The organism is Paenarthrobacter sp. PAE-2 (genome assembly GCF_026013155.1).
GTDB lineage: Bacteria > Actinomycetota > Actinomycetes > Actinomycetales > Micrococcaceae > Arthrobacter > Arthrobacter ureafaciens.
This window is the reverse complement of the sequence record NZ_JAPDNV010000015.1, coordinates 1-100,226: the sequence shown is the minus strand read 5'-3', so window position 1 is coordinate 100,226 and position 100,226 is coordinate 1. Positions and strand designations below refer to the sequence as shown.

The following is a 100,226-nucleotide window of genomic DNA, read 5'->3' as shown; positions in this document are numbered from 1 at the left end:
GGAGGCAAAACCCCCATCAGCCGCGTTCACAACCTCCGTGGGAATTACACCTAGGTCAACGGCGGTTCCCCGAACGTGGGATCCGGATGGGGCGGGGGAGCAGCCGGCCCGGGATCCGGAATGGGCAGGGGGCCCGGCTCCGGACCCGGGTCCGGCATGGGTGGAGGGAACGGCTGCGTCGGGTCCGGCGGCGGCTGTCCCGGGCCGGGCTCCGACGGCGGCTGGGTGGGCCCGGGCTCGGGCGGGAACGGATCGGGTTCATGCTGTGGAGGAAGGGTCATCATCTCTCCTGGAACTCGTTGTTTTCGGTCCTCTTGCTGGAGGGGCCAGCCTACGCCTCTATAAAGCGAGAGGCCATGGCCGCAGTGTGGAAAACCCCTTGACCAGTCCCTGAGAACCGGCAGATGCTGGTGTTACCGCGCGTTTTCAGTGAGGGGACACGCATGCATCGGGGCGGGAGAGAATGACGGATCACGAGCACACACCGGCCGGTGACGTCGCCGACCACGAGGCAGCAGCGCCCGGAGACATTGATCTGACACTCCGCACGCCGGCGGAGCGCTCCAGGACCTTCATGGGAATCCTGGTCAACACTGCTGCGGCCAACATCACCACAAGCTACCTGTGGTTTGCGCTGACGTTCTGGGTCTACCTGGAAACCCGCAATGTCATTGCCACGGGTGTAGTGGGCGGTGCCTACATGCTGCTCATTGCCCTTTCCAGCATCAGCTTCGGCACCTTTGTAGACCGCTACCGCAAGCTGACCGTCATGCGTTTCGCCGCCGCCTTTACGCTGATCATGTTCACCATCTCCGGCGTCGTGTACCTCTTGGTGCCCACTGCGTCGTTGCTGGACCTCGGACAACCTTGGTTCTGGGCGTTCACGCTGATCATCCTCATCGGCGCGGTGGTGGAGAACATGCGCAACATCGCCCTGTCCACCACGGTCACCATCCTCATCGAACCCGACCGCCGGGCCAACGCCAACGGTTTGGTGGGCATGGTGCAGGGGCTGATGTTCATCGTCACCTCGGTGCTTTCCGGACTGTCAGTCGGGCTGCTGGGAATGGGATGGACGATCGTGGTGGCCCTGGGGTTCACGGCGCTCGCCTACGTGCACCTGCTGACCCTGCGCATGCCGGAAGAACGGCGACCGGCCGCGACCGATGCCAAGGGCAGTTTCGACCTGCGGGGCTCCTATGCCGCCGTGCTTGCCATTGCGGGTCTCTTCGCCTTGATCATCTTCTCCACCTTCAACAACTTCGTTGGTGGCGTATACATGGCGCTGATGGATCCTTATGGCCTTGAGATGTTCCCGGTGGAGCTCTGGGGCACCTTCTTTGCCGTCGGTGCTACCGGCTTCATTGTGGGCGGTGCGTTGGTGGGCAAGTTCGGCCTTGGCGCCAACCCGCTCAAGACCATGCTGATTGCCGTTGCCGTCATGGGACTCCTGGGGGCACTCTTCACCATTCGCGAGTGGCCGTGGCTGTACGTCCTGGGCATCTGGTTGTACCTGGCCTTGGTACCCATTGTGGAAGCTGCTGAGCAGACCGTCATCCAGCAAGTGGTCCCCTTGCCGCGGCAGGGAAGGGTGTTCGGGTTTGCCATGGCCTTCGAGTCGGCTGCCGCACCCATTACGGCCTTCATCATTGCCCCAATCGCCCAGTTCTGGATCATCCCATACGCCCGTTCACAGGAAGGCTCTGCACAGTTGGCACCGCTTCTGGGCGAAGGAACGTCACGTGGCATCGCGTTGGTCTTCCTGGTGGCCGGCGTCGTCATGATTGTCGCCTCACTCCTGGCCTTCCTCACCCCTGTGTACGGGCGCGTCACGGAGTCCTACCGGGAGAAAGCAGTTCAGGAGAGGGCAGCAAAGGAGGGCTAGCTACTCCTTTGCTGCAGCCTTTCGCGCCCGGCGCACCCCCTGGGCACTCACGTCGCTACCGTTCGCGCGGAGCGCACCCGGTGCTACAGGCGCGCCGGGCGGGTACGGGTGCGGCGCGGGTTGAAGCGCACGCGAACAACGCGCAGAAAAACTTTTCCAAAAAAATGTGAACCCTGCGTAACCCTTTGGCGCGCCCCGACGATTACGTCATTGAAAGGGCCGAGCTGGAATTTGTCCCCCATCATGTTCCAGCCCGGTCCTTCCTTTTGTCCAAGGGCCCTTCCGACCACGCAGATCCGGATGTCGGCAGGTTCCTGACGACATGCCGGTCCTGCCCTGCAGGGGACCCGGACGAGCAGATACCCTAGGTGAGGATCGTTCGCTGAGCAGTGTGCGGATGATCCGGCTTCCAGCCGAGGACCTGCCGCCGATCGAAAGTCTCTTCCGTGACCGACGCATTGACCGATGACGCGCTCCATGCGCTCAGGGGCAATAGCTCGGCACTGTTCGGCGCCGTGTACCAGGCCTATGCCGGCCCGGTCCTTGGGTACCTGACGGCCAAGGGTATATCCGACCCGGAAGCTGTCACCCAGGACGTGTTCCTGGCTGTGCTGCCCCGGCTTGATGACCTCAGCGGGGGAGCCGAAGGGCTACGGACTTTCGTGTTCTCGGTGGCTCACGCCCGCATGGTTGACGAGCATCGAAGGCAGAGCCGGACTCCGGAACAGCACGAGTTCGAACCGGAACGGGACACCAGGGAATCAGTCTCGGCCGAGTCCGAGGCAATGGACCGGTTGGCTCCGCAGGAACTCCTCCGGTTGCTTGACCACCTTGGAGGAGATCAAAGGGAGGTCCTGGCACTTCGGATCGTGGCTGGACTGACGGTTGAGCAGGTGGCCGACATCATGGGGAAGTCCGCCGGAGCAGTCAAACAACTGCAGCGGCGGGCGCTGATTACACTCCGTGAGCACTCGGTAGTAAAGGAATATGTGTCGCCATGACATACAGGGACAGGCCATCCAGGGAATCGGAGAGCACAGCTGCCGTTGACGAGCTCTTGCTCGAGGCGGATCTCTCCGATGACGCTGACATGCGGACGGTACTTCTTTCCCTGCGGACGCTCGGGAACCTTCCCGCTCCCGCCCCGGGTCCGGAGCTGGCAGCGATGCTGGCCGGGCCGCATGACCAGCTTGCCAAGCGACGCTGGCAGCGTAAGCATCGCGCCGCCCTCGCCGGCGTTGCGGTTGTTGCCGCCATGGGACTGGGCGTGAGCGGTGTGGCTGCAGCCAGTTCCGGTTTCACGAAGACTCCCACCATTATCAGTGGGCTCTTCGGAAACCCGTCCCGGCAGGGGGACGCAGCACCTCAGGAATTGCCCCGCCCTGACGCCCCGAGGGTCATCACGGAGCCTGCACCCACAGAAGAAAACGTACCGGGCGGAAGCCTTGCCGGGAGCGGCGGGACGAGTAGCCCATCCGCCCTGCCCGAAGCCCCCCGAACAACAGCACCCCAGCAATCCACCGCGTCGGCGCAGTCCGCGCCGGAACAGGCCGCGCCGGAACAGGCCGCGCCGGAACAGGCTTGGGCCGACCGGGCGCCGGATGACCAGGCGCCGGATGACCAAGCTCAAGGAACGACTCCTGGTTCAAAGGGCCTTCCTGCTGTGGCGAACCAGGCAGCCAAGGACGCACATAACAGCAAGGCCGACCAGGGCGCCGGCACCAGCCCGAAGGGCAAGCCAGGGGACGCACGCTGGACGGCACCCGGCATTATCGGCAAGCCCGGCAAGACCCCGGGAATCGACATTGCCAACCCCTGGGGCACGGCAGAAAAGCTCCTGAGGCAAGCACCTCCCGTTTCGAGGAAATAACCCCCGCATGAACAAAATTCGGCCGAATGTGCTCCTGAAGGTGGGGGGTAGGCTTGGTGAATGATGCATGTGAACGATCCGGCCGTGGTGGAGCGGTTGATGCGAACAAAAGGCACTTGGGCGATCGTGGGGCTCAGTACCAACGAATGGCGCTCCGCTTACGATGTCTCCCTTTACGTGCGGGACAAGATGGGCATGGAAATCATTCCGGTCAATCTCAAGGGCGAGGACGTCCACGGCGAAAAGGGCTATAAATCCCTCGCGGATATTCCCGCCGATAAGCACCCCATAGATGTCGTTGACTGTTTCGTGAACTCCGGGCGCGTGGGCGCCGTCATCGACGAAGCCATCGCGGTGGGCGCCAAGGCGGTCTGGCTCCAGTTGGGAGTCTTTGACGACGAAGCCTGCCAGCGCGCCCGGGATGCAGGGCTCGACGTCGTGGTCAACTCCTGCCCGGCACGTGAAGGCTGGCATTACGGCCTGTAAGGCGCGCGCCGGTTCTGCTGCTACCCTGCAGCTGGACCATTCACTAATCCATGGGGGATAACGTGCCGAAGCAGCCTTCCGCTGTGCCATTTTTCTCGCCCGGCAGAAGGGCCGTCCTCGGGGCCTTCGGGGCGTCGGTAGTCGCTGGACTATCGGCGTGCAGCGCAGGGGAAAGTACGACGCCGGAGCTGCCGCCCGGTAGTGCGTCCGCCTCGCCGCCGGGGCCGGCCGGCAACGGAGCGATGGCGGCGGCCGGTGAGGTGCCGCCGTCGGGCACCCCCGCTCCAACCGCGACGCCGAAGCCCTCCAAGCGCATTCGCCGCAGCTTCATCCCCGACTACCAGCTGCCGCCCGTGGTGGGTGGCCTGGCTCCCGTGATCACCAAGATTCCAACGCAGCATCCCGTGGTCTTCCTGACGATTGACGACGGCAACATCAAGAGCCCTGAATCCGTGAAGCTCATGGCCGAGTACGACTACCCGGCCTCGCTGTTCCTTACCAAGGACACCATCGCTGAAAACCCCGCCTTCTTTGACGCCTTCAAGGCCCAGGGCAGCCTGGTGGAAAACCACACGGTCACGCACAACATCAACATGGTCCGGCAGTGGGGCTATCAGCAGCAGCTCGCCGACATGGTGGGCATGCAGGAGTACGCGCTGAAGCAGTACGGCCGACGCCCGACGCTTTTCCGTCCCCCGGGCGGCGCCTATTCAGACGTGATGCGCCAGGCTGTGGCGGATGCCGGCATGAAGGCGATCGTCACGTGGGAAGCGAAAGCCAACGCCGGAAAGATGGACTACCAGGTAGGAAATTCCCTACGCCCGGGGGATATTGTGCTGATGCATTTCCGGGCGGAGTTCGCCGCTGACCTGGCCGCTTTCCGTGCTGCCCAGCTCGCGGCGGGGTTGGAAGTGGTGTTGCTGGAGGACTTCCTGGGCGTCGCGTAGCTGATGGTCCGGGACGCCGGCAGCGGTACCCTCGAATCATGGACGTGCCACGCCTCCGTGAGATCTGCCTCGGCTTTCCGGGTGCTTTTGAAGACTTCCCGTTCGGCCCGGAGTTGTCCGTTTTCAAGGTGAGGGCTGCGGTGTCCGGCGGCGCACGCCACGAGGCCAAGATGTTTGCCCTGTCGGCCATGGATCCCGGCAACTGGTCCGTCAGCCTCAAGTGCGAGCCTGCGCTTGCCGAGCAGTTGCGCGCTGCCCATCCTGAAATCACCGGTGCCTGGCATCTGAACAAGAGGCACTGGAACGGCGTGCGGTTGGACGGCGGGCTCCCGGACGACATGATCCGGGACATGGTGGAGGATTCCTACGACCTGGTGGTGGCGAGCCTGAGCCGGCGGCAACGGGAGCAACTTGGATGGGCGGGACTGCTCTAAAAAGATCACACTTTGACAAAAGTTGATCGAAACTGCCGGGAAATATTGATTTCCAATCACTCTTAGTGAAGTATGTCACACGAAGGTTGGTGCTGTAGGGCGTCAACCCAGACTGTCGGCTCAATGGTGCCCCAGACGCCTGAGTCGGCCTATACGAGTCACTTAAGGGGTATGAAAATGACCATTCAGCACCAGTCCCTTGGCCGCCGCGGATTCCTGCGCGGAGCACTTGCTGCAGCTGTGCTCGTCCCGATGGGCGGCACCATCGCGTCCTGTGCAGCGGGCGGAGGGGGAACCACGGCTGGTCCTTCCGGCACAGTCTCGGACACCAACCCGTTCGGGATGGCGGACAAATCCACCGTTGATGCAGTCATTTTCAAGGGTGGCTACGGCATCGACTACGTTGAATTTGCCGGTAAGGCGTTTGAATCTGCACACGCCGGTTCCACGGCGAAGATCGCCCCGTCAACGGATATTGCGCAGGAACTGCAGCCACGCTTCGTTGGCGGCAACCCTCCGGACCTGATCGACAACTCCGGTGCCAAGGCAATCGGCTTCAGTACCATCCTTGCCCAGCTCGAAGACCTCACCAGCGTTGTGGAGGCCAAGAACCTGGAGGGCAAGGTCATCAAGGACACCCTCTACACCGGTGTGCTCGCACCGGGCACTTTCGACGGCAAACTGGCCGCCCTGAACTACGTCCTGACGGTCTACGCCATGTGGTACTCCGATTCGCTCCTGAAGGAGAACGGTTGGACCGTGCCCAAGACCTGGGATGAGATGTATGCCTTGGGCGAACAGGCCAAGGCCAAGGGCAAGTACCTGTTTGTGTGGGGCAAGGAAGCCGCCACGTACTACCAGGAGATGGCGATCGCCTCGGCCATCAAGGAAGGCGGCGACGAGGTCCGTCTCGCCTTGGAAAACCTTAAGGCCGACTGCTGGTCCCATCCGGCCGTCCAGTCCGTTTTCACGGCCATGGACAAGATCGTGAAGGCAGGCTTCTTCAAGCCCGGCGGGTCCGGCACCCAGTTCACGGCAGCGCAGGCGCAGTGGAGCAACGCACAGGAGGCAGTGTTCTACCCGTCCGGTTCCTGGATTGAGAACGAGATGAAGGACCAGACCAAGGCTGACTTCAAGATGACGGGTGCGCCCGTTCCCGCAGTGAGCTCCAGCCCCAAAATGCCCTACGAGTCCTTGCACAGCGCGGCCGGTGAGCCGTACATCGTCCCGTCGCAGGGCAAGAACGTGGCCGGCGGCAAGGAACTGCTCCGCGTCATGCTCTCCAAGGAAGCCGCCACCAACTTCGCAAAGACCAAGCTCGCCCCCACGATCGTCAAGGACACTGTCCCCGAGGACGGCTTTGGTTCAACGGCCCTGGTGTCCCAAACCAAACTCCTGAGCGATGCCGGCGAGAACATCTACACCTGGAACTTCATCGACCTCTACGGCACCAACAAGGACCAGCTGGTTGTGTGGAACACCTTCCTCGACGGCAAGTCGGATGTTGCCACGCTGACGTCGTCCCTGCAGAGCATCACGGACAAGGTCCGCAACGACAGCTCGGTCAAGAAGATTGAAGTGAAGTGACCGTAGTGGAACCACAGCAGAGCCGGAACGGCGACGGTTTGGCCGCCGTCGTTCCGGCCATGGCTCCTCCGCCGCCGGCTTCCACCAAGCGGCGGCGCAAGCCCCTGACGTGGGACAAGGCCAGCTTCTTCCTCGTTTTCCTGGGCCTGCCGCTCGCTATCTATATCCTGTTCGTGATCTGGCCGTTCATCCAGGCCTTTGGCTACTCCCTGACGGACTGGTCCGGCTTCTCGCCGAACCAGAACTTCATCGGGCTGGACAATTACGCCAAAATTTTCACGGACGATATCTTCATGAAGGCCATGGGGAACAACATCCTCCTGGTCATCTTCCTGCCCATCATCACCATTGTCCTGAGCCTCGTCCTGGCTACGATGGTCACGGTGGGCGGCAGCAGCAAGGGCCAGATCAAGGGCCTGCGGAACTCCAGTTTCTACCGCGTGGTTTCTTTCTTCCCTTACACGATTCCCGCCATCGCCATCGGCATCATGTGGGGACAGATCTATGATCCTTCCGGCGGCTTGCTGAACGGGATCCTCACCGGGCTGGGCATGGAGCAGTTCAAGGACTTCGCCTGGCTGGGGAACAAGGACACAGCCATGATCGCCACCATGTTCGTGATCGTGTGGGGCTTCGTGGGGTTCTACATGGTGCTGTTCGTGGCCGGCATCAAGGGCATTCCCGCCGAACTGTTCGAAGCTGCCCGCATCGACGGCGCCGGGAGGTTCCGGACGGCGGTGTCCGTGACCATCCCGCTGATCCGCGACAACATCCAGACCGCCTACATCTACATGGGCATCCTGGCGCTGGACGCTTTCGTGTATATGGCGGCCCTGAACTCGGGCGGCGGGCCGGACAACTCGACGCTTGTCATGTCCCAACAGCTGTTCTTCACGGCGTTCAGCAAGGGCCAGTTCGGGCTCGCCAGCGCCATGGGCGTGGTCCTGGCAATCACCACCCTGATCTTCTCCGGGCTGGTGTTCGCTGTTAACAAGCTGACCGGCGGCGACAAGGATGTGAGCAACTGATGTCCACCAAGACAGTTATGCCGGAAAGGAAGTCCCTGCACTTCCAGCCGCGGACACCCGCAACTACTCCCGGCGACAAAGTGGTGGGGGCCATTTCCCACACCGCCCTGACCATATGGTCGCTCATCGTCATCCTGCCGCTCCTGTGGACGGTGATGTCATCGTTCAAGACATCCAGCGAGATCTTCGCTTCTCCGTTCGCCCTGCCGTCCGAGTGGCGTTTCGACAACTACGTCAAAGCCTGGAGCGATGCCGGGATTGGAAGCTACTTCCTGAACTCGGTGATCGTGGTGGGCGGCGCGTTGGTGATCGTCATGGTGCTTGGAGCCATGTGTGCCTACGTGCTGGCCAGGTATGTCTTCTTCGGCAGCAGGGCCATCTACTACCTGATGCTCGCCGGGTTGACCTTCCCGATCTTCCTGGCCATGGTCCCGTTGTTCTTCGTCATGCGGAACATCGGACTCCTCAACACACTGCCCGGGCTGATCCTCGTCTACGTTGGGTTTGCCCTGCCGTTCACGGTGTTCTTCCTGTTTTCCTTCTTCAAGTCGCTTCCCCACGAGATCACGGAGGCAGCCGCCTTGGACGGGGCAGGCGAATGGCGGACGTTCTTCCAGGTCATGCTTCCCATGGCCAAGCCGGGCCTTGCTTCCGTTGCGATCTTCAACTTCCTTGGCCTGTGGAACCAGTTCCTCATCCCGGTCTCCATCAATGCGGCCGGGCCGCGCGTGCTGTCCCAAGGCCTCGCGGCTTTCGCCGGGCAGATGGGGTATGCAGTGGACTTCGGCGCCTTGTTCGCGGCGGTCACTGTCACCGTGGTGCCGGTGCTGATCGTGTACATCATCTTCCAACGCCAGCTCCAGGGTTCGGTTTCGCAGGGAACCATGAAATAGCCCCGGCCAGGCAGGACGTACGACGGCGGTGCGCGCCTTGTGGTGCGGGCCGCCGTCGAGCTTTAACTCTGAAAGGATGGAACGGCAACCGGCGCCGGGGCAGTACAGTCCCGGCAACTGATCGAAAGGCCGAATTACATGATTTTCATTGTGGTCAAATTCAAGGTGAAGCCCGACTGGTCGGAGCGTTGGCTGGATCTGGTGGCCGACTTTACCCAGGCCACGCGCGAAGAACCGGGCAATCTGTGGTTCGACTGGTCCCGCAGCGTGGAAGACCCGAACGAGTTCGTCCTGGTGGAAGCGTTCCAGGACGATGCCGCGGAGGCCCACGTGAACAGCATGCACTTCAAGAAAGCGATGGCCGACATGCCCCAGGCCCTCGCCGAAACCCCGCACATCATCAGCCGCCAGCTCGAAGGCAGCGGCTGGGACCGCATGGGCGAGCTGACCATCGACTAGCTAGTCCTCGCTGGCCGGCTGTGTACCGCCACGACCCACTTTGAGGCCGAAACGCCCCCGACACGCCGATGTTTGCGGTGGATCGGGGGACGTTTTCATTCAAAGTCGGTCGTGAGGGCACGGCGTCAGAATCAGACCTAGAACATCCAAGGAATCTCGGCGTGACCAAAGTCGTTGAACGAGCCAAAACGACCAGCCTTGAACGCAAGCACCTCCCCGTCCCTGTCCCGACACGTGGTCACCTGTCCGAAGAAGACTTGGTGATCACCGACGTCGTACGTTTGCACCACGGTGCAGTCCGCTTGGGCAAGGGCGCCCTTGATCACCGGCAAACCGCTGGCGGTAATGTCGAAGTCCCCCTCGCCGAACCGGTCGCCGCCGCGCACTGCGAACCGTCGCGCGATCGATTCCTGTTTGGCCCCGAGGATGCTAACCGCGAACTTGCCGCTGTCCAGCAATGCGTCGCCTGTGCGGGTGCCGAAGTTCAGAGAAATCATCAGGATGGGTGGTTCAAGGCTGATAGAGGTCAGCGAACTGATGGTCATACCGAAGAGTTCGTCCTCACGTTTCGTGGTCACTACGGCGACGCCGGTAAGGAAGCGGCCCATAGCGCGGCGCATGCCCATGGCGTCAGGCTTGGTGAAGAGCGGTGCAAGGCTCATGTCAGTTTCTCCCGTTCTGGTAGTAGCGGACTTCGAACATCTTGGCTCCGTTCTCGGAAACCCACGGGCCGTGTTCCATGCCGGGCGGTCGGGTAGCCCAATCACCAGCCTTGAAGGTTTTGCCGAGGCGCTGGTCCACAAATGAGCCTTCGAAGATGAATACCTCCTCCCAGAAATCATGAGTCAGGACGCCGTTGGGGGAGGTGTCTGTGCCGGGCTCGAACTTGAGGATGCGGGTAACGCTGTCACTGTCGGAATCCCGGGCCAGAATGGCCTCGGACAGGCCCTCGATGTGGGGATTGCAGGGTGTGAAGTCCACTGAGTCAGTCGGCGTGAACTCGAATTCGGGCTTGGCCATGGCTTAGATTCCTTCCGACTCGGAGTTGATGCCGTACGAGCCCAGGAACGCATCCAGTTCCGCCACCAGGGCGTCGTAGCCGTAGTTCCGGTACGTGTAAGCGCCACGGACCACAAACGGGGCACCGGCGTAGAACATCTCATACTGCTGGTGCCTGCCCGCGAATTCGGACCCGATGATGTCCCAAGCCAGTTTGAAAAGCTTGACCCGCTCCTCGCTGGCAACACCGGGGGACTGGACATAGCGTTCCATGTCCGACCGCGTGACGCTGCTGGTCATGTCCGCGATGCTCGACGGCAACTGCAGTACTCCGCCACCAACGAGGTCCCTCAGGATGGAAATCACGCGCGGGTACGTCTCCGACTGCAGGCCCATGGCCCCGTAAAGGGCTGCCTTCCCCGGAACCCGCATGCCGGCGTCGTCTGTTGTGGCGGTGTATTCGGCGGCGAGGACGGCCGACTCAACCGACTGCACAATCGCGGCCAGTTCGCCGAGCTTCTCCTGGACACCGGGGATCTTGTCTGTGCCGTTTACTTGGGTGACCTTGCGCGCCACGGATGCGATGAACTTCAGCTTGGTGGAGAACCGGATCTGGGCCTGCCAGTTACCCAGGGCGTGCGCGCCGGTGTCGAAGAACTGCCGGCGGAGCGTCTCGATGTTCCGGTTGATGAACACGCGGTCCCAAGGGATGAGGACGTCGTCGAACACCACAAGGGCGTCGGGCTCGTCGTAGTGGCTCGTGAGGGGGTAGTCGAAGTCGCTGGTGGCGGCGGGCGCGAACGGCCGGCGGCAGTAGAGCTTCAGCCCGTCGGTGGCCACCGGGATGGCGAAGCTGACAGCGAAGTCCACATCATCGGGACCCAGCGGCTTGATGCAGGTGACAAATACTTCGTCGGCGATTGCAGCACCGGTTGCCAGCATCTGCGAACCGCGGACAATGATGCCCTCATCGGTTTCGCGCAGGACGCCGACCTGCAGGTATTCGCCTTCCCACCCTGAGGCTGTGGTGGCGCGGGAGACCTGCGGCGGAATGATTGCGTATGAGAGGTACAGGTTCTCTGCCAGGACCTTCTTGTAGTACCGCTCCACGTTGCCGGCGAAGTCGCGCTGGTCATTGGCGAACACCTCCGGGTGGGAGCCGAATGCTGCGAAGAAAGTGCCAACGTGGTCGGGGCTGCGGCCCACCCAGCCGTGCGTATGCTTGGCCCACTTTTCGATGGCATGGCGACGAAGGACCAGTTCCTCCTGCGTGCGGGGAGCTGCAAAGGTCCGGTTGGCCGGTCCGTCGATCTCCTCTGAGTGGAACTGCATGCCGTTGAGGGGATCCGCTGCGATATCGAACAGCTCAGACATGGTGTGGGCCACCTTCGCGAAGGCGGGGTGTTCCAGGACGTTCGGGACAACCTCGCCGTCGAGGATCACCGTGCGGCCGTCATTCAGGGACTTCAGGTACTCTTTTCCGGTCCTCATCAGAGTGAGCCTTTCTTGATTTTGTAGTTATGTTCAATGGTGGTCCCATTCGGGAACGAGAGCTCCAACTTCCAGGAAGTTCCATCAATGAACTTTCCGTAGAGGAGCGGGAGGGTGCCCCCGAGGCACATGAAGTCAGCGTCACCAATGTCAGCGCGGGCCAAGAGGCGTTCGACGACGTCGGCGGGCTTGCGTAGGCCGCTCAGCGAACCTTCCTGGTACAGCTCGCCGTCCACCCAGGAACGGGCGGTGCACTGGTCCAGGTCGAGTTCTCCGAGATCCCCGACGGCGATCACCTCACCGGCAACTGGCTTGGGGCAGGCCCGCTTGGAATCGCCGATGTCCTTGGCCTCGATGTCCCGATCCGTGTGGTCCGAGCCGATGCCGAGGTAGAACTTGCCCTCATGGCGGATGTACAGCGGTTCGATCTCGCCGGATGTCAGGTTCTCGCTGGTCTCGTGCTCACCGGAGGTCTCGAACAGGTCCGCGTTCATGCGGTAGAACATGGGAACCTCAGGTGGGGGTGCCACGCCGATCGCCTCCAGCTCGTCAATGTGATGCTGCACGGCCTCCGGATCGCGGCCCGTGTACCCGGCAACCACGCCGTGGAATTCCGTGAGCGTAATTGTCCTGTCTGTTCCCACCACCCTGAAGGCGAGTGGGACGGATCGTTGTGTTTCCATGGTGCTCCTCTAGGCAGTGAGATTTTGGTAGTTGGCCAGGCGGTCGCCGATGACGGGGAATTCTTCGCGTACTTGCTTGGTGAGGGCGGGGTCGATGTCCAACAGGAGTACTGTTTCGCCTGCATCAGCCTCAGCGAGGACGTTGCCGGATGGGTCTACTACCCGGCTGTGGCCACCAAGTTCCACGTCGTCCTGGATGCCGGCGGCATTGCAGGCGATGACGAAGATTTGGTGCTCAACCGCCCTGGCGCTGGTCAGCAGCCGCCAGTGTTCCCTGCGGGCGGCTGGCCACGCGGCCGGAACAATGATGATTTCGGCGCCGCGTTTGCCCAGCTCCAGCCATAAGCCGGGGAAGCGCAGGTCGTAGCAGGTGATTCCGGCGGTTGCCCCGAAGGGGAGGTCCGCCACGGGCAGCGATGTCCCGGCCGTGAGCAGCTCTGCTTCCTTGGATTTGTAGCCGAAGACGTGGATCTTGCGGTAGGTGTGGACCACGCTGCCGTCCGGCCCGAGCAGGATGGACGTATTGCTGAGCCGTCCGTCCTCACCGGATTCCACGATGCTGCCGATGTGGAGGTACACGCCGAGGTCTTTGGCTACCCGGGAACACATGGACGCTGTTGGCCCGGCGACTGTTTCGGAGAGTTCGTGGTATTGGTCGAAGTGGAAATATCCGGCACTCCAGAGCTCGGGGAGCACGATCAGGTCCGCGCCATCGATGCTCCGCAGCAGGGCTTCCACTCGGTCGATGCGGTCCTGCTGGCTCTCGTTGTCCGGGCTTGCCACTTGCACGAGGGCGATTTTCATTCGACGTTCCTTACTTTGCGTTGCTGGGCGGATCGCTGACGGGCTGTTCATCCAGGTCGCTCAGCCGGAGATCCTTGGTTTCCTTGGCGAACATCACGGAGACCATGGAGATCACGCCCATTGCCGCAAGATAGATACCAATCGCGTAGCCGGTGCCGAAAGCCGTGTAGAGCGCCAAGGCGATGATCGGGGAGAGCGAGCCGGCAATCAGCGAGGCCAGGTTGTAGGCAACAGAGGTGCCGCTGTACCGGACATCCGTGGGGAAGAGCTCGGAGAAGAAGGCGCCTATCACTGAGCTGTATGCAGCGAAGATCAACAGGCCACCGACAGCGGCAGCGATGATGCCCCATGTCTGGCCGGTGTTGAGCAGGGCAAAGAAGGCGAAGGCCCAAATGATTGTGGCAATCGATGCGCCAATCATGATCGGCTTTCGGCCGACCTTGTCGGCGTACAGAGCCAGAACAGGAATGGCGACGACAGCCACGGCTTGGCCAATCATGACGGCGGTCAGACCGGACTGCCGCGGCTGGCCCATGATCTGGGTTACGTAAGTGATGATGAACAGCGAATAGATGTAAAAGCCGGCGTTCTCGCCCATGCGGCTACCTGTGGCAATGAGGATTTCGCGCCAGTTGCGACGGAACAGGATGGCAAGGGGCATTTTGCGTTCTGTAGCTGTCTCAGCTTCGCGTTTGCGCTGTGCTTCCTTGAACAGCGGGGTTTCCTGGACGTAGAGCCGCAGGACAAGTCCGATGATCACCAGTAGCGCGGACAGTCCGAAAGCGATGCGCCACCCCCAGGCCAGGAATTCGCTTTCAGGCATGGTGGCTGCCAGGACGGCCAGGACTCCCGCTGCCATAAGGTTGCCCAGCGGCGGGCCCATGTTTGGCCAGGAGGACCAGAAGGCTCTGCGTGCGCTGTCATTGCTGTGTTCCGAGACCAGGAGAACGGCGCCGCCCCATTCGCCCCCGAGGGCGAATCCCTGGATCAGACGCAAGAGCAGAAGCAGCAACGGTGCCGCGATGCCGATGGCGGCGTAGGCAGGGATGAAGGCAATGAGGGCGGTAGCGATTCCCATGAGCATGAGGCTTGCCACGAGTGTTGCGCGGCGGCCATGTTTGTCGCCCAGATGGCCCAGTACGATCGCACCGAGCGGACGAGCCAGAAAGCCTGCAGCGAACGTACCCAGAGCGAGCATAGTGCCCACCAGCGGATCGTCCGTTGGGAAGTAGAGCTTGTTGAAAACCAGGGCGGCTGCGGTGCCATAGAGGAAGAAGTCGTACCATTCGACGGCCGTTCCGGCCAAGCTCGAAGCAGCCACTACGGGCAGGCTTGAGTGCTTCTGCTGCCTAAGCTCTGCCTTTTTCAAATCGGTCATGATGGGATCCTTTTGCGGGTGGGGACGCAGGCCTTCCGGGAAGGGGGATGGCTCGTCTCCACGGAGATGGGGGTTCCATATCAGTGATTGGGATCACTACGGATTGACTGTAGACTAGTTGTATACAGCCTGTCTATAGCAAGCTGATTATTTGCAGCTCGTATACTGGGCTTCGCGAGAAAGGCTTTCCATGATCCAAGCAAGTCCCACTGCGCCTTCGCAGCCCGAGGTGGCGTACCAGTGGATGAAAAGCTACATCGCGGCGATACCGCGGGATGAGGAAACGTTCCTCAACGAGGCGGTCCTCGCCAAATCCACGGGAACGTCTCGAACTCCTGTTCGCGAAGCGCTCTTGCGGCTCGAGGCCGAGGGATTCGTTAAGCGCATCCCCCATAAGGGCGCCTACGTGCCTCCTATTTCCGACCCCGACGTGCGGGCCATCCTGCAGGCACGGTCAGTGGTGGAGAAATGGGCAGTCCTGATGCTCGATTCCATGCAGGACCATCAGATCGAAGCTTTTCAACGGATCATTGACCAACAGAGGGAGGCTCGGGATGACCCCGCCCGCTTTATTGAACTCGACACCGAGTTCCACACCCTCATGGTCCGTGCCGGAGCTAACCCGATCCTGGCAGACTTCTACGCTTCCCTCCGGCAGCGGCAGCTCAGGATTGGTGTTCGCGCAGTGACGCAGGGGACCGACCGTGCGGGGGACGTCCTCCGCGAACACCAATTGATCGTGGACGCTCTCCGAAGCAGAAGCATCGAGGCTGCCCACGCGGCCATCGATGCCCACCTCGACTCCACCCGGCAGGCTGTGATCGGGTACTAGTCCTCGCTGTGGATTTCCCGCTGCCTGGCGCTGAGCAGCTCAAGCTCGGGCCGGGCAGCGACGAACCGTTCCACGGCGTCGAGTACTTCCCTGAGGTGCCCGTGGTCCGGCGCCACTAGCGCCGCGCCAATCAATGCCCGGCGGTGCTGGTCCTGAAGCCCGGTCTCCGAGGCCGATACGTCAAAGCGCCGCTTCAGCTCCGCCACCACCGGGCGCACAAGCGAGCGCTTCTCCTTGAGGCTGTGAACATCGCCCAGCAGCACGTCGAATTCGACCCACCCAATCCACATACGCCCATTAAACAGGCGCAGGCGGCGATCTTGATCGAATCTTGAGGGAATGCCGCGAGGAGGTTGAGCGAGCCGGATCACACTGGAAGCACGATCATCCACGGGGGGAGACGAGCAGCATGGGCACACTGCGCGGCAGCACGGAAGAAACCTGCTTTGACAAGCATCCAGCCATGGTGGAGATTTGCGGGGGACCCAATGGCAGGAGCGAACCGTGATACTCGATGCGTTTTCCGCCAGGATGTCCCTCGGAGTCGTTACCCTCACGCTTTTCCTGCTGTTCTCGGCCTCCTACGGCAAGACCAGATCCCCTTACACGGGGTGGTGGGCACTGGCCCTCTTCGAATTCATGCTCGGCAATGCCGGCTTCCTGCTGAACGGAACTCCGCACCAGGTGTGGGCCAACCCCCTCGGCAACGTGCTGGTGGTAGCCGGTGCGTTCAGCATCTGGGCAGGCGCCAGGACCTTGCGTGACCTCAGGGCAGCCCCTTGGCTGCTCGCTTTGGGGCCCCTGGTTACGGGGGTCGCTTCCGCCCTGGAGGACCCGGCAAACAACATCTGGTCGGGTGGTGCAGTGTATCTGGCCATGATCACGGTTGGTGTTGGTTTGGCAGCCAGGGATCTCTGGCACTTCAAGCCCACCCATTCGGAAATCTCCAAGGCGATGTCAATGGTCGCCTGGTTCGCCACGTTGTACTTCTTCGCACGCTTCATCGTCTTTGTGACATTTGGTCCAGACAGTTCCTCGTTCCAAGGCTATTTCGGTGCAGGCCCCCTTGGCCTGGTGACCACTGTCCTGCTGGTCGCCGCCTCGTTCACCATGACGACGCTCAGCAACGATCAACTGATCAGGGGGCTCCGCGAACGTGCGAGCCGGGACCACCTCACCGGGCTCCTCAACCGCGGAACGTTCATGGACCTGGCCGCGGCGGAGCTCAAGCGCCTGCGCGGCGATGGTTCGAGTGTCGCCGTCGTCCTTGCCGACCTGGACCACTTCAAAGCCGTCAATGACGAACACGGCCACCGCGCGGGGGATGCAGCACTCAAGGCCTTCGCGGAGGCCTGCCGGGAAAGTGTCAGGTCGACGGACCTGGTGGGGCGCTACGGCGGGGAAGAGTTTGTTCTCTTCCTCCCCGGTGCCACGCAGAAAAGGGCAGAAGACATTGCCCTTGAAATAAGCAAACGGATGGCCACCATGGAAGTGCCCGGAGGCGGCGCTTTCCCCACGGTCAGCTACGGAGTCACATCCAGCACTCCAGCTACCGCAGACCTCACCTTCATGATCGAAGTTGCGGACGCAGCCCTTTACAGCGCCAAAGCGCAGGGCAGGAACCGGATTGTCGGAGCTAACCGCCTTGAGGCGGCAACTATCGCGGATGAGGCACGATCATGACCATCAACCAGCTGACCACCAAGATCCAGATCCAGCACAACCAGGAACTGGCCGCATTCCGGCAGGACATCACCAGCCCGCCCTATCAGGCCGGCACGTCCACCACCCTCAACACGGCCAGGCGCTCGGTGCGGATGAATCCCGTCCACTCCGTAGAGGATGCCAGCGCCAACCTGACCATCGTCGCAGATGTTCAGGGACTCGCCTGGCTCACGGCGGACAAGGGGCTGCAAGGAAGCTGCATCACTCTCTCGATCGCAGGCCACCGGCGCACCACGGGAACCCGGGTCCCGCTGCCCCTGGGGGAATGCGATGCATGGGTCGAAGCCATCCTCGGACGCTCCTGGCTGCACCAGGTCTACCGCGCCGGGACACCCGCGCAGCCTGACGGGAAGCTGGATATCGCTTCCTACCGTTTGTTCCTTGACGAACGGAACAACCCGGTCGCCAAGCCGAAGTCCGTGGTTGACGACACTTTGCGGTACCTGGACCTCTCTTGAAACAACCCCGCACGGCCGCGAGCGACCACCCGGAAACCGACCCTTTAACGGGCCTCGGCAATCGGCTGGTGCTCGAGGACGCCTTGCGGGATGCCCAGGCGGCCGCGTCAAACGGAACATCGCCGGCTGCCCTGCTGCTGCTGAACCTGGACGGGTTCAAAGCCGTCAAAAGCTCGGTTGGCCATGCCGCCGCGGACCTTATCCTGCAGACCGTCGCCTCGCGTATCAGGGCGGCAGTGCAGGAGAACGACGTCGTCACGCGCCTGGGCGGCGACGAGTTCGGGATTCTTCTGCCGGCAACACCGCTGGCCCGGGCCGTGGCCGCGGGGAACCGCATCCTGGCTGCGGTCGAACCCGAGATCGATCTCGGCAGTGCGAACGTGCGCTGCACAGCGAGCATGGGGTTGAGGACTGCCGATCCCAGCCGCACCCCTGCCGAGTTGCTGATGGAAGCAGACCTTGCCCTGGGGGAGTCCAAAGCCGAGGGCCGGAACAAGGTCAGGACATTCGATCCTGCCACCCTCCTGGCCCGCCAACTTGAACGCCAGATCGTCAGCGAACTGGGTCATGCCATCGAGTCGGACCAGCTTGTGCTCTTCTACCAGCCGATTGTGGAGCTGGCTACCGGCCGGCTCCAAGGCAGCGAGGCCTTGGTGCGGTGGAACCACCCCGAACGTGGACTCATCATGCCGGACAAATTCATTCCCGTTGCCGAGGCCACGGGTTTGATTGCGGAACTGGGCCGTTGGGTGCTGCGCAATTCCGTGGCCCAGCTTGCCGCGTGGCGGCGCGACCCGGCCACCGCACATCACGATTTCTCCATGCGGATCAACGTTTCGGCACCGGACCTGCAGAGCCTGGAGTTCGTCGATGATGTTCGGGAAGCCCTGTCCACGGCAGGCCTTCCGCCGGAGTCGCTGGTGCTGGAGCTGACAGAAAGCGCCATCATCCAGAACAACGAACTGGACCGCTACACGCTGATGAGCCTCCATAGGCTGGGTGTCGGCCTTGAAATAGATGACTTCGGCACCGGATACTCATCCATCGGCTACCTCCGCAAGCTCCCGGTGGACCACGTCAAAGTGGACCGGGAGTTTGTCCGCGACCTGGGCAAGGACGACACCCAGTTGCAGTTTCTCGCCGCCATCCAGAACGTGATCCGCTCCTGCGGACTGGACGGCATCTGGGAGGGAATAGAGACCGCCGAACAGGCCGAAGCGCTGCGGAGTATCGGTTGCACCAGCGGGCAGGGCTATTACTTTGGCCGCCCGGTTTCCGGGACCGAGTTCACGGCACAGCTGAAGCGGCAGGAAACCTGGCCCGCTTAAACACAAAACGCGGGACCACATGAGTGGTCCCGCGTTTTTAGGGTGCTAGCCGAAGTACTTCGGCAGAGTGCCTTCGTGGGCTTCGCGGAGTGCCTCCAAGGAGAGCTCGTCCACGCCGTTGATCTCCAGCTTTCCGCCGGCTGCGTCCACGACGCCGATCCGGAGGTGCGCGAAACCGCGGGCCGTGCACATGTCCTTGAAACGGACTTCCTCGGAGCGCGGAACGGATACGATCGCACGTGCCTGGGACTCGGAGAACAGCGCGGTGAAGAGGTCCACACCGTCGCGTTCCATGAGTTCTTCCAGCGCGATGCGGGCACCGACGCCGTAACGCAGCGAGGACTCCACGAGTGCGGCTGCGAGGCCACCTTCGGAGAGGTCGTGTGCGGCATCAACCATGCCGTCGCGGGACGCGTTGATGAGGATCTCACCAAGCTGGCGCTCAGCTGCAAGATCAACCTTCGGAGGCTGGCCACCGAGGTGTCCGCGCAGGTTGGACCATTCCGAACCATCCAGCTCGGCCGCGGTGGTGCCCAGCAGGTAGATGGCCTGCCCGTCCTCACGCCAGCCCGACGGCGTACGGCGGGCGACGTCGTCGAGCTTGCCCAGGACTGCCACCACGGGGGAGGGGTGGATGGGCGTTGTGCCGGTCTGGTTGTACAGGGAGACGTTGCCGCCGGTCACCGGGACGCCCAACTCCATGCAGGCATCGGAGAGGCCGCGAATGGCTTCGGCGAGCTGCCACATGACGTCCGGGTCCTCCGGGGAGCCGAAGTTCAGGCAGTCGCTCACAGCCATCGGAACGGCACCGGAAGTGGCGACGTTGCGGTAGGCCTCGGCCAGTGCCAACTGTGCGCCCTTGTAGGGGTCCAGGTAGGTGTAGCGGCCGTTGGCGTCGGTGGCCAGGGCCACGCCCAGGCCGGTTTCCTCGTCAACGCGGACCACGCCGGCGTCGTCCGGGAACGCCATGGCAGTGTTGCCGCCAACATAGCGGTCGTACTGCTTGGTGATCCAGGACTTGCTGCACATGTTCGGGGAGGAAACCAGCTCGGTGACCGCCGCTGCCAGCTCCGAGGGAGCGGACGGACGGTTGGCGTCTTCAACGGAACCCGTGAAGGCGTTGGCCTGGACCGAGTCCTGCCACTCCGGGCGGGCGAACGGACGGTCGTAGACCGGGCCGTCGTGCGCAACGGTACGGGGATCGACGTCGACGATTACTTCGCCTTCCCAGGTGATGATGAGGCGGCCTGTATCGGTCACTTCACCCAACCAGGAGTACTCCACGGCCCACTTGTCCATCACGGCCTCGAACGCTTCCACGTTCTCCGGCGTGACGATCGCCATCATGCGTTCCTGGGACTCGGACATGAGGATTTCGCCCGGGGTCAGCGTGGGGTCGCGCAGCAGGACGGACGTCAGCTCAACCTGCATGCCGCCGTCGCCGTTGGAAGCGAGCTCGGACGTCGCACAGGAGATGCCCGCGGCGCCGAGGTCCTGGATGCCCTCCACCAGGGAACCCTTGAAGAGTTCGAGGCAGCACTCGATGAGCACCTTCTCCGCGAAGGGGTCGCCAACCTGGACTGCGGGGCGCTTGGACGGCTTGGAGTCGTCGAAGGACTCGGAGGCAAGCACCGAGGCACCACCGATTCCGTCGCCACCGGTGCGGGCGCCGAAGAGGACAACCTTGTTGCCCTTGCCGGAGGCGTTGGCCAGGCGGATGTCCTCGTGGCGCATGACGCCCACAGCCAGCGCGTTCACCAACGGGTTGCCCTGGTAGACGGAGTCGAAGACCATTTCGCCGCCGATGTTCGGCAGGCCGAGGCAGTTGCCGTAGCCACCGATACCGGCAACGGCGCCGTGCATGACGCGCGCGGTGTCCGGGTGGTCGATTGCGCCGAAGCGGAGCGGATCCATGACGGCAACGGGGCGGGCACCCATGGAGATGATGTCGCGGACAATGCCGCCGATGCCGGTAGCAGCGCCCTGGTAGGGCTCAACGAACGACGGCGAGTTGTGGGACTCGATCTTGAACGTCACGGCCCAGCCGTCGCCGAGGTTGGTCACACCGGCGTTCTCGCCGATGCCCACCAGCATGTCCTTCTTCATTTCTTCCGTGACCTTCTCGCCGAACTGGCGGAGGTGGTTCTTGGAAGACTTGTAGGAGCAGTGCTCGCTCCACATGACCGAGTACATGGCCAGTTCGGCACCGGTGGGACGGCGGCCAAGGACCTTGACGATCTCGTCGAATTCGTTCTGCTTCAGGCCCAGTTCGGCCCACGGGAGTTCCGTGTCCGGGGTCTTGGCGGCGTTCTCAACGGTATCGATGTTGAACTTCTTGGTGGTTTCCGTGGTCACTTGTCGCCTCCCACAATCTTGGTCAGTACGGAGGTGAAGAAACCGAGTCCGTCGGTGTCGGACGCTGCTCCATCGAGTGCTTCCGGACCAAAGCCGGCCTCAACGGCGTGCTCGGGGTGCGGCATGAGGCCCACCACGTTGCCGGCGGCGTTGGAGATCCCGGCGATGTCACGGCGGGAGCCGTTCGGGTTGAAGCCCACGTAGCGGAACACGACGCGGCCCTCGGCTTCAAGGGCGTCGAGGGTCTTCTCGTCGGCGATGTACTGGCCGTCCTGGTTCTTCAGCGGCACAGTGATTTCCTGGCCCTGCCGGTAGTCCAGGGTCCAGGCGGTGTTGGCGTTTTCGACGCGCAGCACCTGGTCGCGGCAGATGAACTTCAGGTGGTCGTTCTTGATCATGGAGCCGGGCAGCAGGTGCGATTCGGTCAGGATCTGGAAACCATTGCAAATACCGAGGACCGGCAGCTTTGCGTCGGAGTTTGCTGCATCGATGATCTTGGACATCAGCGGCGCGAAACGCGAAATGGCGCCGGCGCGCAGGTAGTCGCCGTAGGAGAAACCGCCGGGAATGATGACGGCGTCAACGTCACCGAGGCTTTCGTCTGCGTGCCAAAGCGACACCGCCGTGCCGCCTGCAAGCCGGACTGCACGGGCGGCGTCGCGGTCGTCCAAGGTACCGGGGAAGGTGACGACGCCGATCTTGGCGCCTGCCAAGCGGGGTTCCGCGGCGACAGCCACGGCCTCGCCGATCAGGGGGATTGAAGTCATGTCAGGCCTCTACGACCTCTACGTTGACTACGTCTTCGATGACAGGGTTGGAGAGCAGAGTCTCGGCAGCTTCACGGGCCTGGGCCAGGATAGCGTCGGTCACCTCGCCGTCAACCGTCAGTTCGAAGCGCTTGCCCTGGCGGACTGCGCTGAAGCTGTTGAAGCCAAGGCGGGGCAGTGCACCCACAATGGCTTTCCCCTGGGGGTCCAGAATCTCGGGCTTGGGCATGACGTCAACGACGATCCGGGGCATCCGGTAACTCCTGTGCGTGAGTTGGGTGAACCTTTAAATAAGGCTGCCGCGGAGGGTGCCGTCTCACGCCGGTCAGCCGCGTTCGAACTGTGTCCTGAAAACGGTGTCCTGAAACGGTGTGGGGGCGCTCCGCGAGCTTGCACGTCTATCCTACCGGGAGTCGCGCGCATACCCTATTCAGCGCAATTGCGCGAGGAGCCCGGGCCGTTTCGGTGGAAATTCCCTGCGTTGGAGGGCCCGACGGCGGTATGGCAGCAGGTGCCGGGCGTCACTAAGATGGCGGCATGGCTGAGAAACCGAAGTCGATGGTGTTGGGCATTGTGGGTGCCGCGGTCTTTGCCGGGCTGGGGCGCATGGTCCTCCAAAAAATCAAGGCGGGCAAAGCTGCACGAAGCCAGCGGGTCACCACTGCCCTGGACAAGGAGACGCGGGAACGGATCAGCCGGGCGATCAGGACGCCAGGCAAATAATGTCCGTCCGCAGCACCGACGGCTTACGGGTGGCGCAGCGCGGTAATAGCGAACGTACAAATGCGCTAATGCAACGGGTTAAACCCCTGAATTCCGGAGTAGTTTAGGTCCTACACGCCGGTCCCTTGCCGGGGCCACCAAGACCCGACCAGGAGGAACAATGACGGACCACATTGCAGAAGTATCCGCCTGTAGCGTTGGCAGTTGCGGATTCAATCATGACGGATGCACGGCATTCGGCATCACCATCGGTGGCACTCAAGACCACGCTTCCTGCGCCACGTTCATTGACACGAACGCCATGGGCGGACTTCCGAAGGTCCTAGCCCACGTCGGGGCCTGCCAACGTTCCGAATGCGTGCATAACAACAACCTCATGTGCGAAGCACACGACGTGAAGGTGGGACCCGGCGCAGATTCCGCGGACTGCCTGACGTACGAGCACACGTGATCCTTCGACAAAAGAGCGGGTGCGCCCTTGCCGGACGCGCCCGCTCTTTTTTGCGTCAACGCAGGTTTGAATCAGCGAACCAGGTTCTTCAGCTCACGGCCCTCGCGGAGCGCTGCGATGTTCGACAATACAAGGGCTGACCCGCCCTTGGGCCGGTTCCCGGCGACATGCGGAGTGATGATCAAGTTGGGTGCGGACCATAGTTTCGAGCCCGCCGGCAGCGGCTCTGTCTTGGTGACGTCCACTGCCGCTGCGCGGAGGCGGCCATCACGAAGGGCGGTGAGCAGGGCGTCTTCGTCCACGGTGGCGCCGCGCCCTACATTCACGAACACAGCCGTATCCGGCAGGGCATTCAGAATCTCTTCGTTCAGCGAATTTTCCGTCTCGGGGGTGGCCGGGAGGATGGAAATCAGCACGTCCGTTGTGGCCAGGACCCTGGGGAGATCCCCGGTGGCGACCACGGGAAAGCCGTAGCGCTCGCCCGCAGAGTTTGCGACGCCGGTGACCTCCGCGCCCAGCGCGGCCAGCAGGGGAGCGAGGCGTCCTGCGATCGAGCCGAACCCCCAGATGGTGACCTTGGCGCCGTCGAGCGTGTAGAGCTGTTCTGTGGTCGGGGCGGACTGGGCCGCGTTGTACTCACGGTCCCAGTGTGCCGACTTCTGCCCTTCGAACAGCACGTCCAGTCGGCGTACCGCTGCCAGCACCAAAGCCAGCGCGTGTTCCGCCACCGGACCGTCGTGGAGCGAGCGGCCGGAGGTGACCTTCACGTTGTCCGGGAACCCGGCCGCGAGCACCGAATCGGGGCCGGCTGCCAAAGTCTGGACGAGCCGCAGGTTGGTGAGCCGCCGGGCAGCATCCTCAAGGTTGCCGCTGGTGTTTTGCCACGTCACCAGGACCTCGGCGTCAACGTGTTCGTCCGGGATGGGTTGATCCACCTGGTAGGAGGCGACTTCTTCGCCGGACGTTCCGAGGTCCAGCTCGATGGTATTTGGGACGAGGATCTTCAAGGCGGAACTCCGTTACTGCTCGTGGGTGATGGTCTTTGCTCTGGTGGAGGGCTTGTGCTCGACGTTAGCTGCTTGGCGGACAAAAAACCCGATTCATTGTCATCGCTAGCAATGTGACGACCAGCACTTTATGGTGGTAGGACGTTCGACGTGGCACGTAATACGAGGTATCTAGTCTGCGCGAATGATCCACCAGCACCTCCGCACTGAGCGGAAAGAGGAAGGAACAAGGATTTGAGATCCAACAGCACCGCCGCACCATCGCTAGTCCGAAGAGCCGCAACCGGCGCATTGACCTGCGCGGTCAGCATCGGCTTGCTGGCCGGTTTAGGCCTGCCCGCCCAGGCGGCCCCCGTCCCGCCCAGTTCGCCAACGCTCCCACCGGGCAGCTTCTCTGAAGTGAATCTCGCGGCCGACCGCACGGCGGCGAATTTCTTCTACCGGATTCCGGCCCTTACCTACCTGGGCAACAATGTGGTCCTTGCAGCGTGGGATGGCCGTCCGGGTTCGGCGGCAGACGCCCCGAATCCGAACTCGATCGTCCAGCGTCGAAGCACTGACGGAGGGAAGACCTGGGGGCCGGTCCAAGTGATCGCCGCAGGCCACGTCGCCGATGCCAGCGGCCCGAGATACGGCTACAGCGATCCCTCGTACATTTACGACGCCGAAGCCAACAAGGTCTTCGCCTTCTTTGTGTACTCGAAGGATCAGGGCTTCGGTGGCAGCCAGTTCGGCAACGACGACGCGGACCGGAACGTCATTTCCTCCGCCGTCATCGAGTCCTCCGATGCCGGCGTGACGTGGAGCCAGCCCCGCCTCATTACCAACGTCACCAAGCCGGGGACCAGCAAGACCAACCCGGTGGCCGGCGACGTCCGCTCCAACTTTGCCTCCTCCGGTGAAGGCATTCAGCTCAAATACGGCCCGCACAAGGGCCGCCTCATCCAGCAGTACGCCGGTGATGTCCGGCAAGCCGACGGAAGCAACAAGATCCAGGCCTACAGCGTCTATTCAGACGATCACGGCGCCACGTGGCACAAGGGTGCCAACGTAGGGGACCGGATGGACGAAAACAAGACTGTGGAACTCTCCGACGGTCGGGTCCTGCTCAACTCCCGGGACAACGCCAACCAGGGCTACCGAAAGGTGGCCGTCTCCACGGACGGCGGAGCCACGTACGGCCCTGTTAGCCAGGACACGGAATTGCCGGACCCTGCCAACAACGGTGCAATCGCCCGCATGTTCCCCAACGCGGCACAGGGCTCCGCAGACGCGAAGAAACTGATCTTCACCAACGCAAACTCCAAGACCGGCCGCGAAAACGTCTCAGCACGCGTCTCCTGCGACGACGGCGCAACCTGGCCGGGCGTCCGCACCATCCGTTCCGGCTTCTCGGCCTACTCAACAGTGACCCGGCTGGCGGACGGAAAATTCGGTGTCCTCTACGAGGGCAACTACACGGACAACATGCCCTTCGCCACCTTCGACGATGCTTGGTTGAACTACGTCTGCGCTCCCTTGTCAGTGCCGGCAGTCAACATCGCCCCGAGTGCAACGCAGCAGGTTCCGGTGACCGTCACCAACCAGGAAGCAACCACGCTTTCCGGTGCGACCGCAACTGTTTACACGCCGTCGGGGTGGTCTGCCACCACGGTGCCCGTGCCCGACGTCGCCCCCGGCGCGTCCGTCACCGTGACCGTTGCGCTGACCGCGCCGGCGGACGCCAGCGGCCCGCGGAGCCTCAACGCGGCATTCACGACGGCGGATGGCAGGGTCTCGCAGTCCACTTTCACCGCCACCACTCCCGTGGCTCCGCAAGTGGGCCTCATCATCACGGGCTCGGCACCTGCACGTGACGTAGCGGCCAACCCGTACCAGGCCGGTGACGTGCTGGGGTACACGCTCAACGTCAAGAGCACCGCGAATGTGGCGGCCAACTCCGTGCCGTTGACCGGAACGTTCGACTCCGGTTTCCTGCCTCCCGCGGCCCCCAACTGCCGCTATAACAACCTTGCGGCCGGAGCCAGCTACAACTGCACCACGGCCAAGCACACCATCACGGCCGCCGATATTGAGCGGGGCTACTTTGTTCCGGAGGCCACCTTCAGCATCACTTCAACCACGACGCCGTCAATCACCAAGACGGTGCAGTTCACCGGCGCTGCGGTCGCCCTGCGGGATGGTCTGCTTTCGGCAGACATCAGCGGTGCGCGCACCGACGTCGGACGCGACCTCGCAACCCGGCCGTACGCGGCAGGCGAGCTGGTTCCGTACGCCTTCACGGTCAAGAACACCAGCCCGTTCGTGGAACAGGTGGTTCCAACGGCCGGCAACTTCAGTCCGTTCCTTCCTGCCGGAGCCGGAAACTGCCGCTACCTGTCGCTCCCGGCGGGCCAGAGCTATGAGTGCGCAACGCCCCGTCACACGGTGACGGCTGAAGAAGTGGAACAGGGCTTCTTTGTTCCCGACACCACTTGGGAGGTCAGCGCAGCGGGCCAGAGCACCAAGGCGTATCGGATCAATGGGGGAGAAGTGGACCTGCTGGTCCGCGATGCCTCTATGTCCGCCACTGTGGTGGCGGAATGGAAGGACGCAGACGGAGACCGGTTCGCCAGTGCCGGAGACCCTGTAACGTTCACCTACACCGTGGGCAACGCTGGCAATGTAGCGTTGACGGGCCTTGAAGCGCCCGACGCCGGGATCTCGCTTCCCTTCCTTGCCGCCGGAGACACCGCCACGGCAACACGCGAGCACGTTCTGACCGCTGCTGATGTTGCTGCCGGATCGCTGGCTGCCTCGGCTTTTGAAGCCACGGCCCGCAACGGATCCAAGGAAGTGACCGCAGCTGCAGAAGGTCAGCCCCTGGAGCTGAAGCTGCAGCCGGTGCAGCCAAGCAACGAACCCGAACTGACCGTTCAGGACCTTGAGGACCAGACGCCGCCGTTCGATCTCGGCACGGCCTTCAAATACCGGACCGGACAGAAAGTGACCCTCGCCGGGCTTGAGTACGGTCAGTGGTACTACGTGTACCTCAACAAGACCGGCTACCGCCTTGGCTGGATCTTCCCCACTACCGGGGACACCGTGGAATTCATCCTGCCTCCCGACGTCAAGAACGGCCGGGATGACGTGGTGGTGCTGGACAAGGACGGCCGCCAGGTTTCCTTCGACCGGCTCCAAGTAACGCCGAAGGGGGAGAAGATCTAGCGTCCTGATGCTGGGGAGGATGGGCCCGATTGTGACAAGACAAAAACACAAAAATGTGCCTTATGTCATATGTCGCTCTCACTCTGTACTCTGTGACTCGGTTGGTAGTGCGCTTTTGACAGGAACTGTCAATGCCGCAACCGGCCCCCGTTTGAAAGGTCCAGGCGATGGCGCCCGGTCCTCCCCAGTGAAAGGTGCACTCACTCGTGAAATCCCAAGGAAAGAGCTTCGTCAGAAGCGAGGGCCTTCGGAGGGCGGCGGCCTTGGCTGTCGGTCTGCCGTTGCTGCTCTCTTCCATGGCGTTGCCGGCCCAGGCGGCTCCATCGGCGGAAAACGTTCCGGCTGTGGCCAAGAAGAACCTTGACCCTGCTGCCTATAAGGACGGCCGTTACATGGTGGTCCTCGCGGAGAAGCCTGCTGCGACCTACGACGGCGGCACGCCCGGCTTGGCGCCTACCAAACCGGAAGAGGGCAAGAAGTTAAAGACCGATAGCGCCGAAGTCAAGCAGTACCAGTCGCACCTGCAGCGCAAGCAACAGGAAATCGCGAAGCAGGAAAACATCAAGATCCAGCGCGACTTCACCACCGCTGTCAATGGCTTCAGCGCCAACCTCACGGCAGACCAGGCCATCAACCTGGCCAAGGACCCCGACGTCCTGCTGGTGGCGCCGGACACGCAACAGGCCCCTGACTACTCCACCACCGATTTCCTGAAGCTCAGCGGGCCCAATGGCACTTGGGCAACCCAATATGGCGGGGTGGACAACGCAGGAAAGGGCACCGTGGTTGGCGTCATCGACACCGGCTACACCCCCTCCAACCCGTTCTTCGCCGGCGAACCCGTAGGACCCCTCGTTGGCAACCCCCAAGTGGGCGTTCCCTACCGCACCGACGACGGCAAGATTGCGATGCTCAAGGCCGACGGAGACACCTTTGTAGGTGAGTGCCAGCCCGGTACCGGCACAGGCGCCGACTACGACGGCAGCGCCTGCAATTCCAAGGTCCTCAGCACCCACTACTTCGCGGACGCTTTCCTGGACACCGTTCCTCCGGAGAACCGCGCCCCCGAGGAACTTATTTCCCCCGTGGACGTGGACAGCCACGGCACCCACACCGCAAGCACGGCAGCCGGCAACGCCAACGTGGAGGCAACGGTTGACGGGCGCAGCTTCGGGGTCACCAGCGGCATAGCACCGGCCGCGAAACTCTCCATCTACAAGGTTTGCTGGGAAGACACCGACCCCTCCACGGGCGGCTGCTACGGATCGGCTTCCGTTGACGCGATCGAGCAGGCAATCCTGGACGGCGTGGACGTACTGAACTACTCCATTTCCGGCTCTGCCACGTCCACCACGGATCCTGTTTCCCTGGCGTTCCTTTCCGCCGCTTCGGCCGGCATCTATGTGGCCACGTCCGCCGGCAACTCCGGCCCGACGCCCAGCACCGTCAACCACGGAGCACCCTGGCTGACCACGGTAGCCGCGACGTCGTTCTCGCAGGAACTGCAGGGAACCGTGGAATTCTCCGATGGCAGTAAGTTCCGCGGAGCGAGCATCATGAACAAGGAGGTGACCGGTGCCGGCGTCGTGCTTTCCACCGATGCCGCCAGCGGCAACGGCGACGCTGCCCTCTGCGCTCCGAATTCGCTGGACCCGGCCAAGGTGGCGGAGAAGGTAGTTGTCTGCGACCGCGGCGTAGTTGACCGTACCGCCAAGAGCGCCGAAGTACTGCGTGCCGGCGGCGTGGGCATGATCCTTGTGAACCTGACTGCCTCCTCGCTGGACACCGACAAGCACGCGGTCCCCACCGTGCACGTCAACCCGCCGGCTACCGCCACCATCAAGGAGAAGGTCGCAGCCAACCCGGCCATCACCGTCTCCCTGCTGAACCGCGACACCACGGGCCTGCCGGCTGAAGCCCAGCCGCAAATTGCAGGGTTCTCCTCGCGCGGCCCGCTGCTGGCTACTGACTCCGACCTTTTGAAGCCGGATGTTTCCGCTCCGGGTGTCGCCATCCTGGCAGGCGTTTCCCCGATCGGAACCGGAGGGGACAACTTCGGCTTCCTGTCCGGTACGTCCATGGCCTCCCCGCACGTGGCAGGCTTCGGAGCCCTGATCCTGTCCAAGAACCCCACATGGTCCCCGGCAGCGGTCAAGTCCGCCATGATGACCACCGCAGGCCAAGTGAAGCTGGCCAACGGCGCTCCGAACACGGACGTCTTCGCAACCGGAGCCGGACAGGTGGACCCTGCCAAGGTCCTTTCGCCGGGCCTGGTCTACGACAACACCACGGAGGACTACCTCAAGTTCGTCCAGGGAACCGGGATGGACTTGGGCATCCCGGGCCTGGGCACCACGCAAGCCCGTGACATGAACGTGCCGTCCTTCGCGCTGGGCAACCTCGCCGGCAAGATCGAGGTCACCCGTACCGTCACGGCCCTGACGCCGGGACTGTACCGGGCAACGGTCAACGTTCCCGGAGTCGACGTCAAGGTCACCCCGTCCGTCCTCAACTTCAGCCGCGCCGGTGAGAAGCGGACGTTCAAGGTGAAGTTCGAGAACAAGAACGCAGAACCGGGCAAGTTCGCCATGGGTTCGCTTTCCTGGCAGGGCGCCAACAACACGGTGACCTCACCGATCGCAGTCCGCCCGCAGTCGGTGATCGTGGATAAGGCGCTGGCCTTCACCGGAACGGGCCCCAACGGCTCGGGAACCATCAACATCACTTCCGGTACCGACCTTCCGGTGGGCGTCACGGTTGATGGTCTGTCCAAGGCTGACTCCTCTGCCGTGGAACTGGTCCCTGGCCCCTTTGCAGGCGAGAGCAACGAGTCCAACTTCGTCAAGAAGGTGACCGTGGGTGAAGGACGTGCCCTGGCCAAGTTCTCGGTGATCTCCTCCGACGAGGCCGCAGACTTCGACATGCTGGTCCTGACACCCTCCGGGCAGCAGCTCCCGTCCGCCACGGCTTCGGCGAGCGAATCGGTCACCGTGCCCAACCCCGCACCCGGCGACTACTTCATCTTCGCCAACCTGTATGCGAGCCCCAACAACCAGCCCACCAAGGCAACCGTTGATGCGGCCGTCCTCGGTGCAAACGAAGGCAACGCATCGGTGACCCCCAACCCGATCAAGCTGGCCAACGGCAAGAAGGGCACCATTGCGCTCAACTGGGAGAAGCTGCAGCCCGGCTCCTACATCGGCCGACTGACCTTCGCTGGTACCAGCGAGCCCAGCTTCGTCACGGTAGTGGTGAACCCGGGTGGGGCAGTAGTTGTTCCTGACAACGAGAATCCCGGGAAGGACAAGAAGCACCGCGGCAAGATCCGCGGCGATGAGCCGACGCAGGAGAACAACGCCGGCTAGTCCGTGTTCCTTTCTGTAACAACAGTGGCCGGTGGGTTTTCCCACCGGCCACTGTTGCTTCGGGGACCACCGATTGGTGGTTGGGCAGCGTTTTTTCGTTGCCGGTCTATTGGCCCGCCGCCATCACTGGGCCGTGACGCGCTTGTGCTGCTCAGCGCCGGTGGCGTGCTCGCAGGACATCAGCAATTGCAGCGCTTCTGCCGCGGGCGTACCCGGGTCTGCGGCGTACATGAGGACGCGGTGGCCGGATTGATCGGGCGGAGACAGGACTTCGAAGTTGAGTTCAATATTGCCAACCTCGGGATGGTGCATGTACTTCACACCGGACATGCAGTTCTCCACGGGATGGCGGGCCCACAGGCTGGCAAACTCCTGGCTGTTCATGACCAACTCCCCAACCAGCGAGGCAAGTTCCGGATCATCGGTGGCGCGGCCGGCTACCAGCCGCAGCGAAGAAACAGCACGTGTGGCCTCCTCCTGCCAGCGTGTATAGAGCTCACGGGTGTGACGGTCCAGGAACAGCAGCCGCGTCATGTTGGGGCGCGTGGATGGAGTGTCAGGCGAGGCGAAATCCAGGTGGCCGGCCACCAGCCTGTGGCCGATGCGGTTCCACGCCAGGACCTCGCTGCGGCGTCCAAGGACGACGGCGGGAGTGGCGGCCATCGACTGGATGAGCCGGAGTGTGCCTGGCCGGACCTTGTCCGGCTTGGTCAGGGCCCGCCGCTTGGTTGTTCCGGGCCGGGCGAGGTTGAAAAGATGTGCGCGCTCGTCGGTGTTTAGGTTCAAAGCCCGGGCGATGGCGTCGATCACAGCCTCTGACGCATTATTGCTGAGTCCCTGCTCCAGGCGGGTGTAGTAGGTGCTGCTGACACCGGCCAACATCGCCAGCTCTTCCCTGCGCAGGCCCGGTACGCGACGGATGCCGTAGTTCAGCAGGCCGACGTCCTCCGGCTGTAAGGCAGCTCTTCGGACGCGAAGGAACTCCCCAAGTTCACTTGGATTACTCATGCGCCCATTCTGCCGGTGTCGTGGAACGTTGTCCTGTCACTGCCAGTGGTAGGCAGAAGGGGGTGTGGTTGATGCCGCGGGATTGGATGAACGTGGAGTTGTGAAGATGCCGTCCACGGGCGGCTGAACCTCCAAAAGAAGGACCTTTCCCATGACAACGCAACCCGATGTCAGCACGGAACCCGGTGTTCCACCCTTGACTCAAGAAGTCCGGACGCCCGTCCAGGCAGTAACCCAGGCTCCGGCGCGTATGAACGGCCGTCAAAGGCTGGCACTCATTGTCCTGCTGGCGGCGAGTTTTACCTTGGCCGTCGACTTTTCCATCCTCAACGTTGCCCTCCCGGCCATCGGCGCCGACGTTGGATTCAGCCTGGAGAACCTGCAGTGGATAGCTACGGCGTTCGCGCTGTGCGCTGCCGGGTTGACGCTCCTGTTTGGCCGCGTGGCAGACATTGCGGGGCGTCGCAGGATGTTCATCATCGGCATGGCTTTGCTGGGAGCTGCGTCGCTGGCCGGTGGCCTGGCTGCCGATCCCGCACTGCTGTTGATAGCCCGCGTGGGTCAAGGCATTGCGACGGCGATAGTCGTCCCTGCTGCGCTGTCGTTGCTCCTGGCCTCGTTCCCCGAAGGTCCGCTGCGGGACAAGGCCTTGGGGCTCAACGGTTCCCTGATGGCCGCGGGCTTTACAACCGGCGCCATCCTTGGCGGGCTCCTGACCGATCTGCTCAGCTGGCGCTGGGCCTTCTTCATCAACGTCCCGGTCGCCGTCGCGGTTCTCATCATCGCCCCGATCGTGCTCAGTGAGAGCAAGCCCGCTACCAAACTGAAGCTCGACGTCCCCGGGGCCATCACGGTGACCCTGGGCCTTTTGGCGCTCGTCTTCGGCTCGACCAACGCCGCCGAACATTCCTGGACCGATCCGTTGACTTTGGGGTCGCTCGCCGCAGCCGTGGTGCTGTTCGTGGCTTTCGTGGCGGTGGAACGCAAGGCGCCGTCCCCGTTGGTTCCCCTGGAGATCTTGAAGCGCTCCACAGTCGCCTGGGGAAACATCGCCGGCATTCTTGCCTTCGTCACCGAGACGTCCCTGGTATTCCTGCTGACCCTGTACTTGCAGCAAGTGCTCGGGTACACCCCGCTTGGCCCCGGTCTTGCCTTCGCAGTCCTCGGCCTCGGCACAGTGCTCGGTGGAGTTCTTGGCCCCAAGGTCATCGGAAAGATCGGCAACAAGAAGGCCATTGTTTACGGATTCATTGTCCAAGCCATCGCCACCGGCGCGCTTGTGCTGCTCAGCGAACACCCGGCTTCGATTGCTCTGCTTCTGATTGCCACGTTCATCGGTGGTGTGGCAAACCTCGTCGTTATTGTTGGTTTCATGGTCACCGCCACATCTGGCTTGCCTGATGGAGAGCAAGGCCTGGCTACGGGGTTGGCAACAATGAGCCAGCAAATCGGCATCACCATGGGTATTCCGATCATGAGCGCGATCTTCACCGCACAGATCCTAGCCATCGGAAACAACGCCGCTCCGGCCGTCCTCAGCGGTGTCACAACGGCAATCTGGGTGAACGCAGGCCTGTGCCTGGCCACGGCTCTGGCAGTGGGCTTGTTCCTCCGCCGGCCGGTCGCCCTACGCGGCGCCCGTTGAGCCCCCGAGGCCGCCGAACAAGGGAGCCAGGCTGCGCCACCGGGCGATTTCGCAGCCGTCGGTCCGGCTGAACTGGCTGTTGACCTGCCGTCCGCGGAACATCCCCTCCACAACTGCGATCTGCGGTCCACCGTACTGCTGCGTGCAGATCCGGTCCGGACGCGGTACCGGGAAGAAGGCCTCCTCGCCGAACTGTTCGACGGCGGCAAGTGCCGCACGCGCGTCCGGCAAGTTGGATTGCACCGAACCTTCGTCCGGGGAGAGGACACCGTCAACGGAACGGAGGCGGAACATCCTCGGCTCCGCGCCGGGTGCCTCGGTCAGCGTTACGGTCAGGTCGACGTCGTATTCGGTCTTTTCGGAAGAAACCATGGTTACCTTTCGCTGGTGCGGCGGGTGCTTCAGGCGTTGGCCGGCAGGGCCTCCAGTAACGGACCCACCGACTCAAGCACGCGGGCCCTCAACTTCTGCGACTCGGCTGCGAAAGCCCGCTGGTACTCAACGTACTCGGCTTTGCCCTCCGGCGTCTCAATCCTGATGGGCGGGTAGCCCCATTCTTCGAGGTCGTAGGGCGAAGCCTGCATGTCCATGGCCCTGATCCGCCAGGACAATTCGAAACAGTCCATCACCAGCTCGCTGGGTAGCGCGGGAACAAGCTTGTAGGCCCACTTGTAGAGATCCATGTTGGCGTGGAGGCAGCCGGGCTGCTCCATGGTCCGCTGGTTCTCCCTCGTAGGAGCGAGCTCATTGAGGGGGACAGCGTCCGGCGTGTAAAAGCGGAAGGCGTCAAAGTGGGAGCAGCGGATGCGGTTCTTTTCCACCACGGCATCCGTCCCTTCCCCGCCGAGCCTGAGCTGAAGGTACTCATGGCGCAGTTCGAACTTTTCCTGCCTGTACACCATGGCCCACTCGTGCAGCCCAAAGCAGCCGAACTGGGCGGGCCGCATCGCGGTGCCCTTGAGGATGATCCCGGCGAAGCGAACAGCTTCCGCGCGCTGGTCCAGGAACGGCTCGCGGTGGAAAGCTACCGCAGGCGTCCCGGGCGCCAGTCCGACGGCGGCCAGTTGGCCGTCGTCGAGCCTGTGATAGAACTTCCAGTCAGCGCGTTCCAGTGCGCGCTCCCCGCTGAGCACCACGCCGTCCCCGGGGTGCCAGCGCAGCAGTTGCCCGGGCTTCTGCGTGTAATACGTGAAGAGAAAGTCCTCCACGGGGTGCTTCTGCCCGGCGGAACGGCGGGCGAGGTAGGGGTCGGCGTAGCGGGCGACGCGCGCGTGATGGGCAGCCTCCAGCCCGAGCCACTGCTCCTGGGGGAGGTGCTGAAGCCTAGGCTGCACCACCACTGGCACCCAGGATGCTGCTGGCGGCGTCCCACAGGGCAATCTGGCAGCCGTCGGTCCTGCTGAACTTCGCGTCCACCTCGGTGCCGTCAACGGCGCCCGTCACGGTGGCCGTCTCCGGGCCGCCGAACTGCATGGTGCAGGCCTGGTCGGTCTTCACCGCCGCGGGGTTGAGCAGCCCAGGATAGTTCTTCAGGACCTCGCAGGCAGCAGCCGCAGTGGGATGATTGCTCTCCGCCGCAGGGACCCCTCCCTGGCACACCAAGGTGTAATTCTTCGGGGCAGCGTCAGCAGACGCCAGGAAGGTAATGGACAGCTCCGCGTTGCCTTGGCCCGGAGTAGGCGTGGTGGCGGGAAGGCTGGGGTTGGGCGAAGTATCGCCGGGGCCAAGGGTGGTGGGAACCTGCGTGGGCGTTGCCCCTGTAGTAGCCGACGACGACGGCGACGGGCTGCTGCTGGCGGTGGCGCTGCTTGACGTGGCGCTGCTGCTTGAAGTGGCGTCCGGCGCAGGGCCGCCGGTGCAGGCGGCCAGTGCGGCGACAGTCAGTACTGCGAGGGCGGACCGAACGAATCGCATGCGCATTGAATCTCCTTGGTTGCTGCCATTTTACGCGGTCCCCCGGTTTTGGACGCCGGGTGTTGTACCTGCCGGAATCTGGGGCGTTTATCCGTCTCACCCGACTTATCCGACCTTGACTCCGCTTATCCGACCTTAACTCCGCGTTGTGTGGCCCCGATCAGGCCCGTCATGGCTTGGTGCAGTTCGGCCACTTCTTCGCGGCTTAGCTGCAGGCGCTCGCGGATCTGCCCGGGAACGGCAGTTGCCTGTTCACGGAGGGCCGCGCCCTTCGCCGTGAGGGTGATGGCGAGGGCGCGCTCATTGCCTTGGACTCGTTCCCTTGTCACAAGGTCCGCTTCCTCCAAGCGGCGGATAAGCGGTGAAAGGGTGGCGGGCTCGTGGAGGAGGGCATCGCTGAGGTCCTTGAGGGTGCGGGGACTCCGCTCCCACAGGGCCAGCATCACCAGGTACTGCGGATGCGTGAGCCCGAGCCTCTCCAGAACGGGCTTGTAAATCCCCACGACGCTGCGGGATGCCACGGTCAGGGCGAAGCAGAGTTGGCGTTCAAGAAGGAGATCGTCGGCTTGATCGTTAATGGCGGTTCCACTGGCTGTGGTCATGGCTTCCTTCCCGGGCTGTGGGCGTGGCTCGATCCGGCGGACGTGCGTCGCCGGTAACCCCGCAGCCAATTAGTTAGTGCGCTAATTATTAGCCTACTATGGAGGTATTGATCCGTTGAAACAAGGAGTCGATCGCCGGTGGCCAAGGAATCATTCGCCCAGAAGTTCATGCGTGCAACTGGCAGGCTGCGGGTTATCTTTGGCCCCGCGCACAGCAGCTCCATCGATCATGAGATGACCGAGGCCAACCGCCGGCTGTTGGTCCAGCGCCAGGCAGAGACGCAGCAGTGGGAAACCGTGCGGCGGGCCGACGGCAGCACCTACGTGGTTCCCCGCAACCCGGACGACAAGTCTCTGCGCTAAACCTTCGGCGCCCTCCCCGCGAGATGGCATTTGATGGCAGTCCGGGCGGGGAACATTGCGATTAAATGCCAACTCGCGGACTGACCATTGTGGCTCTCCGGGCGTAAAATTGCCTCACTGGAACGGCGCGCACCGGCCCTGCCGTTTTTCTTTCTCCTGCGGAAAGGGGGTGGAAGAAAATGGGACGCAAATTGGAAGGCTTCCAGCACGTAACCGAACGGCTGCAGTCCGTTTTTGGACCGGCCACTCATGGTTATACGGACGCTCCTGTGGTGCACAAGCACGATGACTTTGAGCTCGCCTCGGAAGAGGACCTGAAGCATTTTGACGTTGAGACTGACTCCGAAGGGCATCACTACGCTGTCCGGAACAACGATCCGGGCCCTACATCCACCGATTACAGCATTTAGGGCTGAGGCTGGGCCGGGGTTCAGCTCCGGTCCTTCCCTTTGGTGCCCGCGGACCCCGGCGCCTCAATTGTTGATGCTTCCACGCGGGTGATCAGCATGCTTATTATGTGCTTACGGGATGAGAGTTGGAAACAGGATCAGTCCTGTTTGGGGAGAGGGGCCGTGAATGAGTTTCCAGGATGACGCCGGAAGGATCCCTGCAAATACAGAAAGGATCCCGGCGGGCACAGGACCTGCCGCAAGGAGCCAGGGTATGGTGCCTGGTTCTTCCCGCCCGACGCGTACGGCAGCCGTATGGGTTGCGGTGGCAGTGGGGCTAGTGGTGCTCGTGCTGCTGATCGTCTTCTTCGTGCAGAACCAGGACATGGTGACCGTCAGGTTCTTCGGATTGGAAGGATCGCTCGCCCTGGGCACGACGCTCTTTATCGCGGCGGTCGGTGGCGGCGTACTGGTTGCGCTGGCCGGAGGGGCCCGCATCCTGCAGCTGCGGATCATCAACCACCGCCGCCAACGCAGCCTCGCTGGGCCCGGGACCGGTGCGTGAGTTGGGATTGCTTAGTTAAATGCGGAAGGACCAGTTCACATGAACTGGTCCTTCCGCATTTAACCCGACGGCGGCACTCCCTGACGACGATCAGACCGCCCGGGTTGTGGTGGTCCTAGCCCTCGCAGTCAGTGCAGTAGGCCACGCCATCTTTCTCGCGGGCAATCTGCGAGCGGTGGCGGACCAGGAAGCACGAGTTGCACGTGAACTCGTCGTTGGCCTGCGGGATGACCTGGATGACCAGTTCTTCGGCGACGATTTCGCCGCCGGGCCCGTTGGCGTCGAGGCCATCGGTCTCGTCGAGTTCCAGCACCACGCTCTTGGCCGTGGGGGCGCTGGCGGACTGGAGTGCCTGGAGGGACTGCTCCTGATTTTCTTTGACGTCTGTGCGGAGTTCGTCGTAATCGGCTGCCACTTGTTTATTTGCCTCTTCAGATAGGGGAGTTACGGCTATGCAACGTACAGCATGCCATGAAAATTCCATACCATACCGTAAAGAGGCCACATGTGGGGAAAACCACGGTAACTTATGTCATTGAATGGACACGTTAGGGGTGTTCACCTGTCTCAGCGCAGCTCAATATCCAACTTCTGGAAGTTGTCTGCGGCATGGCGACCCACCAATAGGGTAAACGTGCCCGGCTCGAACTGCCAGCCGCCGTCGTAATGGGCGAAGGCCCTGGCCGGAATCCGCACCTCAACGCTTTCAGTCCCGGACGGCGCCAAGTGCGTTCCCGCGTAGCCGGCCAGCCAGCGGACGGGCCGTTCCACCGCTGTGTCCGGGCGGGCAAGGTACACCTGGACCACCTCACGGCCCGTGCGGTTTCCGGTGTTGCGGACCGGCACGTGGACCACCACGTCCTTACCCGCAGGCACGCACTGCGGCGCGTGGGCCGTGCCGAACTCGATGCTGGTGTAGCCGAGGCCGAACCCGAACGGCAGGGCCGGTGCTGCGCCACCAGCAGCTTCCTGTTTGAGCCAGGCACGGTACCCGACGTGGATTCCCTCGGAGTACACCACCTTGCCCTCCGCCGGCGTTGTACTGAGCACTGGAACGTCCTCCAGCGCCGCCGGCCAGGTGGTGGGCAGCCGTCCTCCGGGCTCTTCCTTGCCCACAAGGATGTCCGCGATTGCGTGGCCGAACTCCTGGCCGCCGAACCAGCCGAGCAGCACTGCACTGACCTTGTCCAGCCACGGCATCAGAACGGGTGATCCTGAGTTGACCACCACCACGGTGCGGAGATTGGCTGCGGCCACGGCTGCAACCAGCTCGTCCTGGAACCCGGGGAGATCCAGGTTGCTGCGGTCGAAGCCCTCGGACTCAATGGCTGCGTTGGTGCCAACCACCACAACGGCGACGTCGGAGGCGCGGGCGGCTTCCACCGCGGCGGCGATGTCGGCTTGCGGATTGTCCGCCACCGTTTCCTCGCCAAGCAGGATGGCCGTGAGTGGAATGAACTGTTCCCCGGGCAGCCGGTACTCCGCTTCGATCCGAACCGTTTGGCCGGCGGCGGTTTCGATGGCATGGATCGTAGCGGGCGGGTCGAAGAGGGCCGCGCCGAGGACGTTGGTTTGATCCTCCAGTTCGCCGTTGAAGACGTCTTTACCGTCCACGGCCAGGCGGATTTTGCCCACGGTGCCCACCCCGATGTGATGGGTTCCAGCCGTCCGTGCCGTCCAGTCGGTGACCATCCGGATGCTCGCTGTGCCCTCCGGGATCCCAACACCGAACCAGATAAGGTGAGAGGCAAACCGGTCCTCGCCTGAAATTTCCGAGCCGTCCGCAGCATGGAAGGTCACCCGTACGCCGGCAACTCCGGACACTGGATTGTGCAGGTCCGTCCGGGAAAAGGCCTGGATACCCTCGGCTACCTTGGCCCCGCGCGCATAGGTGACCTTGACGTCATCGGGCAGTGCCTTCCGCAACCCTTCCAGCGGCGAGACGGTGTGCTTGGGCATGACCGTAGCGCTCCCGCCACCTTGGGTGCGCGCCTCCTCGGCATTGTGGCCGATGACCGCGACGCTGCCGATACTGCCGGCGTTTAGGGGAAGCAGTCCATCGCGGTTGCGGACCAGTACCGCTCCGCGTACGGCAACGTCGCGTGCGACGGCGGCTCCGTCGAGTGCGGCGGGTAGCCGGGTAATTGCCGGCTTGAAGCCTTCGAGCACGCCGACGCGGGCCGCAAGCCGGAGGATGCGGGTGACCTTCTCCAGGATGGCCTCGCGGCTGACGCGGCCGTCGTTGACCGCAGCCACGAGTTTGGGTCCCCAGTGGCCCACAGGACCCGGCATTTCCAGGTCCTGGTGCGCGTTTGCGGCGTCAATGGAGCGTACTCCGGTCCAGTCGGAGACCACTACGCCGTCGAAGCCCCATTCCGTGGAGAGCGGTGTTTCCAGGAGATCGTTTTCGCTGGCCGTGGTGCCGTTGATGGAGTTGTAGGAACTCATGACGAGCCAGGCGCGGGCTTCCCGGATGGCGTCCTCGAACGCTGCGAGGTAGAGCTCGCGCAGGGGTTGCTCTTCAACCACCGAGTCTGCGGTGAAGCGGTCAGTTTCCGCCTCGTTGGCGAGGTAGTGCTTGGGTGTCGCACCCACGCCCATGGACTGGATGCCCTCAACGTAACCGGCCGCAATGGTGGCAGTGAGGCGGGGATCCTCGCTCATGCACTCGAAGTGGCGGCCGCCCAAGGGTGAACGGTGGAGGTTGATGGTGGGGCCGAGCACCGCATGGACGCCCTTGCGCCGGGCTTCCTGGCCAAGGACCTGGCCGTACCGGCGTGCCACGTCAACGCTCCAGGTTGCGGCCAATGCTGTCGGCGAGGGCAGGGAAACGGAGTCGTGGCGTTCGTCGAAGTCCTCACCCCGGACGCCTGCCGGACCATCGGACAGGACGATCCGGCCCAGGCCGATGTCGGGAAGGGAATGGGTGGACCAGATGTCCGCGCCGGTGAGCAGCCGGACCTGCTGTTCGGGGCTGAGTCCGGAAGCAAGCTCGCGGATCCTCGCTTCGGCATCGTCGGTGCCGACGGTGAGGGCTTCCATCAGGCGGGGTTGATTCATGGTGACTCCTTTGTGCATGGCCTTTTCAGGACTTTCACCAAGGGTAGCGCTAGAAATCTAGTGTGACTAGGTTTTTAGGGCAGAAGCCCGCAAATATAGACTGAACCAATGTCTACTTCGAGGGCACGCGGACAGTACGCCAAGGGCGCCGAGCGCCGGGAGCAGATCATCCAGACAGCCACAGACGTCTTCGCCACCGAAGGATTTGAAGGGACCGCGCTCAAGCGGGTCGCCGAACTCGTAGGAGTCCGGGAAGCAACGCTCTTCCACTACTTCAAGGGCAAGCAGGAGCTCCTCACGGCGGTCCTCGCCGAGCGCGACCGCCGGGCAGCCGCCGTCGGGAATTCCGAAAAAGCGGGACTTGACCTGATGGCCCCGATCGCCGAGCGGAACCGCCAGGAGCCCGGGCTGACCACCCTGTACGCGGTGGCCTCGGCGACCGCCAGCCACCCCGGGCATGACTCCCATGAGTACTTCCGCCAACGGTACGAGGCTCTGGTGGGGGACATCAGCGCTGATATTGCCCGGCGCCAGCACCTGGGGGAGGTTCGGTCCGACGTGGATCCTGTGCAGCTCTCCCGCCTGGTGGTGGCGGCCTTCGATGGACTCCAACTGCAGTGGCTCTACGACAAGGACGTGGACATGGCACAGGGACTCCGGACCCTCATCGATGTCCTCTTGCCCCCGGCCGGATGACCTGCCGAAGCAGTTAACGGATAACGCCGCCCTGAAGCCTCAGGACGGCGCTATCTTTTGGACCTGTCAGGGCCTGCGGCCCCGGGATGTTCCTAGCGGCCGGTGCCGCCGTAGACGGTAGCCTCGGCGTCGCCGTCGAGCTCGAATGCGGCGTGGATGGCGCGGACGGCGTCATCGAGCTTGTCGGCGCTGGTAACCACCGAGATGCGGATTTCCGAGGTGGAGATCATGTCGATGTTGATGCCGGCGTCAGAGAGTGCCTTGAAGAACGTAGCCGAAACGCCCGGGTGCGAACGCATGCCGGCGCCGATGAGGGACAGCTTGCCGACGTTCTCGTTGTACTCGATGCTCTCGAAGCCGATCTGGCCCTCAGCGGCGCGAAGGGCAGCCAGGGCGTCGGCGCCTTCAACGATGGGCAGCGTGAAGGAGATGTCCGTGCGGCCCGTCCCGTGGGTGGAAACGTTCTGGACGATCATGTCGATGTTCGAGTGGGCATCGGCGATCACCTGGAAGATCGCAGCCGCCTTGCCGGGGATATCCGGGACGCCAACGACGGTGACCTTGGCTTCGGACCGGTCGTGTGCAACGCCGGAGATGATTGGCTGCTCCAAGGCAACTCCCTCTTGAATCGTGAACTTTTCATCGGCACCCGGGATGACCCATGTGCCTTCGTGGTTACTGAATGAAGACCGCACGTGCAGCGGCACGCCGAACCGGCGGGCATACTCCACGCAGCGCAGGTGCAGGATCTTGGCGCCGGAAGCAGCGAGCTCCAGCATCTCCTCGCTGGAGATGCGGTCGATCTTCTGGGCGGAAGAAACCACGCGGGGATCGGCAGTGTAGATGCCGTCAACGTCCGTGTAGATCTCGCAAACGTCCGCTTCCAGCGCTGCGGCCAGCGCAACAGCCGTGGTGTCCGAACCGCCGCGGCCCAGCGTGGTGATCTCATTGGTGACGCGGGTCATGCCCTGGAAGCCGGCGACGATTGCTATGTGGCCCTTGTCCAGCGCCGTCCGGATCCGGTGCGGGTCGACGTCGATAATTCGCGCCTTGCCGTGGATACCGTCGGTAATCATGCCGGCCTGCGAGCCGGTAAACGACTGGGCGGAAGCACCAAACTTGTTGATCGCCATTGCCAGCAGCGCCATGGAAATGCGCTCGCCGGCGGACAACAGCATGTCCATCTCACGGGCGGGGGCGGAGTCGGTGACCTGGGCTGCGAGGTCGAGGAGCTCATCCGTGGTGTCACCCATTGCGGAGACGACAACGACTACCTCGTTGCCGGCCTTCTGCGCATCCACCACCCGCTGGGCAACCCGTTTGATGCCGTCGGCATCGGCAACCGAGGAACCGCCGAACTTCTGGACGATCAGCTGCTTGGTAATGGCAGCTCCGCCTGCGAGCTCTTCGATTTTCACTTCGGTAGTGGGCATAGTCATGCGCGCACCCTCACTGCAATTAATAGGGTTCGAATCCGGCGTACCAATATCCTCATTGGAGCACGCCGGCGTAGCTTATTTGCCAAGTTTATCGCCGGGTGCTCCCCACGCAGGAATTGTGACCACATGGCGGCATCATGAGGCATTTCGGCCTATGATCGCCCGGCGTACTATCCATTTATGACGTTCCAGGGCGGAGATTCCGACTATGAGGTGATCGGTGGGGGAGTCATTGACGACCGTCGTCCGCACCGTGCCGGGACCGAGGCGGGACCGGCAGCGGCCCCCAATGATGGCTCACCGGCCCATCCGCGCAATCCGGTGGGTGCAGCGGCCCGCGCTGCCTGGTCGGATGTGGTCGCGTCCCTTGGCTCGTGGCGGTACTGGACTGCATGCGTTCTGGGGATAGCGGCCGCCGGCGCCTTGACCGCGGCGTTGGTGGGATTCGGCGCAGCCAACGGATGGTTCGAAACCGGCCTGTGGGAAGCCGTCTACCTGCTGCTGGGGGCTTGGTTGGTCCTTGTGGCTGCAGTCCATGGAGCCGTCCGAGGGTTCAGGCGTCCCGCCTCCGGCGTTCTTGCCGCCCTGTTCTCAGGAGTGCTGCATGGCCTGGTCCTGGCTCTTTTGTCCGGCGTTGTCCTGGCTGCGGTTGGCGCAGCAACCGGAGGGCCGATCGCGCTGGCGATTGCCGCCGTCGTAGTTGTCACTGTGGAGGTGGCGCTGTTCGGGCTGATCGGTGCCGGCAGCCGCGCCTGTTTCCGGAGGGCCTTGCCCGGAGGAGTGCTTGTGGCCCTGCTCCTGGCTTTCCTGTTGTTCGGAAACGTGGTGGCAACCCTCGCGCTGCTTCCGGGCACGTCCACCACTGCGCAAGCCTCGGTTCCGGTCAACGTGGAGCGCGACGAATCCGGGCGCATGACCGCTTATGAATGCGTGGGACAAACCCGCCCGGTTGAGGTTGCGCACACCGATCGGGTGGCATGGATCGCGGCGAGCAACCCGGCGATGGTCTTCGGGAGCACGGCGGGGGAGTTTGTTCCCAGGAACAGCGATTTCGCGTGGATACTGGCCGGGTTGCAATGGGCCGCCGATGGTCCGCAGCGGGACGTTCCCTGCCTCGGAGGCGAATCAAGTGACAGCCTGCCGCCAACGGTTCCGGTCGCGGTCACCGGCCTGGCGCTGCAGGGTGCCGTGGCTGCGTTGGTGGTGATTTCCGGGCGGATGCGGTTGCGCCGGAAGGCCTGAGCTATTCGGCGGCTGGTGTTGGTCAGGGTCCCGCGATCAGGCGAGGGCGTTTCGGCGGCCCTCGAAGGCACGGCCGAGCGTCACTTCGTCGGCGTACTCGAGGTCTCCGCCCACCGGCAGGCCGGACGCGAGGCGCGTGACCGTGATGCCGATCGTTTTCAGCATCCGTGCCAAGTAGGTGGCCGTCGCCTCGCCCTCGAGGTTCGGATCGGTGGCGATGATGATTTCCTGGATGGCGCCGTCGTTGAGCCGCGTAAGGAGCTCGCGGATCCGCAGTTGTTCCGGGCCGACGCCCGCGATGGGGTTAATGGCGCCGCCCAGTACGTGGTAGCGCCCACGGAAGGTACGCGTACGTTCAACGGCCAGGACGTCCTTCGATTCCTCTACCACGCAAATGACCGATGGGTCCCGGCGGGGGTCGCGGCAAATGTTGCAGGTTTCCTGCTCAGTGACGTTGAAGCATACAGAGCAGAACTTCACGCGTTCCTTGACGGTGGTGATGGCTGCAACCAAGCGCTTCATATCCTCGGGATCAGCCTCGAGGATATGGAACGCCAGGCGCTGCGCCGATTTTGGCCCAACGCCGGGGAGCCGGCCGAGCTCGTCAATCAGCTCTTGAACTGCACCTTCGTACACAATGTCCTCGTTCGTTTCGTTGCAATGCCGCTGCGCCCAGGGTTAGGGCTGCGTGCCAGGCGCAGATGGTGGTCAGCGCATGTGGAGGGGAGAACCGTCCAACGACCGCTCTTCAATCAGCTTTCCGCCCAGAATACGCTCAACTGCGGCGCGTCCGAACACCCTCGATTCCTCGATGGTCTCGTCCTCGGGGCTGGGGATGTCCTCCGCCACGCTGGTCGGCTGGGCTTGGGGATGGGCAGGCGCCTGAACGCGGCCCCGCTGGGCCTCAGGGCTGTTGGTCAACCGCTGGTAGAGGCTCTGCTTGACCGGCCGACCGCCCGACGGCGCGTCCCCTTCGAGCGTGGCGACGGAACCGTGGGCCTCCTGCGGCTCCAGGGACGACAAGGGCCACGCCGGTGCCTTCTGCTGGGTTTGCGTCGCGCCGGTTCCGGGCCATTCCGACGGCGGTGCGACGTCCCAGCCTGAAGAACCGTTGTTCCCGGCGCTGGTGGGCTGGCCGTAAGTGGACGGCTCGGCGGTTTCGCTGCCGATGTCAGGAGTTCCGGCCGTTGGAGCCTGTGCTGTTGCCGGAATCTGGGCTGTTGCCGGTATTTGGGCTGCAGCTGGCTCGTACTGCGGGGCCGACTCGTCCTGCGAGGGCTCGGCGGGTTGGTGGTCGCCGCTGTTGGCTCTAACGCCGACGTTGGATTCCGTGCCAACAACCCACGTTCCCGGCGCGTGCTCCACCGCACGTGACCACGGATCCTGGGCAGGATCCGGCCGCGAAGGGGTCTCAGTGGCATTCGTGGGTTTCGTGGCCTGCGTGGGCTGTGGGCTTGCCTGCGGGCGCGACTGTGCCCGGGGCCGTGCGTCGGCCTCGGCCTGCGCTGGGGCAGGGGTGGCCGGGGCCTCGTACCGGGGCGTCGGCTCCCAGTCAGCCGGCGGTTCCTCATCCAGCGGCGGGGCGTCCTCGTCGAGCGGCGGACCCCAATCGTCATCAGGGTACGAGTAGTCGCCGGCCGTGTCAGGCACGGATGCCTGGGGTCCGGCCTGGGAAGTTGCCTGTGGTCCAGCAGGTGGTTCTTCCGGCGTCTTCGGGCCGGTCAACCAGACCGATTCCCGGTCCACCGGGGAAGCGGCCGGCCAGCTCGGAGCTTCCGCGTTCTCCGTACTGCGGGCCGAGGCCCCTGAGGTGTTGGCAGTGTGATCCGTTGAAACGGGTTCCGGCGCTGCTGGCTCTAGGGCAGGGGTTTCCTGCGCGGGAGCTTTGCGGGGCGCGTCCTGCGCAGGATCTTTCCCGGCGGGAGACTCTTGTTCAGGGCGTGACGCCGGGGCAATGCCCCACGCTGCATCCACGGCGGTGGCAGCTGCTGGAGCTGGTGCTGGAGCGGCCGCGACTGGCGGTTGAGCTGCTGCCGCTGGAGCTAGCGGAGCTGTATTCGATCCGCTGGCCAGGTGTGCAGCTCCGTCTGAAACCGTGTTTCCGGCTCCTTGGGCGCCGGAAACCGGTTCTTGCGTGTTTGTTGCCGGGGTGTCCCGGCTAGTACGTGCTTTTGGGTTTGGTTCAGAGCTCGCTGAGCTGTTGGCGCCTGCTACTGCGACAATCTGGCAATCGATGCCGATGGTCTTGTGGATGGCCTGGCGCAGGTTCTCCGCGTGATCGGCGCGTCCGAACGCCCCGGCAAGGCCACTGGTTGTGAAGGCCAGGGTAAGGACTTGGGCGTCGTACTGGGCCACTTGGGCGTTGGGTTCCACCAAGGCCCAGGTGCTGCGCTTGATCTTGGCCAACGTCTGCAGCACGTCCGGCCAAGCACGCCGGAGCGTTTCGACGTCTCCGCCGGAGGGGGTTGGTGCTGACGGAATGGCCGCGGGCCGAGCTTCCGGCGCAGGTGCGGACTGCGAGGCTGGGACGGATCGCGTGGCTGGTGAAGAAGACGGCTGGTTCTGCTGCGCGGCCGGGCTTTGTGCCGCCGGGGCTGCCTGTCCCGTGGGTGCCGCCGGGTTCTGCTGCGCGGCCGAAGCTTGCACGGGAGCTTGCTGTCCCTCAGAGGGACCCGTTGGGCGCCCGGAAACGGACCGGTCCTCCACCGGCCAGTCGTTGGTGGAGACCCGTGGTGCCGTCAGGGACGTCCGGGCTTCGGAGGCCGGCTGCTGTTGCTGCTGTGGCTCTCGTCGCTGGTGGTCCTGCGACGGAACGGTGGCAGGTGCAACGGGTGCCGACGGTGCCGCGGGGGCAGTAGCGGTTTGGTGCTCAACGGGACGTTCCGCCGGCTGTTGGGGAGTCATGGGCGCCGTAGCAGCAGGGACAGCGGGGGCTGTTTGCTGAGCGGCAGGAGCCACGGGTTGAGCTGCCGGTGCCTGCCGAGCCTGCGAACCGACGGCTGGTGCTGTCCCGGCCTGAGGTGAGGCTGAAGCGGCAGCCGGGATCCCGGCGTCGCCGGTGTAGTTGAGCCGACGTTCCACGCGGTCTATGCGCGCGGCGATCCCGCGCTCCGTCTGCTCCGCGCTCGGAAGGAGAATGCGGGCGCAAAGAAGTTCCAGGTGCAGCCGGGGTGACGTGGCACCGGTCATCTCGGTGAGGGCGGTGTTGGTGACGTCGGCAGCCCGGGACAGTTCAGCCGCACCCAGATTGGTGGCTTGGTTGCGCATGCGGGCGATTTGGTCCTCCGGCATGCCGCGGAGGATGGACTGGGCGCTTTCCGGCATGGCCTGGACGATGATGAGGTCCCGGAACCGCTCCAGGAGGTCCTCCACGAAGCGTCGCGGATCGTGGCCTGTCTGGATGACGCGGTCAACGGCCCGGAACACCGTAGCGGAGTCCGCCGCGGCGACGGCATCCACGACGTCGTCAAGGAGGGAGGCGTGGGTGTAGCCGAGCAGGGCAACGGCGAGCTCGTAATCGAGGCCGTTCGGTCCGGCTCCGGCCATGAGCTGGTCCAGCACGGAAAGGGAGTCGCGGACTGAGCCGCCACCGGCACGGATCACCAGAGAAAGCACGCCCGGAGCCACGGGCACATTCTCCTGGTGGCACAGCAGCTCAAGGTACTTGATGAGCGGCTCCGGCGGCACCAAACGGAAGGGGTAGTGGTGCGTGCGGGAGCGGATGGTGCCGATGACCTTGTCCGGTTCCGTGGTGGCGAAGATGAACTTGATGTGTTCCGGCGGCTCTTCGACGATCTTAAGCAGCGCATTGAAGCCGGCAGAGGTGACCATGTGGGCTTCGTCAATGATGAAGATCTTGTAGCGGTCGCGAACAGGGGCGAACGTGGCGCGTTCACGGAGATCCCGGGCGTCGTCCACACCGCCGTGGCTGGCGGCATCAATCTCGATCACATCCAGCGAACCCGAACCGCCGCGGGCAAGCTCGATGCAGCTGGGGCACTTTCCGCAGGGAGTGTCCGTGGGGCCCTCGGCGCAGTTCAGGCAGCGCGCGAGGATACGCGCGGAAGTGGTCTTGCCACAGCCGCGGGGGCCGGAAAAGAGGTAGGCGTGGTTCACGCGGTTCTTCCGCAGCGCCGTCATCAGCGGCTCCGTGACGTGTTCCTGCCCGATAACGTCCGCGAACGAATCCGGGCGATACCTTCGGTACAGGGCAGTTGTAACAGTCACAGGGAAAACCTACCTATAGGGACTGACATTTAAATAAGAGACCCCTCATGCACCCGCCAGAGCCCATCTACCCTTGCTACCTTCCGGTCCTGGGGGAGTTCAACAGGATGACGCCACATGAGGGGCCGTCGACAAGCTTACCCGAACTTGGGGCACGGTTCGAATCGGCCGGAGGGTTCTGTGGAAACCGCTCGACGGCGGGTGCTCCGCGCCGTCGAACCCGCCCGTTCCTCTATCAGGTCCCGCCCGTTCCCGGCCGTCCCTCTATCAGGTCCCGCCCGTTCCCGGCCGTCCCTCTATCACCTGCCGCCGCGAGCCCTGCGCATCTGTTTCCGCCTGGCGCACCCGTTGTGAGTGGGCGACGCACCCGTTGCCGCGTGGCGCTCCCGTTCCTATGGGTGCGGATTGCGGGTAGGGGTGCGGCGTCGGCGGCGGGTCAACGGCCAGCCCCGTGTGCGGGGTCAGTGGCGCCACCCATTGACAGGCCACGTCATGAAGGCCGGCTCCTCGTAAGGGTGGGCTTCACGCAAAGCCAGCACCACGCCGTCGAGCAGCTCTCCAGCGACTACGCACTCAACCCGGACTTCCGGCACCTGCTCGGGCTCACCGACGTCGCCGATGAACGGCTGCGCTCCTGGAAGGGGAGTGAAGCGACCTGTGCCGGGCGAGGTGAATGCGCAATGGGAGTAGTCGCCGATTCGACCGGCACCGGCGTCGCCGATCGACTTCAGGACGGCGTCAGCATGGTCTTCCGGCACGTAGACAACCAAGGCGTGCAGTTCGGTCATAAAGACATTTTGTCAGCAACTAAAGCCCGGATCGGGCCCCAGGCATTGCATCCGGGGTGGTCGCAGCGGACCATAAGTATGTACACCGATTGGGGCAATCTCCGTCGATTGTGAGCCGCGGGGCCTGGGCAAGAGGGGCCGGACCCGGCGGCTCAACGGAAGTACCGTAGGAATGGGCGCGTTGGGGGCGTCCATTTTTTCGTTAAAGTCCTCTTGTGCAGGCTGCTGCCAACGGGCGGCGCCACGGGCTTGGAACCCGCTCTGGCGCCCGATTGGGAGATGCCGAAAATCTCAGGTACAGTAGTATCTGCTTTCGAATCGGAAGCAAGGAGAATTCGCCTAGCGGCCTATGGCGCACGCCTGGAACGCGTGTTGGGTTAACGCCCTCGGGGGTTCAAATCCCCCATTCTCCGCGTTTGGCCCCGGTCCACTGGACCGGGGCCTTTTGCGTTTCCGAGCCACGTCCAGGGACAAGCCCCCACGAGGCAGGGCGCGCTAGCTTTGCGCAGCAGCGACCCGTTCCAACACCTCGCGGCACGCCAGGATGGCCGGATGGATGCGCCCTGCGGTGCGCGTAGATGTGAAGATGGTCCGCGCGGGCGAACCGGGCAGGTCAAGCAGCTGGACCGGCCGTTCCATCCCCGTCCAGACGAGGTCCGGCATAAGGGCTACGGCGTTGCCGGATTCAATGAGCCGGATCTGCGCCTGGAGGTCGGCGGTTTCATAGCGTACGTCGGGTTCGAATCCGGCTGAACGGCAGGCTTGCTCGGCCCAGTGCCTTGATGCGGCTCCACGGGGTTCCATGACCCATGGCATGGAGGCCGTGTCCGCGATGGATGCAACATGTTCCCCGCCGAGCCCCACCGGGGGAGTAGCCAGGCGAATGGCGTCGCTGGTCAAGGTCGCCCGGTCGAGGCCGGGGTGATGTGGCGCAGCGTGCCCGGGGTACTGTTCGGCCACCACGATGTCGAAGTCCCTCGCCCACGTCTCGTAAAGCGCGGTTTCCGGTTCCCGTTGGGTCATCTCCACACGCACTTCCGGGTACTCCTGGCGCATGATCGTCAGGAATCCGGGGAGCAGCGCCAGTGCAGCGGACTGGAACACTGCCAGACGGACGGTACCGGTCACGGTGGAAAGCGACGCCGCGAGCTCCGTCTCGGCGCGTTCCAGCGTCTCGAGGAGGGCGGACGTGTGGGCGACGAGGATCTCCGCCTGGGGCGTGAGCTGAACGCGACGCCCCGCTTTCCGGAGGAGTTCCACCCCGGCTTCCTTCTCCAGGAGGGTGAGCTGCTGGGAGACGGAAGACGGGCTGTATTGCATGGCGTCAGCCACCTCGGCGAGGGTGCCGCGGATCTTGAGTTCGTGCAGCAATCGCAGCCTGCGGACGTCCAGCACGGCAGCCTCCAAAACTTCGGGATGAGTAATGAATATTCGTCAGAAAAGGTCGCTTTTCCTAATGGGATTGTAGATCCATACTGATGGAAACAAACAAACTTCTCCGCCCCAGAAGGAGCCCTCATGACCAGCACCCTCCCGGATGCGACCTCCCCGCGCACCCAGGATTCCGGGCAGTTCGACGCACTGGCCCACGAGGCCATTGCTCTGGTTCGCCATTGGCTGACTGAAGCCGCAAAAATTCCTGTTGACGTTTCCGCGCAGCGGCTCGCCGGAGTCCTGAAGGACCCGAACGGCCTGGAGTTCACGGTCGGATTCGTCGACGGCGTCATCCGCCCCGAGGACTTGTCGGTTGCCGGCCGGAAACTCGCCGAACTGGCACCCAAGGTGCCCACGTTCCTTCCGTGGTACATGCGCGGCGCCGTCCGCGTCGGCGGGATCATGGCTCCGATCATGCCCCAGGTGGTCATTCCCATCGCACGCCGCGTACTCCGCGAGATGGTGGGACACCTGATTGTTGATGCCACCGATGCCAAGCTCGGTCCGGCCATCGCCAAAATCAAGCAGGACGGAGTCCACCTTAACGTGAACCTCCTGGGCGAAGCGGTCCTGGGCGAGCACGAGGCCCAGCGCCGTTTGGACGGCACGTTGAAGCTCCTGGCCCGCGAGGACGTGGACTACGTATCCATCAAGGAATCCTCCACCGTGGCCCCGCACTCCCCGTGGGCCTTCGACGAGGCAGTGGACCACGTGGTGGAGAAGCTCACCCCGCTCTACCGCCTGGCAGCGTCGTTCCCCAAGCCCAAGTTCATCAACCTGGACATGGAGGAATACAAAGACCTCAGCATGACCATCGCCGTGTTCAAGCGAATCCTGGATATGCCCGAGTTCCTGAACCTCGAGGCGGGCATCGTCCTGCAGGCCTACCTCCCGGACGCCCTCGGCGCCATGCAGGAACTGCAGGAGTGGGCCGCCGCACGCCGCGCCAAGGGTGGTGCGCCCATCAAGGTGCGCGTGGTTAAGGGTGCCAACCTTCCCATGGAACAGGTGGAGGCATCACTCCACGATTGGCCGCTGGCCACGTGGGGCAGCAAGCAGGATTCGGACACCAGCTACAAGAGCGTCATCAACTACGCCCTCACCCCTGAGCACATTGACGCCGTTCGCATCGGCGTCGCGGGGCACAACCTCTTCGACGTCGCTTTCGCCTGGCTCCTGGCGAAGCAGCGGGGAGTCACTGAAGGCATCGAGTTCGAGATGCTGCTCGGCATGGCGACCGGCCAGGCGACCGCCGTCCGGAAGGACGTCGGCAGCCTGCTCCTTTACACCCCGGTGGTCCATCCGGGTGAGTTCGACGTCGCCATTGCCTACCTGATCCGGCGTCTCGAAGAGGGAGCCAGCCAGGAAAACTTCATGTCTGCCGTGTTCGAGCTCAGTGACAATGAACCGCTCTTCGAACGTGAAAAGCAGCGTTTCCTGAACTCCCTCGCGAACCTGAGCGAGAACGTGCCGGAGCCGAACCGCAAGCAGGACCGCCGCCTTCCGGCTGAACCCGCCCCGACCGAGGGCTTCCGCAACACCCCGGACACCGACCCCGCCCTCCCGGCCAACCGAGCCTGGGGCCGCGACATCCTGGCGCGCATCCCCGGCTCCACGGCGGGTAACGCAATCGTCGAGTCCACCAAGGTCTCCGACGCCGCCGAACTCGAACGCATCATCGCCACGGCCCTCGAAGCAGGCAAGGCATGGGGTGCCCGCCCGGCAGCCGAGCGCGCCGCAATCCTGCACCGCGCCGGGGACATCCTCGAGTCCCGCCGGGCCGAACTGCTCGAAGTGATGGCCTCTGAAACCGGCAAGACCCTGGACCAGGGCGACCCCGAAGTCAGCGAGGCGATCGACTTCGCGCACTACTATGCCGAGCGCGCCAAGGATTTGGAAAAGGTGGACGGCGCCACGTTCGTCCCGGCCAACCTCACCGTGGTGACACCCCCGTGGAACTTCCCGGTGGCGATCCCCGCAGGCTCGACGCTCGCAGCGCTCGCCTCAGGCTCCGCCGTCGTGATCAAACCGGCCAAGCAGGCCCGCCGCTCCGGTTCCGTGATGGTTGACGCGCTCTGGGAAGCTGGCGTGCCGCGTGAACTGCTGGCGCTCGTGCAGCTCGAAGAGCGGGACCTCGGCACGCAGTTGGTGTCGCACCCGAGCGTGGACCGCGTGATCCTCACCGGTGGCTACGAAACCGCAGAACTGTTCCGTTCCTTCCGCCAAGACCTTCCGCTGCTGGCCGAGACGTCGGGCAAGAATGCGATCATCGTGACCCCAAGCGCCGACCTTGACCTCGCCGCCAAGGACGTCGTCTACTCGGCGTTCGGCCATGCCGGCCAGAAGTGCTCCGCTGCGTCGCTCGTGATCCTGGTGGGTTCCGTTGCAAAGTCCAAGCGCTTCCACAACCAGCTGATCGACGCCGCGCGGTCCCTCACCGTGGGCTACCCGGACACCGCAACCACGCAGATGGGTCCCATCATCGAGCCCGCCAACGGCAAGCTCCTCAACGCCCTGACCACCTTGGGCGAAGGGGAAACCTGGGCCGTCAAGCCCGAGCGCCTCGACGGGACGGGCCGCTTGTGGTCCCCGGGCATCCGCTCCGGAGTCAAGCGTGGCTCCTACTTCCACCTGACGGAGTTCTTCGGCCCCGTGCTGGGCGTCATGACCGCCGAGACCCTGGAAGAAGCCATCGCCATCCAGAACGAGATCGAGTACGGCCTCACCGCCGGGCTGCATTCCCTGGATTCCGCCGAGATCGGCACCTGGCTGGAGAGCATCCAGGCCGGCAACCTGTACGTCAACCGGGGCATCACCGGCGCGATCGTCCAGCGCCAGCCCTTCGGCGGGTGGAAGAAATCCGCCGTGGGTGCCGGGACCAAGGCCGGTGGCCCGAACTACCTCATCGGCCTGGGCAACTGGGTGCCCGCGGAGGCACATGCCAAGCGTGGCACCGTCCTGCAGGGTGCCGCTGCGGAGATTCTCGCCGCAGCGAAGTCCGTGGACGCTACTTCCGAGGAACTCCGTGTCCTGGAGCAGTCGCTGTTCAGCGACGCCGACGCCTGGGCAAGCGAGTTCGGTACCCGCAAGGACGTCTCCGCCCTGACCGCCGAGCGGAACGTCTTCCGCTACCGTCCCATCCCGGTCACCATCCGCCTCTCCGAAGGCGAGCGGATCGCCGACCTGCTGCGGGTTGTCGCGGCCGGCGCAGTGGCCGGTTCGGCACTCAAGGTGAGCTCCGCCGTCGTGCTTCCAGACCCCGTGGTGAGCGTATTCGCGAACCTGAATGTCAGCGTCCGGATCGAGGACGACGCCGCGTGGCTGGCCCGGGCGGAAAAGTTCGACGGCGGCCGCATCCGCCTGATCGGTGGCGACTTCACCGCGCTGAGCGCGGCGACAGGGGGCCGTCCGGACGTCGCTGTGTACCACGGCGCCGTGACCCAGGCCGGTCGGATCGAGATGCTGCCGTTCCTCCGCGAACAGGCCGTGTCCATCACCGCCCACCGCTTCGGCACCCCGAACCACCTCTCGGACGGACTGATCTAGCGGCGAGGGGTTAGCTCTCGGCACAAAGTGCCCGTGTAAGGGTCGAAAGCTAACCCCTCGATCACGCCCGCCCCAACCGCTCAAGCCGACGCCGGGCAGCCAGCTCGCTGGGGCCGCGCCGGCCAAGGGCAAGATGGACGAAGGCCAGGATCGCCTTGGTCGCCGTGATGGCCGGCAACGGTACGGGACCCAGGCGGGCTTTCCGCAAGCCAAGGAGCTCCCGGTACTTGGGTTCAAGGCTTGCGACGGCGGCCGCAAAGAGAACGCGGTAACCCGGCCTCAGTAACGGGCTCAGAGGCGGCGTTCGGATGAATTCGACCGTCTCGGCAAGGCGTTCGTCGGAACGCAACACGCCGGAGGAGTACCAGCGGTCCAGCTCCTGCCGTACCTCCGTGTCCGTGACGGGCGGGTCCTCCACCCCCATGAGCCGGCCGGCCGATGCCCACTCACGGACGTAGGCGTCGGCGCCGCCGGGAATGGGGCCGCCGAAGATGCGGTGCGCCGCGAGGAACGAGTCGGCGTAGGTCACGTGGACCCAGCGAAGGAGTTCCGGATTGTTGGCTGCATACTCGCGTGGAGTGCCGTTCCCGTCGATGTACGTTCCTTGGACCCGCTCGTGCAGTTTCCTGACCCGGTTGGTGGCGGCCTGTGCGGCCTCGGTTGAACCGTAGGTCACCGTGAAGATCCAGCGGATGGTGCTTGCCAGGCGGCCCAGCGGGTCTTCCTTGAACCCGGAATGCTCATACACGCCGGCAAGTGCGCCCGGGTGGAGTGCCTGCATCAAGAGGACCCGGATGCCGGCCACGATGGTGGACATGGAGCCGTGCACAGCCCACACCGCCGACCCCGGAAGGTGGTATCCGGCGTCGTTTCCTTCTGCGAGGCGGGGCACCCACTCAGGCGGCGTTCCGGACGTCCCGGTGAACGTGCGCTGAAGTTCGTGGCGGTACTCGAGGAAGTAGTTCCGCATGCCTGCCATTCTGTCCGAAAACCAAGGCTGCGCTCAAGGAATCCCTGCCTGTGGAGGGCCACCAGCCATCTCAAGGAACCTTGAGGAAAAACTGAGCCAACCTTTCGCTCGAAGTCAAGCTGGAAGCCTTTATTTTCATTGGCTTACCCGCAACAATGGTGCTTGCACGCCAGGCTGGGGTTTGGTGCCGCTGGCTTTGGGGAGTGTTTTGTGGGCAAGCATCATGAATCAGACCGGGTAGCGATCCTGGTGCGCACCGAGGGTTTCCGCCGCGTTTTCATCGCAGGCGCCCTCGCGATAGCTGCGTTCTTCGCTTTTGGATTCCAACCGCTGACGTCCGGTCCGTCGTATTCGGTGGATGGCGCGTCGGCACAAGGAGTCGTCGGCCCGCTGGCACTGGGAACCTTGGTGCCGCCTGAGGCTGAAACCCTGGTGCTGGACAACATGCCCGAGCCTCCTCAGCAAGTGGCCGGCACGCCGATGGTGTATTTCGACCGTGCCTTGGTCCGTACCGTCGGTGCCGATGGTTCCGGCGCGTTGACGGTTGCCTCGGCAGGGCTGTCCCGTCCGCCGGCCGGTTACCTGTACTCACCCCTGGAAGTCCTGAATCCCAGCTCTCCCTACGGCTACCGCTTCAGCCCGCTGACGGGCCTGCCCGGTGAATTCCACTGGGGCCAGGACTATGCGGCGGCTTGCGGTACCCGCGTTTACGCGGCGGACTCGGGGACGGTCAAGGCCGTGGGCTGGCACATCTGGGGTGGCGGCAACCGCGTCGAGATTGAGCACGGCAATGGCTTGGTGACCACGTACAACCACTTGCAGGCCATCGGAGTTACCCAAGGCCAGTCAGTCCGGGTTGGCCAAGTGATCGCCGAGGTCGGCACCACGGGATGGTCCACCGGCTGCCATCTCCACTTCGAAACGATCGTCAACGGGCTGCACACCAACCCGAACCAGTGGCAGTTGCTGCCCATCAAGCAGATCGATCCGCTCCAGGGCATCACCATGGTGAACTACCAGCCCGGTGTCGGCACGGGATCCGGCACTCCGCAGTGGGCAGTGCCCATCACGGACGGGACCACCCGGGCAGTCATCGGTGGTGAGCATGAAGAAGGCGGTGAGCACGAAGAAGATGTGGCTCCGCCCGTCACGCAGGCACCGGTGAACCCGGGGACGCCGTCCAGCACGGCCACTCCGTCCAACCCGGCCGGCACGCAGACCGCTACACCGACTCCCACGCAGACGGCTACGCCGTCGCCAACCACGACGGCGACACCAAGCCCGACGACGACCGCCACACCGTCGCCAACCGGGACCGCAACACCGACTCCGACGCAGACGGCCACGCCGTCGCCCACCGGGACTGCGACGCCGACTCCCACCGGAACTGCTGCGCCCACCACTACGGCGCCGACGACGACGGCCCCCGTCACTACGGTTCCCGCCGCACCGACGGCTGAATCCGCCGTCGTACCGCCTGCAACGACAGTGCCGCCTGCAACGACAGCTCCGGAACCCGCACCCGTAGCACCTCCCGCGGTGACTGCACCGGAACCGGCTCCGGCAGTGGTCGCTCCGGCACCCGCCCCGGCTGTGGTGGCGCCGGCACCGGCAGTCGTTGCACCTGCGCCGGCTCCGGTCGTGACGCAGCAGGCTCCCGCCGCCCCCGCACCTGCACCGACGCCGGCTGCAACGCTGGCGACACTTCCCACGGTGGTCTTGCCGCCTGGATACATTCTGATCGCACCGGACCTCGTTCAGCGCCCGGATGGTGTGATCGTGCCGTTGTCCAGTCTGATTCTGCCCTCGCCTTAGACACTGCACCCTGCGGACAGACCCGGCGATGCCCGCAGGGAGGAAGATTTTTCCAACTCTCCGCCCGAAATTAGCCAAATGTTAGCTTCCTATCTGGTTGGATTGTAGGTACTGGGTTGACACGGGAGTCGCCGGCTCCCACGGACGCTAAGGCAGCTATGGAGCTCTTCGAGGCCGAATATCCGAAACCAGGTCACGTGCTGTTGCACCTGAGTGATCTGCACCTGCTGGGCGGGGCGCGTGCACTCCACGGTGCTGTAGACAGCACGGAGCGGCTGCGCGAAGTCTGCCAGCAGATCATCGATTCGAGGATCCAGGCCGAAGCCGTGATCTTCACCGGCGACCTCGCGGAAAAGGGCGAACTCGAGGCGTATGAGCGGCTCCGCGAAGTAGTGGAACCGCTGTGCGCGGCCCTCGGGGCTACGCCGATCTGGGCCATGGGTAACCACGACAACCGGGCTAATTTCCGCGCGGTTTTCCCGGAGGCCGCGAAAGGCAGCCGGCCCATGGATCCGATGGACCGGAGCTACTTCGTGAACGGCCTTCGGATCATCACCCTGGACACCACGGTTCCCGGCCACCACCACGGCGAGTTGTCGGAGGAGCAGCTTGAATGGCTGGCCGATGAGCTCTCCACACCAGCCCCCGACGGCACCATCCTGGCGCTCCACCACCCACCCGTGCCCTGCGTCCAGGACCTCGCGGTATTGGTGGAGTTGCGGGACCAGGCCCGCCTGGCCGCCGTCGTCGGCAACTCGGACGTCAGGGCCATCCTGGGCGGCCACCTGCATTACTCGACGTCGGCCACCTTTGCCGGCGTACCGGTGTCGGTGGCTTCAGCCACCTGCTACACCCAGGACCTGGCGGTGGGCGCCGGCGGCCAGAGGGGCCGCGACGGCGCCCAGGCCTACAACATGGTGCACGTTTACGAGGACACGATCGTGCACTCCGTGGTGCCCCTGTCCGGCGGCGACACGGTGGGCGAAGAACTCGACGCCGAAGGAGTCCGGCGCCGCCTGGAGGCCGCCGGAGTCGCCATCCCCGGCCAGTCACGCACACGCTTCAGGGGGAAGACCCGCTTGTCTACTTCTCCCAAGGTGCCTTGACCGGAAAGTACTTCTCCAGGAAGTCAGTCACCAGCTGGGCGCGTTCGTCCGCGTGGACCTCGGGGAAGCTGCCGTCATTGAGGCAGAAGAGGTCCATGTGGCGCTTGGCAAGGAGCTTGGGCAGGTAGTGCAGGCCGGACCACAGGGTGGTGTCCACGTACCGGACCCGGGCGTTCTCCTGAGTGACTGCACGGCCGGTCAGGAGCGCGTAGTAGTGGTAGAACGAGTTGGTCACGGAGATGTTGTCCGCGGCCCGGAAACGGCTGGCCGCGGTCTTGGCGAACTCGCTGGGGAACTCATGTTCCATCCGGGCCACCACGCTCCGGCGGAGCGGAGCGGCCGTGTGTTCCAGGTGCCTGGTGGTGATCCGGCCGAAGCGCTCCCACAGCAGCTTGCGGTTGACCCGTGCGGCGTTCTCGAAGCCGCTGCGCTCGGCGTCGTTCTCGCCGAGCCCGATCCTGGTATCCGCTTCGATGAACTTGGTGATGCCGCCGGGCGTGAAGAACATCTCCGGTCCAACAGGCCTGCCGAAGAACATGTCGTCATTGGAGTAAAGGAAGTGCTCCGAAAGACCATCGATGTGGTGGAGCTGGCACTCGACGGCCTGCGAATTGTGCGTGGGCAGCACGGAGGGGTCACTGAAGAATTCCTCGCTGCGGACAATGGTCACCTTGGGGTGGTCGGCAAGCCATGAGGGGGCGGGGGAGTCCGTGGCGATGAAGATGCGGCGGATCCACGGCGCGAACATGTACACCGAGCGGAGGGCGTACTTGAGCTCGTCGATCTGCCGGTACCGGGCCTCGTGGTCGTCACCCTCGCCCAGCACGGCATCTGCCTGCTGGGCGCGCCGTGCCGCGATGTACGCGGGATCGCTGCCGTCCACCCAGGAGAAAACGATGTCGATGTCGAAGTCGATGTCGCTGGCGTGGTCCGCAAACATGTTTTCTATGGTTGGCCACTCCAGGCCGTGCCGGGTCACGGAACCGCGCACGGCGTCCTGCCGCAGCAGGGTCCGGCGGGTCAGCGAATTCTCCACGGGCAGTTCCAGGCGATCGCCATCAAAGCGCCAAAGTTCCAGCTGGACGCCCAGGGCGGGTCCGTACCAGAGCCCGCCGCCGGTCTCTACCCGGGGGCGGTAGAGGCGGAAGATGCGGGACTTGCGGTTGGCGGACAGCTCCCCGTCCGCTACCAGTACCGAGACCTTCTTCTTGGCATCTACGGTCATCGAATAGAACGGCTCGTTCCGGAAAGCCTCCACCAGTGCGTCCCGCACGGCCTTGCGCGATTCCCAGTCGACGGCGATGACCGGACGTTCGTCGTTGCCCCGCACCAGGATGAAGTCGACGCCGGCGGCGTCCAGCGCCGCGCGGATGTCAAGCAGATCCGCAACCATGGCCTGCTGTGGCGTGAGGTCGGTGTTAAGGAGGGCATAGCGCCCGCGGTGGCGAACGACGTCGGACCTGTGTTTGAGGTGCGCAACAACGGACGCGGTGGCCGCCTCCGCAATCGAGTCCTCCTCGACCGTGGGGCTGCCGTGGTAAACCTGATCGACCTGTGCCTGCGTGATGGCTGTTCCTCCTTGCTGTGTTGAGGTGAAGCTGATGTTGAGGGCGCTGCCTTGCGGCGGAGCCGGAGCTAGATGTCCAGGGCTTCGCGCCAACTGCGAAGGAATGCTCCTCCGGCGTCGTCATGGATGACGTCAGCGGCAAGCTCAAGGTCCGCCGCGGTGAGGATGGTGTAGGGCTTCACCGGAACACCGTCCGCGGGCCGTACATCCACATGCTTGACGTCGTGGTCGTTGTGGTGGAGCCAGTCCGCCATGGCGTAGTCGGTGCGGGAATCGCCCACTGTTCGCCAGGAGAGCGGCGTAATGCCCTGGGCAGCCAGGAGTTCCACGGCACGGCTTGCACCCAGGTCCTTGCCCAAACGGACCGACTCTATGTCCGTGGAGATGATGGTGGGGTCCAGCCGGTAGTCCGCGGTGTCATCGGATCCGGGTGCGTGGTGGTCCAGGATGGCCGCGTTGAGGTTGTGCCGTGCCATGATGTCCAGCGCGTCGGCGTCGAAGAGTTTCTGTTCGGCGAGGTAGTCCTCGCTGGCAACGTCAAGGTGTTGCTCCACGGACACCATGGCCCGCTTGGTTTCGTCGAAGAACATGTGTGAGGCGTAGTCCTCGGCCACCAGCCGGCGGATGTCGTCGCCGTAAGCCTTGGGCACCGCGAGTTCGTGGTCCACGTGGATGGGACCGGGACCCTCGGCGGTGTAGCTGAACCAGACCGCACCTTTCTCGCAGATAGCGTGGATGGTGGTGCCTGCAGGCATGCCCGCGGCAATCATGGGCTCCATGACCTGTTCGCTGATGAAAGCATCGGAACGGCCGGTATTGAAGATGACCGGGATGCCCGCAGCGGCCAGGGCTACGAGGTCGGCGATGATGTCCGGCTTCACGTCCCGCGTGACAGGGCTGGCGATGGGACCGTCGACGTCGAGGAGCAGCGCGAGGGCCGGGTTCTCCCGGGTAACAGTCCGGCCGGGACTTTGGAGCGGTTGAGTCATGTCCCTATTCTGTCAGTCCGCGGGGCCCACTCCACAGCTGTGACGCCGCGGGCCCGATAATCACCATTTGGCTACAACCTGCCTGTGCCGGGGCTCACAAGTTCCGTTGGGGCTGTAACTTCCATAGGCTTGCAGGGTGATCTTCAAAGCTGTGGGCGAGGGACGCCCGTACCCTGACCATGGATACTCCGCGCCGCGGGATTGGGCTGCCCTGCCTCCCCGCCCGGTCCGGCTTGACGAGCTCGTCACCACCAAGCGCACCCTGGACCTGGAAGCGTTGCTGGCTGAGGATTCAACATTTTTCGGAGACCTTTTCCCCCACGTGGTCCAGTACCAAGGGGTCATGTACCTGGAAGACGGACTCCACCGGGCGGTCCGGACGGCACTGCATCAAAGGACGGCGATCCATGCCAGGGTGTTGGTGATCGATGGCTAGGCGTCCCAAGGATGTGACGCACCTCCATGGCCATCACGTGGTCACGGGCGAGGAACTTCGCGCCACGTTCGCCGACGACTCCGGGACGCCGCCCTCACGGTTCGGGAGGCGGCTTTTCCACGCGATCGTCCTGGTCCTCCTGGTGGGGGTCATCGCGGCCGGAGCCGTGGGCGCCTGGGCCGTCATGAACGGCGTGGTGAAAGTGCCCACCGCAGTAGCCAGCAAAGCTCCCACGAGCCTTTGCCCGGGAACCACCTTCGACTACGTTCCCAACGAAACCGTCAGCCTCAACGTCTTTAACGCCACGTCCCGCAGCGGACTGGCCGGCACGGTCGCGGAGCAATTCGCCGCACGCGGCCATAAAGTGGGCGCCGTGGACAACAGCGACACCGCCTATTCGGGAGTCGGCGTCGTCATATCCGGCGTCAAGGGCCAGGCGGCCGCCTTCAACATCCAGCGCAACCTCGCCGGTACCGACTACTACGAGGACAACCGTGAGGACGAGTCCGTGGACGTCATCCTCACCCCGGGCTACGAGGGCCTGGTTGAACCGGAACAGGTTGACAAGACGCCAGGCAAGCTCAGCTGCCCCCGTGAGGACCTCCGCATCGCGGACAATTCCAAGTGGCCCATCATCCCCACGGATCCCGCAGGCAACTAAACTCCCACAGCGCTTCTACGCGTCGCTGGCCTGCAGTGTCCCCGCCGCGGCAGCCCGGACTGGCCTGCCGGCGTCGTCGAACTTCGCCCCAGCCCCCAGCTGGATGAACCGTACGGTGAGCGCTGTGGCGGTTTCGACGTCGGTGAGCGGCGATGGCAGCGGCGCGTCGCCGTCGGGCGTCTTGTTGCGTCGTGCGGCGCTGGCGGACAGGGTGCCGTGAATGAGGCGCGCCAGCTGCGCCACGTCCACGTCCGGGAGGTAGCCCTGGCGGACCCCGTCCTTGAGGATGTCTTCGAGGAGGATGTTCAGCCCGCCGACGTGGTCTGCGAGTTTGGCGAAGGAGGCCGGGGATAGGACAGCTGCCATCGCCGGCCCGGGCGGCAGGTGGCGGCGGCTGAGGTCCTCCACCTGGGATCGGACGTAGAGGGCCAGCCGGTCCACCGGATTGTCCAAGGCTGCCAGGGAATCGCGCAGGTCCCCGATGAAACGTTCGGTCTCGTCCAAGGCGTACGCGATGAGCAGTTGCTCCATGTCCGCGTAGTAGTTGTAGACCGCGGTGCGTCCCACGCCTGCGTGGCGGGCGACGTCGGTCATGGTCAGGCCGGGGAGGCCGTGGGTGAACAGAAGCTCACCGAACGCTGTGAGGATACGACGTTGGGTCTCGGCGCGTTGGGCAGCGTTCGTGGCGGCCGTGATCCTTGGCATATAGACACTTTACCGTTATCTGTCAGCAAATACCCGTGAACCCTGCGGGGCGGAGGCGGGCGGAAACTCGCGTAGCATCGAGTCAACCGGATTGATTTCACCAAGGGGGACTGTTGCGGGCAACGGTCAAGGATGTAGCGCGCCGCGCGGGAGTGTCTCCCAAGACCGTTTCGAATGTGATGAACGGCGTGGTGCCAGTCAGTGCGCCCACGCGCCTCAAGGTCGAGCAGGCCATGCAGGAGCTCGACTACGTTCCCAACCTCTCTGCGCGGGGACTGCGCAACGGCCGCTCGGGCGTCATTGGCCTGGCCCTGCCGGATCTGGCCACGCCCTTTTCCGCCGAGCTAGCCCACCATGTGGTGGAAGTTGCCCACGAACAAGGGTGGAGCGTGCAGATCGAGGAGACGGGATCGGATCCGCAGCGGGAACAGGACCTGATGACCCGTGCACGGTCCAACCTGATCGACGGCCTCATCCTCAACCCCGTGGTCCTGCAGGAAAGCGCCGTCAAGGTTGGTGTTTCCCTTCCTCCGGTGGTGCTGCTCGGCGAAGTCACCCAGCACATAGCCGATCGCGTGTTTGTGGACAGCATGGCTGCGGCGCGGGACATGACGCTCGCGCTGGCAAAACCGGGACGCCGGAGGATTGCCGTACTGGGCGTCAATGCGGCCCGGCCGTCGTCAACTGCCATCCACCGCGCGGCCGGCTACGAATCCGCCTTGGAGACCTTGGGCATAGCGCCGGACGATGAACTGCTGATCCGCTGCGAAAAATGGACGTCCGAGTCCGCGGCGGCAGCGCTTGATTCCTGGCTTGATTCGCACCCCGTGCCGGAGGCTTTGTTCTGCTTTACGGACTCCATGGCGCTGGGGGCGCTCAACGTCCTCTGGAAGCGGGGCATCCGGGTTCCCGATGACATTGCAGTAGCAGGATTCGACGACGTTGCGGACGGGCGCTTCGCTGTCCCGCCCCTCACTACCGTTTCCTTCGACCGGCGCCGTGTGGCCTCCGAGGCACTACGCCTGCTGACTGATCGAATGACGGACCGCGACTCCTCCCAGCGCGTGATGCAGGTGGATTACTCCATCGTGGAGCGCGGCAGCACTGCCCCGCGGGGCAAGGAAGGGCACTAAGCCCGGGGCCAGGGAAACCTCCGCACTCCGGAGCTGGCAACGCCGCTTGACGTCAAATTGTTTGCGCTAACAATTTTTCCTTGCCTTGCAATTTACATCGTTGTAATGTGAGACCTGCGTCACTCCGGCTCCACCATTCAGCTGGACACGGCGCAAGCAAGCCGGACTTTGCAGCTAGCAGTGACTTTCAGCGGACCCATCCAAAGGAGTGACGGGTGAAGCAATTCGAAATGGCCGGGAGACAGGTATCCAGGCGGCAACTATTAGCCGGATCCGCGGCCCTCGGCAGTCTGGGCCTGATGGCCGGGCTGACCGGCTGCGGCGGAGCGGCCCAGGCGTCCCAAGCGCGCGAGATCGGCTTCTGGCATCTGCTCTCCGGTGGTGATGGCATCAAAATGCAGGCGATGATCGCCGCTGCCAATCAAGCCAACCCGGGATTCAGGGTGCACCCCACCGTGCTGGCGTGGGGACCGCCCTACTACACCAAGCTGGCCATGGCCTCGGCCGGTGGCCGGCCCCCGGAACTGGCCATCATGCACGCAAGCCGCGTGCCCGGCTACGCGCCCGGCGGACTCATCGAGCCGTGGGACTTGGACCTCCTGGCCGAAAACGGTGTGCGGCCCGAGGACTTCGCCCCAAGGATTTGGGAGAAGAGCCAGCAGGACGGCAAGGTCTTCTCCATCGCGCTGGATTCGCATCCGTTCATCATGTTCTACAACACGGACGTGGCGGGCAAAGCCGGATTGTTGGAAGCAAACGGCCAGCTCCAGCAGGTCTCCACCCCGGACGATTTCAAGACCATGGCCCGGGAGATGCAGAAAGTAACCAAGGCCCGTGGCTTGTCTTTCGGCTACCTGAACCTGGGCTCGCAGATGTGGCGCCTTTTCTACACCCTTTACAAACAGCACGGTGCGGAGATCGTACTCACTCCGGGACAGGAAATGCAGGCGGACAGGGATGCCGCCATCGAATCGCTTGAGTTCATGGCGTCGCTCTTCGATGACACCATCGCGGCCAAGAGCGGTGATATCAATACGGGCATCGCCGAATTCGTCCGCGGCGATTCAGGCATGTTGTTCAGCGGAGTGTGGGAGCTCCCCACCATGAAGAAGGCCAAGCTGCCTGTGGACGCGGCAACCATCCCCACCCTGTACGGAACGCCGGCCTCGTACGCCGATTCCCACTCCTTCGTCCTTCCGCGGCAACTCACTGCAGACGCGGACAAGCGCCGCGATGTCTATAAGTTCGTCAGCGACATCCTCAAGGGCTCCCTCGCTTGGGCGGAGGCAGGGCATATTCCGGCGTACCAGCCAGTGGTCCAGTCGCCGGGCTACCGGCAGCTGTCGCCGCAAATCCACTACGCCAATGCCGCGGACATCATTACGTACGATCCGGAGTCGTGGTTCAGCGGGTCCGGCTCGGACTGGCAGACGTACTTTGCAGAACACATCCAGAACGTGCTTCTGGGCCGTGACAAGGCAACCACAGGTTGGGACGGCTTCGTAGCCCGCACCAACGATCTTCTCTCCCGTCCCAACCCGGTCTAACCGTCCTACCGAGCGACAAAGGAGTCCTTCATGAGTTCCTCTACCTTGTCCCGGCAGGCCAGCCAGCCCGGGACCACCCAGAGCCGGAACGCCAACGCCGGCCTGTCACTTCGCAGCAAGCGGGACGCCCTGAGCGGGTGGACCTTCTCCGCACCGTTCCTGGTGTTTTTCCTTGTCTTCCTTGTATGGCCCATCATCTACGGCTTCTACATGAGCCTCACGGGCAAATCCCTCACGGGGGCCAATGATTCCCTGATCGGCTTTGCCAACTACTCCGAGGCCTTTGCCGACGCCGGAATGTGGCGATCGTTGGGCAACACCCTGTACTTCACCGTGATCAGTACGGTGCCGCTGGTACTGGTTGCGCTGCTGATGGCGGCCCTGCTCAACATGAACCTGCCCGCACAGTGGCTGTTCAGGTTGTCCTACTTTGCTCCATTTCTTTTGGCATCCACCGTGGTGTCCTTGTTCTTCACCTGGATGTACAACCCGCAACTTGGCCTGATCAACGATTTCCTCGCCAAGATCGGCCTTCCCAAAGTGGCCTGGCTGAACGACCCGAACGTGGCCATGTGGGCCATTGTGATCGCCACGCTGTGGTGGACCGTTGGCTTCAATTTCCTGCTGTACCTGGCAGCCATGCAGAACATACCGGCACAGCACTACGAGGCCGCGTCCCTGGACGGGGCGGGAGGATGGCGCCAGTTCTTCTCCATCACCCTGCCGCAGCTCACACCCACCACGGTGATGATTGTCCTGTTGCAGATCCTCGCGTCGCTCAAGATCTTCGACCAGATCTACCAGATGACGGCCGGCGGTCCCGGCGGGTCCACCAGGCCGGTGGTCCAGTACATCTTCGAAACCGGATTCACCGGCTACCGGCTGGGTTACTCCGCAGCCATCTCCTACATCTTCTTCGGGCTGATCGTGGTGGTTTCCGTCATGCAGTTCGTCATCACCCGCCGCAGGAGCGCATAGCCATGGCAACCACAACCCTCACCCGTCCCGCACAGCACACCGGAACCACCCAGGACCTGCGCAAGCCGCGCAGGAAACTGACGGTCGGCAGGGTGGCCGCGATCGTCGTCGCCGCCTTCATTGCCGTTCTCTGGCTTATTCCGTTCGCTTGGGCCACCGTCACCGCTTTCAAGACCGAGACGGACGCTTCGGCGTCGAAGATCAGCTGGATACCGCCGTCGGGCTTCACGGTCGAGGCGTTCGCCAAAGTCTTCCAGGACGGCAACATTCCGCTGTGGACGTGGAACTCGCTCTACACCTCGGCAGCCATCACGATCATCACTCTGGTGATCTCGGCGCTGGTTGCCTACGCCCTGTCCAGGATCGACTTCAAAGGCAAGAAGCTGCTGATGACGGTCATCATCGCGTCCATCATCATTCCGCCGCCGGTCCTGATCATCCCGCTCTTCTACCAGATGCTTGCGTTGAAGATGATCGATACGTCGTGGGCCATCATCCTGCCGCAGGTCATCCATCCCGCCATGGTGTTCGTGCTGAAGAAGTTCTTCGACCAGATCCCGAGGGAACTCGAAGAGGCGGCCGTGATGGACGGCGCCAGCCGGATGCGGATCTTCCTGCAGATCATCCTGCCGCTGTCCCGTCCGATCCTTGCCTCGGTGGCCATCTTCGTGTTCATCGGTGCGTGGAACAACTTCCTGTGGCCCTTCATCGCCACCAACGACGATTCGCTGCTGACCCTTCCGGTCGGCCTGCAGACCATCAAGAGCGCCTACGGCGTGCAGTACGCGCAGAATATGGCGTCCGCCCTGCTCGCCGCGCTGCCGCTCATAGTCGTCTTCCTGTTCTTCCAGCGCCAGATCATCAAGGGCATCTCGACGACGGGACTCGCCGGGACCTGACCCGGCACCTGCGGAGCACGCCAGTACCGAAAACCGAAACCTGACACCCAGAGCCGAAACCCGGATTCGAAACACAACCAAGGAGATTCATGTCCCGCGCACGCATTACCCTCGACCGCGACTTCACTGTTGGCGAGGTAACCCGCCGGCTGTTCGGTTCCTTCGTGGAACACATGGGCCGTTGTGTCTATACCGGCATCTACGAACCCGGCCACCCGGAAGCGGATGAGAACGGCTTCCGCCAGGATGTCCTCAAGCTCGTCAAGGAACTCGGTGCCACCGTGATCCGCTACCCCGGCGGTAACTTCGTTTCCGGCTACAACTGGGAAGACGGCATCGGCCCACGGGAGGACCGGCCGCGCCGCCTGGACGGGGCCTGGCACACGGTGGAGACCAACGCGTTCGGCCTTCACGAGTTCGTGGACTGGTCCCGGCAGGCCGGCACCGAGATCATGGAGGCCATCAACCTGGGGACCAAGGGAGTTGACGCTGCCCGCCAGATCGTGGAATACGCCAACCACCCCGGCGGCAGCTACTGGTCCGACCTCCGGGCCAGGAATGGGCACAAGGACCCGTTCGACATCAAGCTGTGGTGCCTCGGCAACGAGATGGACGGGCCGTGGCAGATCGGGCACAAGACCGCCGAGGAATACGGCCGGCTGGCGCAGGAAGCTGCCAAAGCCATGCGCTTTGTGGATCCCACCATTGAATTGGTGGCCTGCGGAAGTTCCAATTCCGGGATGCCCACGTTCGGCGCGTGGGAGCAAACGGTGCTCACGCACACCTATGACGAGGTGGACTACGTTTCCCTCCACGCCTACTACCAGGAGCACGACGGCGACGTCGGCAGCTTCCTCGCTTCCGCCGTCGACACCGACTACTTCATCGAGTCGGTGGTGGCGACCGCCGACGCTGTCCGGGCCAAGGGCAAGCACAAGAAGCACATCAACCTGTCCTTCGACGAGTGGAACGTCTGGTACCAGCGCGGCCGGGACACCGAGGACCAGTTGAGCAACATCGTCAAGGGCCCGTGGGTTGAACACCCTCGCGTGATCGAGGACAAGTACAACGTCACCGACGCCGTGGTGGTGGGGACTCTGCTGAACTCGCTGCTGCGGCACGGCGACCGCGTGAAGATCGCCAACCAGGCGCAGCTGGTGAACGTGATCGCGCCGATCTTCAGCGAGGCCAACGGACCGGCGTGGAAGCAGTCCATCTTCCACCCGTTCGCACGCATGGCCGAGCTGGCCAAGGGGCAGATCCTGCAGTTGTCCGTTAACTCGGACAAGTACTCGAACGCGCGTTTCGGCGACACGGACCTGGTGGACGTCAGCGCCACGTGGAACGAGGAAACGGGCCGGGTTGCCTTGTTCTTCGCCAACCGCGGACTGGAGGAGGCCGCCGACGTCGAGGCCGCCCTGCACGGCTTCGACGCCCGGCATATTCTTCGGGCCGAGGTCCTTGAAATACCCGACGGCGGGGACCGCTTCACCATCAACAGCCAGTCCCAGCCGGATCGGGTGGGGCTGACACCTCTGGAAGGCGTCAAGGCCTCCGGTTCCGAGCTGCGGCTGACGCTGCCCGCTTTGTCCTGGGCCGTCGTCGAACTTGAGGTGGCGAAAGCCTAGCCCCCGCACCCAACTGGGTCGCAGTTGAGCACATTTTGAGCCGTCAGAACGCGCTTAACTGCGACTTACTTGGGGAAGTACGACGGCGGGTGGTCAGTTGACGGCGCAACCGTCCGGGCCGCAGGCCTCGGCATCGGAGGATCCCACCGGGATCAGCGGGTTGGCTTCCTGCCACGCCTGGTTGAGGGCTTGGGCGAAGAGCTCGGCGGGCTGGGCGCCGGAGATGCCGTACTTGCGGTCGATGACGAAGAAAGGGACGCCGGTGACGCCGATGGCGCGGGCCTCGTTGATGTCCATGGTGACCTCTTCGGTGAACTTGTCCGAGGTGAAGAGTTCCGCCACCTCACCGGCCGGAAGATCCAGCGCCGCACCCAGCCCGGTCAGGTACTCCTGGCTTCCGATGTCCTTGCCGTGCTCAAAGTGGTCGCTGAGCAGGCGCTCCTTCGCCAGGTCCTGCTTGCCGTGGGTGGCTGCCAGATGGATGAGCCGGTGGGCCGTGAAGCTGTTGGCCACCACAACGCTGTCAAAGTGGTAATCCAGCCCTTCGTCTTTAGCAGTCTGCGTGACGTGGGCGAACATCTGCTTGACCTGATCCGGAGCCATGCCCTTGCGCTTGCTCAGGTAGTCCAGCTCGGTGCCGTCGTAGTGTTCGGGGACGGAAGGATCCAGCTGGTAGCTCCGCCATTCCACCTCCACCGAATCGCGGTGCGGGAACTGTGCCAAGGCAGTCTCGAAGCGCCGCTTGCCGATATAGCACCATGGGCAAGCAACGTCGGACCAGATCTCAATCTTCATGGTGTGGACAACCGGGGCAGCACAGGGAGCATTCCATATCAGGGATGTTATTTTCCTCACGCGCCGCATAGCCTTATTGAGGGTTATGTAGTCAGCCCGCGTTCTGGGGGTTGCTTGAAAGGCCCAAGCGTGCGCATTGGACTCATTGTGGGACCCTGGTTCACTGTTCCGCCGGAGAAGTACGGCGGCACCGAACGGGTGGTGGACGCCCTTGCCCAGGCCCTCGCTGCTGCCGGGCACGACGTCCTGCTGGCCGCGTCCTCGGACAGCACGTGTCCGGTGTCCCAGCTTCCCGGATTCGGCGTCAGTACGCCTGGAGAGTTGGGCCAGACGCTGAGCGAACTGGAACACATCATCAAGGCCTATGCGGGCATGGGCGAGGTGGATATCATCCATGACCACACCCTGGGCGGGCCCCTGTACGGGCACAGGCCCCCGGGCGTTCCGGTGGTTACCACCATCCACGGACCGCTGAATGAGCAATCGGCGGTGCTGTACCGGGCCATGGCATCAGACACGGTGGTGATCGCCATTTCCCACTGCCAGCGGTCCCGGGTGCCCGATGTTCCGGTGTCGGCCGTGATCCATCACGGATTGGATCTCTCCACGGTGTCCGTCGGCAGCGGCAGCGGAGGCTACGCTTGCTTCGTTGGCCGCATGTGCCCGGACAAAGGGCTCATGGAGGCGGTGGGGATCGCCCGGGAAGCCGGGATACCTCTGCGGATCGCCGCCAAGATGCATGCCAAGGACGAACAGCGTTTCTACCATGAAGTGGTGAAGCCTGCGCTGGGCCCACAGGAGGAGTTCCTGGGTGAGCTGGCTGATCCGGAGAAGTACCAGCTGATGGGTGACGCCGCCGTCCTCATCAATCCGATTCAATGGCACGAACCGTTCGGGCTGGTGATGATCGAGGCATTGGCCACCGGAACCCCGGTCATTGCTACGCCCATGGGTGCAGCCCCGGAGATCATCCAGCACGGCGAGACCGGATTCCTGGGCGACGTCCACCAGTTGGCCGGTTTCGTGGACGCCGCAACGAAGCTTAGCCGCGCCGATTGCCGGAGAGCCGTTGAGGGGTACTTCAGTGCCGGCCGGATGGCAGCGGACCATCTGGAGCTCTACGCGCGGGTGATTGAACAATTCAAGGGCAAGGGGGTTACGGGCGGGCCTTACGTGAAAGAGAATCAAAGGCAGGCCTTTTAAAACCGCAGCTAAGGAGCCCCACCGCCCATGACAGCCTGGAATGCAGATACGGAAGCAGGAGCGTCCGAACTGGGGGCGGTGACGGTCGTCGAAGGCTCTTCCTTCTGCATCTCATCCCATACAGGTGACGTCCACGCGGGGGGTTCGCAGGGCGCTTACTACCAGGACACCCGAATCGTCTCCCGCTGGGTACTGCGCATCAACGGCGAACCGCGCGAGCCCTTGGTGGCCCGCAATCCGACGGCTTTCCAAGCAGAATATGTGGGCCGGGCCTGCACTGAGGACGGCCGGTTCGAGAGCCCGCTGCTGGTCCAGCACCAGCGCAGTATCGGCTCGGGGCTTCGGGATGACATCACCATCCGGAACTACTCCGGCGAGCCGTCCAACTGCACCATCGAAGTGATCCTCGACGCCGATCTAGCGGACCTTTTTGACGTCAAGGGTGGTCGCGCCGGACACACTGACGGGACCCTGAAGACCGCGTATGAGGACCGGTTGTACATCGAGTCCCGCCACTCAAACGGACAGCAGCGGGGCGTTTCCTTCCACGCAGAAGGGGCAAAGGTCACCGAGGAAGGGCTGACGTTCAATGTCACTATCCCTGCCAGGACCGACTGGACCGCCACTGTGATTGCCCTGCCCATCACTAATGGGAAAGAACCGGAGAATCCCTTTACCGCGGCGACACCGCTTAGCCACAGCGTCGGCGCGCAACGCCATGAACAGTGGGAGGAGCACGTTCCCCGCATCAGCGTTACCGACATCAACGTCACCGGTGTGCTGGAGAAGAGCCAGCGTGACCTCGGCTCCCTGCGGATCTTCGATGCGAAACACCCCGACCGTGCTGCCGTGGCGGCCGGAGCGCCCTGGTTCATGGCGTTGTTCGGCAGAGACTCGCTGCTGGCCTCCTACATGTCGCTCATGGTCGACCCCAGCCTCGCCGCCGGCACACTGCAAACGTTGGCAGGCCTGCAGGGGACCAAAGTGGACATCGACTCCGAAGAGGAGCCGGGGCGGATACCCCACGAAGTCAGGCTCGGGGTGACTGCAGGGCTCTCGCTGGGCGGCACGGCCTACTACGGGACAGCCGATGCCACTCCGCTCTTCGTCTCCACCTTGGGCGAACTCAGCCGCTGGGGACTGGGGTCGGACATCATCGAATCCCTGCTCCCGCACGCGGACCGCGCGATCGAGTGGATGGAGAAGTACGGCGACCGCGACGGCGACGGGTTCATCGAGTACCAGAGGCCGAACCCCCACGGCCTGATCAACCAGGGGTGGAAGGACTCATGGGACGGCATCAACTTCGCCGACGGAACCATGGCGGAGGCACCGATCGCACTCTGCGAAGTCCAGGCGTACGCCTATGCGGCGTACGTGGGCCGTTCCTTGCTGGCACGCGCGGCGGGGGACACCGCCGTCGAACGCCGCTGCGCGGACCGGGCCGAGGCACTTAAGGAGGCTTTCAACAAGACGTTCTGGCTGCCGGACGAGGGCTATTACGCGCTCGCCCTGGACAAGGACAAGAAGCCCGTGGATTCGTGCACGTCCAATATGGGCCACTGCCTGTGGGTTGGCATCGTGGACGAAGACAAGGCGCCGCTGGTGGCGGAGCGGCTCATGTCGCCCGAAATGTTCACCGGCTGGGGGATCCGCACCCTCGCCTCGGATATGGGCGCCTACAACCCCGTCAGCTACCACAACGGTTCGGTGTGGCCCCACGACACCGCGATCGTCGCCACCGGATTGATGCGTTATGGCTTCGTTGAGGAAGCCAGCCGCGTGGCCAGCGGATTGTTCGACGCCGCCAAGCACTTCGGCGGCCGGCTTCCGGAACTTTTCTGCGGCTTTGACCGCTCGGACTTTCCGGAGCCCGTTCCCTACCCGACGGCGTGTTCCCCGCAGGCATGGGCGGCTGCCGCTCCGGTGCAGCTCGCCAGGATCCTGCTGCGATTCGATCCGGACTTCACCCGGGACGTGCTGCACCTGGCACCGATACTCCCCGCATCCTTCGGGACGTTCAGCGCTGACAACGTCTTGCTGGGTGATTCACGGATCACCATCGAGGCAGCCGGGCCAACGGGGTCGGTGGCGGGTTTGCCGGAAAGCCTGCGGCTGCGCAACGATCCGCGGCCACCGTTGGCCGGGGACCTGTTCGGCTAGACCGCGTACTCCATGACGAAGTCGTGCTCCACGGTGTTGCCCAGCTGGAATGACTTGGTGCCCACCCGTTCGAAGCCGTTCTTCTCGTAGAAACGGATGGCCTTGGCGTTCTGGCTGTTGACCCCGAGCCACACACCGGCCGCTCCCTTGTCTGCCGCATCGGCAAGGGAGGCCTTCATGAGCCGGGCAGCTGCGCCATGGCCGTGGTGTTCGGGATGGACGTAGCACTTGCTGAGTTCGGTGGAAGGCTGGGCTGAGAGGACCGAGGCCACATCGGGGTCGCTGGTGGGCTTGGCGACGAGCATGGTGTAGCCGTTTAGTTGGCCGGCGTCATCGAGCACCAGGATGGTGATGTTCGCGTCCGCGAGGTACTCGGCGAACCTTGCCTCGCTCAGGTGCTTCTCCAGATGGGCCTGGATGTCCTCCGGGGAGGAGCCCGGCGGGCACGCCAGCGGAAAGGTGACGGCCGCAAGCTCAGCGAGCTTCCCGGCGTCGTTGCTTGTAGCGGTGCGGATAGTCTCGGTCAACGCAGTGTCCCTCCAGGAGTCGGTTACGGAAAATGCCCCCAAGAACGCATCTTAGGGGCATTTTCCGTGCGCAAAACTCCTAGTCGGCTTTGACTGCCAGCACCGGGCAGTCCGCTTCCAGCAGGATCCGTTGGGAGACGCTGCCCATGATGAGCTTTCCAACGGGGCTGCGCCGACGCAGTCCGATCACGATCAGATCCGCATGGTGTTCATCTGCGGCATCCAGGACCTCGGCTGCAGCGTCATGGCCTCGAACCGGTTGCGTGATGGTGTGGCTGATGCCTTGCGTCGCAAGCCGTTGCTCGATTCCTTGGATGTCCGGCTCCTGGGCGTAGCGGTTGTCCACCAGGGCGTCGCCCTTCGAGGAATTGATGACGAGGAGGTGGTTGTTGCTCTTCTTTGCCTCGGCGATGGCATGCGTCAGCGCGGCCTCACCTTCCGGCGTGGGGACGTATCCCACCACGATGGTCACGGGTTCTCCTGTTTCTGGGGGATTTCAGTGTTTTCGGGCCGGGTCGCAGCGCCGGACTCCGGCTGGGCGGCTGGACCTGGTGCCGTTTGGGCCGTAGCCAGCCGTTTGGGCCGGATGAGCTTGTACGCAAACGGCCAAACCAGCACGATCGCAACGATGATGTACACAACGATCGCGATTGGTTCGCTGAAGAGCCCGGCGGGGTCGCCGGCGCTCAGTTGCAGGGTCTTGCGGAGTTGGCCTTCGATCCGCGGGCCGAGGATGACGCCGAGGATCAAGGGCAGGACAGGGAGGCCGAAGCGGCGCATCATGAAGCCCAGGGCTCCGAGGACCAGCAAGATCACCAGGTCGAACGCCTGCAGGTTCACCGAGTAGGCGCCCAAGGTGGCGAAGAACAGGATTCCTGCGTACAAGTAGGGCCGCGGGAGTTGGAGCAGTTTGGCCCACAGCGGAGCCAGCGGCAGGTTGATGAGCAACAGCAGCAGGTTGCCGATGAACAGGCTGGCGATCAGGGCCCACACCAGCGGTCCCTGGCTGGCAAAGAGCTGCGGTCCCGGCTGGATGCCGTAGGTGGTGAAGGCTGCGAGCATGACGGCGGCCGTTGCGTTGGTGGGCAGGCCCAGCGCCAGCATGGGGGTCAGGGTGCCAGCCGCGGCAGCGTTGTTGGCAGCTTCCGGTCCGGCCACGCCTTCGATTGCGCCCTTGCCGAATTCTTCAGGGTGCTTGCTCAGCCGCTTCTCCGTGACGTAGGAGAGGAAGGTGGGGATTTCCGCTCCGCCTGCGGGAAGCGCGCCGAACGGGAAACCGAACGCGGTGCCGCGGAGCCACGGCTTCCAGGAACGGGCCCAGTCCTTCTTCCCCATCCAGGGGCGGCCTACGGGAATGATGTGCAATGGGCTGCGGCGGAGGTGGGCGGCAACCCAGAGGGCCTCACCAACAGCAAAAATGGCGACGGCGACAACCACAATGTCCAGGCCGTCGGCCAGAAGCGGCTGGCCGAAGGTCAAACGGCGCTGGCCGGTGACCGAATCGATGCCCACCAGGCCGATGGCCAGCCCGAGTGCCAGTGATGCGAAGCCGCGGAGCCTGGACGAACCAAGGACCGCAGTGACTGCGAGCAGGGCCAGGACCATGATGGCGAAGTAGCTGGGGGCGCCAAGGCTGACGGCGAACTTGACCACGATCGGCGCGAAGACGGCCAACAAGGCGGTGCCGATGGTGCCGGCGACGAACGAGCCGATGGCTGCCGTGGCCAGGGCTTGGGCGGCACGCCCGGCCTTGGCCATCTTGTTGCCTTCAATCGCTGTGACAACGGAGGATGACTCACCCGGGGTGTTGAGCAGGATGGAGGTGGTGGAACCGCCGTACATGCCGCCGTAGTAGATGCCGGCGAACATGATGAAAGCGCTGGTAGGTTCCAACGCGTACGTCACGGGCAGGAGCAGGGCCACGGTCATGGCCGGTCCCAGGCCGGGGAGGACACCGACTGCGGTGCCGAGGAGCACGCCGATCATGGCGTACAGGAGGTTCATGGGGGTCAGGGCGGTGGCAAAACCGTCCATCAGCGAGGACAGGACGTCCATCAGAGGATTCCTTCCAGAAGCCCGGCAGGCAGTGCGATGCCCAGGCCGAGGTAGAAGCCGTAGAAGGTCAGCAGGGAGAGTGCCAGGGCAATCAGGCCGTCACGGACGTAGCGCCGACTGCCCAGGGCCAAAACGCTGCCCCAGAAGAGGAGAGTTCCGGAGATCACCCATCCGGCCCAGTCGATGAGCAGGATGTTCAGGATGAAGGCGCCCGCCAAGGGGAGGACCGTCTTCCAATCGGCGGGGTGCGCCAGGTCGACGTCCTCGCCGCCTTCGGCTTCACCCTTGCCGCCGCGGAGGACGTTGATGGCCAGCAGCACGGCACAAACCAGCAAGAGGCCTGCGACGATGAACGGCACAGTCTTGGGCCCAACCGGGTCCGATTTGGAGTACGGGGTGGCCAGGCCGTTGGCGTCCAGGAAGACCAGGACCCCGGCCGCGCCGAGCAGGAGGGAAACTCCCAGCTCGGCGCGGCCCTTGAGGCCTTTTACTGCAGTGCTCACGCCAAGCCAAGCTTGGTGAGGACGTCGGCCACCCGCTTGTCCTGGTCGGTCAGGAAGGTCTGGAACTCGTCACCGGTGATGAAGGCGTCCGTCCAGCTGTGGGTCTTCAGGGCTTCCTTCCACCCTGCGGATTCGTGCATCTTTTCCAAGGCCGCGATCAGGGACTTCTTGTCCTCATCGCTGATGCCCGGAGGTGCCACAACGCCACGCCAGTTGGTGAAGACGAGGTCGATGTTGGACTCTTTGAGCGTTGGTGCGTCCACGCCGTCCAACCGCTTTTCGCCGCTGGTAGCCAGGACGCGGACTTCGCCGGACTTGATCTGCTCCAGGTACTCGCCGGCTCCGGACGCTGCGAAGCCCAGCTTGTTGCCGAGGATCGCAGGCAGGAGGTCCCCACCGCCGTCGTAGGAAACGAAGTTCACCTTGGTAGCGTCGATGCCCACGGCGCCGGCCAGCTGCATGGGCAGGAGGTGGTCCGGGCCGCCCGGCGAGGAGCCGCCGCCCACGGAAATGGAAGCGGGATCGGCCTTCCATGCCTTCACCAGGTCATCGATGGTCTTGTACGGGGAGTCCTTGCTGACCATGATGGCGCCGGGTTCCTCGATCAAGCGTGCCAGGGGAGTGGTCTGGGTCAGTTTGGATTCCGACTTGTTGGTGTAGCTGGCTCCCACTACGCCCAGGCCCATGAGCATGGCCAGATCGCCGTTGCCCTTCTCGTTGACCACGCGCGCCAGGCCCACGGTGCCGCCTGCTCCGGCCAGGTTGAAGACCTCGGTGTTGCTGGCGATCTTTTCGTCGTCCAGGACCTTGGCCGCGGCTCGGGCGGTGGTGTCGTAACCGCCGCCGGGGGTGTTGGGGACCATGATTTGCAGACCGCTGATGGGTTTGGCCGCACCGGTGCTTTCGGTGCCTGTGGAGCTCTTGCTGGTGGCACCACAACCGGTAGCCATCAGGGCGATGCCGGCTGCAACGGCGGCAATGCGCAATGCGCGGATCTGGCGCATGATGTTCCTCTTCTCAGTGAAAAAAATTCTTCATCGAATCTCTGTGCAGGTTCCCTCGGGTTCCTGCCCTGCGGTCGATGCTAGGGCGGCCGGTGACGTGGATCACTCTTGTGTTCGCAGTGATCTTTAAGTTCATTGCGTTCACGCAGTAAGAGGCAAAAAGACCCGCTCAGGGGTATAGTTCCGGTACTCCATGGCGGACAGCCCGTGAACGCATCGAAGCCCATCGGCATCCGGCAAATCTGGAAATCACCCAAAGGACCAAGCAGTGACTCGACTGGCTCGAAGACGAGGCATGTCCCTCGCCGGACAGTACCTTCTGCTGCAGCTGCTGATCGTGCTCGCCGTGCTGGTGGCCGTCGCAGCTATATCGCTGGCTGAATCCGCCGCCGCCTTCGAGCGCACCGAGGGGCGCAGGGCCCTGTCGGCTGCCGAAGCGCTGGGGAACAACCCCACCGTCCGTGAACTGCTCCCTACGGCGGAACCGCGCGCCGGTTCCGCCCTTCCGGCCGTCGCCGAGTCGGTACGGACAGTCTCCGGCTCGGGCCAGGTTGCCCTCGCGAAACTGGACGGAACGGTGGTTACCGCCTCCGATCCCGGGTTGGTAGGCAAAATCCTGCCCCTTGGCGACAGCCGGGTGAAGGAAGGCCGGGCCTGGACCGGAGTCCTCGCCGGCAGCGCCGGCCCGGTCCTTTCCGCCCACGTACCGGTCCTGGATGATTCCGGTGAAATGATCGGCATAGCCTCCATCAGCCGTAACTACCCCTCAACGCTGGAAAGGCTCGGCGACGCGGCTCCCAACCTCTTGACCTACCTGGGCGTGGCCAGCGTCCTTGGCCTTGCAGGATCACTGCTGATGTCCCGGCGCGTCAAGCGGCAGACCCTGGGCATGGAACCGCGGGAGATCACCGGTCTGGTGCTGAACCGGGAGGCCATGCTGCAAGGCCTGAAAGAGGGCGTGGTCGCTTTGGATCCCCACGGGCGGATCACTGTGGCCAACCAGAGCGCCCGGCAACTCCTGGGGCTTCCCGGCGATTGCGTCGGGCGGCGGCTCGCTTCGCTGCCCGTCGACCCGGCGCTCAAAGTGGTGCTGGCCAGGGACCAGGCGGACCCGGACCAGTTGGTCCTGGTGGGTGATCGGCTGGTGGTCATGAACAGGGTTGCGCTGACCTCCCGCGGAAGGGACATGGGTTCGGTCACGACACTTAGGGACCGGACGGAAATGTCCTCCTTGGAGCGCGAGCTGGGGGCAACCCGGACAGTAACCAACACGCTCCGTGCCCAGGCCCACGAGTTCGCCAACCAGCTCCATGTCATCTCCGGGCTGCTTCAACTGGAGGAGTACGATTCCGTGATCCAGTTCGTCAACGGCGCCACCGTGGACCGCACCAGGCTCAATGATGAAGTGACCAGCAGGATCCAGGACCCGGCGCTCGCGGCCTTGTTGATTGCCAAGTCCAGCCTCGCTACGGAGCGCGGGGTGGAACTGCAGCTTGATCCGGGATCCGCGCTGCCGCGCGTAGCGGAGGAACTTTCCCGCGACATCACTACTGTGGTCGGGAACCTGGTGGACAACGCGTTCGACGCCGTCACCGGACTCCCCGGGGCAACGGTCAGCGTCTTGGTGGTCGAGTCCGGTGACGAGGTCAGGGTCACCGTCCGGGACAATGGTCCAGGGATTCCCGACGGCGATGCCGAACAGATCTTCTCGCAGGGCTTCTCCACCAAGGAGCCAGGGCCCGGGGATTCCCGGGGTTTCGGCTTGGCCATCTCCCGGGTTATTTGCAGGCGCAGCGGCGGCGATCTGTCGGTATCGAACCATCACGGTGCCGTGTTCGCTGCGCGTTTCATGAAGGAGGCAGTACGCCCGTGATCAAGGTCCTGATTGTCGATGACGACTTCATGGTGGCCAAAGTGCATGCCGGCTTCATCCAAAGGACTCCGGGATTTGCCGTTTTGGGAGTGGCGCATACGGGCGCGCAGGCCGTGCTGGAAACACAACGGTTGCAACCGGACCTTGTGCTGCTGGATATCCACTTGCCCGACGCCAACGGACTTGACCTCATGCACAGGCTGCGGGAGGTGGCTCCGGATCTGGACGTCCTGGTTATCAGTGCAGCCCGCGAGGTGGAAACGGTGCGCAGGGCACTCCGCGGCGGCATTGTCCACTACCTCATCAAGCCTTTCTCCCAGGCCGACCTCCAGGAGCGGCTGGAGCATTACCTGCACGCGTACCACGGCCTGGATTCTTCAAAGGCCGAAGCTGAGCAATCCGACGTCAACAGGGTTTTTGGGCTGGGAACCTCCGAGCGGACGCTGCCCAAGGGGTGCAGCGTGGAGACCTTGGAACGGGTGGAGGAAACCTTGAAGGCTGCTTCCGGGGACCTGTCAGCCGCCGAAGTCGCAGAAGAACTGGGCACATCGCGGGTGAGCGCGCGGCGTTATCTTGAGTACCTCCACGATGCCGGCGCCGTTGACGTGAAGCTGAAATACGGCGTCGGACGTCCGGAAAGGCGCTACGTGCTCAAGGGGCGTTGAGTGCTTTTACTTGCTCGCCTTGGCGATGCGGATCAACTCCGCGGCAGTCCCCTCCGGGCGTCGCTCGGGCAGCCAGACAGCCCGCAGTGAACGGGTGAGATCCAGCCCTTGGACGGGCACTGCCACGAGTTGGCCCGTGGCAAGCTCCGCCGTCACAGCCAGTTCGCTCAGCACAGCCACCGCCGAACCTTCAACGGCGGCCGCTTTGACCGCCACCGTGCTGGCAAGTTCCATGCTCGTTGCCGCCAACGGGGTGCCGGACCGCTCCAACGCCCGGACCAAGGTGTCGCGGGTTCCCGAGCCGACTTCGCGGAGCACCAACTCCGCGGCAATCAGTTCGCCGGGCTCCACGGGAGTGCGTCGCCGCGCCCATGGATGGCTCGTTCCGACCACCACAACCAGCTCGTCGCGGGCCACCGTAGTTGACGCCACAGTGCGCGGAACTGTGGGGGTTTCCACGAAGCCCAAGGGGATTTTTCGTGCAGCCAATTGCTCAAGGACTTCTCCCGAATTCCCTACCGCCAAGCTCACGTGCAGGTCCGTGTGTGCCCTGCGGAAGCGTGCCAGCCAGCGCGGTGCGAGGTACTCGGCGATGGTCAGGCTGGCCGCAACCGTAAGGTGGGCGGCCTGCTCCGCTGCCAAGGACCGGGCGCCAAGGATCATCCGGTCCATCGCACCGAGTGCCTCGCGGGCCCAGGCAGTCACCACCTCCCCTTCGGTGGTGACCCGTGAGCCGGCCGGAGTCCTGACGACGAGGGTGAGGCCGAGTTGGCGTTCCAGCCGTGCGAGGGCACGGCTGGCGTTCGGCTGGGCCATGCCGACGCGCCTTGCCGCAGCCCCCAACGAACCGGTCTCTGCCACCAGGACGAGGATCTCCAACGCGGTCAGGTCCGGGCGGCTGCTCATGCTTGGAAGATATGTGCAGCCTTCAGGTCATGTCAATTGCGCATGAGTTCAGGCCGGAAAGGCGGCTACCGCTGGGAGGGGATTCGGGGGATGGTGGAACCATGAGCACAACACGGCCGCGGACCTCCGCCGCATCGGAAGCCCCTGCGACCCCCGGGTGGGGCGGGAGCGGCGGACGTGGCGGCCGGCGTCGTGGGCCTGTCCTTTCCCTGGCGCCCGGGCTGGCAGCGTGCGTCGTGGCCTTGGCCCTGGCGTTCGGCATCCACGCCTTGCTGCCGTCACTGCCCGCCATGACACTGGCGGTGGTCCTCGGCATCGCAGCGGCAAACCTGCCCGGCGTCTCGGGATGGGTTGGCGGATCCTGGCAACCCGGCCTTCGATTCGCGGGCAAGCACTTGATGCGTGCCGGCATCGTCCTCCTGGGCCTGAAGCTCAGCCTCGGGGACATCGCGGCCCTCGGCTGGCAGTCCTTTGCGCTTATCGCCGCGGTGGTACTGCTCTCTTTCGCGGGTACGTACGCCTTGGGCAAGCTCTTCAAGCTCCCCGGCGACGCACCTCTTCTCATCGCCACGGGATTCTCCATTTGCGGTGCCTCGGCGATCGGTGCCATGGCAGCGGTTCGAGGAACGAAGCACCAGGACACGGTGCTGCCGGTGGCCCTCGTAACCCTGTGCGGCACCCTGGCCATCGGCACGCTTCCGTTGCTCATGCACCCCCTGGGCTTGGATGCCGTGACGTTCGGCCGCTGGGTTGGTGCATCGGTTCACGACGTGGGGCAGGTTGTCGCTGCGTCCCAGACGGCCGGTGCTGTTGCACTCAGCGCCGCGGTGGTCATCAAATTGTCCAGGGTGGTCCTGCTGGCTCCGATCGTCGCCACCGCAGGTCTGTTTGAACGACGACGGCGGCGGGCAACGGCCGCTGCAGCGGACTATGCGGGCACGTTCCCGCCGATCGTCCCCCTGTTCGTGGTGGGCTTCCTGGCCATGATCGCGGTCCGCAGCCTCGGCTGGGCTTCGCCGGCGGTGCTGGACTTCGGAAACCTGGCGCAGGAGATCGCCCTTGGAGCAGCCCTCTTCGGCCTGGGTTCCTCGGTGCGCGTGCGCGAACTCCTGCACGCCGGACCGCGGTCCTTGGTCATGGCTCTGTTCGCGTGGGCGTTGATTGCGGCTCTGGGCCTCGGGGCTGTGGTGTTGGCTGGTTAGCTGGTACGTGGGCCTGGTATAGGTTCCCAGTAGTCATTCTGTAGGTCGATTTTCCCGTGAGCTGACGGGGTTCGACGTATACCAGGAATCCCTCTGATTTCTCATAGATGCGGCGGGGCTGGCTGCTGTCAGCGCTGATCCAGATGGCGGAGCCGTCCGTCATGGCATCGTCCACCATTCCGGTGCGCACGACGCTTCCGTTGTGGCGGATCTCGACAATGGCTCCAATCAGGCCTTCCCATTGAGTGTGATTGTGCTTGTTCATGTGGTTCGGCTCTCTTGGCGAAGACGACGTTGGCCGCCACCGGTGTGGGTGGCGGCCAACAGTGGCTAGTCGGTGACTGTGGCTTTTACGCGGTCCCGGATTTGCCGTTCCATATCTTCCTGGTGGGGGAGCCGGTGGAGTGTTCCGAATGCCTCGGACTGCGGGACGACCACGATGCCGTCGTGGTCGCCGATGACGATGTCTCCGGGGTTGCAGACGACGTTGCCGCAGGCGACAGGTTTCCCGACGGCGCCCGGTCCGTTCTTGGAGGGGCCGGCGGGTACGGTGGCTTTGGCGTACAGGGCGAGCCCCATGTCGTTGATTTCTTCGATGTCGCGTACAGCTCCGTCGATGATGACGCCCGTGACCCCTTTGCTGAGGCAGATTTCTGCGAGGATTCCACCAAACACGGAGCGATTAGTGACTCCGTTGCCTGCGATCACCAGTACATCGCCTGGCTTGGCTTCATCGAGGCCGCGGTGGATCGCGAGGTTATCGCCCTCCCAGACCTGGATGGGCAGGATTGCTCCGGCAAGGCGGGCGTTGGGGGTCAAGCAGCGGATGTCGGCCGACATCATGTCGAGGCGGTTTCGGACGTCGCCGATCAGGGCCGGAGGGTAGGCTGCGAGGGACTGGACGAGGTTTTGGGGTGGCCTTGGCCATTCGGGATTGACGGAGATGTTGTCAGCGGAGACGTTGATGTACATGGGGACTTTCTGCGGGTGATCAGGCGTTCGCCGGACTGAGGGCGTTGTTGACCGGGTGAGTGGGGGCGTGGCCGGCGAGCACCAGCTTCACTTCGGCCCAAGAGCCGGTTCCGGCTTCAAGGAAGGCCTCTTCGGTTTGTCCTGCGATGTGTGGTGTCAGAACCAGTCCCGGGATTGTGGTGTGCGGGAAGGGCGTATGAGTGAGGGGGTCCTTCATGTCGATGCTTTCGGCTTCGAGGACGTCGAAGGCGGCCCCCGCGATCAGTCCCTCGGTAAGCGCCGCCGCAAGCGCGGATTCGTCGACGAGCCCGCCGCGGGAGGTGTTGACGATGAATGCCGTCTTTTTCATCCGTGCCAGTTCCTGTGCCCCGATCATGTGTCGCGTTGAGGGAAGCAGCGGGGCGTGGATGCTGATGGCATCAGCCTCGGTGATAAGTACATCAAGGGGGACCAAGCGGGCACCGGCGGCAGTAACCTCCTTCTCCGTGGCTACGGGATCACATGCCAGGACAGTCATTCCAAAACCTTGTGCGATGGCTGCGACGCGCCGCCCGATGGCGCCGAATCCGATGATGCCCATGGTGCGCCCGGAGAGTTCAAAGCCGATGAGGTCGGCTTTGCCTTCAGACCAATTCCCGGCGTGGACCCGCGACACGGCAGTGGGGACCCGCCGGGCGCCGGAGAGTAGCAGTGCGAAGACATGTTCCGCGACTGCGTTGCTGTTGGCTCCGGGCGTGGTGGTAACCCAGACCCCGTGCTCGGTGGCAGCGTCGATGTCGACGTTGTTGGTGCCCACTCCGTGGCGGGCGATGATCTTCAGCTGGGGGGACGCCGCGATGATGTCCCGGGTGAAGTTTTCGGCGCGGAGGATCACGGCGTCGATGTTCGCGCTGATGTCCAAATAGTCGACCTTGTGGGGGCCGTAGCCGAGGTGAACGGTGGCTGCGGCCTGGATATCCGCCAGGACGTCGGGATGGATGGGGTCGGAGACGTAGATCTCGCTCATGGTGGGACGGGCCTATCGGTAGAGATGTTCGGACGGGTTGTGGTTTGGTTTCACGAGCAGTCCGACGACGAGGAGTCCAATCAGGCCGGCGGCGACCAGCACGAAGGCGGGGACGAAGGTGTTGCCGGTTTGGTCGATCAGCCAGGTTGCGAAGTAGGGGCCGGCTCCGCCGCCGATGACTGCTCCGATGCTGTGTCCGAAGGCGACACCTGTGTGGCGGACCCTGGTGGGGTAGAACTCGAGCATGGACCCGTAGGTGCCGGCCTGGCAGAGGGCGTAAGGGATGATGCCGAGACCAAGGCCGAGCAGCGCCAGGGCGAAGGAATGCTGGTTCATCAGGGCAAAGGACGGGATGGAGATCAGGGCGTAGGCAAGGTAGGACCAGAGGAGGACCTTGCGCCCACCGATGCGGTCGCCCAGTTGGCCGGCAAAGGGGATCAGCACGGCGGCGAAGATCACGGCGAGCAAAACGATGGTGGAGGCCTCGCTCTTCTTGAAACCGAGGACTTCGCTGAAGTAGACGGCAACAAAGACTGTGCCGATGTAGGTGCCAAGGTTCTGGACGAGGGAGATGGTGGTGACCTTGGCCAGTGCCTTGGGGTACTTGGACATCACTTCACGGAACGGCTTTTCGGTGGTGTTGTCCTGGTCCTTGATGGCCGTGAATTCCGGGCTGTCCTCGACCTTGAGCCGGAGGATAAGGCACAGAATGCCCAGCGGCAGGGCGAGGAGGAATGGGATACGCCAGCCCCAGTCGGCCATGGCTGCGGCTGGCATGGCTGCAGCAGCAAGTGCCGCAAGGCCTGCGGCGAGGCCCTTACCCAGTTGGGCGATGCTGGGGATCATCGAAACGTAGAGGGAGCGTCGTTTCGGTTCCGCCCATTCCCTGATGTAGGCCGCGGCACCGCCAATCTCGCCGCCGGTGGAGAAGCCCTGCAGCATACGGAAGAGCACGAGCAAGATGGGGGCCACCACGCCGATCTGCGCGTAGCCGGGAAGGAGGCCGGTCAGGGTGGCGGCAGCGCCCATGAGCGAGATGCTGGCGATCAGGCTGTAGCGGCGGCCTTTACGGTCACCCAGACGGCCGAAGAACACGGCTCCTAGCGGGCGGACGACAAAGGCGGAGCCGAACACCAACAGGGTGTTCAGCAATGACATCAGCGGGTCATCGCTGGGAAAGAAGACTGTTGCCAGCGTAGCGGCCACGTAGCCATAGACGCTGAAGTCGTAGTACTCGATGAACGTACCGAAAGCGGCAACGCCAGTGGCCTTTTTCGCTTTCTTGCGATGCTCCAGGTCGGGAGTGGCGAGGGTTGGGGTTGTCATCCTAAGACCTCTCTGTCTTTAGATTATTGGGACAGTGTCCCGTTTGGTGTGATTGATTAAAGGATGCATGTGTTCCATGCCACTGTCAAGATGAAAGCCGCGGCGGGGTGTTGGTGTGCCCGGTCGGCCTACGGCCTGCCAGTGGAGGCGTGAGATACTGCGGGCATGGAACAGGGCGTGCGCTCAACCCCGCGGGACGGATCATCGGAAGTTTTTGCGGTCCTTGAGGCCATGATTGACCGGGCTGGATACGGGTGGGGAGTCCGCGAGTTGGCCGAGTATCTTGGGGCCAGCAAGAGCACCATCAGCCGCAATCTGGGCAGATTGGTTGAAGAGCGCCTGCTGTCCCGGGACGCCAACGGCGCGTACACCGTGGGCCCCCGCCTCCGGGTTCTGGCGCAGACGCTCCACGAACGACACCCGCTGCTCTCCTGCGGTTCACGACTGCTGGCTGAGCTGAGTAAGGACACCGGCGCCACGGCCCTTCTGGCCATTGCCTCCCACGACCCCGAAGAATGCTTCGTGCTGATATCCCATGAACCTGACGCCCCGGTTAGATACACGCTCCGGCCAGGGAGCCGACTGCCTGTCCATGCCGGTGCGCTCGGATTGGCTATCCTGTTGCGCCGGGGGACGGAAAATCTGCCTGAGCGCCTGGTCAAGTACACCGATCACTCAATGGCCACACGCGCCCAGGTGGAAAAGGCACTGCGATCCCACGCAGACCTCGGCGCGGTGGTGAGCTTGGGGCAGCACATCCCGGATGCCGCCGGTGTCGCCGTACCTTTTGGCTTGGGCGAGCATTTGGTGGGATCCATCTCACTCTCGCGGCCACGCAACGAGTTTGACGAAGGTGACGTCACGGAAACGGCCGATCGGCTTCGCCAAGCCGCTGCGGAACTTGAGTCGGCAGTGCGTTCCGCATCTCAGGAGCCGGTCACGCGTGAAAAGAAAGAGCAGGGGCCGGCGACCCTCATCGAGCGCATCTCGCTGCTTCTGACGGAGCTGTGTGTCAGGCCCATCACGGAGCTTGGCTCAGGGCGGCTTGCCGATGTTGTGGGCGCCGGTTCTGTCGCAGCAAGGCGGCTGGCCGACTCGGCTGCCGAATCCGGGCTCATGACGCAGATCGGACCCAGGAGCTGGATTGCCGGTCCGGCTCTTATGCGGTGGGCTGCAGAGTTAGGCCCGCAAACGACCTTGACTGGCCTCATTGACGACGAACTACGCGATCTTGCCCGGAAGACCGGCGAAACAGTAGGGCTCGCACTGCTCGATAGCGAAACCGGAGCGGCACACCTGGCCGCAACCTACGCCGGTTCACACAGCGGTGTCCGCTACGTCCTGGAGCCCGGATCCCGGATACCACTCCACGCAGGGGCAGCCGGCAAGGCCATACTTGCCCATCTGCCTGTTGCCCTGGACAGCATCGACCTGGAAGCCTTCACCGAGCGAACGCTTACGAGCCAGACCGCCTTGGCCGCAGACCTCGACCAGATCCGCCAACGCGGCTGGGCCATCGGCGACGGAGAGAGAATTCCGGAAGCTTACGGCACAGCCGCCCCCTTCTTCATCGATGGGAAAGTCCGCGGTTCCCTCACCATTACCATTCCCCGCTACCGGGTGCAGGATGCGCCCCTGGCAGAACTGACTGAAGCGGTCCGGGCAAGCGCCGGGCGGGTCACCAAACTGCTGTCCGCTGACGCGGCCTAGATTCAGGCGCGCCGGCGCCCGCTGAGACGTAGCTCGGCGGCTCATGGTTTCGACCTGGCGGGTTTGTACACCGATCCGAGCGCCCGACTGCTCCGAATCTCTATACATGACTAGGAATAGGCGCAGGATCCGGGATGCCAAGGGTATGGCCGCGTTGGCAGGGGTGGTATCGGCCGCGGTTGTACTGGCAGTCGCGGAGTTAGTCGGTGCGTTCTTTACGGCCAGGGCAACGCCGTTGTTCGCTCTGGGGGCCACCTTCATTGATTTCACGCCGCCGTGGTTGAAGGATTTCGCGATCGCAACGTTCGGTACCAATGACAAGGCCGCCCTCTTGGTTGGGATGGGCCTGACTATTGCGGTTCTGGCGTGTGTGTTGGGTCTGGTTGCGTATCGGAAGTGGGCGTTGGGGGTCCTGGGCGTGCTGTTCATGGGTGCCGTGATCGTCGCCTGTGTCCTGACGCGGGCCGGGGTACAACCCGCGGATGCTATCCCATCCATTGCAGGAACTTTTGCAGGACTGGCGGTCCTGCGCCTGCTTCTCCTGCCGGTGTGGCGGTTGAAGGCTTGGCCGGAAATCCCGGCGGATATGGCAAGCGACGCCGACACTCCCGACGGCGGCCGCGTCACCAGCCGCCGTCGTTTCTTTGCCGCTGCCGGTGTGACGGCGGCGGCGGCCGGTATCGCTGCTACCGGTGGCCGGTTGCTGAGCGCGGCCCGGAATAACATCGCCCAGGCCCGGGATGCACTAAGGCTTCCTGTGCCCTCCAGGCCAGCTGCCCCCGTACCGGCGAATGTCCAGTCGCCGGTGAAGGGTGTGTTGCCATGGTTGACGCCGAACAAGGATTTCTACCGGATCGATACAGCCTTGAGCGTTCCCGAGATCAACGTCGAGGACTGGGAACTTCGGGTCCATGGGATGGTCGAAGAGGAGATCACGCTGACTTTCCAGGACCTGCTCGACGCGGAGCTGATCGAATCGCACGTCACTCTCACCTGCGTCTCCAATCCCGTGGGCGGAAAATTGGTCGGTAACGCGAAATGGCTGGGCATGCCCCTGCGCAATGTCCTGGCCAAAGCCCGCCCGAAGGAGGGCGCGGACATGGTCCTGTCCCGTTCCATTGACGGGTTCAGCGCCTCCACTCCGTTGGAAGTCCTGCAGGAAGATGGCCGGGATGCGATGCTGGCTATCGGCATGAACGGCGAACCCCTGCCTCTTGAGCACGGGTACCCGGTGCGCATGGTGGTTCCAGGACTGTACGGCTTTGTCTCCGCAACCAAGTGGGTCGTCGACCTGGAAGTCACCCGCTTCGCAGACAGCAAGGCCTACTGGACCGAGCGGGGGTGGTCCGAGCGGGGACCTATCAAGACCATGGCGAGGGTGGACGTCCCGGCGTCCTTTGCGAAACTGCCGGCCGGGAAGGTCGCTGTCGGTGGCACCGCCTGGGCCCAAACCCGGGGCATCACCAAAGTGGAGGTGCAGATAGACGACGGCGACTGGGTGGAGGCCACGCTGTCGGAGGAAACGTCCACCATCACGTGGCGGCAGTGGTCGTACGAGTGGAACGCAACGCCCGGCAACCACTATGTCAGAGCCCGCGCGACGGACGGCACCGGCGAAGTGCAGACAGACAAACGCGCCGATCCCGTACCGGACGGAGCTTCCGGCTGGCCCTCAGTCATGGTCACTGTGGAATAGGGCGCATGAAGCACCCCTTGCTGCTGGCCTAAAGAGGGGCGGGCATGACGCCGTTTTCACGGTGACGGTCACGCCCGCCCCTCTCTTCCTAGCCTTGGTTGAACGCTGCGTCGAAGGAGGTTTGCGAGGCGGGGAAGTCGTACTTCTTCAGGGCGGCGAGGGCTTCGGGGGCGCCGTGGAGTCGGTCCATGCCGGCGTCTTCCCATTCGATGCTGATGGGGCCGTTGTAGCCGATCGCGGACAGCGCGCGGAAGGATGCTTCCCAGGGCACGTCGCCGCGTCCTGCGGAGACGAAGTCCCAACCGCGGCGGGGGTCGCCCCACGCGAGGTGGGAACCGAGGACGGTGTTTCGGCCGGTTTGGCGGACCTTGGTGTCTTTGCAGTCCACGTGGTAGATCCGGTCCTTGAAGTCCCAGATGAAGGAGACGGGGTCGATGCCTTGCCACATCATGTGGGAGGGGTCCCAGTTCAGGCCGAACGCCTCCCGGTGGCCGATCGCCTCCAGGGTCCGGACGGTGGTCCAGTAGTCGTAGGCGATCTCGGACGGGTGGACTTCGTGGGCGAAGCGGACGCCGTTCTCGTCGAAGACATCAAGGATGGGGTTCCATCGGTCGGCGAAGTCCTGGAAGCCGGCGTCGATGACCTTTTCCGGAACGGGCGGGAACATGGCCACGTACTGCCAGATCGAAGAACCTGTGAACCCGACCACGGTGTCCACCCCCAAAGCCTTGGCGAGGCGGGCGGTGTGTTTCATTTCTTCGGCGGCGCGTTGCCGGACACCTTCGGGGTTCCCGTCGCCCCACACCTTGGACCCGACGATGGCTTCGTGGCGGAAGTCGATGGGGTCATCGCAGACGGCTTGGCCTTTGAGGTGGTTGGAGATGGCCCAGACTTTGAGGTTGTACTTGTCCAGGAGTTCGAGCTTGGATTCGACGTAGCCGGGTTCATCCCAGCGCCAGGCGTCCAGGTGGTCTCCGGAGACGGCGATTTCCAGGCCGTCATAGCCCCAGCCCGAGGCAAGACTCGCGACTTCCTCGAGGGGGAGGTCGGCCCACTGGCCGGTGAACAGGGTGTACGGGCGGGGCATGGTCAGGCTCCTTCGGTGGTGCTGGACAGTTGGATCAATGAGCTTTTGGCGGCTGCGGACTCTTCGATGGCGGCCAGGACGTGCTGGACGTTCAGGCCCTCCTCGAACGACGGCGACGGCTGGGTTCCGTCCTGTATGGCCAGGAGGAAATCGCGGACCTGGTGGGTGAAGGTGTGTTCCCAGCCGATGATGTGTCCTTGCGGCCACCATGCCTCAAGGTACGGGTGTTCGGGTTCGTTGACCAGGATCCGCCGGAAACCCTGTTCCCGCACGGGAACGGTGGCGTCCAGGAAGCCGAGCTCGTTGAGGGCTTCGAGGTCGAACAGGATGGTGCCCTTGTCGCCATAGATTTCCAGTTTGAGGGAGTTCTTTTGTCCCGTGGCTACGCGGGAGACTTCCACGGAGGCGATGGCTCCGGAGGTGAGGGTCAGCGTGGCCCAAGCGGCGTCGTCGACCGTTACTTCTTCCAGTCCTGCCTCTCCGGGGCGGTGGTCAACGAAGGTCTGGAGGCGGCCGGTGACCTCGGTGACGGCGTCGCCGAGGAGGAAGAGGACCTGGTCGATCGCGTGGGAGGCGATGTCCCCGAGCGCTCCCGAGCCCGCTGTCTCCTTGCGGAGCCGCCACGTCATGGGGGATTCGGCGTCGGAAAGCCAGTCCTGGAGGTAGGCGGCGCGGACGTGGCGGACGGTGCCGAGCCGGCCCTCCGCTATCAGCTCCCGGGCCAGGGCCAGCGCGGGGACGCGCCGGTAGTTGAAGCCGATCATGGACTGTACGCCCCGGGCGCGGGCCTTGGCTGCGGCGGCGGTCATGAGTTCGGCCTCGGCGAGGGTATTGGCGAGGGGTTTTTCGACCAGGACGTGTTTGCCGGCTTCGAGGGCGGCGACGGCGATTTCAGCGTGCATCCAGCCGGGGGCGCAGATGTCGATGATGTGGATGTCGTCCCGCTCAATGACTTCACGCCAATCGGTCGCCGATTCCGCCCAGCCGTACTTGGCGGCGGCTTCGGCCACCTGGGTTGCGTCCCGGCCTACGAGCACCTTCTGCTCGAAGGCCGGGACGTCGAAGAAACTGGCCACATTCCGCCATGCATTCGAGTGGGCCTTCCCCATGAAGGCGTAACCGATGGCGGCCACGCCGAAGGGGCGGGCTGTGCTGCTGTCCTGCGACAGCGCTGGCGTATGCGCCGTGTTCATTGTGATGCTCCTAAAGAAGGGCCGGATGGCCGGGAGGACTCCCGGCCCCGGAAATGGTCGTTGCTACTTGACGGCGCCCGCTGAGAGGCCGGCCACCAGGTGCCGCTGGACCAGGATGAATCCGATGAGGACCGGCAGGCTGACCACGACCGATGCGGCCATGAGCTGGTTCCAGAACACGTCGGATTCGCTGGCATAGGCCTTCAAGCCGAGGGACAGCGTCTTGGTAGCCTCATTGGTCAGGACCGAGGCGAACAAGACTTCGCCCCATGCCGAGATGAATGAGTAGACCGCGACGGCGATGATGCCCGGCTTGGCCACCGGAAGGATCACGCGGAACAGCGCGCCCATCCTTCCCGTGCCGTCGATCATGGATGCTTCCTCCAACTCCTTGGGAATGGAAGCAAAGTACCCGCTGAGCATCCAGATGGCGAACGGCAGGGTGAACGTCATGTAGGTGATGATCAACCCGAGGTAGGAACCTTGGAGCTGCAGTCCGGTGATGTTCCGGATCTGGGTGAAGATCAGGTACAGCGGGAGCAGGAACAGGATGCCGGGGAACATCTGGGTGGACAGGACGGTCAGGCTGAAAACGCGCTTGCCCTTGAACGGCAGCCTCGCGATCGCGTAGGCCGCCAACACAGCGACGGTCACGGAGAACGCAGTGGCGGCGATGGTGATGATGAGGCTGTTCTGGAAGTACTTGGCCAGCGGCACGGTGGTCCAAATATCAAAGTACGGAGCAAGCGTGATTTCGCGGGGAATCCACTGGAAAAGGCCGGAAACGTCCTTCAGCGGCTTCAGGGAGGTGGATACCACCACGAACAGCGGTACGGCGACCCAGAGGGACAGGATGGTCAGGACCACGTTCCTCAGGATCCGGAAGTTGCGGGTCTCAATCATTGTCGGCCCCCTTGGGCAGCACCATGCGGATGTAGAAGACGGAAGCGATGAACAGGGCGATCAGCAGCAGGACGCTCATCGCTCCGCCCAAGCCGAAGTTCCAGCTGCCGAACGAGTTCTGGTAGATCAACGGCGATATAAGCGTGGCTTCCTTCGGTGACGTGGCACCGAAGAGGACGAACGGAATGTTGAACTGGTTGAAGGTCCACAGCGACATCACCATGAGGAGCACGCCGTTGGCCGGGCGCACCATGGGCAGGGTGATGGTGCGGAACTGCTGCCACAGGGTTGCGCCGTCAATGGCTGCTGCCTCGTAGACGTCGTTGGGGACGTTTTGCAGGGCGGCCATGAGCATCAGGAACGCGAACGGCCACAGCTGCCAGACATTGACGATCACCATGGCGCCGAAGGAGTTTTCACCCAGGAGCCAGAAGGGCCGTTCGTCGCCGAAGAGGTGGAGTGTGTCCACCAGGATCTGGTTCACGGCACCGTCACGCTGGTTGAACATGAAGGCCCACGCGATGGTTCCGACGTACGCAGGAAGGGCGTAGGGGACCAGGAAGAAGGTCCGCAGGATGGCGCGGCCCTTGAAGTTGGAGGAAAGGAACACTGCGCCGGCCATGCCCAGGACCCAGGAGAAGCCCACCACCAGGATGGTGTAGCCCAGGGTGCGGCCCACGGTGCTGAAGAAGGCCTGTCCAATGGTGCTTTCCGGGTTCAGGCCGTTGATGAAGTTCTGCAGGCCGACGAACGGTGCGTTGAGCCAGTTGGTCAGGTTCAGCTGGGTCAGGGAGATGAAAGCGATCCAGACACCCAGGAGCATGGGGCCGATGTGGATCAGGAGTTCAAGGAGGGCGGCCGGGGCGATCAGGCCGTAGGGGAGGAAGGAACGGCGCCGCTTCCGGGGCGCGGGGGCGGCGGTGGCTGGCCCGCCGGGCTCAGGTTTGGCAGCCTTGGTGCTGCCTGCAGCGGTCTTGCCGCTGTCCAGCGTTGAGTGGGACATCGAAACTCCTTTGCCGGAGCGGGGGCACCACCGGCAGTGGTGCCCCCACCCGCGAGGCGTCGTTACTGGGCCGCGGCCATCTGGTTATTGGCGTCCTTCAGGGCCGCCTTGATGTCGTCTTCGGAAACAGTTCCGGTTGCTGCCTTGGCAAAGAGGTTCTTGATCGCGGTACCCGTGAGGGTCTCCATCTGGCCTTCCTTCGCGATCAGCGGCATGGGCAGGGAGTGGTTGGCCAGGGCGTCGTTCTTGGCCTTGACCTCCTCGGTCTGGAACGCAGCGTCCTTGGAGGCTTCGGTCACCACCGGCAGGGAGGAGTATGCCTTGTTCAGGGCAACCTGCTCCTCATCGCTGGTCAGGAACGCGGCGAGCTTGATGGCGTTCGCCTTGTTCTTGCTGTTCTTGAACACGCTCAGGTTGATACCGGCCACGTGGCTTTGGGTGGCGCGGTCGCCCGTCGCGTCGGCGGTCATCATGGGGACCGGGGCTACGCCCCAGTCCTTGAAGTCGCGTGCGGCGAAGTTCTTCAGCGGGCTCTGGTCGAACATCATGGCTGCCTTGCCGTTGATGAGGTTGTCCACCTTCTGGGCGCCCTGGCTAAGTTCGGCGTCCGACGGCGACATCACCTTGTCCACTGCCATCAGGTCGACCCACTGCTTGACACCAGCCACCTGCGGATCGCTGTCAAACGTCGGCTTGCCGTCCTTGTCGAAGAGCGTGCCGCCGTTCTGCAGGCCGCGGATAAAGGCCTGGTGGGAGTTGGCGGAAACAGATGCGCCGGCAGCGGTGAAGCCCCACTGGTCCGGCTTGCCGTCGCCGTTGGTGTCCTTGGTCAGCTTCTTGGCGTCAGCGACGAATTCTTCCCAGGTCACAGGAGGCTTTTCGATGCCTGCTTCCTTGAACATCTTCGTGTTGTAGTACATGTTGTACGCCAAGCCGTAGAGCGGGATGGACGTGGGCGTCTTGCCCTCGGCTCCACCGGTGGACCAGCTGGTCTGCAGGAAGCGGTCCTTGCCGCCGATCGCGTCCAGGAGCTCACCTTCCACGGGCTCGAAAGCACCCGTCTCCTGCAGCGTCACGGCCCACGTGTTGCCGATGTTCAGGACATCCGGACCGTCGCCGCTGGTGACAGCCGTCAGGATGCGGTTGTAAAGGTCGGTCCAGCCTATGACTTCCAGCTTGACCTTGACTCCCGTCTTCTCCGTGAAGCGGTCCAGGCTGGGCTTCAGCTTTGCGGCGGTGTCGTCAAGGCTGTTGCCCTGGTCCGACGCCCAGTACGTGATGGTGTCGGAGGAGGCCTGCGTATTATCTCCGCCGCCACACGCGGTCATGCCCAATGCGAGCGCGGCCGTGGCCGTCAGCGCCGATAGGACTTTCAGGGGATTCTTCATTGTTGCTCCGGTTTTCTCGTCGTCGAGTTGCCTAAGGGGATGGGATCAGGCCGAAAGGGTTGCTGCGGTGGGGTCCCAGTCCTCGGGGAGGGCCGGTACCTTGGCTGCGGAACTTTCCACATCCACAAAGGCGCGGTTATCGATCGACTCCGAGATGGAAGCCATGGTGTCCAGGATGTGGAACGCGAGTTCACCCTGGGCCCGGTGGGGACGGCCTTCACGGATTGCCCGGGCCATCTCCAAAACTCCCGCACCCCGGCTGGCGGTGGAACCCACGGAGGGCACTACCGTCCAGTCGTCAGAGCCAAGGGTGCAAATCCTGACGTCGCCGTCGAACATGTTCGGGTCCGGGAAGGCGATGGTGGCTTCGGTGCCTGTGATCTCGACGAACCCGGCGCGTTTCAGCGGTGAATCGAAGCTGAAAATGCTCTGGGCAGACTCGCCGCCCTCGAACTCGAGGATGGAGCTGACATGCGTGGGGACCGTGACCTCGAAGCTTTCCCCGGCCTTGGGCCCGGAACCGATGATGCGCGATTCGCGGGACTTGGATCCGAAGGCGGCCACGCGGCGGATGCTGCCGAAGGTCTGCACCAGCGTTGTGAGGTAGTAAGGGCCGATGTCGAAGAGGGGTCCGGCGCCGTCCTGGAAGAGGAAGGCCGGGTTGGGGTGCCACGACTCCGGTCCCGGTGACTGCATCAGTGTCAGGGCGGTCAGCGGGGTGCCGATGTCTCCACGCTCGATCATCCGCCGCGCCGTCTGCAGCCCGGCACCGAGGAAGGTGTCGGGAGCGCAGCCGAGGCGTACGCCGGCAGCGTCTGCGGCCTTCAGCAGGCCAAGCCCGCTTTCCCGGTCCAGGGAGAAGGGCTTCTCGCTCCACACGTGCTTGCCGGCGTTGACGGCGAGGGTAGCCACCTCGACGTGGGCAGCAGGAATGGTCAGGTTGATGACGATTTCGACCTCAGGATGGCCGAGGACGGCGTCCACGCCTCCGTGGGCGGGAATTCCGTACTCGGCAGCCCGGGCTGCCGCTGCTTCCTCGAACAGGTCGCCGATGGCGACGACCCGCACATCGGGGAAGCTGGTGAGGTTGTCCAGATACTGCTTGCTGATGACGCCGGCACCGATGATGCCGACTCCCACGGGACCTGAACCCAGTGGACCGAACGCTGCTCCTGCGGCGTGGTTCATGCGGAGACCTTTCCTGCGCTGAGGTAGTTGTAGCTGTCGCGGACGGCCTCGAACATGTCGCCCTGGAAGTCGTCGAGTTCAACGACGCCGGCTTCCAGGGAACCTGCGGCGGCCAGGACGTCCCAGATGGGCATCTTCCCGTCGCCAACCGCCAGCTGGCTGGAGGGGTCGGAGGTGACGGGACCGTCCTTGATGTGGATGAACTTCACGCGGTCACCGAGCTTGGCCAGGAGTTCGGCCGGGTCCTGCCCGCCCACTGCGGCCCAGTAGGTGTCCAGTTCCAGGACCACTTCGGGAGCGAGGTTGTCGGCAAGGTGTTCAATGGCGGTCTTTCCGTCAATGACGGACTCAACTTCCCACCAGTGATTGTGGTAGCCCACGCGGACGCCGTATTCCGCGCCTTTGGCCGCGGCGGCATTGAGCTGTTCTGCGGTGGCTTTGATGTCTTCGATGCTGTTCCAGCGCTCGATCGGAACGTGCGGATCGATCACGGTGCCGATTCCCAGCTGCCGGGCCGCTTCGAAGATGGCGTCCTGGTCATCGCTCAGGAGGGGAGCGTGCCCGGAGGGTGCAGTGAGGTTGTTTTCGGCAAGTGCTTTTTTGAGTTCCGCTGCCTTGGCAACGAACCGGTAGGGCTCCACCATGGTGAACCCGATGTCAGCCAAACGTTGGATGGTTCCAGCAAGATCCTCTTCCAGGGCCTTTCGGACCGTGTAGAGCTGGATCGAGTATGACACTGTCTCTCCTCGTCGTTGTGGTTTGAGCGCAGATCGACCCTGGTGATAATCACCATTTGCGGGCGTGATGTGCTGTACCTCACAACCTAGGGGGACTTTTGTCGAGCGTCAAGCAAAAGTTGAAAAAACGTCGGCGTTCTTTTGCCGCGTGACACGCATAACCATCCGTGCTATCACTGATTCATGACTTCAGCCCCCGCGAACGACGCCGGAAAAGAGCCCTCTGCGCCGGAGGCCGGAAGTCTTTCCCGTGCCGGTGACCTCTTCCAGCTGCTCCGTGACGGGCAGGCCCGCACCCGTGCCGAACTCGCGCTGACCACCGGCCTCGCGCGCTCCACCGTCGCCTCCCGCATCGACGCACTCATCAGCTCCGGGCTCGTAGGACCCGCTGGTGAGGCAAGCTCCAGTGGCGGGCGTCCGCCGTCGCGCTTTGCCTTCAAACCAGCCGCCCGCGTGGTCCTGGCCGTCGACGTCGGCGCCACGCACGTGATCGTTGCGGTCACGGACCTCGGAGGGAAAATCCTCGCCGAGCAGCGGCTCAAGCAAGACGTCTCCGATGGCCCGGACATTGTGCTGGGGCGCGTCATAGCCGCTGGCAAGGAACTCCTTGCCGAGGCCGGACGGGAAATGGGCGACCTCGCCGGTATGGGCATCGGCTTGCCCGGACCAGTGGAACACGACACCGGCCGGCCGGTGAAGCCGCCGATCATGCCGGGTTGGGACGGGTTCGACGTCGTCCCTTACGTCCAGCGCTCGCTGCCTGTCCCGGTTCTGGTGGACAACGACGTGAACATCATGGCGCTCGGCGAACGGACCGCTTACTGGCCGGAGCACGAGAACTTCCTGTTCATCAAGGTGGCCACGGGCATCGGTGCCGGCATCATCAGCAGCGGAGAGCTGCAGCGCGGCGCCAACGGAACCGCCGGGGACCTGGGCCACGTCCGCGTGCCCCGCGGCGACGAGGTGCTGTGCCGTTGCGGCAACTACGGGTGCCTCGAAGCGCTGGCCTCAGGTCCCGCCGTCGCACGCCAACTCCACGAACTTGGGCTGGAAGCGTCAACCGGCGCAGACGTGCTGCGGCTGGTGGGGGAGGGGAACCTGCAAGCGATCCAGGCCCTGCGCCAGGCCGGACGCGACGTCGGGGATGTCCTGGCCACGGTGGTCAACTTGCTGAACCCGTCCATGATCGTGATCGGCGGCAGCGTCGGCGAGGCTGGAGAGCACCTCGTGGCCGGTATCCGCGAGGTCGTGTACCGGCGTTCCCTGCCGCTGGCTACCACCCACCTGCGGATCGGTATCTCCATGGCCGGGGACCGCGCCGCAATCCTGGGCGCGAGCCAGATGGTCACCCAGTACGTCCTGTCGCCCTCGGTGATTGAAGCCACGCTGCAGGCAACGGGCTGAGCCGTCTTTTTTCGGGGCTGGGCGGCGTCGTGATAGCAATGAAACTGATGAAAACGTTTCCTGAGATCCTGCGGCCCGCTCCGTGAACCAATTGCTTGCCAAAGTTCCGCGCGGGTGGCTGATCCTTGCCTGCATCGGACTCATCGCCCTCAACATGCGCGGGCCGTTCGTTGCCGTTGCGCCGGTGGTGGACTCGCTGCGCACGGACCTGGGGTTCTCGCCGGTCGAGTTGGGCTTGCTGACCGGCATTCCCGTGCTGTGTTTTTCGCTCGCATCCCCGCTGGCATCCCTCGCCGGGCGCCGGTTCGGGGCCGAATTCGCCGTCATGCTTACCCTGCTGGGAGTGCTGGCCGGCGTTGTGGTGCGCTCCAGCGGGGGAGGCGTGCCCGTGATGGTGGGTACGGTGCTCATCGGCGTCGCCATCACCATCGGCAACATCGCAGTGCCCTTGATCATCCGGCGCGACTTCGCTCCGCGACGCCAAGCCACCGCCATGGGCGTCTACACCGCGGCGTTGAACATCGGCTCGTTCCTGACCTCCGTGGTGACCGCGCCGCTGGCTGAGCTGCTGGGTTGGCGGCTCTCCCTCGCAGCCAGCGCCCTGTTGGCACTGGCAGCGATCCTGTTCTGGATTCCCACCGTTGGTGTCCGCCGTGCCTTGGTCCCTGCTCCCGTGCCTGCTGCTCCGCCGTCGGGTTCCGGACGGGTGGCCGGCGTCCGATGGCTGATAGCCGGGCTGACTGTTGGCTTCGCCGGGCAGGCGTTCTCTTATTACGGCGTTACGGCGTGGCTGCCCAGCTTCCTGTCCGATGAACTCGGGATGGGTACCGCCGAGGCCGGCGCAGGGTCCTCACTGTTCCAGATCTTCGCGATTGTGGGCGGCCTCGGCGTTCCGCTCCTGGCCCGCTTCACCAGTACGACGACGGTGGCGGTCACCTTGAGTGCGCTGTGGTTGACCGTTCCTGTTGGCCTGCTGCTGGCCCCGCAGCTGTGGTGGCTCTGGTCCTCGATGGGCGGAGTGGCCCAGGGTGGCGGCATCACGGTGATCTTCATTGCCGTCATCAGGTTCGCCCGCGACCAGGCCTCGGCCGGCAAGATGTCCGCCGTCGTGCAGGGTGTTGGCTACTGCTTTGCCGCGCTTGCTCCCACAATCGTGGGCTACGTCCATGACGTGTCCGCAGGGTGGACCGCGCCGCTGCTGGTCATCCTCGGCTCGGTCCTCGCGTTCTGTGTGTGCACCACGCTGTCGGTGCGCTGGGTCGCCACCCAGCCTTAACCCCAACTGGGTCGCAGTTAAGCACGTTTTGAGCCCTCAAAACGTGCTTAACTGCGACCCAGATGGGTGGTTTTCCGGTGCTGGGCTGCCTCCCCGGCCTTCGGGGTCACTTGTTGCGAAGAGTGCAGGCAGCCCAGCGTCGGGGCTTTCGGTTTGTCGTTCCCAGGCGTTGCTGTTCCCAGGCGTTGCTGCTCTTAGGCGGCGACGAGTTCTTCAGCCGTCGCTTCTTCCCGGGCCTCGGTGAGGTAGCGGGCGTAGGCGGGGATGGTGAGGAAGGTGGGGAATTCTTCGGTGAGGGTGACTTCTTCGAAGATGCTGCGGGCGTCCGCGAAGCGGTCTCCGTCGAAGCGTTCCAGTCGCGCGAATTCCTCGTCCAGCATGTCCTGGACCCATTCCCGGGAGATGATATCGCCGTGTTCGGTGATGGCGTGGGAGTGGATCCACTGCCAGAGCTGGGAGCGGGAGATCTCGGCGGTGGCGGCGTCTTCCATGAGGTTGTGGATGGCCACTGCGCCGTTGCCCCGGAGCCAGGACTCGATGTAGCGGATGCCCACCTCGATGTTCTGGCGGATGCCGGCCTCGGTGATGGTGCCCTGGGTGCTGGCGATGTCGATCAAGGCGCGGTCATCCGGGGTGACGTCCTCGCGGCTCTTGGTGAGCTGGTTGGGCGCCTCGCCGAGCACCGAATCGAAGACTTCGCGGCACACCGGTACCAGGTCCGGATGGGCCACCCAGGAACCGTCGAAACCGTCGTTGGCTTCGCGGGTCTTATCCGTACGGACCTTCTCGAAGGAGGCTGTGTTGGCAGCCTCGTCCTTGCGGTTCGGAACTGCTGCCGCCATGCCCCCAATTGCCATGGCGCCGCGGCGGTGGCAGGCCCGGACCAGCTGTTCGGTGTAGGCGCGCATGAACGGCTGGGTCATGGTCACCTGGCCGCGGTCCGGCAGGACGAAACGCGGTCCGCGGGTGCGGAAGTTCTTGATCAGGGAGAAGATGTAGTCCCACCGGCCGGCGTTCAGGCCGGACGCGTGGTCGCGGAGTTCGTAGAGGATTTCTTCCATTTCGAACGCTGCGGTGATGGTTTCGATCAGCACCGTGGCCCGGATAGTGCCTTGCGGGATGCCCAGCAGGTCCTGGGCCAGAATGAAGATGTCGTTCCAGAGCCGTGCTTCGAGGTGGTTCTCGATCTTGGGCAGGTAGAAGTACGGGCCCTTGCCCTGGGCGAGGAGGCGGCGGGCGTTGTGGAAGAAGTAGAGGCCGAAGTCCACAATGCCGCCGGCGATCGGCTTGCCGTCGATCAGCATGTGCTTCTCCGGCAGGTGCCAGCCGCGGGGGCGGACCACGATGGTGGGCAGGTCCTCGGCGGCCTTGAGCTTGTATTCCTTGCCTTCGGGGGTGGTGAAATCGATCCGGCGCTCCAGGGCGTCTGTCAGGTTGAGTTGGCCCTGGATGACGTTGCGCCACGTCGGGGTGGAGGAGTCCTCCATGTCCGCCAGCCACACCTTCGCACCGGAGTTCAGGGCGTTGATGGTCATCTTCTTATCCACCGGGCCGGTGATCTCCACTCGACGGTCCTCCAGACCCGGGGCCGGGGGAGCCACCCGCCAGGACGGGTCATTCCGGATGGCCTCGGTCTGCGGCAGGAAGCGCGGGTCCTGGCCACTGGAAATCTGGTTGCGACGTGCGTGTCGTGCCTGCATGAGTTCCTGCCGGCGCTCGGCGGTGGCCCGGTGCAGCTTGCCGACAAACTCAAGCGCGTCCGGAGTCAGGACCTCGCCCTGCCGGCAAATGGGCTGCGCAGTCAAAGTGATGCCGTTGATGGTGAAGTTGTCGGTGAAGCTGTTCATTGGAATTGTCCCTTCAGGAACCAACTGACTGGCGGTAGTGGTTGTTCTGAACGTTCAGAACAACCACTACAGCCCTCGAG

89 protein-coding genes, 1 tRNA gene and 1 other RNA gene are annotated in these 100,226 nt (G+C 63.9%); 44 read left to right on the top strand and 47 right to left on the bottom strand.

Translation table 11 applies throughout. The annotated features are described in order from the left end of the window. Positions 1–50: 50 nt before the first annotated feature. Positions 51–281, bottom strand: a complete 231-nt coding sequence (locus OCL88_RS11650; RefSeq protein WP_264962611.1) for a hypothetical protein — start codon at positions 279–281, stop codon at positions 51–53. 182 nt (positions 282–463) lie between these two features. Between OCL88_RS11650 and OCL88_RS11645 the strand changes: the two genes are divergently transcribed. The 10 genes from OCL88_RS11645 (at position 464) to OCL88_RS11600 (ending at position 9,589) form a co-directional block, all read left to right on the top strand. Then, positions 464–1,885: an MFS transporter gene (locus OCL88_RS11645; RefSeq protein WP_413775461.1), complete on the top strand. Its 1,422-nt coding sequence runs from the start codon at positions 464–466 to the stop codon at positions 1,883–1,885. A 446-nt stretch (positions 1,886–2,331) separates the two neighbouring features. Further along, the gene (locus OCL88_RS11640) at positions 2,332–2,886 is read left to right on the top strand and encodes an RNA polymerase sigma factor (protein ID WP_264962610.1); all 555 of its coding nucleotides are present in this window, start codon (positions 2,332–2,334) and stop codon (positions 2,884–2,886) included. Continuing rightward, positions 2,883–3,755 (top strand): hypothetical protein, encoded by an 873-nt coding sequence (locus OCL88_RS11635; protein WP_264962609.1) that lies wholly within the window; start codon positions 2,883–2,885, stop codon positions 3,753–3,755. The genes OCL88_RS11640 and OCL88_RS11635 overlap by 4 nt, the downstream gene beginning before the upstream one ends. A gap of 60 nt (positions 3,756–3,815) precedes the next feature. Further along, the gene (locus OCL88_RS11630; RefSeq protein WP_166185824.1) at positions 3,816–4,241 is read left to right on the top strand and encodes a CoA-binding protein; all 426 of its coding nucleotides are present in this window, start codon (positions 3,816–3,818) and stop codon (positions 4,239–4,241) included. A 242-nt stretch (positions 4,242–4,483) separates the two neighbouring features. Beyond that, positions 4,484–5,188 carry a polysaccharide deacetylase family protein gene (locus OCL88_RS11625; protein ID WP_264962608.1) on the top strand — a complete coding sequence of 235 codons (705 nt, stop codon included), beginning with the start codon at positions 4,484–4,486 and terminating at the stop codon, positions 5,186–5,188. 38 nt (positions 5,189–5,226) lie between these two features. After that, complete coding sequence (locus OCL88_RS11620; protein WP_166185826.1) at positions 5,227–5,622, top strand: MmcQ/YjbR family DNA-binding protein; 396 nt, start codon at positions 5,227–5,229, stop codon at positions 5,620–5,622. A gap of 177 nt (positions 5,623–5,799) precedes the next feature. After that, on the top strand, positions 5,800–7,209 hold the full coding sequence (ngcE, locus tag OCL88_RS11615) for an N-acetylglucosamine/diacetylchitobiose ABC transporter substrate-binding protein (RefSeq protein WP_021471683.1): 1,410 nt from the start codon (positions 5,800–5,802) through the stop codon (positions 7,207–7,209). Next, a complete protein-coding gene (locus OCL88_RS11610; protein WP_264962607.1) occupies positions 7,206–8,237 on the top strand; it encodes a carbohydrate ABC transporter permease in 1,032 nt (343 codons plus the stop codon). The genes ngcE and OCL88_RS11610 overlap by 4 nt, the downstream gene beginning before the upstream one ends. Further along, entirely contained in the window at positions 8,237–9,130 is an 894-nt protein-coding gene (locus tag OCL88_RS11605) for a carbohydrate ABC transporter permease (protein ID WP_264962606.1), read from the top strand. Before OCL88_RS11610 ends, OCL88_RS11605 begins: the two co-directional genes overlap by 1 nt. A gap of 138 nt (positions 9,131–9,268) precedes the next feature. After that, positions 9,269–9,589 carry a putative quinol monooxygenase gene (locus OCL88_RS11600; protein ID WP_264962605.1) on the top strand — a complete coding sequence of 107 codons (321 nt, stop codon included), beginning with the start codon at positions 9,269–9,271 and terminating at the stop codon, positions 9,587–9,589. 137 nt (positions 9,590–9,726) lie between these two features. Here the strand turns inward: OCL88_RS11600 and OCL88_RS11595 are convergent, their stop codons facing one another. From OCL88_RS11595 to OCL88_RS11570, 6 genes are read right to left on the bottom strand one after another with little or no spacing between them, the layout of a single operon-like run. Further along, complete coding sequence (locus OCL88_RS11595; RefSeq protein ID WP_264962604.1) at positions 9,727–10,251, bottom strand: flavin reductase family protein; 525 nt, start codon at positions 10,249–10,251, stop codon at positions 9,727–9,729. 1 nt (position 10,252) lies between these two features. Further along, positions 10,253–10,609 carry a cupin domain-containing protein gene (locus tag OCL88_RS11590; protein ID WP_264962603.1) on the bottom strand — a complete coding sequence of 119 codons (357 nt, stop codon included), beginning with the start codon at positions 10,607–10,609 and terminating at the stop codon, positions 10,253–10,255. A 3-nt stretch (positions 10,610–10,612) separates the two neighbouring features. Continuing rightward, the gene (locus OCL88_RS11585) at positions 10,613–12,079 is read right to left on the bottom strand and encodes a 4-hydroxyphenylacetate 3-hydroxylase family protein (RefSeq protein WP_264962602.1); all 1,467 of its coding nucleotides are present in this window, start codon (positions 12,077–12,079) and stop codon (positions 10,613–10,615) included. Beyond that, complete coding sequence (locus tag OCL88_RS11580; protein WP_264962601.1) at positions 12,079–12,762, bottom strand: DUF2848 domain-containing protein; 684 nt, start codon at positions 12,760–12,762, stop codon at positions 12,079–12,081. Before OCL88_RS11580 ends, OCL88_RS11585 begins: the two co-directional genes overlap by 1 nt. 9 nt (positions 12,763–12,771) lie before the next feature. Next, positions 12,772–13,566: a carbon-nitrogen family hydrolase gene (locus OCL88_RS11575; RefSeq protein WP_264962600.1), complete on the bottom strand. Its 795-nt coding sequence runs from the start codon at positions 13,564–13,566 to the stop codon at positions 12,772–12,774. A 10-nt stretch (positions 13,567–13,576) separates the two neighbouring features. Continuing rightward, positions 13,577–14,944, bottom strand: coding sequence for an MFS transporter (locus OCL88_RS11570; RefSeq protein WP_264962599.1), 1,368 nt, complete (start codon positions 14,942–14,944; stop codon positions 13,577–13,579). A gap of 190 nt (positions 14,945–15,134) precedes the next feature. On the opposite strand from OCL88_RS11570, the gene OCL88_RS11565 reads away from it, so the two are divergent. After that, the gene (locus OCL88_RS11565; protein WP_264962598.1) at positions 15,135–15,776 is read left to right on the top strand and encodes a GntR family transcriptional regulator; all 642 of its coding nucleotides are present in this window, start codon (positions 15,135–15,137) and stop codon (positions 15,774–15,776) included. Here OCL88_RS11565 and OCL88_RS11560 read toward each other — a convergent pair. Beyond that, on the bottom strand, positions 15,773–16,066 hold the full coding sequence (locus tag OCL88_RS11560; protein WP_021471679.1) for a DUF503 domain-containing protein: 294 nt from the start codon (positions 16,064–16,066) through the stop codon (positions 15,773–15,775). The two genes, OCL88_RS11565 and OCL88_RS11560, sit on opposite strands and share 4 nt — an antisense overlap. A gap of 214 nt (positions 16,067–16,280) precedes the next feature. Between OCL88_RS11560 and OCL88_RS11555 the strand changes: the two genes are divergently transcribed. Genes OCL88_RS11555 through OCL88_RS11545 form a run of 3 tightly spaced genes read left to right on the top strand, consistent with a single transcriptional unit; the run spans position 16,281 to position 19,287 of the window. Then, complete coding sequence (locus tag OCL88_RS11555; protein ID WP_264962597.1) at positions 16,281–17,459, top strand: GGDEF domain-containing protein; 1,179 nt, start codon at positions 16,281–16,283, stop codon at positions 17,457–17,459. After that, complete coding sequence (locus OCL88_RS11550) at positions 17,456–17,959, top strand: hypothetical protein (protein WP_201434189.1); 504 nt, start codon at positions 17,456–17,458, stop codon at positions 17,957–17,959. Before OCL88_RS11555 ends, OCL88_RS11550 begins: the two co-directional genes overlap by 4 nt. Beyond that, positions 17,956–19,287 carry a putative bifunctional diguanylate cyclase/phosphodiesterase gene (locus tag OCL88_RS11545; RefSeq protein ID WP_264962596.1) on the top strand — a complete coding sequence of 444 codons (1,332 nt, stop codon included), beginning with the start codon at positions 17,956–17,958 and terminating at the stop codon, positions 19,285–19,287. Before OCL88_RS11550 ends, OCL88_RS11545 begins: the two co-directional genes overlap by 4 nt. A 45-nt stretch (positions 19,288–19,332) precedes the next feature. Here OCL88_RS11545 and purL read toward each other — a convergent pair whose 3' ends face one another. From purL to purS, 3 genes are read right to left on the bottom strand one after another with little or no spacing between them, the layout of a single operon-like run. Then, entirely contained in the window at positions 19,333–21,642 is a 2,310-nt protein-coding gene (purL, locus tag OCL88_RS11540; protein ID WP_021471675.1) for a phosphoribosylformylglycinamidine synthase subunit PurL, read from the bottom strand. After that, on the bottom strand, positions 21,639–22,409 hold the full coding sequence (gene purQ, locus OCL88_RS11535; protein ID WP_264962595.1) for a phosphoribosylformylglycinamidine synthase subunit PurQ: 771 nt from the start codon (positions 22,407–22,409) through the stop codon (positions 21,639–21,641). The genes purL and purQ overlap by 4 nt, the downstream gene beginning before the upstream one ends. 1 nt (position 22,410) lies before the next feature. Beyond that, positions 22,411–22,662 carry a phosphoribosylformylglycinamidine synthase subunit PurS gene (gene purS, locus OCL88_RS11530; protein WP_011773385.1) on the bottom strand — a complete coding sequence of 84 codons (252 nt, stop codon included), beginning with the start codon at positions 22,660–22,662 and terminating at the stop codon, positions 22,411–22,413. 284 nt (positions 22,663–22,946) lie between these two features. Here purS and OCL88_RS11525 point away from each other — a divergent pair, with 284 nt between their 5' ends. Both OCL88_RS11525 and OCL88_RS11520 read left to right on the top strand, forming a co-directional pair. Then, positions 22,947–23,132, top strand: a complete 186-nt coding sequence (locus OCL88_RS11525; protein ID WP_264962594.1) for a hypothetical protein — start codon at positions 22,947–22,949, stop codon at positions 23,130–23,132. Positions 23,133–23,292: 160 nt separating this feature from the next. Further along, positions 23,293–23,583 (top strand): DUF1540 domain-containing protein, encoded by a 291-nt coding sequence (locus tag OCL88_RS11520; protein ID WP_021471672.1) that lies wholly within the window; start codon positions 23,293–23,295, stop codon positions 23,581–23,583. A 71-nt stretch (positions 23,584–23,654) separates the two neighbouring features. On the opposite strand, the gene OCL88_RS11515 is transcribed toward OCL88_RS11520, so the two are convergent. After that, positions 23,655–24,590: a phosphoglycerate dehydrogenase gene (locus OCL88_RS11515; RefSeq protein WP_264962593.1), complete on the bottom strand. Its 936-nt coding sequence runs from the start codon at positions 24,588–24,590 to the stop codon at positions 23,655–23,657. A gap of 234 nt (positions 24,591–24,824) precedes the next feature. On the opposite strand from OCL88_RS11515, the gene OCL88_RS11510 reads away from it, so the two are divergent. After that, positions 24,825–27,797: an exo-alpha-sialidase gene (locus OCL88_RS11510; protein WP_410868782.1), complete on the top strand. Its 2,973-nt coding sequence runs from the start codon at positions 24,825–24,827 to the stop codon at positions 27,795–27,797. 206 nt (positions 27,798–28,003) lie between these two features. After that, positions 28,004–31,162 carry a S8 family serine peptidase gene (locus tag OCL88_RS11505; RefSeq protein ID WP_413775460.1) on the top strand — a complete coding sequence of 1,053 codons (3,159 nt, stop codon included), beginning with the start codon at positions 28,004–28,006 and terminating at the stop codon, positions 31,160–31,162. A 123-nt stretch (positions 31,163–31,285) separates the two neighbouring features. On the opposite strand, the gene OCL88_RS11500 is transcribed toward OCL88_RS11505, so the two are convergent. Continuing rightward, a complete protein-coding gene (locus tag OCL88_RS11500) occupies positions 31,286–32,170 on the bottom strand; it encodes a helix-turn-helix transcriptional regulator (protein ID WP_264962592.1) in 885 nt (294 codons plus the stop codon). Positions 32,171–32,420: 250 nt separating this feature from the next. Between OCL88_RS11500 and OCL88_RS11495 the strand changes: the two genes are divergently transcribed. After that, the gene (locus tag OCL88_RS11495) at positions 32,421–33,815 is read left to right on the top strand and encodes an MFS transporter (RefSeq protein WP_264962613.1); all 1,395 of its coding nucleotides are present in this window, start codon (positions 32,421–32,423) and stop codon (positions 33,813–33,815) included. On the opposite strand, the gene OCL88_RS11490 is transcribed toward OCL88_RS11495, so the two are convergent. The 4 genes from OCL88_RS11490 to OCL88_RS11475 form a co-directional block, all read right to left on the bottom strand. Then, on the bottom strand, positions 33,798–34,187 hold the full coding sequence (locus tag OCL88_RS11490) for a serine protease inhibitor (protein ID WP_264962591.1): 390 nt from the start codon (positions 34,185–34,187) through the stop codon (positions 33,798–33,800). The two genes, OCL88_RS11495 and OCL88_RS11490, sit on opposite strands and share 18 nt — an antisense overlap. 29 nt (positions 34,188–34,216) lie before the next feature. Further along, positions 34,217–35,152 (bottom strand): 3-methyladenine DNA glycosylase, encoded by a 936-nt coding sequence (locus OCL88_RS11485; protein WP_264962590.1) that lies wholly within the window; start codon positions 35,150–35,152, stop codon positions 34,217–34,219. Then, entirely contained in the window at positions 35,139–35,729 is a 591-nt protein-coding gene (locus tag OCL88_RS11480) for an SSI family serine proteinase inhibitor (protein WP_319951652.1), read from the bottom strand. The genes OCL88_RS11485 and OCL88_RS11480 overlap by 14 nt, the downstream gene beginning before the upstream one ends. A 125-nt stretch (positions 35,730–35,854) precedes the next feature. Beyond that, positions 35,855–36,331, bottom strand: coding sequence for a MarR family winged helix-turn-helix transcriptional regulator (locus tag OCL88_RS11475; protein WP_264962588.1), 477 nt, complete (start codon positions 36,329–36,331; stop codon positions 35,855–35,857). Between the two features lie 138 nt (positions 36,332–36,469). On the opposite strand from OCL88_RS11475, the gene OCL88_RS11470 reads away from it, so the two are divergent. From OCL88_RS11470 to OCL88_RS11460, 3 genes are all read left to right on the top strand, one after another. Beyond that, entirely contained in the window at positions 36,470–36,694 is a 225-nt protein-coding gene (locus OCL88_RS11470) for a hypothetical protein (RefSeq protein WP_264962587.1), read from the top strand. A 179-nt stretch (positions 36,695–36,873) separates the two neighbouring features. Further along, on the top strand, positions 36,874–37,104 hold the full coding sequence (locus OCL88_RS11465; RefSeq protein WP_264962586.1) for a hypothetical protein: 231 nt from the start codon (positions 36,874–36,876) through the stop codon (positions 37,102–37,104). A gap of 253 nt (positions 37,105–37,357) precedes the next feature. Further along, entirely contained in the window at positions 37,358–37,648 is a 291-nt protein-coding gene (locus OCL88_RS11460) for a lipopolysaccharide assembly LapA domain-containing protein (protein WP_264962585.1), read from the top strand. A 115-nt stretch (positions 37,649–37,763) separates the two neighbouring features. Here the strand turns inward: OCL88_RS11460 and OCL88_RS11455 are convergent, their stop codons facing one another. Both OCL88_RS11455 and OCL88_RS11450 read right to left on the bottom strand, forming a co-directional pair. Beyond that, positions 37,764–38,063 carry a DUF4193 domain-containing protein gene (locus OCL88_RS11455; RefSeq protein WP_018778105.1) on the bottom strand — a complete coding sequence of 100 codons (300 nt, stop codon included), beginning with the start codon at positions 38,061–38,063 and terminating at the stop codon, positions 37,764–37,766. A gap of 152 nt (positions 38,064–38,215) precedes the next feature. After that, positions 38,216–40,708 (bottom strand): beta-glucosidase, encoded by a 2,493-nt coding sequence (locus OCL88_RS11450; RefSeq protein WP_264962584.1) that lies wholly within the window; start codon positions 40,706–40,708, stop codon positions 38,216–38,218. Between the two features lie 108 nt (positions 40,709–40,816). Here OCL88_RS11450 and OCL88_RS11445 point away from each other — a divergent pair, with 108 nt between their 5' ends. Continuing rightward, positions 40,817–41,404: a TetR/AcrR family transcriptional regulator gene (locus OCL88_RS11445; protein WP_264962583.1), complete on the top strand. Its 588-nt coding sequence runs from the start codon at positions 40,817–40,819 to the stop codon at positions 41,402–41,404. A gap of 92 nt (positions 41,405–41,496) precedes the next feature. Here the strand turns inward: OCL88_RS11445 and OCL88_RS11440 are convergent, their stop codons facing one another. Then, positions 41,497–42,843: an aspartate kinase gene (locus OCL88_RS11440; protein ID WP_021471657.1), complete on the bottom strand. Its 1,347-nt coding sequence runs from the start codon at positions 42,841–42,843 to the stop codon at positions 41,497–41,499. Between the two features lie 180 nt (positions 42,844–43,023). Between OCL88_RS11440 and OCL88_RS11435 the strand changes: the two genes are divergently transcribed. After that, the gene (locus OCL88_RS11435; RefSeq protein WP_264962582.1) at positions 43,024–44,085 is read left to right on the top strand and encodes a hypothetical protein; all 1,062 of its coding nucleotides are present in this window, start codon (positions 43,024–43,026) and stop codon (positions 44,083–44,085) included. Between the two features lie 36 nt (positions 44,086–44,121). Here the strand turns inward: OCL88_RS11435 and recR are convergent, their stop codons facing one another. The 4 genes from recR to OCL88_RS11415 all read right to left on the bottom strand — a co-directional run bounded on the left by recR (position 44,122) and on the right by OCL88_RS11415 (position 49,100). Then, positions 44,122–44,721 carry a recombination mediator RecR gene (recR, locus tag OCL88_RS11430; RefSeq protein WP_021471655.1) on the bottom strand — a complete coding sequence of 200 codons (600 nt, stop codon included), beginning with the start codon at positions 44,719–44,721 and terminating at the stop codon, positions 44,122–44,124. A gap of 72 nt (positions 44,722–44,793) precedes the next feature. Further along, complete coding sequence (locus OCL88_RS11425) at positions 44,794–48,312, bottom strand: DNA polymerase III subunit gamma and tau (protein WP_264962581.1); 3,519 nt, start codon at positions 48,310–48,312, stop codon at positions 44,794–44,796. A gap of 33 nt (positions 48,313–48,345) precedes the next feature. Continuing rightward, an RNA gene (gene ffs, locus OCL88_RS11420) (signal recognition particle sRNA small type) lies at positions 48,346–48,442 on the bottom strand. Between the two features lie 331 nt (positions 48,443–48,773). Further along, positions 48,774–49,100 carry a hypothetical protein gene (locus tag OCL88_RS11415; RefSeq protein ID WP_264962580.1) on the bottom strand — a complete coding sequence of 109 codons (327 nt, stop codon included), beginning with the start codon at positions 49,098–49,100 and terminating at the stop codon, positions 48,774–48,776. 328 nt (positions 49,101–49,428) lie between these two features. On the opposite strand from OCL88_RS11415, the gene OCL88_RS11410 reads away from it, so the two are divergent. After that, positions 49,429–49,513, top strand: a tRNA-Ser gene (locus tag OCL88_RS11410). Between the two features lie 82 nt (positions 49,514–49,595). Here the strand turns inward: OCL88_RS11410 and OCL88_RS11405 are convergent. After that, a complete protein-coding gene (locus OCL88_RS11405; protein ID WP_021471652.1) occupies positions 49,596–50,495 on the bottom strand; it encodes a LysR family transcriptional regulator in 900 nt (299 codons plus the stop codon). Positions 50,496–50,618: 123 nt separating this feature from the next. Between OCL88_RS11405 and OCL88_RS11400 the strand changes: the two genes are divergently transcribed. Further along, positions 50,619–54,080: a bifunctional proline dehydrogenase/L-glutamate gamma-semialdehyde dehydrogenase gene (locus OCL88_RS11400; RefSeq protein ID WP_264962579.1), complete on the top strand. Its 3,462-nt coding sequence runs from the start codon at positions 50,619–50,621 to the stop codon at positions 54,078–54,080. A 61-nt stretch (positions 54,081–54,141) separates the two neighbouring features. On the opposite strand, the gene OCL88_RS11395 is transcribed toward OCL88_RS11400, so the two are convergent. Next, positions 54,142–55,050 (bottom strand): oxygenase MpaB family protein, encoded by a 909-nt coding sequence (locus tag OCL88_RS11395; RefSeq protein ID WP_410868488.1) that lies wholly within the window; start codon positions 55,048–55,050, stop codon positions 54,142–54,144. 210 nt (positions 55,051–55,260) lie between these two features. Here OCL88_RS11395 and OCL88_RS11390 point away from each other — a divergent pair, with 210 nt between their 5' ends. Together OCL88_RS11390 and OCL88_RS11385 are read left to right on the top strand one after the other, a co-directional pair. Continuing rightward, on the top strand, positions 55,261–56,865 hold the full coding sequence (locus OCL88_RS11390) for a M23 family metallopeptidase (protein WP_264962577.1): 1,605 nt from the start codon (positions 55,261–55,263) through the stop codon (positions 56,863–56,865). A 158-nt stretch (positions 56,866–57,023) separates the two neighbouring features. Continuing rightward, positions 57,024–57,971 (top strand): phosphodiesterase, encoded by a 948-nt coding sequence (locus OCL88_RS11385; protein ID WP_264962576.1) that lies wholly within the window; start codon positions 57,024–57,026, stop codon positions 57,969–57,971. On the opposite strand, the gene OCL88_RS11380 is transcribed toward OCL88_RS11385, so the two are convergent. Together OCL88_RS11380 and OCL88_RS11375 are read right to left on the bottom strand one after the other, a co-directional pair. Next, positions 57,949–59,478: a stealth family protein gene (locus OCL88_RS11380; RefSeq protein ID WP_410868491.1), complete on the bottom strand. Its 1,530-nt coding sequence runs from the start codon at positions 59,476–59,478 to the stop codon at positions 57,949–57,951. The two genes, OCL88_RS11385 and OCL88_RS11380, sit on opposite strands and share 23 nt — an antisense overlap. A gap of 128 nt (positions 59,479–59,606) precedes the next feature. Continuing rightward, on the bottom strand, positions 59,607–60,527 hold the full coding sequence (locus OCL88_RS11375; RefSeq protein WP_062095081.1) for a hypothetical protein: 921 nt from the start codon (positions 60,525–60,527) through the stop codon (positions 59,607–59,609). Positions 60,528–60,663: 136 nt separating this feature from the next. Between OCL88_RS11375 and OCL88_RS11370 the strand changes: the two genes are divergently transcribed. Both OCL88_RS11370 and OCL88_RS11365 read left to right on the top strand, forming a co-directional pair. Further along, positions 60,664–60,963, top strand: coding sequence for a type II toxin-antitoxin system VapB family antitoxin (locus tag OCL88_RS11370; RefSeq protein WP_021471645.1), 300 nt, complete (start codon positions 60,664–60,666; stop codon positions 60,961–60,963). After that, positions 60,956–61,624 carry a LytR C-terminal domain-containing protein gene (locus OCL88_RS11365; protein ID WP_193592098.1) on the top strand — a complete coding sequence of 223 codons (669 nt, stop codon included), beginning with the start codon at positions 60,956–60,958 and terminating at the stop codon, positions 61,622–61,624. The genes OCL88_RS11370 and OCL88_RS11365 overlap by 8 nt, the downstream gene beginning before the upstream one ends. Positions 61,625–61,639: 15 nt before the next feature. Here the strand turns inward: OCL88_RS11365 and OCL88_RS11360 are convergent, their stop codons facing one another. Further along, a complete protein-coding gene (locus OCL88_RS11360) occupies positions 61,640–62,329 on the bottom strand; it encodes a TetR/AcrR family transcriptional regulator (protein WP_062095083.1) in 690 nt (229 codons plus the stop codon). A 113-nt stretch (positions 62,330–62,442) separates the two neighbouring features. On the opposite strand from OCL88_RS11360, the gene OCL88_RS11355 reads away from it, so the two are divergent. From OCL88_RS11355 to OCL88_RS11335, 5 genes are all read left to right on the top strand, one after another. Then, a complete protein-coding gene (locus OCL88_RS11355) occupies positions 62,443–63,462 on the top strand; it encodes a LacI family DNA-binding transcriptional regulator (protein ID WP_264962575.1) in 1,020 nt (339 codons plus the stop codon). Between the two features lie 215 nt (positions 63,463–63,677). After that, a complete protein-coding gene (locus tag OCL88_RS11350) occupies positions 63,678–65,009 on the top strand; it encodes an extracellular solute-binding protein (protein ID WP_264962574.1) in 1,332 nt (443 codons plus the stop codon). A 30-nt stretch (positions 65,010–65,039) separates the two neighbouring features. After that, a complete protein-coding gene (locus OCL88_RS11345) occupies positions 65,040–65,987 on the top strand; it encodes a carbohydrate ABC transporter permease (RefSeq protein WP_062095088.1) in 948 nt (315 codons plus the stop codon). A gap of 2 nt (positions 65,988–65,989) precedes the next feature. Beyond that, positions 65,990–66,886: a carbohydrate ABC transporter permease gene (locus OCL88_RS11340; RefSeq protein WP_264962573.1), complete on the top strand. Its 897-nt coding sequence runs from the start codon at positions 65,990–65,992 to the stop codon at positions 66,884–66,886. A gap of 89 nt (positions 66,887–66,975) precedes the next feature. Continuing rightward, the gene (locus OCL88_RS11335; RefSeq protein WP_264962572.1) at positions 66,976–68,514 is read left to right on the top strand and encodes an alpha-N-arabinofuranosidase; all 1,539 of its coding nucleotides are present in this window, start codon (positions 66,976–66,978) and stop codon (positions 68,512–68,514) included. 93 nt (positions 68,515–68,607) lie between these two features. Here OCL88_RS11335 and OCL88_RS11330 read toward each other — a convergent pair whose 3' ends face one another. After that, positions 68,608–69,309: a DsbA family protein gene (locus OCL88_RS11330; protein WP_264962571.1), complete on the bottom strand. Its 702-nt coding sequence runs from the start codon at positions 69,307–69,309 to the stop codon at positions 68,608–68,610. 129 nt (positions 69,310–69,438) lie between these two features. On the opposite strand from OCL88_RS11330, the gene OCL88_RS11325 reads away from it, so the two are divergent. After that, a complete protein-coding gene (locus OCL88_RS11325) occupies positions 69,439–70,512 on the top strand; it encodes a glycosyltransferase family 4 protein (protein WP_264962570.1) in 1,074 nt (357 codons plus the stop codon). Positions 70,513–70,539: 27 nt separating this feature from the next. Next, the gene (locus tag OCL88_RS11320) at positions 70,540–72,675 is read left to right on the top strand and encodes a glycogen debranching N-terminal domain-containing protein (protein ID WP_264962569.1); all 2,136 of its coding nucleotides are present in this window, start codon (positions 70,540–70,542) and stop codon (positions 72,673–72,675) included. Here OCL88_RS11320 and OCL88_RS11315 read toward each other — a convergent pair. The 5 genes from OCL88_RS11315 to OCL88_RS11295 form a co-directional block, all read right to left on the bottom strand. Then, the gene (locus tag OCL88_RS11315) at positions 72,672–73,202 is read right to left on the bottom strand and encodes a GNAT family N-acetyltransferase (RefSeq protein ID WP_264962568.1); all 531 of its coding nucleotides are present in this window, start codon (positions 73,200–73,202) and stop codon (positions 72,672–72,674) included. The genes OCL88_RS11320 and OCL88_RS11315 overlap by 4 nt on opposite strands. Before the next feature lie 79 nt (positions 73,203–73,281). Next, a complete protein-coding gene (locus OCL88_RS11310) occupies positions 73,282–73,674 on the bottom strand; it encodes a universal stress protein (RefSeq protein ID WP_264962567.1) in 393 nt (130 codons plus the stop codon). Next, entirely contained in the window at positions 73,671–75,257 is a 1,587-nt protein-coding gene (locus OCL88_RS11305) for a tripartite tricarboxylate transporter permease (protein WP_264962566.1), read from the bottom strand. Before OCL88_RS11305 ends, OCL88_RS11310 begins: the two co-directional genes overlap by 4 nt. Further along, complete coding sequence (locus tag OCL88_RS11300) at positions 75,257–75,760, bottom strand: tripartite tricarboxylate transporter TctB family protein (RefSeq protein WP_021471631.1); 504 nt, start codon at positions 75,758–75,760, stop codon at positions 75,257–75,259. The genes OCL88_RS11305 and OCL88_RS11300 overlap by 1 nt, the downstream gene beginning before the upstream one ends. Next, positions 75,757–76,764, bottom strand: a complete 1,008-nt coding sequence (locus OCL88_RS11295) for a Bug family tripartite tricarboxylate transporter substrate binding protein (RefSeq protein WP_243542273.1) — start codon at positions 76,762–76,764, stop codon at positions 75,757–75,759. The genes OCL88_RS11300 and OCL88_RS11295 overlap by 4 nt, the downstream gene beginning before the upstream one ends. Before the next feature lie 295 nt (positions 76,765–77,059). Here OCL88_RS11295 and OCL88_RS11290 point away from each other — a divergent pair, with 295 nt between their 5' ends. Together OCL88_RS11290 and OCL88_RS11285 are read left to right on the top strand one after the other, a co-directional pair. Continuing rightward, positions 77,060–78,637 carry a sensor histidine kinase gene (locus OCL88_RS11290; protein WP_264962565.1) on the top strand — a complete coding sequence of 526 codons (1,578 nt, stop codon included), beginning with the start codon at positions 77,060–77,062 and terminating at the stop codon, positions 78,635–78,637. Next, positions 78,634–79,302, top strand: coding sequence for a response regulator (locus OCL88_RS11285; protein ID WP_264962564.1), 669 nt, complete (start codon positions 78,634–78,636; stop codon positions 79,300–79,302). The genes OCL88_RS11290 and OCL88_RS11285 overlap by 4 nt, the downstream gene beginning before the upstream one ends. Positions 79,303–79,308: 6 nt before the next feature. Here the strand turns inward: OCL88_RS11285 and OCL88_RS11280 are convergent, their stop codons facing one another. After that, positions 79,309–80,208: a LysR family transcriptional regulator gene (locus tag OCL88_RS11280; RefSeq protein ID WP_201434211.1), complete on the bottom strand. Its 900-nt coding sequence runs from the start codon at positions 80,206–80,208 to the stop codon at positions 79,309–79,311. A 101-nt stretch (positions 80,209–80,309) separates the two neighbouring features. On the opposite strand from OCL88_RS11280, the gene OCL88_RS11275 reads away from it, so the two are divergent. After that, positions 80,310–81,410 (top strand): YeiH family protein, encoded by a 1,101-nt coding sequence (locus OCL88_RS11275; RefSeq protein ID WP_264962563.1) that lies wholly within the window; start codon positions 80,310–80,312, stop codon positions 81,408–81,410. Between the two features lie 330 nt (positions 81,411–81,740). Here the strand turns inward: OCL88_RS11275 and OCL88_RS11270 are convergent, their stop codons facing one another. From OCL88_RS11270 to OCL88_RS11260, 3 genes are read right to left on the bottom strand one after another with little or no spacing between them, the layout of a single operon-like run. After that, positions 81,741–82,382 (bottom strand): RraA family protein, encoded by a 642-nt coding sequence (locus OCL88_RS11270; RefSeq protein WP_264962562.1) that lies wholly within the window; start codon positions 82,380–82,382, stop codon positions 81,741–81,743. 19 nt (positions 82,383–82,401) lie between these two features. Next, complete coding sequence (locus OCL88_RS11265; protein WP_264962561.1) at positions 82,402–83,388, bottom strand: hydroxyacid dehydrogenase; 987 nt, start codon at positions 83,386–83,388, stop codon at positions 82,402–82,404. Between the two features lie 12 nt (positions 83,389–83,400). After that, positions 83,401–84,714 carry an MFS transporter gene (locus OCL88_RS11260; protein WP_264962560.1) on the bottom strand — a complete coding sequence of 438 codons (1,314 nt, stop codon included), beginning with the start codon at positions 84,712–84,714 and terminating at the stop codon, positions 83,401–83,403. Positions 84,715–84,879: 165 nt separating this feature from the next. On the opposite strand from OCL88_RS11260, the gene OCL88_RS11255 reads away from it, so the two are divergent. Then, positions 84,880–86,424, top strand: coding sequence for an IclR family transcriptional regulator (locus tag OCL88_RS11255; protein WP_264962559.1), 1,545 nt, complete (start codon positions 84,880–84,882; stop codon positions 86,422–86,424). A gap of 106 nt (positions 86,425–86,530) precedes the next feature. Beyond that, complete coding sequence (locus OCL88_RS11250; protein WP_264962558.1) at positions 86,531–88,120, top strand: molybdopterin-dependent oxidoreductase; 1,590 nt, start codon at positions 86,531–86,533, stop codon at positions 88,118–88,120. An 88-nt stretch (positions 88,121–88,208) separates the two neighbouring features. Here OCL88_RS11250 and OCL88_RS11245 read toward each other — a convergent pair whose 3' ends face one another. From OCL88_RS11245 to OCL88_RS11215, 7 genes are all read right to left on the bottom strand, one after another. Then, positions 88,209–89,207, bottom strand: coding sequence for a sugar phosphate isomerase/epimerase family protein (locus OCL88_RS11245; RefSeq protein WP_264962557.1), 999 nt, complete (start codon positions 89,205–89,207; stop codon positions 88,209–88,211). Between the two features lie 2 nt (positions 89,208–89,209). Further along, positions 89,210–90,400 (bottom strand): Gfo/Idh/MocA family protein, encoded by a 1,191-nt coding sequence (locus OCL88_RS11240; protein WP_264962555.1) that lies wholly within the window; start codon positions 90,398–90,400, stop codon positions 89,210–89,212. A gap of 63 nt (positions 90,401–90,463) precedes the next feature. Further along, positions 90,464–91,303, bottom strand: coding sequence for a carbohydrate ABC transporter permease (locus OCL88_RS11235; protein ID WP_021471622.1), 840 nt, complete (start codon positions 91,301–91,303; stop codon positions 90,464–90,466). After that, positions 91,296–92,306: a carbohydrate ABC transporter permease gene (locus tag OCL88_RS11230; protein WP_264962554.1), complete on the bottom strand. Its 1,011-nt coding sequence runs from the start codon at positions 92,304–92,306 to the stop codon at positions 91,296–91,298. The genes OCL88_RS11235 and OCL88_RS11230 overlap by 8 nt, the downstream gene beginning before the upstream one ends. A 62-nt stretch (positions 92,307–92,368) precedes the next feature. Further along, entirely contained in the window at positions 92,369–93,694 is a 1,326-nt protein-coding gene (locus OCL88_RS11225; protein WP_021471620.1) for an ABC transporter substrate-binding protein, read from the bottom strand. Positions 93,695–93,739: 45 nt separating this feature from the next. After that, positions 93,740–94,882 (bottom strand): Gfo/Idh/MocA family protein, encoded by a 1,143-nt coding sequence (locus OCL88_RS11220; protein WP_264962553.1) that lies wholly within the window; start codon positions 94,880–94,882, stop codon positions 93,740–93,742. Continuing rightward, the gene (locus OCL88_RS11215; RefSeq protein WP_021471618.1) at positions 94,879–95,619 is read right to left on the bottom strand and encodes a sugar phosphate isomerase/epimerase family protein; all 741 of its coding nucleotides are present in this window, start codon (positions 95,617–95,619) and stop codon (positions 94,879–94,881) included. Before OCL88_RS11215 ends, OCL88_RS11220 begins: the two co-directional genes overlap by 4 nt. Positions 95,620–95,802: 183 nt before the next feature. Here OCL88_RS11215 and OCL88_RS11210 point away from each other — a divergent pair, with 183 nt between their 5' ends. Continuing rightward, the gene (locus OCL88_RS11210; RefSeq protein ID WP_166185876.1) at positions 95,803–97,023 is read left to right on the top strand and encodes an ROK family transcriptional regulator; all 1,221 of its coding nucleotides are present in this window, start codon (positions 95,803–95,805) and stop codon (positions 97,021–97,023) included. An 82-nt stretch (positions 97,024–97,105) separates the two neighbouring features. Further along, entirely contained in the window at positions 97,106–98,299 is a 1,194-nt protein-coding gene (locus OCL88_RS11205; protein WP_264962552.1) for a CynX/NimT family MFS transporter, read from the top strand. Between the two features lie 194 nt (positions 98,300–98,493). Here the strand turns inward: OCL88_RS11205 and aceB are convergent, their stop codons facing one another. Then, a complete protein-coding gene (gene aceB, locus OCL88_RS11200) occupies positions 98,494–100,146 on the bottom strand; it encodes a malate synthase A (RefSeq protein WP_264962551.1) in 1,653 nt (550 codons plus the stop codon). Positions 100,147–100,226 lie beyond the last annotated feature (80 nt).

Bases quoted from the DNA above. Each gene is read 5' to 3' on its own strand.
- OCL88_RS11500 (WP_264962592.1), bottom strand. From the start codon at position 32,170: ATGAGTAATCCAAGTGAACTTGGGGAGTTCCTTCGCGTCCGAAGAGCT.
- OCL88_RS11335 (WP_264962572.1), top strand. From the start codon at position 66,976: ATGTCCCGCGCACGCATTACCCTCGACCGCGACTTCACTGTTGGCGAG.
- OCL88_RS11375 (WP_062095081.1), bottom strand. From the start codon at position 60,527: ATGACTCAACCGCTCCAAAGTCCCGGCCGGACTGTTACCCGGGAGAAC.
- OCL88_RS11225 (WP_021471620.1), bottom strand. From the start codon at position 93,694: ATGAAGAATCCCCTGAAAGTCCTATCGGCGCTGACGGCCACGGCCGCG.
- OCL88_RS11220 (WP_264962553.1), bottom strand. From the start codon at position 94,882: ATGAACCACGCCGCAGGAGCAGCGTTCGGTCCACTGGGTTCAGGTCCC.
- OCL88_RS11440 (WP_021471657.1), bottom strand. From the start codon at position 42,843: ATGACTATGCCCACTACCGAAGTGAAAATCGAAGAGCTCGCAGGCGGA.
- OCL88_RS11650 (WP_264962611.1), bottom strand. From the start codon at position 281: ATGACCCTTCCTCCACAGCATGAACCCGATCCGTTCCCGCCCGAGCCC.
- OCL88_RS11265 (WP_264962561.1), bottom strand. From the start codon at position 83,388: ATGAGCGAGATCTACGTCTCCGACCCCATCCATCCCGACGTCCTGGCG.
- OCL88_RS11435 (WP_264962582.1), top strand. From the start codon at position 43,024: ATGACGTTCCAGGGCGGAGATTCCGACTATGAGGTGATCGGTGGGGGA.
- OCL88_RS11600 (WP_264962605.1), top strand. From the start codon at position 9,269: ATGATTTTCATTGTGGTCAAATTCAAGGTGAAGCCCGACTGGTCGGAG.
- OCL88_RS11330 (WP_264962571.1), bottom strand. From the start codon at position 69,309: ATGAAGATTGAGATCTGGTCCGACGTTGCTTGCCCATGGTGCTATATC.
- OCL88_RS11580 (WP_264962601.1), bottom strand. From the start codon at position 12,762: ATGGAAACACAACGATCCGTCCCACTCGCCTTCAGGGTGGTGGGAACA.
- OCL88_RS11575 (WP_264962600.1), bottom strand. From the start codon at position 13,566: ATGAAAATCGCCCTCGTGCAAGTGGCAAGCCCGGACAACGAGAGCCAG.
- OCL88_RS11365 (WP_193592098.1), top strand. From the start codon at position 60,956: ATGGCTAGGCGTCCCAAGGATGTGACGCACCTCCATGGCCATCACGTG.
- OCL88_RS11340 (WP_264962573.1), top strand. From the start codon at position 65,990: ATGGCAACCACAACCCTCACCCGTCCCGCACAGCACACCGGAACCACC.
- OCL88_RS11525 (WP_264962594.1), top strand. From the start codon at position 22,947: ATGGCTGAGAAACCGAAGTCGATGGTGTTGGGCATTGTGGGTGCCGCG.
- OCL88_RS11245 (WP_264962557.1), bottom strand. From the start codon at position 89,207: ATGCCCCGCCCGTACACCCTGTTCACCGGCCAGTGGGCCGACCTCCCC.
- OCL88_RS11630 (WP_166185824.1), top strand. From the start codon at position 3,816: ATGATGCATGTGAACGATCCGGCCGTGGTGGAGCGGTTGATGCGAACA.
- OCL88_RS11400 (WP_264962579.1), top strand. From the start codon at position 50,619: ATGACCAGCACCCTCCCGGATGCGACCTCCCCGCGCACCCAGGATTCC.
- aceB (WP_264962551.1), bottom strand. From the start codon at position 100,146: ATGAACAGCTTCACCGACAACTTCACCATCAACGGCATCACTTTGACT.
- OCL88_RS11495 (WP_264962613.1), top strand. From the start codon at position 32,421: ATGAACGGCCGTCAAAGGCTGGCACTCATTGTCCTGCTGGCGGCGAGT.
- OCL88_RS11345 (WP_062095088.1), top strand. From the start codon at position 65,040: ATGAGTTCCTCTACCTTGTCCCGGCAGGCCAGCCAGCCCGGGACCACC.
- OCL88_RS11645 (WP_413775461.1), top strand. From the start codon at position 464: ATGACGGATCACGAGCACACACCGGCCGGTGACGTCGCCGACCACGAG.
- OCL88_RS11255 (WP_264962559.1), top strand. From the start codon at position 84,880: ATGGAACAGGGCGTGCGCTCAACCCCGCGGGACGGATCATCGGAAGTT.
- OCL88_RS11490 (WP_264962591.1), bottom strand. From the start codon at position 34,187: ATGGTTTCTTCCGAAAAGACCGAATACGACGTCGACCTGACCGTAACG.
- OCL88_RS11620 (WP_166185826.1), top strand. From the start codon at position 5,227: ATGGACGTGCCACGCCTCCGTGAGATCTGCCTCGGCTTTCCGGGTGCT.
- OCL88_RS11395 (WP_410868488.1), bottom strand. From the start codon at position 55,050: ATGCGGAACTACTTCCTCGAGTACCGCCACGAACTTCAGCGCACGTTC.
- OCL88_RS11385 (WP_264962576.1), top strand. From the start codon at position 57,024: ATGGAGCTCTTCGAGGCCGAATATCCGAAACCAGGTCACGTGCTGTTG.
- OCL88_RS11295 (WP_243542273.1), bottom strand. From the start codon at position 76,764: ATGCGCCAGATCCGCGCATTGCGCATTGCCGCCGTTGCAGCCGGCATC.
- OCL88_RS11570 (WP_264962599.1), bottom strand. From the start codon at position 14,944: ATGACCGATTTGAAAAAGGCAGAGCTTAGGCAGCAGAAGCACTCAAGC.
- OCL88_RS11560 (WP_021471679.1), bottom strand. From the start codon at position 16,066: ATGTGGATTGGGTGGGTCGAATTCGACGTGCTGCTGGGCGATGTTCAC.
- OCL88_RS11565 (WP_264962598.1), top strand. From the start codon at position 15,135: ATGATCCAAGCAAGTCCCACTGCGCCTTCGCAGCCCGAGGTGGCGTAC.
- OCL88_RS11270 (WP_264962562.1), bottom strand. From the start codon at position 82,382: ATGTACATCAACGTCTCCGCTGACAACATCTCCGTCAATCCCGAATGG.
- OCL88_RS11550 (WP_201434189.1), top strand. From the start codon at position 17,456: ATGACCATCAACCAGCTGACCACCAAGATCCAGATCCAGCACAACCAG.
- OCL88_RS11360 (WP_062095083.1), bottom strand. From the start codon at position 62,329: ATGCCAAGGATCACGGCCGCCACGAACGCTGCCCAACGCGCCGAGACC.
- OCL88_RS11415 (WP_264962580.1), bottom strand. From the start codon at position 49,100: ATGACCGAACTGCACGCCTTGGTTGTCTACGTGCCGGAAGACCATGCT.
- ngcE (WP_021471683.1), top strand. From the start codon at position 5,800: ATGACCATTCAGCACCAGTCCCTTGGCCGCCGCGGATTCCTGCGCGGA.
- OCL88_RS11595 (WP_264962604.1), bottom strand. From the start codon at position 10,251: ATGAGCCTTGCACCGCTCTTCACCAAGCCTGACGCCATGGGCATGCGC.
- OCL88_RS11280 (WP_201434211.1), bottom strand. From the start codon at position 80,208: ATGAGCAGCCGCCCGGACCTGACCGCGTTGGAGATCCTCGTCCTGGTG.
- OCL88_RS11585 (WP_264962602.1), bottom strand. From the start codon at position 12,079: ATGAGGACCGGAAAAGAGTACCTGAAGTCCCTGAATGACGGCCGCACG.
- OCL88_RS11520 (WP_021471672.1), top strand. From the start codon at position 23,293: ATGACGGACCACATTGCAGAAGTATCCGCCTGTAGCGTTGGCAGTTGC.
- OCL88_RS11480 (WP_319951652.1), bottom strand. From the start codon at position 35,729: ATGCGATTCGTTCGGTCCGCCCTCGCAGTACTGACTGTCGCCGCACTG.
- OCL88_RS11210 (WP_166185876.1), top strand. From the start codon at position 95,803: ATGACTTCAGCCCCCGCGAACGACGCCGGAAAAGAGCCCTCTGCGCCG.
- OCL88_RS11450 (WP_264962584.1), bottom strand. From the start codon at position 40,708: ATGAATCAACCCCGCCTGATGGAAGCCCTCACCGTCGGCACCGACGAT.
- OCL88_RS11275 (WP_264962563.1), top strand. From the start codon at position 80,310: ATGAGCACAACACGGCCGCGGACCTCCGCCGCATCGGAAGCCCCTGCG.
- OCL88_RS11625 (WP_264962608.1), top strand. From the start codon at position 4,484: ATGGCGGCGGCCGGTGAGGTGCCGCCGTCGGGCACCCCCGCTCCAACC.
- OCL88_RS11465 (WP_264962586.1), top strand. From the start codon at position 36,874: ATGGGACGCAAATTGGAAGGCTTCCAGCACGTAACCGAACGGCTGCAG.
- purS (WP_011773385.1), bottom strand. From the start codon at position 22,662: ATGCCCCGGATCGTCGTTGACGTCATGCCCAAGCCCGAGATTCTGGAC.
- OCL88_RS11605 (WP_264962606.1), top strand. From the start codon at position 8,237: ATGTCCACCAAGACAGTTATGCCGGAAAGGAAGTCCCTGCACTTCCAG.
- OCL88_RS11590 (WP_264962603.1), bottom strand. From the start codon at position 10,609: ATGGCCAAGCCCGAATTCGAGTTCACGCCGACTGACTCAGTGGACTTC.
- OCL88_RS11290 (WP_264962565.1), top strand. From the start codon at position 77,060: ATGTCCCTCGCCGGACAGTACCTTCTGCTGCAGCTGCTGATCGTGCTC.
- OCL88_RS11460 (WP_264962585.1), top strand. From the start codon at position 37,358: ATGGTGCCTGGTTCTTCCCGCCCGACGCGTACGGCAGCCGTATGGGTT.
- OCL88_RS11635 (WP_264962609.1), top strand. From the start codon at position 2,883: ATGACATACAGGGACAGGCCATCCAGGGAATCGGAGAGCACAGCTGCC.
- OCL88_RS11230 (WP_264962554.1), bottom strand. From the start codon at position 92,306: ATGTCCCACTCAACGCTGGACAGCGGCAAGACCGCTGCAGGCAGCACC.
- OCL88_RS11240 (WP_264962555.1), bottom strand. From the start codon at position 90,400: ATGAACACGGCGCATACGCCAGCGCTGTCGCAGGACAGCAGCACAGCC.
- OCL88_RS11475 (WP_264962588.1), bottom strand. From the start codon at position 36,331: ATGACCACAGCCAGTGGAACCGCCATTAACGATCAAGCCGACGATCTC.
- purQ (WP_264962595.1), bottom strand. From the start codon at position 22,409: ATGACTTCAATCCCCCTGATCGGCGAGGCCGTGGCTGTCGCCGCGGAA.
- OCL88_RS11305 (WP_264962566.1), bottom strand. From the start codon at position 75,257: ATGGACGTCCTGTCCTCGCTGATGGACGGTTTTGCCACCGCCCTGACC.
- OCL88_RS11250 (WP_264962558.1), top strand. From the start codon at position 86,531: ATGACTAGGAATAGGCGCAGGATCCGGGATGCCAAGGGTATGGCCGCG.
- OCL88_RS11445 (WP_264962583.1), top strand. From the start codon at position 40,817: ATGTCTACTTCGAGGGCACGCGGACAGTACGCCAAGGGCGCCGAGCGC.
- OCL88_RS11260 (WP_264962560.1), bottom strand. From the start codon at position 84,714: ATGACAACCCCAACCCTCGCCACTCCCGACCTGGAGCATCGCAAGAAA.
- OCL88_RS11235 (WP_021471622.1), bottom strand. From the start codon at position 91,303: ATGATTGAGACCCGCAACTTCCGGATCCTGAGGAACGTGGTCCTGACC.
- OCL88_RS11320 (WP_264962569.1), top strand. From the start codon at position 70,540: ATGACAGCCTGGAATGCAGATACGGAAGCAGGAGCGTCCGAACTGGGG.